This window comes from Vibrio rhizosphaerae (assembly GCF_024347095.1).
Taxonomy (GTDB): Bacteria; Pseudomonadota; Gammaproteobacteria; order Enterobacterales; family Vibrionaceae; genus Vibrio; species Vibrio rhizosphaerae.
This window is the reverse complement of record NZ_AP024903.1, coordinates 2,594,560-2,709,902: the sequence shown is the minus strand read 5'-3', so window position 1 is coordinate 2,709,902 and position 115,343 is coordinate 2,594,560. Positions and strand designations below refer to the sequence as shown.

Here is a 115,343-nt window from a genome sequence, read left to right as displayed (position 1 = left end):
CGGAGCCCGTATTGTGGTCAATCAAGGACAAAAATGGATTCGGCCGTTGGTTATTCTGATGTCTTTGTCTATGGCACTGAAGTTACTTTGGGAACAGCATCAACAATGGCTGCTATCAATGTTTTGATGCGCGGAGAACGGTAGGTCATCGCTCGCAAACAGAGATGAATCGGCCGAGACAACGGCTGAAGCTCAGCAAAGCTGAAACAGTAACGGGGAGCAATAGACAGCGTGTGCACGATGGAAAGGGGAATCAGCGCTGGTGCGACGCCTTGCAATGCAAGTTGTGCGGCAGCTGTATATGAATCCATCTCCATGATCGGGGTGATTGAGAGATGATCGAGTACCGATGCCTGATAAGTGTTGGCGCTGTTCGACAGATCATTGGTGATAATCTGCTGTGGCAGTTGCTGTAACGGTGTCTGGCTGACAATAAAAACCGGTTCATTGTAAAGATGAATGGTTTGCAGACCATGATGACCGGGCAGATAACCGGCACACAGTCCGAGAGTTGCTTTGCCGGAGCGAACATGTTCAACAATTCGGGGAGTATGATTGGTGGTGATGGTAATTCTGTCATCGTGCTTGAAATACGTGCCCATCACGTGACTGAGTAAGCCGGCGACGAGTGTTTCTGAACAGTCCAAGCGAATCAGGGTATGATCTTCCAGTGCTTGTTGTTCAAAGATTAAGCCACTCAATTCATGAAAACTCGGCCCTACACGTTCGATCAGTGCCTGAGCATCGGCGGTCAGTTTGATATGCCGCCCATCCGGCACAACCAGCTTTTTCCCCAGCCGGTGTTCTAAATTGGCGATACGCTTACTGACCGCAGACTGACTGATATAAAGTACGCTGCCTGTCCGGCTCATGGTTTTTTCTTTACTAAGAATCAGAAGTGTTTCAATACCTTCAAGCAACATCGTTTTCAGCATCAGTCAAAAAGAATATGCGTTTACTTTAGCGAAAGCTGTCTCTGATTGCGATAGCTGAATCAGAGACCGAAGACAATTATGGGTAAGCCGTCTGGCGATCACCGGTTAATGGCAAAAACAGGCAGGGATAAGTGCCAACGGATTGCACCAAGGCGAATGATTAGGGTAGAGATAAAGCCGGATAAGAATGCGGTCTTATGGTCGTAGCCCATTTGCAGAGCGGTGGTGTGAAAAATTCCCCCGATGATACAGGCCGTCGCATACACTTCACTTCTTAATACCATCGGAATTTCCCGGGCGAGAATGTCGCGAATAATACCACCGCCACAGCCGGTTAACACGCCCATAATAATGGCGACTAGCGACGAGTCCTGATAAAGCAGTGATTTATCGACGCCAATACCGACAAAGACAGACAGCCCGATCGCATCACAAACCGGGAGTACCCACCAGGCAAGACGTTTCGGCCGTCGGACAACCAGCATCGTTAAAAAGCTGGTGGCAAGAATCACCCACAGATAAGTGGTATCGGTAATCCAGAATACCGGTGTTGCGCCTAACGCAATATCACGCATGGTGCCACCGCCAATGGCTGTTACACTGGCGAGAACAACCACACCAAACGGGTCCATTTTTAAACGACCAGCTAACAGCACACCTGAAATGGCAAACACCATTGTTCCAAATAAATCAATGAGATAAAGAAACATACGCCGATGGATTCCACAGTATTATTTGAGGACCGCGCTATTCTTCTATTGGGCCGGAAGCCCATATTTTTAGCCATAGCGCAAAACAGGCGCATTGTACGGTAAAACAGAAAGAATCGATAGTTTTATAACCAGACTCTGGTGGCTAATGTGCCGTGTTTTTTCTGGCTTGATCAAGGTAACCACAGATCTCTTCAATGGCGCGAATGGTTCTTGGCGTAGGGCGATTCAGCCAGTCAGAATTGAGTGTCCAGACATGATGTAAGCGAACGGCTGGAATACGTGGCCAGCGTGCCCACATATCCATATGGTCAATCGCATGACGAGAATTAAAAATTACATCAGGCTGTGCCAGTAATACTTGTTCGCGGCTTACTTGCGGGTAGGGGGCCGGACTATTTTGAAATACATTTTCGCCGCCGCAGAACTCAAATACTTCACTGGGCCAGCGACCTTGAGCGACGGTGATGATCGGTTTCTCACTGAGTTGATAGAAGAAACGTACCTGATGTACATGCTGATAACGTTGCCGTAATGCGGCCAGTTTCTGACGAAACTGTTGTGCATTGGCCCGGCCAATTCGGGGATCATCCGCATATTGACTGAGTGCTTCGATATTATCGGCAATATCGGCTAAACGGTGAATCTGAGAGGGATAAGTCCGAACCCCCATCTGTTTCAATTTCTCTAATTCACGGGGGGGATTGCCGTCCGGCCAGATGATCACCAAATCAGGTTTGAGACTGAGGATTTTTTCAATCTTAATCCCTTTATAATTGGCAACTTTGGGTAAGTTTTTCGCTTCGGGTGGATAGTCGCTGTAATCACTCACCGCAACAATTTTGTTGCCGAGTCCTGCCGCGTAGGCCAGTTCTGTCGCATGGGGAGCCAGTGTAATGATTCGTTGAACTGATGAAGGTGCTGCTGTTGTGAGACCCGGGATAAACAGGAGCAGGATGAAAAAATGTAGTCGGTGAATCAACATGGGGCAACCTTGTCACAAAGAGGATTGGGCATTGAAATGTTTGACGAATGCGTTATTCATAAGCCGGGTCGCTGATGACTTATAACAGTGGCGCGGCGATAAACATCAACAGGCTCTCAACCACAATCCAGATATAAGTGCGTTGATTAAGCAGGCGCTGAATCTGAGACAAATGTAAGGCGGAGGGAACCACCCGGCCACCGAGTTTCGCCCGGACACTCTTTTTGCCTTCATAAATCGCCGGCCCGCCAAGCGAAAGGCTAAGTTTATGGCCGACCGAACAAAGGAGCCAGCCGACGTTTCGTGACGGCCAGGTTCTGCTTTGTTGACGAGTCTGAGTCCAGATCATTGACAGGCTTTGCCCGGCCATCAGTAACAAGGCAAAGAGGCGGGTCGGTATCCATTCACACCCTGCGTTGAGACGACTTGCTGCCAGACCAAACGGATAGTTGCTGGGAACGGACGGAGACCAGACTCGGCTCAGTTCAACAATCAGGCGATACATGAACGCGCCAATCCCCCCCAGTAAGCCATACCAGAACAGAACAGCAATGACCTGACGAGCCTGACCGACAATCAGTAGCTCGGCGCTTGCCTTACCTAATCCAACCACGGACAGAGTCTCCGTCTGACGATTCAGACGCTCTGCCAACAGATTGCGGGCCTGAGCTTTATCTTCAGTTGCGAGTGCCTGAAGCAGTGGCTTACTCAGGGTGGAAAATCCGCGCCAGTCAAGGGCCAGAATTAATAACAACAGGTGATACAGTTCTGGCTGCCAGACCAGTGGTTCCAGTGCGATCAAAACGAGCAATGCCGGTATGAGCATCAGTAAGGTGGCTAACGTACCGGACAAGGTCCGTTGGGCATAGCTCCCCTGAGTATTTACCTTTTCTGCCAGAATTTCTGCAAACTTGTGCCACAGCAGGGCGGGATGCGCTGCTCTTGGTAGTGGCAGAATGAGATGAATCACCAGTGCGCCCCACATGATGAAGAGCGCGCTGTGTGTTTGCAGTAATGTTTGAAGGTGGCTCATGAGCATGACATTCGTTCAGATTATGCCTGATGCCGGAGGCGTTCCAGCATTTTCAGAACCATTTCTGAAGAGCTCGCAGCGGCGAGTGGTAAAAACTCATCAAATGACATGGGGGATTCTTTATCCGCCACATCAGAGATTGCCCGGACGACGACAAACGGTGTGTTGAACTGATGACAAGTCTGAGCGATAGCCGAGGCTTCCATTTCAACAGCAACCACCTGCGGGAAATGCTGACGGATAAACGCTTGGCGTTCAGGCTGGCAGACAAAAGTATCACCGGTACAAATCAGGCCGTGAACAGCATGTTTGTTGCCCAGTTGTGCCAGGGCATCTTCTGCTAGTTGGATTAATTTTTGATCGGCTTTGAAAGCTGCCGGCTGGCTGGCCATCTGGCCCATTTCATAGCCAAAAGCGGTCACATCGGCATCATGGTGTCTGACTTCCGTGGAAATGACGACATCACCCATGGTCAGGGATGGCTCAAAACCACCGGCGGATCCGGTATTAATCACAACATCGGGTTTATAGAGCTCTAACAACAGGGCGGTGCCGACTGCCGCAGCCACTTTACCAATTCCCGATTGAAGCAGGACCACATCCAATCCATTGATTTGACCAGAGTAATAGATGCATCCGCCTTTCTTTTCCTCTTGCAAATTCTGAATTGACGATTTGAGAATCGCCACTTCTTGCTCCATCGCGCCAATGATGCCAATTTTCATATCAAGTCTCTTTTCTTTATTCAGATTAGCGCTGAGTTTAGCATGATTTTTTGGGATTCAACTAGTTATCCGCAGCGGAATTGAGTGCAAAAAAATCCCGGCACAGAACCCTGTACCGGGAGATGATGATTGGGGCAAACAGGCATTTTGGATACCTGCAATGCACTCAGTGATCAGATGTCTAAGTAATCGAGGATGCCTCCGGCTGCTTTACGGCCTTCATCAATGGCGGTGACCACCAGATCCGAACCGCGCACGGCATCGCCTCCGGCAAAGATTTTTGCATTGGTGGTCTGGTATGGATATTGGCCCGCTTCTGGTGCTTTAAGGCGGCCCCATTGATCCAGTTCGACACCAAATGGTTCCAGCCATGGCATGGCATGAGGCTGGAAGCCAAACGCCATAATCACCGCATCGGCCGCCAATACATGTTCACTACCTGAGACTGGCTCCGGGCGACGACGACCGGCTTCATCCGGTTCACCGAGCGCGGTTTTGACCACTTTGACTCCGGTGACCTGACCATGGTTATCGACTTCAATCCCCAATGGTTGCAGGTTAAACATGAACTCGACACCTTCTTCGCGGGCATTTTTGACTTCACGTCGTGAGCCCGGCATGTTTTCTTCATCGCGGCGATACGCACAGATCACATGTGAGGCCTGCTGACGAATGGAGGTACGGACGCAGTCCATCGCCGTATCCCCGCCGCCTAACACGACGACATTTTTTCCGGCCATATCAATGAAAGGTTGCGAATCTTCTAACTGCATCACCCGGTAGGTATTGGACACTAAAAATGGCAAAGCGTCATAGACCCCGTTGGCGTCTTCATTTTCCAGTCCGGCCCGCATGTTTTTATACGTGCCGACGCCAAGGAACACCGCATCGTATTCATCAATCAGTGATTGTAGTTCGACATCTTTACCCACTTCGGTATTCAACCGGAACTCAACACCCATTTCAGTAAAAATGCGCCGGCGGTTTTGCATTACTTCTTTTTCCAGCTTGAAGGATGGAATTCCGAACGTGAGCAATCCGCCGATTTCTGGGTAACGGTCAAAAACGACGGCTTTGACGCCATTTCTGACTAAGACATCCGCTGCCGCCAAACCTGCAGGGCCGGCACCGATAATCGCGACCTTTTTATCGGACCACTCGACTTGAGACAGGTCTGGTTTCCAGCCCATTTCAAAGGCTTTATCGGTAATATATTTTTCAATATTCCCGATGGTCACTGCGCCGAAATCATCGTTCAGTGTACAAGAGCCTTCACACAGGCGATCTTGCGGGCACACCCGACCACAGACTTCCGGCAGACTGTTGGTCTGATGTGAGAGTTCCGCGGCTTCGATAATTCGTCCCTCATTGGCCAGTTTTAGCCACTGTGGGATGTAGTTATGGACCGGACATTTCCATTCACAATAAGGATTACCGCAGTCCAGACAGCGATCCGCCTGCGCGGTCGCCTGCTGGCGAGTAAAAGGTTCATAGATTTCAACGAATTCTATCTTCCGTATATTGAGCGGCTTTTTGGCCGGATCGACACGATTGACATCAATGAACTGATAAACGTTCTGGCTCATTATAATCTGGCTCCTTCCAATTATTGTGCTTGAACGCGAAGCTCTGCGGCACTGCGGCTTTGATGCCCGAGCAGTGTTTGCAGATCAGCCGCTTGTGGTTTGATCAGGTAGAACTTCGGAATCCATGCATCGAAATTGGCTAAAATCGATTCAGCATGAACGGAGCCGGTTTGCTCAAGATGTTCTGCAATTAAACCACGTAAATGTTCTTGGTGAATGTAGAGATCTTGCAGCGAAATCGCCTCAACAGATTCATTATTCACCCGCCCTTGGAAGTCATCGTTCTCATCGAGTACATAGGCAAATCCACCGGTCATCCCGGCACCGAAGTTCACTCCGGTTGCTCCCAGCACTGCGACCACACCACCAGTCATATATTCACAGGCGTTATCCCCGGCACCTTCAATCACTGCAATGGTCCCGGAGTTACGGACTCCGAACCGCTCGCCGGCTTTACCGGCAGCGAATAATTTGCCGCCTGTGGCACCGTATAAGCAAGTATTGCCGATGATCGTCGCTTCGTTACATTTGAACGCAGTGCCTAAATGAGGCTTGATAACAATTTTACCGCCCGCCATGCCTTTACCGACATAGTCGTTTGCATCACCTGTCAGGTAAAGCTCCAGACCACCGGCGTTCCAGACACCAAAGGATTGTCCTGCCGTACCTTCGAAATGAAGACGGATCGGTGATGCCGCCAGCCCCTGATTCCCGTGGCGCTTGGCGATTTCTCCGGATAAACGTGCCCCGACAGAACGATCTGTATTGATAATGTCATAGTACAGATTGAGCGGCTGCTGACTTTCGACTGCGGCGAGCGCATCTTCGACAATCTTCTGGTTCAGATGTGCTTTATCAAATGGCTTATTGGGTTCGGTACAGAAGAGGGCGTGTCCCGCAGGGGAAACCGGTGCTTCCAGAATACCGGACAGATCCAGTTTGGTCTGTTTCGCCGTCATGCCTTCAACCACTTCCAGCAGGTCGGTACGTCCGATCAAATCAGTGAGTTTCTCAACGCCTAACTCAGCCAGATAGCCCCGAACTTCATTGGCTAATCCGGTAAAGTAGTTGATGACCATCTCCGGTAACCCTTTGAAGTAATCCCGGCGCAAGGTTTCATCTTGTGTTGCAACCCCAGTCGCACAGTTATTCAGGTGACAGATTCTCAGGAATTTACAACCCATTGCAATCATTGGTGCTGTACCGAATCCAAAGCTTTCTGCCCCCAGAATGGCACCTTTAATCACATCAAGTCCGGTTTTCAGCCCCCCATCGACCTGAAGTCGGATTTTATGCCGCAAGCCATTGGCAACAAGGGCTTGTTGTGTTTCTGCCAGACCCAGTTCCCACGGGCTGCCGGCATATTTCACAGAGGTCAGCGGGCTTGCTGCTGTGCCCCCATCATAACCAGAGATGGTAATTAGGTCGGCGTAAGCTTTGGCAACGCCCGTGGCGATGGTGCCAACACCGGGTTCGGAAACCAGTTTGACCGACACCAGTGCCTGAGGATTGACTTGTTTCAGATCGAAAATCAATTGCGCTAAATCTTCAATCGAATAGATGTCATGGTGCGGTGGCGGGGAAATCAGCGTTACCCCTTGCACGGAATGACGCAACCGGGCAATTTCAGCCGTCACCTTATGACCGGGTAACTGACCGCCTTCACCGGGCTTCGCCCCTTGGGCCACTTTGATCTGTAAGACATCAGCATTGGTCAGATAATGCGGTGTCACTCCGAAACGACCGGAGGCAACCTGCTTGATGCGAGAGTTCCGTTCGGTGCCGAAACGGCGTGGATCTTCGCCACCTTCACCCGAGTTGGAGTGGCCGCCTAAACGGTTCATCGCCGTTGCCAGCGCTTCATGAGCTTCAGGACTGAGCGCGCCGATAGACATAGCTGCTGAATCAAACCGTTTAAACAGTTCCGTCGCAGGTTCAATTTTCTCCAGAGTCAGCGGTGTGTCGGATTTTTTCAGTTTCATCAGGTCGCGTAATGTTGCGACAGGGCGTTGGTTGACCTGCGCGGCAAACTGTTGGTAATCCTGCGTGTCACCGGAGCGAACTGCCGCTTGCAGATGATTGACCACGCCCGGGTTATACGCATGATATTCACCGCCGTGGACAAATTTCAGCAACCCGCCATGATCAATTGACTTCCGTTTTGCCCAGGCTTTACGTGACAGATTAAATAAATCTTGCTGGAAGTCTTCAAAGTTAGCTCCCTGAATCCGGGTTGCAACACCGTGGAAGCAGAGATCTACTAATTCGCGGTGGAGACCGACCGCCTCGAACAACTGAGAACAACGGTAAGATGCAACGGTTGAGATGCCCATTTTCGACATGATTTTATACAGGCCTTTATCGATCCCGTAACGATAGTTCTGCATCACGTCGCGATAATTCTTATCGAGAACGCCGTCATCCAGCATTTTGCTGAGAGCTTCATAAGCGAGATAAGGGTAGACAGCGGTTGCACCAAAGCCCAGCAATACTGCAAAGTGGTGTGGATCGCGGGCGGTTGCAGTTTCGACAATAATGTTGGCGTCACAACGTAATTGTGTGTTGACCAGACGAGTCTGAACCGCACCGACCACCATAGCCGCCGGGATCGGGAGTTTTTGTTTGGTGATGGCGCGATCGGATAAGACGATCAGCACCGTGCCATCACGTACCGCTTGTTCGGCAGCATCACACAGATCAAGAATCGCTTGTTTGAGATCTTTTTCCTGTGGATCGTAGTTGATGTCTAAAATGGTGTTTTTATAGTGCTTGTCATCGAGATTTAACAGCTGTTGCATGTCTGAGTAGAGCAGCACCGGTGAATCAAAAGTCACCCGATGCGCATGGCCGTCGGTTTCGCAGAAGACATTCATCTCCTGACCGATACTGGTTGCCAGCGACATCACATGCTTTTCACGTAACGGATCAATCGGTGGGTTGGTGACCTGTGCAAATTTCTGACGGAAGTAGTCACTGATCAGACGCTCTTTGGAAGAAAGTACAGCCATTGGCGTATCATCGCCCATCGAACCGACGGCTTCCTGTCCCATGTCACCCAAGACCCGCAGGACCTGATCCATTTCTTCATTGGTCATCGCAAACTGTTTCTGATAAATCTTCAACTGTTCATTATCGAAGTCACGTTGACCGATTTGATCATCGCCCAGTTCGGCAAACGGCTTGAGACGATAGACGTTATTCTTCATCCATTCCTGATATGGATGGCGACTCTTCAGCTCGTTATCGATTTCGGAGGATTGCCACAGTTTGCCTGTTTTCGTGTCAATCACCAGTAATTCACCGGGACCGACGCGGCCTTTGGTCGCGACTTCATCCGGTGCGTAATCCCAGATGCCGACTTCAGAAGCCAGCGTGATGAGTTTATCTTTGGTGATGACATAACGGGCAGGTCGCAGTCCATTGCGATCGAGATTACAGGCGGCATGACGGCCGTCAGACAAAACAATCCCGGCCGGGCCGTCCCATGGTTCCATATGTTTGGAGTTAAAATCGTAGAATGCGCGCAGTTCCGGATCCATATCCGGGTGGTTTTGCCATGCGGGCGGTACCAGCATCCGCATCGCCCGGAACAGATCCATCCCGCCGGCGAGGAACAGATCCAGCATGTTGTCGAGACTGGATGAATCTGAACCCGTTTCATTGACAAATGGTGCTGCTGACTGGAGGTCTGGTAATAGAGGTGAAGCGAATTTATAGGCCCTTGCTCTCGCCCACTGACGGTTCCCTTCAATGGTGTTGATCTCACCATTGTGGGCCAGATAGCGGAAAGGCTGAGCCAGTGGCCAGCGTGGTTGGGTATTGGTCGAGAAGCGCTGGTGGAATAAACAGATAGCAGATTCCATGCGCAAATCGGCTAAATCCAGATAGAAGCGAGGCAGGTCTGCGGGCATACACAGCCCTTTATAGACGATGACCTGAGTTGATAGCGAGCAGATGTAGAAATCTGCATCCCCGGTGATTTTTTTCTCGATACGACGCCGGGCGATATACAACCGTCGTTCGATATCCTGCTGCCGCCATCCGGCCGGTGCAGAAATAAAAACTTGTTGAATATCGGGTAAGGACTGGGCTGCGATAGGGCCAAGTACATCCGGATTGGTTGGTACGTGACGCCATCCGCTGACCGAGAGGGTTTCCTGGCCCAGTTCTTGATTGATAATGTCACGGGCTGATTGAGCCTTGACCGGATCACGACTGAGGAAAATCATCCCGACGGCATACTGTTTACTCAGCTTCCAGTTTTTCTCCTGTGCAATCAGCCGGAGATAAGAATCTGGTTTTTGCAGAAGTAAACCACAGCCATCGCCGGTTTTTCCGTCGGCTGCAATTCCCCCCCGGTGTGTCATGCGGTCCAGTGCTGAAATTGCGGTACGAACCAGTTTGTGACTAGCCTGACCTTCCATGTGCGCGATCAGGCCAAACCCACAGTTGTCTCTCTCAAGACTTGGATCATATAGAGCCATTGCAAGTCTCCCTTTGCGTTCTGTCTTCGACAGTGAATGACTAACTATTCTATATTGTTGTTATTTTTTTGAATCTTTATGCATTAAATCGGGGTAAAAATACATTCAGTTAGGCGCCCGAAATAATGCGGACTTTAAACGCTATCCTTTATAGAACCAAAGATCAAGTGATTCATAGAAAATAGCGGCAATAAATAGTTCCGATGAATAAGTAACGATTATGAGGCAATTGGTATGTCTAAGATTTAAGAGAGAAATATGTCAATTGACTTGGTGGCGGAGAGGTGGGGAAGGCAACCTCTCTGTCAGATAGGAGGGGGAGACAGAGAGGTCGATCGATAATAATTTAGGCTGAACGCATCAGAGAATCGGCTCTGGCTTCGAGGTTACTGTCACCCATCAGATAGGCATCAATCGCACGGGCACATTCGCGTCCTTCATTGATGCAGCGTACGACCAGTGACTGCCCGGTGCGCATGTCGCCGGCGGCAAAAACCCCGGCCTGATTGGTTTGGTAATCAGTTGTCGCGACATTACCGCGTTCGTCGAGCTGAATATCCAGCTGCGCCAGCACGCCATGCGGTTCAGGATGGAGAAAGCCCATGGCCAGAAATGCCATATCGCACGGCATCACCCGTTCGCTGCCAGCGACTTCCTCATAAGTCGGACGCTCTCCGGCTTTAGCCGGTTGCCAGACAATGTCGGCAACCTTCAGACCCGTGACCTGACCTTGTTCATTGCCAATGAATGCCTTGGTCAGAATATTCCAGTGACGTTCACAGCCTTCTTCATGAGACGTTGAGGTGCGAAGAATCATCGGATATTGCGGCCACGGCATATTGGCGGGGCGTTTTTCCGGGGGCATTGGCATGATTTCGACTTGGGTAATACTGGCTGCCCCGTGACGGTTTGAGGTGCCTACACAGTCTGAACCGGTATCACCACCACCGATGACGACGACATGTTTCCCTTTGGCGTGGATTTCTTCACCTTTCAGATCCATGTCATTGGCACGACGGTTGTTCTGAGCAAGAAACTGCATGGCAAAGTAAACGCCATTCAGTTCGCGGCCCGGAATCGGCAGATCGCGAGGAACGGTTGAGCCGCCGGTCAGGAGCACGACATCGTATTCCTGACGCAATTGCTGCGCATTGATATTCACTCCGATATGAGCATCGACCACAAATTTGATTCCAGCCTGACGCATCAATTCAATTTTGCGGTCAATGATGTCCATTCCCAGTTTAAAGTCCGGGATACCAAAGCGCAGCAAGCCGCCGACTTTTTCGTCCCGTTCATAGACAGTAACCGTATGGCCAGCGCTATTGAGCTGTTCGGCAGCGGATAACCCTGACGGGCCCGAGCCGATAATGGCGATGGTTTTGCCGGTACGGCTACGCGGGGTTTTCGGTTGGGCATACCCTTCGCGATAAGCGGTTTCGACAATCGTCTTCTCAATATTACAGATGGTGATCGGATCCTGATTGATCCCCAATACACAGGCGCTTTCACAAGGTGCCGGGCAGACGCGACCGGTAAATTCCGGGAAATTATTGGTCGAGCTGAGGATCTGCCATGCTTCTTGCCAGCTGTTACGGTAAACCGCATCATTAAATTCAGGAATGATATTGCCGATTGGGCAGCCACTGTGACAGAAGGGCACCCCACAATCCATACAGCGGGAAGCCTGCGTATTAATTTTGGCGCCGAATTCTTCATTGAGCACAAACTCTTTGTTGTGCTGAATTCTGACTTCCGGTGCGACTTTGACGGGCAATTCCCGGCCATGTTCTAAAAATCCAGTTGGTTTTCCCATTACACGGCCTCCGCTTCCGTTGTCTGTACTTGCTCGGCTGCCTGTCGTTTTTGCAGGACAGCTTTGTAATCTCTTGGCATGACTTTCACCAGCGATTGCAGGTTTTGCTCGAAGTTATCCATAAACCGCTGTGCCACTTGACTTCCCGTGAAACGGATATGATTGTTGAGCATCGTTTCCAGCAGTTGGATGTCTTCGCTATCCAGCGGGTCAAGGTCAACCAGTTCTGGGTTGAGTTTGTTATGGAAATCACCGTCTGTATCCCAGACATAAGCGACACCGCCACTCATACCCGCGGCGAAATTGCGCCCGGTTGAACCTAAAACGATGGCAACGCCGCCGGTCATGTATTCACATCCGTGATCGCCAATGCCTTCGACCACCACGCGGGCGCCGGAGTTTCTGACACAGAAACGCTCACCGGCCTTGCCCCGGATGTAAGACTCACCGGAGGTCGCGCCGTAGAAGCAGACGTTGCCGACGACGATATTTTCTTCAGCCACCAGCGAGGCATTGTGATTCGGATAAAGAATCAATGTGCCGCCGGAGAGGCCTTTGCCCCAGTAGTCGTTTGCATCACCTTCGACTTCAAACTGAACCCCTTGATTCAGGAAGGCACCGAAAGACTGACCGGCTGAGCCGGTAAATTTGACATGCATCGGCTGAGGTAAGCCCTGATCGCGGTATACTTTCGAAATCTCATTCGAGAGCATGGTGCCGGTACTCCGGTCGGTATTGCAGATCGGGAACGCCGCCTGAACCGCTTTCCCGTCTTTTAATGCCGGTTGAGCCACCTCAATCAGCTGACGGTCAAGGATATTTTCCAGCGCATGATTCTGGGTCGTCTGACAGAAAATGCCATCACCGCTTCTGGGCGATTCCATATGCAGCAGCGGACTGAGATCCAGATTGCGATACTTCCAGTGCTCGATGTCACTTCTGACTTTCAGTTTATTGGCTTGGCCGACCATTTCATCAATGGTTCTGAATCCGAGTTCCGCCATGATTTCACGCAGTCCCTGCGCCATATAGCGGAAAAATGTCACCACATCTTCGACACGACCATCAAAGCGCTCACGCAGGGTTTTGTTCTGTGTGGCAATGCCGACCGGACACGTATTTTTGTGACACTTACGCATCATGATACAGCCTTCAACCACCAGTGCTGCAGTAGCAACGCCCCATTCTTCTGCACCGAGCAGGGTGGCGATTGCCAGATCCCGCGGGGTTTTCATCTGACCGTCTGCCTGAACGACAATCCGGTTACGTAGTCCGTTTTTGAGCAGCGTCTGGTGCGTTTCAGCCAGACCCAGTTCCCAAGGCAGACCGGTATGACGAATCGATGAAATCGGGGATGCCCCTGTACCACCGTCATAACCGGCAATCAGCACAACATCGGCTTTTGCTTTGGCAACCCCGGAAGCAATCGTGCCGACGCCCGCTTCAGAGACCAGTTTGACGTTAACGCGTCCGGCACGGTTGGCATTTTTCAGGTCGAAAATAAGCTGGGCTAAATCTTCGATTGAGTAAATGTCATGGTGCGGTGGTGGTGAAATCAGACCGACTCCCGGTGTGGAATGGCGGGTTGCGCCGATCCAATCATCGACTTTATCCCCGGGAAGTTGTCCGCCTTCGCCGGGCTTCGCCCCTTGGGCCATTTTGATCTGGAGTTCATCGGCATTGGTCAGATAATAAGCGGTCACCCCGAAGCGACCTGAAGCCACCTGCTTAATGGCAGAGCGCTCCCAGTCACCGTTAGCTTTCTTCTCAAAACGAATGGGATCTTCACCCCCTTCACCCGAGTTGGATTTCGCACCAAGACGGTTCATGGCAACGGCTAATGTCGCGTGTGCTTCATAAGAGATCGAACCAAACGACATGGCTCCGGTAGCAAAGCGTTTCACGATGCTTTCGACCGGTTCAACCTCATCCAGTGCAATCGCACCGGCCGGGTTTTTCACCATTTCGAGCTGGCTGCGAAGCGTGACGGCTTTATCTCCCTGACGATCAACCGCTTCGGCATACGCTTTAAACTGCGCATAGTCTTGATTACGGGTCGAGTGTTGTAACAGGTGAATCGTCTCGGGATTGAACAAGTGTTGTTCACCCCGTTGTTTCCACTGATAAACCCCGCCGACATCTAACACTTGTAGCGGAATCTCTCGTAACGGATAGCCGAGGCGATGACGGATCAGAACTTCTTTGGCGATATCATCCAGTGTCAGCCCCTGAATCCGGGTAACGGTACCGGTAAAGTATTTATCGACCACCGCTTTACTGATTCCCAGCGCTTCAAAGATTTGCGCACCGTGGTAAGACTGGAGGGTTGAAATCCCCATCTTCGAGAAAATTTTCAGCAGTCCGCCGTTGATCCCTTTACGGTAGTTGTCGAACAGCGTGTGGATATCCGCATCCGGATCCAGTTTGTTTTTCTGTTGCAGATCAACAATGGTTTCTGTTACCAGATAAGGGTTGACAGCATTGGCACCATAGCCGAGCAGTGTGGCGAAGTGGTGAGTTTCCCGCGCATCTCCCGTTTCGATGACGATACCGCATTTGGCCCGTAAACCTTTACGGATCAGATGGTGGTGAACTGCACCGACCGCCAGCATTCCCGGAATCGCTGCGTGGTTTGAATTCACCGCACGGTCGGTCAGTAAAATAATGGAATAGCCATCGATCACGGCATCTTCCGCATACTGACAGATTCGTTTCAGGGCGCGTTCCAGTTTGCCCGGTTCGCCACTGGCCTGAAACACAATATCCAGTGTTTTCGCTTGCAGGTGCTCGTTATCAATCGCTCTGAGTTTCTCCAGTTCAGCATTAGAAATCACCGGAGATTCGAGTTCAACTTTACGGCAATGTGCCGGTGACTCGCTCAACAAGTTTTGATCTTTACCCAGATAGGTATTCAGGGACATCACCATCCGTTCGCGAATCGGGTCGATCGGCGGGTTGGTCACCTGAGCAAATAACTGTTTGAAATAGTGAGATAAGTGCTGAGACTGGTGAGACAGCACAGCCAACGGCCAGTCTGCGCCCATTGAACCGAGCGGTTCATAGCCGGTTTGTGCCAGCGTCAGGATAATCTGATTGACTTCTTCATTCGTGATCCCAAATGCCTGCTGGCGGTGGAGCAGCCGTTCCGGTTTCGGTTGGCTGTGTCCGGTTTCTGCTTCAGGCAGTGCTTTCAGACTGAGCAGATTATCCTGAACCCACTGCTCGTATGGCTGGGCATTGGCAATACTCTCTTTGATCTCTTCGTCGGAAATGATTCGGCCTTCTTCGAGATCCGCGACAAAGATTTTGCCGGGCTGGAGACGTCCCCGGTATTGAATATTGTCTGGCGCGATATCGACCACGCCTGATTCTGAGGCCATGATCAGGAAATCATCTTTGGTGACGGTATAGCGGGAAGGACGCAAGCCATTGCGATCCAAGGTTGCACCGACCATGACGCCATCACTGAAACAGACCGATGCCGGGCCGTCCCATGGTTCCATCACATTGGCATGATACTGGTAGAATGCACGACGCTTGGCATCCATTTTTTTATTTTCCTGCCAGGCTTCAGGAATCATCATCATCAGTGCATGAGGCAAGCTACGGCCTGAGAGCACCAGCAGTTCCAGGACCATGTCGAAGTTAGATGAATCGGAACTGTCTTCCTGACAGATCGGTAACAGCATGTCGATTTCAGCTTGGGTAAACCGCTCGGATTCAAGAATGGCTTCGCGGGCTTTCATCCAGTTGAGGTTACCGCGGACGGTATTAATTTCACCGTTGTGGGCAATATAACGGAAAGGCTGAGCCAGACGCCATTTGGGGAATGTATTGGTTGAAAAGCGAGAATGAACCAATGCCAGTGCCGTCACCATGGTTGGATTCTGAAGATCAAGGAAATACTGCGGGACTTGCTCTGTCGTTAACTGTCCTTTGTAAATCAGCGTCTTGTATGACATTGAGTTGATGTAAAAGTCATCGCCGATGTTGGAGACACTTTCCAGACAGACGCGCACGGTATAGTTACGGAGTACGTAGAGTTTGCGTTCCAGCTCTTCAGGGGTGATTCCCGGGCCGCCACTGATGAAGACGTGTTCGAATTGTGGCTCGGTACTGAGTGGATCCGCACCCAACATATGGTTATCGGTGGGGAGTACCCGATAGCCGAGGATTTCTAAATCCAGACGTTTGGCATTGCGTTGCAGAATGTCACGACACTGTTCGCGTTTGTAGTCATCCTTCGGAAATAGCACCACACCGACGCCGTACTGGTCGAATGCGGGGAGCCGAATCCCGAGTTTAACGGTTTCTTCGAGCAGGAACTCATGGGGTTTCTGTAGGAGAATGCCGGCACCATCGCCGCTACATGGATCGCAGCCTTGACCGCCGCGGTGTTCCATTCGGGCCAGCATGTCCAGTGCCTGAGTGACAACCTGATGGGATTTACGGTTTTTCAAATGGGCAACAAAGCCGATACCGCAGGCGTCATGCTCCAGTTCGGGCGTGTATAGCCCTGATGAATTTAACATTGATACATCCTTCCAGTTCAATAAAGACGCACACTGACCGGAGAATGCTTTCTCTCCGGATGATGATGTGTCTGGTCCTTTTTTTATCTTTATTGTCTCAAAGCCGACGGATGACGCCGACCTGAATCCGTTCCGTCTCCCACCGGAAATCGGGTGGGGAAAACAATCCTTGGTGATATGCAGGTCATTCTTTATATGCAGCTAGTGCTTTATTTTGGTGGGTTAGCCTATCACCGAAGTTTTGTCTGTTACATCGTCTCCAAATATGACAAATACGAACAAAACTGAAACTATCCTACATTTTTGTGACATAAAATCCAATAGCAAAACAATGGAATTTTTATGCAGGTTAATCGATTGCGGTCAAGGTAAAAGTTAACTTTTATTTAACATTGAATGGCGGTTTATTTATTGATGTGGGTTAGGGCGTCTCTGGATTGATTATTCTAAAATGAGTGAAATTATCAGGATGTTGTAATTTTATTTCGTGACAGCTTGTTGTTTTTTCTGCGGAATTGCGTGGACGGAGATAACACAATCAATGCGTTTGGCAACGGCGGTCATGGATGCAATTGAATATTGATTTCGAGGCCGGGTTTGAAACAGTTACATGAGCTGGTGAATACATTAGGACAAGATCTGAAACGTCGTTATGGCGAACGGGTCCATAAGTTAACGTTACATGGCGGGTTCAGTTGTCCGAACCGGGATGGCACGATTGGCCGGGGAGGATGTACTTTTTGCAATGTGGCTTCCTTTGTTGATGAGCAGACCCGGCATCAAAGTATTGGTGAACAACTTGCTGCCAGAGCGGGAGAAGTTTCACGTGCCAGAAAGTATCTGGCTTATTTTCAGGCATATACCAGTACCTACGCAGAAGCGGAACGACTCAGACATATGTATGAAGAGGCATTGAGAGCGGCGGATGTGGTGGGATTATGTGTCGGGACTCGTCCGGACTGTGTTGCTCCGGGAGTGCTGACACTGCTCGCCGATTATCACCAGCAAGGCTATGAAATCTGGTTGGAACTGGGATTGCAAACCGCACATCAGCGCACCTTGAAACGGATTAATCGCGGCCATGATTTTGCTTGCTATGATCAGGTTACCAGACAAGCCCGGGCGTTGGGGCTGAAAGTGTGTACCCATTTGATTGTCGGGCTTCCCGGAGAATCGCAGCAGGACAATGTTGCAACGCTTGAGCAGGTTCTGCAGACCGGAACCGATGGGATTAAACTGCACGGGTTACATATTGTGGAAGGCAGTGTGATGGCCAAGTCTTGGCGGGCTGGCAGACTTCAGGCACCAGAGTTATCTGATTATGTGGAAACGGCCAGTGACATGATTCGTCGAACGCCGGCGGATGTGATTTATCACCGGGTTTCCGCATCCGCCCGAAGGCCGACCCTGCTCGCGCCGTTATGGTGTGAAAACCGTTGGCTGGCGATGACCGGGATTGAACGGGCGCTCAACCAAAAAGGGGGACAAGGTTCTTTGACCGACAAAGCGTTTGTTTTTCCTCATGATCAACTGGTTTGATAAAAAAGCACTGAACCGCGGTATCGACGGGCGGTTTTTGAGAAACTTTATATTTTTTCAGTGACACAGTTATATATCTTACTCAAACTTATAGAGTATTTATGAAATTACTTGTTATTCTTATAAGAAGAATTGTTAACAGAAGGTAATAGCGATGTCGCAGTTGACATGGGAGCATTATACTCAGCTGGAAATTGCGCTTGGGATGGGGAGTATGATTGTTGTACTTGCCGGAATTGCCTTATGGATGCTCTACCGCCGAAAAGTTCGCCATTTGCACGATATATTTGTCCATGTGCCATGTGCGTTGTTAATGGTATCGCGGAAAAATCATCAAATTTTGTTTGCCAATGAGCTGGCTCAACATGCGCTACAACTACAGACACATGGTCGTCTTGTGCAGTTCTCGCCTTGGGTCAGTGCATCTCAACGGCAACATTTCTCAGAACTCATCGATAAAAGTTATCAGGAGCACTCTCGCCAGTTCATCGATTGGCCGGTGGGTGAAGAACACTCAGTACAGATTGAGTTTCAGGTCAAAGATACGGTGTTTCAGGGGCAGACGGCCTGGATGGTGCAAATGCTGATTCATCACGAACGGGCTGACATGACTGATGAGCAGCCCATGCATCAAGGTGATGATTTAATGCAACAGCTCTGGGATGCTTCTCCGGATGCCATTGCGGTCATTCAGGAAGATGGTTGCTGTCGTTCTTGTAATTTGTCATTTGCCCACTTGTTGGGACAGCCGGATATGACGGCTGTCATCGGGCAAACACTCACTTGGAAGGTACAAGAGGCGCCTTTTTTTGAACCGATGTTTGCGTTGACCGAACAAGATATCGCTGCCAAACAACCGATTCGCTACATTGACCAGCTAGCCAGAGAGCCAAGACAGTGGTTTGATGTGGTTAAATCGGTTTATCGTTCGCCAGCGACCAATCAAGTGCTGGCACTCTTGATTATCCGCGATATTACCGCGTGGTATTCCGGTGAACCTTCGACACAGCTGATCAATGCTTATCATATTCACTCTTTTGATCAACTGACGGGGATTGTGAGCCGACAGCGTTTCGATGAAACTCTGGAAACGCTATGGCACATTCATATTCGGGAACAACAGCCATTGGCGGTTATCTTATGTGATGTGGATTGTTTTGACAGTTACAACCAGCACTATGGTGATGAGCAAGGAGACGAGACCTTGTGTAGCGTTGCACTGGCTCTGCAACGTGTGATGAGCCGTTCTTCCGATTGTATTGCCCGCTACGACGGTGATCAGTTTGCCTTGATTTTGCCGAATACGCATATGGACGGGGCTTGTTGGGTTGCTGAAAAAATTCATTCCGAATTTAAACAGATTCAGTTACCTCACCCGGTGTCTGATGTCTCGAATCATGTCACGGTGAGTATGGGCATTGTCTCTCTGGTTCCGAAAACCGATGAGTCGTCTGAGCAGTTTGTCGCCTACGCCGAACAGGCGCTGCATCAAGCCAAAATGCAGGGACGTAACCGCACATGTGTTTATTATGAATCTTTGGGCAGGCGATGATGAATGGCCTGCACGCCGTTTGGACTGCCTTGTTCCGAACTTGTTCTTCCTGCCGAATTTAGCGCGATATCGTTGTCTGGAGCGTTTTAATGAAACCGATGAAAAATCTGGCCCAGTATTATGTAGATCTATTGGTGAAGCTGGGGATTCTCCGTTTTTCAATTCTTTTAGCCTTGGCGCTGGTGGCGTTGGCGGTGGTTGTTCAGGTTGGAATTACCCTCGCATTGCATGGCTATGTGGATAATATCGATATTATCCGTTCGGTATTTTTTGGCTTAATTATTACCCCCTGGGCTGTTTATTTTCTTTCTGTCGTCGTTGATCAGCTGGAAGAGTCGAGACAACGGCTGTCGAAGCTGGTCGCAAAATTAAAAGATATGCGCTCGCGCGATCAAGAACTGAATTACCAGTTACAACAGAATATCGTCAAACTCAATCAGGAAATTGAAGAGCGGATTAAGGCCGAAGAAGCTCGGGAAGAAGCGATGGCTGATCTGGAAAATGAGGTCTATCAGCGGGAAAAGACCCAGTTAGAATTAGCTGAGCGAACTGCATTGTTGCGATCCTTTATCGATGCTTCACCGGATTTGATCTACTACCGTAATGCCGAAGGCGTTTTTTCTGGCTGTAACCGCGCTATGGAAGAATTGACTGGTAAGAAAGAAAGGGAACTGGTTGGTCTGACGCCGTGGGATGTTTACAGTGAAGAAATTGCCCAGCCGATTGTGGAAACGGATCAGCAATTATTTTCCCAAAACCGAGCCATTACTTATGAGCAGTGGTTAGAGTATCCCGATGGCCGTAAGAACTATTTTGAAATCAGGAAAGTCCCTTTTTATAGTAAAGAGGGGCGTCATTTGGGCTTGGTTGGATTTGGCCGGGATATCACCGAGCGTAAGCGTCATGAAGAGTCACTCGAAAAAGCCAGTCGCGACAAAACGACCTTTATTGCCACAATTAGTCATGAGCTGAGAACCCCGCTGAATGGCATTGTGGGCTTGAGTCGTATGTTATTGGATACGACCATGACTCAGGAGCAGCGCAAATATCTGCAGACCATTCACGTCAGTGCGGTCACATTAGGTAATATTTTCAACGATATTATCGATATGGATAAATTTGATCAGCGCAAGCTTGAGTTATTCCCCCAACCGCTGAATCTGGGCGAGTTTGTTACCGAAATTGAGAACCTAGCCGCGTTAATGGCTGAACAGAAAGGGTTGCGCTTTGATCTGGAGAGACTGACCGAACTGTCATATGTGGTGATGGTCGATGGCACCCGATTGCGGCAGGTGTTGTGGAATTTGATCAGTAATGCGATGAAATTTACCCGCGAAGGCGGCATTGTGATGACGGTCAGTGCCGAGATCGAGACCGATGGTGCGCACATTGTCATGGATATTGAAGATACGGGCATCGGGATTGCTGAAAGCGAGTTGGATAAAATTTTTGCGATGTATTATCAGGTCAAATCGGGCAAAGATAATCTTCATGCGGTCGGAACCGGGATTGGTCTGGCTGTATCACGACAACTGATGAATCTGATGGACGGGGACATAACCGTCAGTAGTGAAGAAGGGTTTGGCAGTACCTTTACGATTTCACTCCATGTACCGTTGGCTGATGAGACACTGTTGACACCGCTCTCTCCTGTGACTGAGAAAAAACTCAACATCTTTATGGTGGAAGATATTGAATTGAATGTAACGGTTGCTAAATCGCTGCTGGAAAGTCTGGGACATTCGATTACGGTGGCGATGAGTGGTGAAGAAGCGAAACAACGGTTTGTCCCGGATCGCTATGATTTGGTTTTGCTGGATATTCAGTTACCGGATATGACGGGGTTTGATGTCGCGCAGTTCTATCGGACTCGGTATGGGCAGGATTATCAGTTGCCGCCGTTAGTCGCTTTAACCGCCAATGTGCTGAAAGATAAGCGAGAATATCTGGACAAAGGAATGGATGATGCGATCAGTAAGCCGCTTTCAGTGGCTGCGGTCCAAAATGTTATTCAGCGTTATTGCGGTGCGGCATCTGATACTGATATGCAGATCGCACGCCTCGACAATGAAGGGGGGAGTGACTCGGCTCATCTTCATCCCGAAGCCGATAAGAAAAAGGATCCCTATAGCCGTATTTTGGATTTGGAGATGTTAAGCGCGTATGTCGATATAGTCGGCAAACAGCCGGTTCTGGACAGTATCACCATGTTCGAATCGATGATGCCGGATTATCTGGAAATTCTGGATTCGAATATGGTCGCCAAAGATCAAAATGGGATTGTTTCTGAAGCGCATAAAATCAAAGGTGCGGCCGGTTCTATCGGTCTGGCCCGGATTCAGGCCGTGGCACAAAAAGCTCAATCACCACAAGCACCGGCGTGGTGGGAAAATATTACCGATTGGGTTGAAGAAATAAAGACTGAATATATGCAGGATATTCAACTGTTGCGACAATGGCTCAGTGATAAATAACCAATCAAAAAAGCCTCCGTAAAGGAGGCTTTTTTATCTATATGAGATGAAATGATTATTCTTCAATTTCACCACAGAAGCGATAACCTTCACCATGGATAGTCGCAATGATCTCAGGTGTTCCCGGAATGGATTCAAAATGTTTCCGAATCCTGCGGATTGTGACATCAACCGTCCGATCATGGGGTTTGAGTTCGCGTCCGGTCATTTTTTTCAGCAGATCGGCACGTGTCTGAATTTTGCCCGGATTTTCACAGAAGTGAAGCAGAGCTCTAAACTCAGAACGAGGCAACTTATAGCTTTCACCATCCGGATTGATCAGCGAACGGCTATTGATATCTAATTCCCAACCATTGAAGACATAGCGCTCAACTGAGCGTTTTTCCTCATGGATGGTATTTGAACTCATGGAACGGCTCAGGAGGTTACGAGCTCGAATCGTGAGTTCTCTCGGGTTAAATGGCTTGGTAATGTAGTCGTCGGCACCGATTTCCAGGCCAAGAATTTTATCGACTTCATTATCACGACCGGTCAGGAACATCAGCGCAACGTCAGCTTGTTCTCTTAGCTCCCGTGCGAGGAGTAGTCCATTTTTGCCGGGTAAATTAATGTCCATAATCACCAGATTAACGGATTTATCTGAGAGGATATGGTTCATTTCTTCGCCATTACTAGCTTCGTATACAGCGTATCCCTCTGCTTCGAAAATACTCTTAAGAGTGTTACGAGTTACTTGCTCGTCTTCTACGATAAGAATCTGCGGGGTTTGCATCGGCGGTACCTAATTTTATGAAAAATTTGTACTAAATATAGAACTTATTATTGGTAATATATAACACACCAGTAATGATATGTTGATAAAAAATCAAAGTATTCACAGAGAATACAACATGCTCATGTCCCGCCATCCGTGGATGTGTTCTGCAAGGCGCTCCGTAACCTTGTCTGATTTTCTGTTTGTTGCGATGGATTTTATATTGTTAACAGCATGGTAACAACGATAGATTGTTAATACCCAACAGTTTGTTGATTTATGTCAATAGACATAAACGCCGCAAGCATAGGCATCTTTATAGGGTTGATATTATGGGAAAATATCAGATTGATAATCAATTGTGGCAAGCTTATGCATCAACGCATTTTCTGTTTTCTCAACCGTTACCGGGCCCTGAGTTTTCTATCATCACGGCATGGAACCCGCACAGTCGGCGATTGTCTTATCAGGAGAATTGTGTAAACAATGAACAGCTTTGTCTGCAATTCACTGATTACCCGTGGACCCCTGTCTTAGCGGGCGATGCCGCCTTTGAGTGGGTCGAAGAAAGTTTTGCAGTTGCAATTTGTCTTGAATTAGCTTTGAATTTAGGCCGAAAGTTTGAGCAGAATGCAATATTTTATGTCCAGAACGAGACGGTTTGCTTGCATTCCTGTGTCGATGCCAGATGGGATGAATTAGGCGTATTGTCCGAAAGAATTTATATGCCGGATGACTGAAAATCTGCCTCGTTATGATGGCTGAGATTGACCTGTGGCCCCAGTATGACGAGTCGGATAGTGATCCGTATCTAGCCAAATTTAGAATGAGATATCATGGAGGAATGATGAGAGATATAACACCAGATCTTTGCGACAAGTACGAGTCACAAGTGACTTTGCTTGACCTACCTTTGCAGAACTTTGGGCAGAGAGATTCTTTTTGGGGAGAAATTGTTACGGTTCGTTGTTATCACGATAACTCGAAAGTGCGAGATCTACTGCAGCAAGACGGTAAGGGAAAAGTGTTAGTTGTGGATGGACACGGCTCATGTCAAAAGGCACTCATGGGAGACATGATGGCATTTGAAGCGGTAAAAAATGGCTGGGAAGGGGTTATTATCTATGGTGCCGTCCGGGATGCCGTGGCCTTGTCAGAGTTGGACCTTGGTGTGAAAGCTTTAGGTGTCTGCCCATTTAAAACGGAGAGGAAAGGGGCGGGTCAGGTTAATGTAACACTCTCGATCATGAACCAGATGATTCAACCCGGTGACTATATTTACGCTGACTGGAATGGGATTTTGCTTTCTGAGCAATTATTAGAAGTAAACTAGTTCACTGATGGTTTCGTGTGGAAGTATTCAGAGAAAGTTATAAAGAATCTTATTTTGAACGTATTTTCTTTCGAACGGGCAAAAAAATATAATTTTTGATTGACTCTTCCCCTCATAATAAGGTACACGTAGGAAAACGTTATCTTATTGAGTCGAAGTTTAAATGACATTCAGCCAACTTGTAGTAATGATTAGCACCACCACCACCATTATTATTACCGACACCACCAATGTTGGGGCAGGCTGCTGAGCAAAAAAACTTCAAAAAAAGGCCTGTATCCCCACAAGATACAGGCCTTTTTTTATACTATTTAATCACACTGGAGGAAGGGATGCGTGTATTAAAGTTTGGTGGGTCATCTTTGGCTGATGCCGACCGTTTTCTTAGAGCTGCACAGATTATCGCCAACAATGCCCAACAAGAAGATATTTCTGTCGTGCTTTCAGCGCCGGGGAAAACAACCAACAAGTTAGTTGCAGTCATTGAATCTGCACAAACTATCGGAGAAGCCGGATTACAGATCAATGAGTTGGAATCCTCTTTTCACAATTTGTACCAAGACATTCAATCTGAATTACCCAATATCAAGGGAGAGGCATTTGACGAAGCGGTTGAACAGTCGATGTCTCAGCTGAGAAGTTATGTTCACGGGATCGGACTGTTAGGTGCCTGCCCGGACCATGTCAATGCACGGATTATCAGTAAAGGTGAACGCATCTCAATCCAATTGATGAAAGCGGTTCTCGAAGCAAAAGGTCACCATGTCAGTCTGATTGACCCGGTTAAATATTTACGCGCCAATGGTAGTTACTTGGAAGCGATGGTGGATGTCGATGCCTCTACTGAAAACTTTAAACAATCGCCACTGCCTCAAAATCATGTACATATCATGCCCGGTTTTACTGCGGGTAATCCGAAAGGTGAACTGGTCTGTTTAGGGCGAAATGGTTCGGATTATTCTGCCGCTGTGTTAGCCGCTTGTCTGCGGGCTGAATGTTGTGAGATCTGGACCGATGTGGACGGCGTTTATAACTGCGATCCGCGCTTAGTCAACGATGCCCGATTACTCAAATCTCTGAGTTATCAAGAAGCAATGGAACTCTCTTATTTCGGTGCCTCCGTATTACATCCCAAAACAATTGCTCCGATTGCCCGCTTCCAGATTCCCTGCCTGATAAAAAATAGTTTCAACCCTCAGGGTGCCGGTACGCTCATTGGTCAGGATACGGGCGAAGATAAACTGTCAATCAAAGGCATTACTACCCTCAACGACTTAACGATGGTCAACGTCTCTGGCCCGGGTATGAAGGGAATGGTCGGGATGGCCAGTCGTGTCTTTGGTTCCATGTCTGCCGCAGGTGTCTCTATTGTTTTGATTACCCAGTCTTCATCTGAATACTCGATCAGTTTTTGTATCGAATCTCAGGATAAAGATAAGGCCAAACGTGCTTTGTCTGAAGCGTTTGAGTTAGAACTCAAAGATGGTTTGTTAGAGCCTGTCGATTTCATGGATGATCTGGCGATTGTGACGCTGGTGGGTGATGGGATGAGAACCGCGCGTGGTATTGCATCGCAATTTTTCTCATCTCTGGCTGAAGTTCACGTCAATATTGTGGCCATTGCGCAGGGGTCTTCGGAACGAGCCATTTCAGCCGTGATTCCGGAAGATAAGATTTCTGAAGCGATCAAAGCGTGTCATGAGAATTTGTTCAACTCCAAACATTATTTGGATGTCTTTGTCGTCGGTGTCGGCGGTGTCGGCGGTGAATTGATTGATCAAATTAATCGCCAGCAAGAAAAGTTAGCATCGAAGGATATTGTGATCCGAGTCTGTGGTCTTGCCAATAGTAAAGGTTGTTTGCTGGATGCTGAAGGACTGCCTCTCGATAACTGGCGTCAGCGTTTACAAGAAGGTGCGACTGAGTCATTCAGCCTTGCCCGGTTAATCGCTTTAGTGCAGCGGAATCATATTATTAATCCGGTGTTGGTTGACTGTACTTCCAGTGAAACAATTGCGAATCAATACGTGGACTTCCTCAGTGCCGGTTTCCATGTTGTCACACCCAATAAGCGAGCGAACACCGCGAGCATGGCCTACTATCAGCAACTACGTCAAGTATCGAGAAACTCGCGTCGTAAACTGATGTATGAGACAACGGTTGGTGCCGGTCTGCCCGTGATTGAAAATCTTCAGAATCTGATTGCTGCCGGAGATGAACTGGAGCGCTTCAATGGGATTTTATCGGGCTCGCTTTCATTTATTTTCGGTAAACTGGACGAAGGGCTGACGCTCAGTCAGGCTACGCAAGTGGCGAAAGATAAAGGCTTTACCGAGCCGGATCCGAGAGATGATCTGTCAGGCATGGATGTCGCTCGTAAGTTGTTGATTTTAGCTCGTGAAGCTGGGATGAAGCTTGAATTGAGTGATATCGAAATTGAGCAGGCACTGCCGCCGGGGTTTGATGCTTCAGGGAGTGTTGATGAATTTATGGCACGTTTGCCTTCGGCAGATGATTATTTTGCATCACTTTATGCAAAAGCGGCCGATGAAGGTAAAGTATTACGCTATGTCGGCGAAATTGCGGATGGACGCTGCCGTGTGCGTATTGCACAGATCAGTGAAGACAATCCAATGTTTAAAATCAAAGATGGCGAGAATGCGTTGGCATTTTATAGCCGTTATTATCAACCGATTCCTCTGGTGCTGAGAGGATACGGCGCAGGTACAGAAGTGACGGCCGCAGGTGTCTTTGCTGATGTGATGCGGACACTCGGTTGGAAATTAGGGGTTTAATTTATGAGCACACAACAAGAAAGTGTGGTGATTTATGCACCGGCTTCGATTGGCAATGTCAGTGTCGGATTTGATGTCTTGGGAGCGGCGGTGTCTCCTGTTGACGGAACATTGCTTGGTGACCGGGTAGAAGTAAAAAGCAGTGAATCTCCTTTTTCTCTCAAAGCTGTCGGACGCTTCGTTGATAAACTGCCAAGCAACCCACAAGAAAACATCGTTTACGATTGCTGGCAGGTGTTTGGCCGGGAGCTGAAAAAGAAAGCGGTTGATTTAAAGCCGCTGGCAATGACGCTCGAGAAAAACATGCCGATCGGTTCAGGGTTAGGGTCGAGCGCTTGTTCAATTGTTGCAGCGTTGGACGCTTTGAATCAGTTTCATGGCAACCCATTAAATGAGATGGAACTTCTGGCTCTGATGGGCGAGATGGAAGGACAGATCTCCGGTGGTGTGCATTATGATAACGTGGCACCGTGCTATCTTGGCGGTGTACAGCTGATGGTAGAGGAGCTGGGGATTATCAGTCAGGAAGTCCCTTGTTTTGATGACTGGTTCTGGGTGATGGCCTACCCGGGGATAAAAGTCTCAACAGCAGAAGCGCGGGCAATCTTACCGGCTCAGTATCGGCGTCAGGATATCATTGCACATGGTCGGCATCTGGCCGGATTTATCCATGCCTGCCACTCCAATCAGCCGCTGTTGGCTGCAAAAATGATTAAAGATGTCATTGCCGAACCGTATCGGGAAAAACTCTTGCCCGGTTTTGCCGCAGCCCGCGAATACGCGACCGGAGCCGGCGCTTTAGCGACGGGGATTTCCGGGAGTGGCCCGACGTTGTTTAGCATTTGCCAGGCGCATGATGTCGCAGAGCGTGTTGCGCACTGGCTCGAACAGAATTATGTACAGAACGAAAATGGATTCGTCCACATTTGCCGCCTGAATAAGCAAGGCTCCAAACAGACAGGAAGTAAGCTATGAAGCTTTATAATATTAAAGAGAACGATGAACAGGTTTCTTTTGGTCAGGCCGTCCGTCAGGGGCTTGGTCGTAATCAAGGACTATTTTTTCCATCAGAACTCCCTCGTTTTGATGATATTGATGGATTACTGGCTGAAGACTTTATCTCCCGTAGCGCAAAAATTTTGTCTGCGTTGATCGGTGATGAACTGTCTCCTGAAGCGGTGAAAGCTTTGGTTGAGAATGCATTTCAGTTTCCGGCTCCGATTCAGAAGGTGAAAGATCAGGTCTATGCTCTGGAGTTGTTCCACGGCCCGACACTGGCGTTTAAAGATTTTGGTGGCCGTTTCATGGCTCAGTCTTTGGCGGCCGTATCTGATGGTGGAAAAATCACGATTCTGACGGCAACCTCCGGGGACACTGGTGCCGCTGTCGCCCATGCGTTCTATGGTATGGAGAATATTCAGGTTGTGATCTTATATCCGAAAGGCAAGATCAGTCCATTGCAAGAGAAGCTGTTCTGTACACTGGGTAAAAACATTCATACGGTTGCCATTGACAGTGATTTCGATGCATGTCAGGCGTTAGTGAAAAAAGCCTTTGATGATCAGGCGTTACGGGATGAGGTGGGGCTTAACTCCGCAAACTCAATTAATATTAGCCGTCTGATGGCACAGATCTGTTACTACTTTGAAGCGGTGGCCCAGATGACCAAAGCTGAACGCGAAAATCTGGTGGTTTCCGTGCCGAGTGGTAATTTTGGTAATCTAACTGCCGGGATGTTAGCTAAAGCCTTAGGTTTACCCATTAAGCGCTTTATTGCAGCCACCAATGTGAATGATACGGTGCCACGATATTTGGAAACAGGTAAATGGGAACCGAAAGCGACGATTGCGACGACATCGAATGCCATGGATGTTAGTCAGCCAAACAACTGGCCAAGAATCGAAGAGTTATGCCGTATTCAGGGATGGGGCCTAGAAACACTCGGTAAAGGTGCTGTGACCGATGAACAAAGTGCAGCGTCGGTTCGTGAGCTTTATGATTTGGGATATCTGTGTGAGCCACATGGTGCCATTGCTTACCGAACGTTAGACCAACAACTTCAACCGGGAGAGACCGGGCTATTCCTCTGTACCGCGCATCCAGCGAAATTTAAAGAAGTTGTCGATGACATTCTGGAGACAGATATTCCGCTGCCGGGACCATTGGCAAAACATGCTCAAATGACGTTACTTTCTGAAGAGATGGATGATAATTTTGAAGCACTGAAGTCAATTTTACACCGGGTTCAGTCATAAATATCATGACATGAAAAAACGGCACCGAAAGGTGCCGTTTTTGATCGTCTGCCGGAGAATCCAAGCGTATTACGATTTAATTTACGCTAGATTATAGAGATTCAGTAAAAGTACGGGCAATCACATCACGTTGCTGTTCTGGTGTGAGTGAATTGAATCGTACGGCATAACCAGAGACACGAATCGTTAACTGCGGATATTTTTCTGGATGTGCTACAGCATCTTCCAGAGTCTCACGACGGAGAACATTGACATTCAGGTGCTGACCACCTTCAATGCGTGGTGCTTTCTCAATCGCAAGTTCACGAGATTCATACTCACCCAGATCGCTGGCCGGAATCACTTGATCGAATTGATATCCTGCAGTCGCTGCCATGCAGCGTGCTTCATTTTTCTCTTGGTCAAGTAACCAGATAGAATTGACCAGATTGTCATTCACGGCTTTTGTAATTTGGATACCTTGAAGCATTGCTTTCTCCTCATCCACTGACGTGGCGTTGGTTGGTGTAACTTTCAAAAATAAGCGAGCTTAGTATTATATAGCAAATAACCATTTTTATTGTATTGATTTAGGTCAAAAAATAACAACTAAATTGGGTTTGAATTGGTTGTTTTTATTGATTTCTGTCAATAACATATTAAAAAATATGGATTTAAATTTTTTTTAATATTTAAAATATATTTTAAATTAATTAATGTTGTAAATTTACTACATTAGTTGATTCTCTGAAATGAATAGCGTTGTTCAACGATTGATGTGAGGCGATTCAATGCGAGATCAAAAATTTATCGGTGCTCATGTGTCTGCTGCGGGTGGCGTTGAAAATGCGCCGCTTCGGGCACATGAAATTGGTGCAAACAGTTTTGCACTTTTTACTAAAAATCAGCGGCAGTGGCAGGCGAAACCGTTGTTGCAAAGTTCCATTGATGCTTTTCAGTCGAACTGCAGGAGATATGGATTTGAGCCACAACATATTCTGCCGCATGATTCCTATTTGATTAATTTAGGCGCACCGGATCCGGAAAAGCTGGAGAAGTCACGTGCTGCTTTTATTGATGAAATGGAGCGGTGCCAATTGCTCGGACTGCGTTTACTCAATTTTCATCCTGGCAGTCATCTGAATCAGATTCGTGAAGACGCTTGTCTGGAAACGATTGCTGCCTCGATTAATTTCGCGCATCAACAGGTACCTGATGTGATTGCGGTTATTGAGAATACCGCAGGACAGGGGAGTAATCTTGGCTGGCGATTTGAACACTTGGCCCGAATTATCGAATTAGTTGAGGATCAGGAACGAGTCGGTGTGTGCCTGGATACTTGCCACTTATTTGCCGCAGGGTACGATCTGAGAACGAAAAGTGCTTGCCAGCAAACATTTGCTGAGTTTGATCAATGTGTTGGGATGCACTACCTCAGGGCAATGCATCTGAATGATTCAAAAATTGATCTGGGGGGACGGGTTGATCGGCATCATTCATTAGGGGAAGGGATGATTGGTTGGGCCTGCTTTGAATATATTGCCAGAGATTCGCGTTTTAATGATATTCCTTTGATTTTAGAGACAATTAAGCCAGAGTTGTGGCCGCAAGAAATTCAGACGTTACGCGATTATGCTGCAGCCGTTGATTCAGAAATGACTTCCGCATAACTTGGCATATTTTTTTCATGGGATATGAGGTGTTTTATTTTCAGACATTGTGTCTTTGGAGGCTGTTATGTCATACGCGACCCATTCTGTATCCCGTCCATCCTCTTCTTTACCGGCACCGAACCGTCATGTCTCGGGTCCTGGCGGACGTCATCGCGGTGCACCGCCGCGAGGACGATAAAACGAGTGGCATGAGAAGCAAAGTTCGTTACAGGTAAATGAGATTTTTGCTGGTGCAACTTGATTCTGTTTATGAGTAGAATAGAACCATTCCCGACACGACTTTAGGATGGTTCATGACAAACTCACTGACTTGGCACGATGTAATCGGTGCGGAAAAACAACAGCCGTATTTTCAAGAAACGCTTGCTTATGTAGAACAAGAGCGTCGACAGGGAAAAGTGGTATATCCGCCTGCGAAAGATGTGTTTAACGCGTTTCGCTATACAGAATTCAATGAAGTGAAAGTGGTCATCCTCGGACAAGATCCATATCACGGGCCGAATCAGGCTCACGGGCTCTGTTTTTCTGTGTTGCCGGGAGTAAAAACACCGCCTTCTTTAGTCAACATGTATAAAGAGCTCGCGCAAGATATCCCCGGTTTTTCGATCCCCGGGCATGGGTATCTGAAAAGTTGGGCGGAACAAGGTGTATTCCTGCTCAATACGGTTTTAACCGTAGAACAAGGCAAAGCCCATTCTCATGCCGGGACGGGCTGGGAAACATTTACAGACAAAGTCATTGCAGAAATTAACCAGCATCGGCAAAACGTTGTCTTTCTCCTGTGGGGATCCCATGCGCAGAAAAAGGGGCACTTTATTGATCGTCACAAGCATTATGTTTTGACTGCGCCTCATCCCTCGCCTTTATCGGCACACCGTGGCTTTTTTGGCTGTAAACATTTTTCTAAAGCAAATCAGTATCTTCAAGAGCATGGTGAGGCACCTGTCAACTGGCAGCCCGTTCTGGACTAAATCACTGCAACGAGAAATTGTATTTTTTACGACCAGAATCAAATCAGCTTCCCGATAAGTTATATACAATTTGTTTATCACATTATGAACCGGAGAGGCGACATGATGATAGAACGGATTCGTCGGGAACATGGCTACATGACCCGTTTATTAGCCATCCTTAAACGGAAGTTGCAAAGACTTCAGCATGAGCAGACGGTCAATTATTCGCTGATCAAAGAGATTGTTGATTATTTAAGTTCACATTCTGAAGTCGCGCACCATCCAAAAGAGGATTTAATCTACCAGTACTATATGGAGAAGTACGGGGAAAGGGAGTATATCGCTGATCTGGAAGCTGACCATCGCAATTTGTCGGAAAAAACGCATGAGTTTCTTGGTGTGATTGATATGATTTTGCAGGACGTTATTGTTCCTCAGGATGTGTTTATCAATCAGTTGTCTGATTTCATTGTCGAACAAAAACGCCATTTGGATTTGGAAGAAAAAGACATCTTGCCGCTAATCAAACAAACCTTTACGGTTGAAGATTGGCAGTATGTTGAAGGGCAATGGACGCAAAACGAAGATGACCCCGTTTTCGGTGAGACCATTGCGGACCGATATAAACAGCTTGCTCAGCTCGTAAGAGAAGAGACGCTGGAAGGACGGTAACGCATACGAAAAAAGGTTCCCGCCGGGGAACCTTTTCTGGTGTCAGATATCGATATCATCAAGTTCAAGACTGATATCCATTTCCATTAATTCTTTCTGTAACCGACGTTTATCGCGTATTGCTTCTATTTCTCTCCACATTCGCTTGGTTGGTTTAGAGCGGGTGACTCGGATTTTACTAATCTCTTTTTCAAGTAAATCTTCAAAGTGCAAATCATCCATAATTAGCCTCTTCTATTATGTATGCTCTATAACGAAATCTGCTCTGTACGAGTCTTAAATATCACAACTGGAGTCAGTATATCTATGATATGTTTCTCATTTGTTTCGGTTTGATGACTTATTTCTGAACAAAGATCCCTATTTTTATGCTGAAGAAAGAAAAATTGTACATTTTTTATGCTGTCAGGTGTCGTGAGTCGACGACAAATTTTGCTGCGATTGTTAATAAAACTAAGTGATGGGTCACTGAATGTGTCAATTTTGAGCCGATGTCCCAAGTAAACCAAGTGACTTGTCTGTCATTACGTCTTAGGTAACTGTCAACATTGGTGAAATGCTTGAATCATCCTATGCCACTGTCGCTCTAAAATTCGCTTTTTTCCGCAAGTTTGTAAAGCATTATTTTAAACAAATGTTTATTTTTTGTTTTTTATTTGTGTGTTGTTGTTATGAATATGATTGTAAAAATGGGTTTTTCGAATAGTGTTGTGTATTGATTTTTTGCTTGTTCGATAGCATTATCTTCCGCGCTGAGTGAATGTGTTTGCGATTTATTCGGATATATATGCTAGGGACAACAGGGATTGTTGCACATAAATTATTATAAGATAGGGACATATCAAGTGATGGTGTAGAGCAGATTTTTGCTCTGAACTCTTAAAGAGGTTCTTGTGACAAACTTAATCAATTTATTAAATGGCATGCTTTGGGGGTCAATCCTTGTTTACCTATTGGTGGGCGTCGGAATTTACTTTACCGTCCGACTTGGGTTTATTCAAATTCGTCATTTCCGCCATATGTTCAGTGTGTTGAAAAATAGCCGTAAATCAGATACTGCGGGTATTTCGTCTTTTCAGGCATTATGTACCAGTCTTGCCGCCAGAGTCGGAACCGGAAACATGGCTGGTGTTGCCGTGGCTATTACTACCGGTGGTCCGGGTGCCATTTTCTGGATGTGGGTGACTGCGATGGTCGGGATGGCAACGTCCTTTGCTGAAAGTACATTAGCACAATTGTATAAGACCAAAGATCGTGACGGTAATTATCGTGGTGGTCCCGCTTATTATATGGAAAAAGGCTTAGGGATGCGTTGGATGGGCGTTTTGTTCTCCATTTTCCTGATGATCGCATTTGGTCTGGTTTTTAATGCGGTGCAAGCCAACTCGATTACGAATGCCATGAATACGGCATTTGGCTATGAGCCTGAGTATATTGGCGTTGGGATTGTCATTTTATCTGCGTTTGTCATTTTTGGTGGTATCCGGAAAATCGCTCGCACGGCTGAATTAATTGTTCCGCTGATGGCTCTGGCCTATTTGGCCATCGCAATTTTTATTCTGCTGACCAATCTGGACAAGCTGCCGGTTGTATTTGGCCTAATTTTTAAAAGTGCTTTTAGCCTTCAGGAAGCCGCTGCTGGTGGGCTGGGTTATATGATTGCCCAAGCCATGATCGTTGGTGTTCAACGCGGACTGTTTTCTAATGAAGCCGGGATGGGTTCGGCGCCGAATGCTGCAGCATCCGCAACACCGTATCCCCCACATCCTGCGTCTCAGGGGTATGTCCAGATGCTGGGTGTATTTATCGACACGATTGTGATCTGTTCTTGTACTGTTGCGATTATTCTGATGTCCGGAGAGTATGTGCCGCATGGTGAAATTAGCGGGATTGAATTAACGCAGCGTGCGCTGGATTCTCAAGTCGGTAGCTGGGGTAGTATTTTTGTTGCTTTTGCTATTTTCTTTTTTGCTTTCACGTCAATTATTGCTAATTACTCCTATGCTGAGACAAATTTGGTATTCCTTGAACATAACAATAAAAAAGGTTTAGCGATTTTCCGGATTGTTTTTCTTGCGATGGTTATGTTTGGTTCTTTAGCATCATTGCCGACTGTTTGGTCGATGGCTGATGTGTCGATGGGACTGATGGCAATTGTCAATCTGATAGCAATTATCTTGCTATCTGGCATCGTGGTGAAATTGGCAAAAGACTATAACCGCCAGTTGAAAGCCGGGAAATTACCAACCTTTAATGTGAAGGATTATCCTGAATTGCAATCTCAGCTAGAAGAAGGGATTTGGGAAAAATCCAAAGATTAATTATTGGTAAAACCGATAATAGGGATTGAGGAAGCCATGCAGACAACGCATGGCTTTTTTTACAGCCAACATATCTAAATTTTTGCTACCGTCATGGCTATGTGGAGACACTTCCGTTTGAGGTACATGGCTATAATAAGTACGGTCAAATGCGAACAGACATCACCATCAAGAGTCCGAAGCAAGAAACCGAACTCACCTCAATGAATGACTTGGACATAAGGCACATTCGAGACAATTGGCATCGTGCGGGGATTTGTGAGTTGCGACTGTTGGTCTAAGAGCGATTGAGGACGCTGATATAAAGCCTCGCCTTAAAGTATCCAAAGGTTTTAAGGTAGAACCTACACCGATATCAAGATTGGCCCTTTTCAGATATCAAATATACCTGTAGATTCAATGCTACTGATGATAGATGAATAACATTTTAAAAGAAAAACACGTAAGTATAAAATGACAACTCTTATTGAAGGACATGGGCTGTATGGTATCCCAAAACGAGTCTAATCGACGCCCTCTTGCTGTGCGTAAAACCTCTGTTATCAAACACATTGCGATTTGGCTGAGCCAAAAAAACATTACCCCCAACCAAATCTCACTTATGAGTATCCTCTTTGCCGCTATCGGCTTTGCGTTTGCAGTTCGTTATTACTTCCAGCCTACGCCAATTTGGTTAGTGTTGTTCGCTCTGATGATTCAAATGCGCTTATTGTGCAATCTGTTTGACGGAATGGTCGCTGTAGAAGGTGGGAAGAAAACCCCTGCCGGTGAATTGTTTAACGATGTTCCAGACCGCATTGCCGATCCGCTGTTAATTGTCGCGGCCGGTTTCGTTGCTCATTCAGCGTTTTCTATGCCTCTGGCTTGGATTGCTGCACTATTGGCGGTACTTTCGGCTTATATTCGTGTGTTGGGCGTTAGCATGGACTGCTCGGCCGATTTTCGAGGACCAATGGCTAAGCAGCATCGAATGGCCCTACTCACAGTAACGCTTTTAGTCATGGCGATTAACCACTGGTTTACGTTATCACTTGGCATTTATATGATGGACATCTCGCTTACCATCATGGTGATTGGCTGTGCTATAACTTGCTGGCGTCGTTTGGTATATATTTTTAATGCTAAAGAAGAACTCGCTAACTTATTATCGAACCAAGAAAAAAATCAGCAGGCCAAGCAGTCTACGTCTCTAACAGCCAACGAGACAATCGATAAGGCGGTAGGTGATACTAGCCATGATTAATATCCCTATGCATTCGCTATACATGATGGCGGCCATCATGCTCGTACTTGTGGTTGGAACCTTGGTTTACCTGTATTTGTCACGCCATAATCTTAATAAGGATTATCAAGAGCTTAAACTTCGCATTCGCTCGTGGTGGTGGATGATCGGAATCGTTTTTTTAGTACTCTATCTGCCCACTCAATATACGCTGGTATTTGTTGCCTTTTTGAGTTTTATGGCGCTGAAAGAGTTTCTCTCTATTGTGCCAACGCGAATGACAGATCGACGCATGATCTTCTGGGCTTACCTTTCGATTCCGTTTCAATACTACTGGTTATCAATCGGCTGGTATGGCATGTACATTATCTTTATCCCTGTATTTATCTTCCTCTATCTTCCGATGGTCGCAGTGCTTATTGGTGATACCAAAGGTTTCATACGCTCAGTAGGCATCATTCACTGGGCGCTAATGCTGACGGTATTTTGTGTTAGTCATATGGCTTACTTATTGGTCTTGCCAAGCAAGAATCTGGATGCTGGATCAATGGGAATGCTACTGTTCTTATTGGTCTTCACTCAGTTTAATGATGTTTGCCAATACGTATGGGGTAAGAGCTTCGGTAAACACCAAATCGTACCGAAAGTCAGCCCAAACAAAACATGGGAAGGCTTTATTGGTGGTGCGGCAACTATTATCATCATGAGCTATTTTGTGGCGCCTTACCTGACACCATTAACGTCAGTTCAAGGTTTAGTCGCAGGGATGATTATCGCCTTGAGTGGCTTTATTGGCGATTTGGTCATTTCATCGGTTAAACGTGACTTAAACATTAAGGATACCAGCCAGTTTATCCCCGGTCATGGCGGTATTTTAGATCGTATTGATAGTCTGATGTTCACCGCGCCTTTGTTCTTCCACTATATTTATTACCTTTACTACTAAAGAGAAGACATGAAAATTTTAAAAGTTCTTTTCGTCTTGCTGTTTGTGAAGCCATTGGTATTTGTTGGCTTGGGGCTCAACATCATTAATCGGCAAAATCTACCGAGCAATGGCCCTATGGTGGTCGCTGCTAACCACAATAGTCATCTCGATACTTTGGTATTACTGGCTCTCTTTCCTATCAGTATGGTGCATAAGGTGCGTCCTGTGGCGGCGGCCGATTACTTTCTTAAAAACAAATTATCAGCATGGTTATCACTCAATATCTTGGGCATTATTCCCATCCATCGCTCACCGAGCAAAAGTGAGCGTCACACAGTATTTGATGAGTGCCATAAGGCGCTTAATCAAGGAGATATCTTGATTATCTTTCCTGAAGGCAGTCGCGGTGTACCTGAAACCATGAGTGGGTTAAAGAAAGGAATTTATCACTTGGTGAATGAACATGGAGCCTGCCCTGTCACTCCGGTGGTGATGCGTGGATTGGGCCGAGCGCTTCCCAAAGGTGCCGCGATGTTTGTTCCTTTTAACTGTGATGTAGTATTGGGAGAGCCAATCGTGAGATTTGAAAATGCGGATGATTTTCTAATGACTATGCAAGCAGAATATCAGCAGCTTGCACAAGCATGTATTGTGACTCACAACGAAGTAGATACGTTCTAGCTCGACAGTGCCCGATAATCGCTTAAAAGAAGACTTTGCGATCGCCAAGCGATTCTGTCGTACCTAACAACAGAGCTTGATACTCACTGAATGCCTTTCCAATTGAAAAAGTTAGATATTTTTTATATAGCACTGATGCGTAAAGGGATTCCTAACTTTTTTATCTAACTTTATGTTAAGGGTATTTTTTTGTACGCTATGTAATAGAAGATATCGGATTCACTGTGAATCTGGTTATCACACAGATAACATTCATATAATAACCAGCAGAGAAAGGAATAGAGTATGTTCATCGTCGTTTCCCCCGCAAAAACACTGGATTATGAGTCACCTTTAAAGACCGATAAACATACGCTGCCTGAATTGCTTGACCATTCAGAAGTTTTAATCGACGTCTGTCGCCAGCTTACCCCTGCCGATATTGCTTCACTGATGAAAGTGAGTGACAAGATTGCCGGGTTGAATGTCGCTCGGTTTGCCGAGTGGAGTAAACAATTTTCTTTTGAGAATGCCCGACAAGCGATTCTGGCATTTAAAGGCGATGTGTATACCGGGCTTGAAGCAGAGAGTCTTTCTGATGGTGATCTGGATTATGCGCAGCAACATTTGCGGATGTTATCCGGGCTTTATGGTTTATTGAAACCCCTTGATTTAATGCAGCCTTATCGGCTGGAAATGGGGACAAAACTGGCGAATCCCCGTGGTAACAATCTCTATCAGTTTTGGGGGAATGTGATTACAGAAAAGCTGAATGAAGCCATTCAAGCACAGGGCGATCACATATTAGTCAATCTGGCCTCAAACGAGTATTTTAAAGCAGTGAATGTCAAATCGTTGGATGCCGAAGTGATCACACCAGTGTTTAAAGATTGCAAAAATGGCCAATATAAAGTGATTAGCTTTTATGCGAAAAAAGCAAGAGGCATGATGGCGCGTTATATCATTGAAAATCGGATTACATCCGTGGAAAAATTGTCAGAGTTTGATGTTGCAGGATATGGTTATGATGCCGGAGAATCTACGGCAACAGAGCTGGTTTTCAAGCGGGAAGAACAGTAATTGTTCTGAGGAGACGCAGATGTGGCACTGGTTGAAAGCATATCTGGTTCGTTACGATCGCTGGTGTCAGCAAATGGGCTTAACCCCGGCGCAAAAACGCAGTTGTGTGCCTTATCGAAGTGAAGGGACCGATGCGACTCAAAGTAAGCGTCCGGTAGACCATGACAAACACCGCTAAGCCCAGACTGTTTGATACTCATTGCCACCTTGACTTTGAACCATTTCAGCCTGATGTCAGGTGGCATTGGCAGCAGGCTTGTGATGCCGGTGTTTCACGCCTTCTGATTCCTTCTGTAGGCATCAGTAACTGGGGGGCGGTGCAAGAACTGACCACCATCGCACCACAGCAATTATACTATGCCCTTGGTTTTCACCCCTATTTTTTAAATACCGATTGCCCAGAAATGAGTTGCTCTGAACGGATGGCGTTTTTAGAAGAACGTCTGGCCATTTCTGATGAAAATTGTGTCGCGATTGGCGAGTGTGGATTAGATGCCATTGTCGATGTTTCACCGGCGCTTCAGGAAGCGATCTTGATTGCTCAACTGAGTATTGCTCAGCATGCCGGCTTACCCATCATTCTCCATAGCCGCAAGACCCAGTCACGATTGTTGCAGTTAATCAAACGACATAAATTTACCCGGGGTGGGGTATTACATGCCTTTTCGGGCAGTGAGCAGCAAGCGCAGGCATTTATTCAGTTGGGGTTTAAAATTGGTATTGGTGGTGTGATCACTTATCCCCGGGCTGCAAAGACACGGCGAACCGTTGCCCGGCTGCCGCTAGAGAGTTTGGTACTCGAAACGGATGCCCCGGATATGCCATTGTGCGGATTACAGGGGCAGGCCAATCATCCCAAATATTTACCTTTAGTTTTACAAACTTTGGCACAACTGAAGACGTGTGATGTCACGGATATTGCCGCGCACTTATGGCTGAATAGCCACCAGGTCTTTGGTATTGATGCGGACTGACGTTTCGTCAATCTATGTCTGCGGGGATTGCGTGCCGATCATGTGTTATCACAGACATGATATAAAAATATCGCAGCAGTCATCTTCTATACCTCACTTTTCACATTTATATGCATATATCCGATCTTGAAATGCATTGTTCGTCTACTCTTCATGTCAATGCATTCACTAAATACATTTATAGATCTGTAGGTAATCATCGAGCTGATTACTTTTGTAAGTGAAAATTTACTTTTTGAGCATGGATCACATTTTTACTGATATTTAGTATGGTATTTAACTGCTTGTGTTCGTTTTTTGTTAAAAACAACCAGTTTTATGAGGAAACATGCGATTTTTTTGTGAATTGCATCGTTTATTTTTGTAATTTAATCAATTTTTGTTTCATTTTGGTGCAATCCCAAGAGCAAGGGAATTCAACATCAAATAGTTGATATTTCTATATAATGTAATGTTTGATATGCCACAAAATTATGATGTGGTTTATCTGATATAGTCATTTTTGCTAGCTGATTCTATTTTTTGGTGCAATCGTTTGATATCTGCAAATTGTCGTATTGTATGAATGTTGCATATAACTGTGTTTGCTTGATGTTGATTTTTTGTTAACTGATGATGTTGGATGGTTTTCGGTTTGGCAGTTTTTGTGATTAGTATCAATAATTGTGGTGAATGATTTTTCTTTTGTGGATAAATGTGTGACCCGTAATTGCTTTTGACTTGGGGCATCGTATAATCCGCCACCGAAATGTCTTCCTCCACTCAAACGAATAATTCACGTATAAGGATTCATAAACTATGGGCTTGTTTATGAGCGTAGTGGGAATGGTTGTTCTACTTGGAATAGCCTTTCTGCTGTCAGATAATCGTAAAGCGATCAATTTTAGAACGGTTGGCGGCGCTTTCGCCATCCAATTTTTACTCGGTGGGTTTATTCTTTATAGCCCCTGGGGTCGAGACCTTCTGGCCGGATTAACCTCTGGCGTACAGAACGTCATTAACTACGGCAAGGATGGTACCGGGTTCTTGTTTGGCAGCTTAGTGAACTTTTCGGTTGATGGGCTGGGTTTCATCTTCGCGTTTCAAGTTCTTCCTGCAGTGGTGTTTTTCTGTTCTCTGATTGCGGTCCTGTACTACATTGGGGTTATGCCGGTAGCCATTAAAATCATTGGTGGTGCCTTACAGAAAGCACTAGGAACATCTCGTGCAGAATCGATGTCTGCTGCTGCCAACATCTTTGTCGGTCAGACCGAAGCACCATTAGTCGTTCGTCCTTACGTACCGAAAATGACTCAGTCTGAGCTGTTTGCCATCATGTGTGGTGGTCTGGCTTCGATTGCCGGGAGTGTTCTTGCCGGATATGCCGCGATGGGGGTTCGTCTGGAGTTTTTGGTTGCTGCATCTTTTATGGCCGCTCCGGGTGGCTTACTGTTTGCCAAAATCATGAAACCAGAAACGGAAACGCCCCATAGTCATGAACTGACGGATTTTGATGATGGTAATGATAAGCCATCGAATCTGATTGATGCTGCTGCCAGCGGGGCGTCGACCGGGATGCAACTGGCGCTGAATATTGGCGCGATGCTACTGGCGTTTGTCGGCTTGATTGCTTTAGTCAATGGTATGCTGGGTGGTATCGGCGGCTGGTTTGGTATGCCAGAGCTTTCTCTGAACTTGATTCTTGGTTGGTTGTTCTCTCCATTAGCCTTCATCATCGGTGTTCCTTGGTCTGAAGCGACAACCGCCGGTTCATTTATCGGGCAGAAGATTGTACTGAATGAGTTTGTTGCTTATTCCAACTTTGTGCCTTACATCGGTGATCACGCTCAGGTTGTTGCTGCAACAGGGCAAGTGATGTCAGAAAAGACCACTGCGATTATCTCGTTCGCCTTGTGTGGTTTTGCTAATTTATCTTCGATTGCCATTCTGTTGGGTGGTCTGGGTGGGATTGCACCGAATCGCAGACATGATATTGCCCGGATGGGTATCAAAGCTGTGATTGCCGGTACATTATCCAATTTAATGGCTGCTACGATTGCGGGTCTTTTCCTCTCTTTCTAGTCAGCAGAAGAGCATCTATATTTAATGCGCCTCAGGGTTGATACCTTGAGGCCTTTTTTATTTGTGACGATTGTCCAGTCACAGAATGAGATACAAACCGATTGCGTGATTGGTGGAGACTTGATTCTCCTATATCCGTGACGTACCGGTAGGATAAAATGACCGAATGTCGATTTGAGATAGTTTATGAAAAACGGAGTGGTATATGAACGAATTACAGTCAGCAGCTCAACGGGCGTTAACCTTGATGGATTTAACCACGTTGAATGACGATGATACGGAAGAAAAAGTGGTTTCGTTGTGTCAGAGTGCGCAGACCCCTTTTGGAACAACAGCTGCAATTTGTATTTACCCTCGCTTCATTCCTATTGCTAAAAAAACGCTCCGTGAGCAAGGGACATCGAATGTTCGGATTGCGACGGTGACTAATTTTCCTCATGGGCGCGATGATATTGAAGCCGCTGTTGCTGAAACCCGGGCCGCAGTTGCCTATGGCGCGGATGAAGTCGATGTGGTTTTCCCTTATCGTGCTTTAATGAGCGGGAATGAGCAGGTTGGTTTTGATCTGGTCAAGCAGTGTAAAGCAGCTTGTGGTCGTGATGTGCTGCTCAAAGTGATTATTGAAACCGGTGAATTGAAAAGCGAAGGATTGATTAAGCAAGCTTCAGAAATTGCGATTCGTGCCGGTGCCGATTTTATTAAAACCTCGACCGGCAAAGTTGCAGAAAATGCAACACCGGCTTATGCCAGAATGATGTTAGAAGTGATCCGTGATCTGGGCGTTGCTGATACCGTCGGTTTTAAACCAGCTGGTGGTGTAAGGACGGCACAGGATGCTGCGCTGTACCTGTCGATGGCTGATGAGATCATGGGAGAGGCGTGGGCTGACAGCCGCCACTACCGTTTTGGTGCATCCAGTTTATTGAATGCTCTGTTGGCAACATTGGAAGGCACAGAAGCTTCTCAGAGTTCTGATTCATATTAATCCGTGTAATCGGATTGTTAGTTAAGGAGAAAAAGATGGCTACGCCACATATTAATGCTGAAATGGGAGATTTTGCCGATGTCGTTTTGATGCCGGGAGATCCGCTTAGAGCAAAATATATTGCTGAAACCTTTTTAGACGATGTCGTACAAGTTTGCGATGTGAGAAATATGTTCGGTTATACCGGAACGTATAAAGGGCGGAAAGTCTCTGTGATGGGGCATGGTATGGGAATTCCATCTTGTTCTATTTATGTCACTGAGCTGATTAAAGATTTTGGTGTCAAGAAAGTGATTCGGGTCGGCAGCTGTGGTGCGGTTCGTTCTGATGTACAGATTCGTGATGTGGTCATCGGGATGGGGGCTTGTACGGATTCTAAAGTCAATCGTATCCGCTTCAAAGATCATGACTTTTCAGCGATTGCTGATTATCAGATGGTCAAAGCGGCTGAAGAAGCGGCTAAAGCGCGCGGAATCGATGTGAAAGTCGGTAACCTGTTCTCAGCAGAACTATTTTATACACCGGATCCGGACATGTTTGATGTGATGGATAAATACGGCATTATCGGTGTTGAGATGGAAGCCGCCGGTATTTATGGCGTTGCTGCCGAGTATGGTGCCAAAGCATTAACGATTTGTACGGTATCAGATCATATCAAGACTGGCGAACAGACCTCGGCTCAGGAGCGTCAAACAACTTTTAACGACATGATTGAGATTGCGCTTGAATCTGTATTGATTGGTGATGCGCAGTAGTCTCAACGCTGTTGAACAATAGAAATTAGGCAATGAATCGGCAGGGTGAATCTTTCACCCTGCATTTTTTAACAGTAAATTTTCACCTTGACGAGCTCGTCTTTTTTGACGGCGGAGTAATAAGGTCAGCAGAATACCACTGGTAAAGCTTGCCAGAATCATTAAGTACATATAACGATCACTTTTTCGATAATGGTGATCGGAGATCGCCGTCACTTTACCGGTTTCAAAAGTAATGCGGATAAAACCGATCACGTTGTTATCGTGTAAAACCGGTTCAACCAACTGTTGCCTGCCAATACTGGCTGTTTTGAGTGGCGTATCCAGACCAAGCACATCCCGCACACTGAGTGCTGAGTCGCTGGCGGCAATTTGCACCCCTTCAGCATCGTAAATCGTTGCATCAAACACTAATCGATCATGTGCCAGCTGGTTGGTCAGTGACTTTAGTTTCTCTTCATCCTGATCAACCAAAAATCGACTGGCTGTCAGTGAAGCTTGTGAGATCAGCAGTTTTGTCAGCGTCTCCAGTTGGTTGGCCTGGATTTTTTCATTACCCTTACTAATCATAACGCTATTTTCTGCCGTAAAAACGAACATCATGACGACACTGAGGACTGCAATGATGCGTAGAACTACGCGTAGCGAGAACAGAGAACCACTCATCGTAACTTAACCACAAGAAATTTGACCAGAAGTCATATTGATACTTGCGTTTTTAAATTGCAATAGGTTAACGTCAGGTTACTTTCATTACAGGTAGATTTCATGAACTCGCAAAAGACATTGTTAATTACACAAAAGACGGCACTCGCTGAACTGTTACAGCAACGGATTCAAGATGTTCAGGCGAACTGGATTTTATACAGTGCCTCCCTGTCTCCTGATTTTTTTACTCAGTTGGATGAATTAACCGGCATGTTCAATCCGATCACACGGATCTGGCGAGTCGGTCATTATGACGTGGCTTTAATGGCAGGGGATTTAACCGTATCTCATGAAAAGAGCCTGCAACAGCTACAGGTGGATTATGCCAGTCTGGAAGCGCTTCCTGACCTGAGCCAACCGGGATTGTTGCTCATGGATATGGACTCAACCGCAATTCAGATTGAATGTATTGATGAAATCGCCAAGCTGGCCGGTGTGGGGGCTGAGGTATCAGCCGTCACGGAACGTGCCATGCAAGGAGAGCTTGATTTCGAACAGAGTCTTCGGCAGCGTGTCGCTCAGTTGGCGGGGGCGGATGCGGCTATTCTTACACAAGTTCGAGAGGTTCTGCCTTTGATGCCAGAATTACAGGCATTAATCTCGGCATTAAAAGATTTCGGCTGGCGAACCGCAATTGCGTCCGGTGGATTCACTTACTTCTCTGATTATTTGCAAGAGATGCTTGCGCTCGATTTTGCGCAGTCGAATGTACTGGAAATTGTGGATGGTCAATTGACGGGGAAGGTGTTAGGCGGTGTCGTTTCTGCACAGACTAAAGCGGATATTTTACGCAAGCTGACGACTGAGTACGATCTTAAACCCACCAATACGGTTGCTGTCGGTGATGGTGCAAATGATCTGGTGATGATGGCGGCTGCCGGTTTAGGGATTGCGTTTCATGCGAAACCGAAAGTCGAAGCGCAGGCCCAGTCCGCAATTCGCTATGCGCAACTGGGTGGGATTCTCTGTATTCTATCAGCAAGCTTGGTATTACAGTCCAAGATCTAATGTTTTCGCCAGTTGAGCACGGTTGTTATCAGCCGCAAAATACGACAGTTATCTGGTATCTTGCGGCCCTTCCCCGTACTCGTATTAGTTAATTTCCAGACGGAGCAACACTTCTTCGGTGATATCGAAAAATTCACCATAACCGACAATAGAAGCAATCGATTTTTCGATACTTTTGGCGTGATGGATGCTGATGAGTGACAGCTCATCCAGATCGGAACGTAGTAATGTCGCCACCGGATGGAATACAGCAATAGCACAATATCTGAGAATATAAATATCACCCATGACTAATGAGTCCTGAATGAAAGAAATCCGTTCTTGGGCCGTTGTGAAATCAGATAACAGTCGAGTTTCAATCGATTGGATTCGGTTTCCGAATTTTCTGACGGAAAAATAGATATCAAAATAGTAAGGTTTTGCGCCATCCACGTGTTTCATCGGTTGCGCGAGCAGGGTATTACTATGTCCTTTGAAAATAGGATCGAGCGACATATACCCTTCCGCGTGTCCGAGTTTTGCCAGCAACACCTGATAGGGTGACAGTGTCCGGCTGACGCCGATTGCTGTCGTTTTGAGATAAGCCCCCTGACGTTCGACAAAGATCGGTGAGCAGACGATTTTATCCAAGAGAATGTGATGTAATCCTTCGAGTAGTGTCAAGGAGGGGCGGACTTCGTTATTTTCGATTAGTTTATCCAGGTTACTTTCAATTAGCCGGTTAAAAAAACGAATGATTTTGATGGTTTGACTATCTTCCTGAATAGATAGCTGAATCCGTTGACCATTCGGCGTGATTCGGGCGACCTGATAGGGGACCTGACCCAGTGGTAATTTCTTGTTATAGAGTTTGAGTTCAATAAAATCGACATTGACCTGATCTCCGACTTTCAGGAGAACAGGGGTTTCAAGAGTGATATAGACCCCCCGTTTGGACAGATCAACCGTTTTGCCGCTAATAAAATCGCCTTGTTCGGTTTGGATAGTGACCGGAGAATTCAATCGGTAACGGGGTTCTTTGCGCTGAGACCGGGCATCAAAGAAGATAGAAATAGGATAGCCATTTACTTTTCTTGGATGACGAAAAATATTCAACTCACTGCTGGGGATTTTCGGTTTATCGACGAACAGGTAATCTGAGGCGGTTTCTGGGTTCCCAATTTCTTGTAAGATTCCACAATGAGTCAGTGATGAAAGAGACTTATTCATCTCGGGCGATTCCGTGGCAAGACTTTCCCGCTCCTCTGCACTGAGTTCAAACATTGAGATCCGAAAAGCGCGCCACGATTCTTTCTTGGCACCAATGTGCCAAAATAATTTGCGTAATTCAGGCGTTGCTTCTGATTTCATCATGGAAAAAAACAAGCATTTTCCCTGATAATCATGTTTAAAAGTATAGAGGGTGTTACTACTTTCTCTCACCCCTTGTTTGGCAAGCAGTGACATTCGCTGTGGGTTAAACAGATTGCCCAGTGACTGTTGATTTCTTTCATCATGCCAGTACTGCCAGATATCATGGTTGCTTTCGGTCAGCAGAACGACTTTGAGCTCATCCCCCTCAAAAAACATCGGAAGCTGACAAGCATGTTTCAGAAATGTGTGTTCGTAGGCTCGGGTTCTGGCCCGCATAATTTTGTCTTGATTGTCGTGACGGGCTTTCTGGGTGTCATTGAACAAGTGTTCCTGAATGACTTGCTCAATCACCGGTGTATCGGTGAGTTTGATGAGCCGAAGATACTTGACTGCGTCATTGTCAAGGGATTCATCAATACCGAGTATGCGGTACTCTATCGGAGATTGAAGGCCGGTAAGGTGCGGATGTTTTTGTTCGAGCTCCATGAAATGAAGTTGGATGCTTTCTCCCAACTTATAGTCAAAAGCTGCGGGAACTTTAATTTTTGCACCGGACGGGGAGAAATCGAGTGTGACAGCGGCAACCTGCTGTCTGTTCGAGAGGGTTATATCAACCTGAGAAGCAAGCTTCATCCGGTTTTCTCTGCGCTTTAAGTCGTAACCTAACTGAATGGTTTCAACTTCAAAAGGGCTGTCAGAATCGGTGAGGCTGGGTTGGCTGTCGGTATTTCTTTCTTTCATAACCCGAAAGTTATTGCGGGTATTATAGAGTGCTTCCCATACGCCTTCGGTGTAGCCGCTAAATTTTTTGACATATTTGTAGTAGTCGTTAAAGGCCACATCATCGAGCCAATGACGCAGGCCATCCAGCAGATACTCTCGACATTCACCCTGAACACGTCCACGGAGATCGACGATTTTGGTACAAGGCTCCATAACCCGATTCAATTCCATTTTTACAAGTAATTTGACAGAAGGCTGTTCACCTTCCGTCATCTGTGACAGAATTTTTTCAAAATCCTCTGACTTATAAGTTGGAATTAATTTTTCCGCGATAGATCTAATTTCTGTTTTTTGCATAATTATTTATGATGTCCACGCTCTCAGGTAATTATCGGCTTTTTTCACTAATTATTTAATGAGTTATTTGTTATTTTCGGGTTCAGCCGAATTAAAATGTATACTGAATCACATTCCATAATCGAGTTGAGGGGATATGGCGAAGACAAAAAGAGCATACGTTTGTAATGATTGTGGTGCGGATTTTCCTCGCTGGCAAGGGCAATGTAACGCATGCGGCGCATGGAATACCATTACGGAAGTCCGCTTGGCCGCCTCTCCTCAGGTGTCTCGAAATGAGCGATTGAGTGGTTATGCAGGCGGAGCGACTGAGGCCAAAGTTCAGACACTGGCTGATATTGATCTACAAGAAGTTCCTCGTTTTACCAGTGGTTTCAAAGAATTAGATCGTGTTTTGGGTGGCGGTGTCGTTCCCGGAGCCGCCATTTTGATCGGTGGTAACCCGGGGGCCGGGAAATCAACGTTACTGTTACAGGTCATGTGCTATCTCGCCAACGGGATTCCGACGCTATATGTCACCGGAGAAGAATCACTTCAGCAGGTTGCGATGCGAGCTTCCCGGTTAGGCTTGCCGAAAGATCGGTTGCGTATGTTATCTGAGACTAGTGTCGATCGAATCTGCCAGATTGCCGAACAAGAGCAGCCGAAGATCATGGTCATTGACTCAATTCAGGTCATGCATGTGGCTGATGTTCAGTCATCGCCGGGCAGTGTCGCTCAAGTTCGGGAGGCCGCCACAGCATTGACTCGCTATGCCAAGCAAAATCATGTTGCACTGTTTATTGTTGGTCACGTGACAAAAGATGGTACGCTAGCCGGGCCAAAAGTGCTTGAGCATATTATTGATTGCTCCGTATTACTGGATGGCGGAACAGACAGTCGTTTTCGGACGCTCAGAAGTCACAAAAACCGTTTTGGGGCAGTGAATGAGCTGGGCGTTTTTGCTATGACCGGGCAGGGGATGAGAGAAGTTAACAATCCCTCTGCTATATTTTTATCCAGAGGTGAAGAAGAAACATCCGGTAGTTCTGTCATGGTTGTCTGGGAAGGCACACGACCCCTATTGGTTGAGATTCAGGCGTTGGTGGACTATTCACAGCTTGCGAATCCGCGCCGAGTGGCGGTCGGTCTGGAACAAAACCGCCTGTCTTTGCTTCTGGCTGTCTTACATAAGCACGGTGGCCTGATGATGGCTGATCAAGATGTGTTTGTGAATGTTGTCGGTGGTGTGAAAGTCACCGAAACCAGCGCCGATCTGGCGCTGGTGATGGCTTTATTATCAAGCTTTCGGGATCGGCCTTTGCCCAAAGATGTGGTCATCTTTGGTGAAGTCGGCCTCGCGGGTGAGATTCGCCCTGTACCGAGTGGGCAAGAGCGCTTAAATGAAGCGTTCAAACATGGGTTTAAAAAAGCCATTATTCCGCATGCCAATATGCCGAAAGGGGGTATTGAAGGAATGCAAATCCATGCGGTAAAAAAATTGGCCGATGCGATTCAGGCATTTGATGAACTTTAATCGTTCGGCTTGAGAAAATTAGCTTGTTTCTCAAATGAATAACCAGAAAAAATGTTGAAAATCCCTTTGAATGAGGCGATGGAAAATATTTTTCACCAAACCGCGAGCGGGGCTATCAGTCTTGACGGATTATGATATACTCTGCGCGCACTTTATACCTTATTAACAGAGTAAGACAATGGCAGATTTATCGAAATACAGAAACATTGGTATTTTCGCGCACGTTGACGCGGGTAAAACCACTACCACTGAGCGTATTCTTAAGCTTACTGGTAAGATCCATAAAACTGGTGAGGTTCACGATGGTGAATCAACGACAGACTTCATGGAGCAGGAAGCAGAGCGCGGTATTACTATCCAATCAGCTGCGGTAACTTGTGAGTGGAAAAACCACCGTCTAAACGTTATCGATACTCCTGGACACGTTGACTTTACAGTAGAAGTATACCGTTCTCTGAAAGTTCTAGATGGCGGTATCGGTGTATTCTGTGGTTCTGGTGGTGTTGAACCACAATCAGAAACCAACTGGCGTTACGCGAACGAATCAGAAGTTGCACGTATCATCTTCGTTAACAAACTGGACCGTATGGGTGCAGATTTCTTCAACGTTGTTGAGCAAGTGAAGAACGTACTGGCAGCAAACCCACTGGTGATGACGCTACCTATTGGCCGCGAAGATGATTTCGTCGGTGTTGTAGACGTACTGAACCGTCAAGCCTACGTATGGGATGACTCAGGTCTGCCAGAAAACTACGAAATCAAAGACGTTCCAGCAGATATGGTTGATCAGGTAGAAGAATACCGTGAACTTCTGATCGAATCGGCTGTAGAACAAGATGACGAGCTGATGATGGCTTATATGGAAGGTGAAGAGCCAACTGTTGAGCAAATCAAAGCGTGTATCCGTAAAGGAACTCGTGAGCTGGCGTTCTTCCCAACTTTCTGTGGTTCTGCATTTAAGAACAAAGGTGTTCAGCTAGTTCTGGACGCAGTTGTTGATTACCTGCCAGATCCAACTGAAGTTGATCCACAAGACCTGACTGATCCACAAACGGGTGAACCGACTGGTGAGAAAGCGATCGTTGATGCAGCTGAACCTTTGAAAGCACTGGCATTCAAGATCATGGATGACCGCTTCGGGGCGCTGACCTTCATCCGTATCTACTCCGGTGTAATGAAGAAAGGTGATACCGTTCTTAACGCTGCAACCGGTAAAACTGAGCGGATCGGCCGTATGGTTGAGATGCAAGCAGATGACCGGACTGAAATCACTTCAGCACAAGCAGGTGACATCATTGCAGTTGTTGGTATGAAGAACGTTCAAACTGGTCACACACTGTGTGATCCAAAACATGAATGTACGCTTGAACCAATGATCTTCCCAGAACCAGTAATCTCTATCGCGGTTTCTCCGAAAGATAAAGGTTCAACTGAGAAAATGGGTATCGCGATCGGTAAGATGGTTGCAGAAGATCCTTCATTCCAGGTTGAAACTGACGAAGATTCAGGTGAAACCATCCTGAAAGGTATGGGCGAACTTCACCTTGACATCAAAGTGGACATCCTGAAACGGACTTACGGCGTTGAGCTGGAAGTTGGTGCACCTCAGGTGGCTTATCGTGAAACTATCACGAAAGAAATCGAAGACAGCTATACGCATAAGAAACAGTCTGGTGGTTCTGGTCAGTTCGGTAAGATCGACTACCGTATCAAACCAGGCGAGCCAAACTCTGGCTTCACTTTCAAATCAACTGTTGTTGGTGGTAACGTTCCTAAGGAATTCTGGCCTGCAGTTGAGAAAGGTTTTGAAGGCATGATGCAGCACGGTGTGCTGGCTGGCTTCCCAACGCTGGACGTTGAAGTTGAACTGTTCGACGGTGGCTTCCACGCAGTGGATTCATCTGCAATCGCATTTGAGATCGCAGCGAAAGGCGCATTCCGTCAATCTATGCCTAAAGCAGGCGCACAGCTTCTTGAACCAATCATGAAAGTTGACGTGTTCACTCCAGAAGACAACGTCGGTGACGTTATCGGTGACCTGAACCGTCGTCGTGGTATGATCAAAGATCAACAAGCTGGTGCAACTGGCGTACGTATCAAAGCTGACGTTCCTCTTTCTGAAATGTTCGGCTATATCGGTACACTACGTACAATGACTTCAGGTCGTGGTCAGTTCTCGATGGAGTTCGAAAAATACGCAGCATGTCCGGCAAACGTTGCTGAGAAAGTGATTGCTGAAGTTAAAGAGCGTAACGCTAAGAAGTAATTCTTTGGGTTAACCCTTTAACGTCAAAGCCCCGTAGCGAAAGCTGACGGGGCTTTTTGTTACCATTCTGAAATCCCATTTCTCTGGCCTCGCGGTTTATCTTACAATCCGTGACAACCTTTATCAGGTGTATTCGATGATGGTTCGTTCGATAATTTTAAGCTCGTTTAAACCGGACAGCGTAAATGTCGCAATTTGTTCTTGTATCCAGGCGATAAAGACTTTGACCTTTTTTCGTTGCAGGTAGCTTTCCGGGGCACAGATATAGTAGCTATAACGAGAGCGAATTGCCTGATCACCAATGCGAATCAGTTTGCCTTCCTGAATATAGCGGTGTGCCAGCGTATGTTTCATGAGCGCAACACCTTGCACCGCTAATGCGCCTTCTAATACAAATAAAGACCCCTCATATTTAAGGGTCGGCCGCCCGGTCGGAGCACCGATCGAGTTAAGCCACAGCTCCCAGCTCATGTCTGGAATCATATCTTCAATCAAATCGACACGATATAAGTCTTTGACCGACTTGATTTGGTGCTGTTGCTGATAGAGCGGGTGACAAACGGGGTAGAGCACTTCATCCATCAGCTTGATACTGGCCAGATTTTCATAGCTTCCTTGCCCATAACGAATACAGAGATCCACCGAGTCATCCTGAAAGGTAACGAGTGCATCTTTCGGGTCAATCAGCAACATAATGTCTGGATGTTGTTGTCTGAATTCTTGTAGCTTGGGTACCAGCCAGTGCTGAGCGAAAGCCGGATGGGTTGAGATAGACAACTGATTGGGGGATGGATCCTGAGTTAAATATTGGATACCTGCATGGAGTTCGGAAAAGCCTTTTTGCGCATATTTATACAGAATCTGTCCTTCCGTTGTGAGATGAACGCTTCTGTGTTGTCGTTGAAACAATTCACATTTTAACCATTCTTCTAGCTGACGAATCTGCTGGCTGATTGCTGCCGGACTGACAAAGAGTTGTTCGGCGGCAGTTTTGAAACTGCCGGATTTTGCAGCCATGTAAAAATAATAGACAGATTGTAAAGGCGGTAGACGACTTTTCACTTAAGTTTTCCTTAATTGAGTGTCAGATTTTATCGTTTGTGCCATGAACTATTTTCGACAATTATTTAACCACGAAAACACCATATATCAAGGATAAACTATGAACGAGATTGTCAATAAAATTCAACCGCCTTTGATTGATACTTATCGTTTTTGGATTAAGAATATCTACTCTTTGATAAAGCGTTGGCGACAAAATCATCAGACACGCCGACAATTATCTGAATTGCCGGAGCATCTGTTAGATGATATTGGTTTGAGTCGGGAAGATGCCCAGAAAGAGTGCCAAAAATATTTCTGGGATTAATCCCACTCATTACTATGTTTGTCCTTTTGTTCCAAGTATCCGAAAATCATGCATGAGATTAACCGTATGGATGATTTTCGGAAATCGCATTTTCCCATACGACAAGTTTATCTTTTGGCCAGTGTAATCCGAGCTGGTGGTATTGTTTCTCCAGCAAGTGTCTTTTAATTTTTAGTGTTGGCGTCAGAATACCATTCTCAATACTCCAGGCATCCTTGACCATTAATACCCCTTTGATTTGTTCATGAGATTGCAATTCTTGATTGATCGTTTCGACGATACGTTTGGCTGAACGTTCATATCGGGCTTTATCGAAATTGGGGATATCATGTGGGACCACCAACAGGATCGGGCCGGGCAGACCTAAACCGATCAGGCATAACATTTCTACGCGGCTGGCTTGATAGAGTTTTTTCTCAATCGGAACCGGAGAGACAAATTTACCTTTCGCTGTTTTAAAGGTATCGTTTTTTCGTCCCACCAGCGACAGATAACCTTCCGAATCAAGCTTGCCAATATCACCGGTTTTCAGCCAGCCATCATCGGTTAAGACTTCACGGGTTGCCTGTTCATTTTTGTAATAGCCGCTGAAGAGCCCCTGACTCTGAACTAACACTTCACCTTCTTCCGCGATTTTGATCGTCACGCCCGGACCGGCAGGGCCGACGGTACCAACTTTAGATTTTTGATAAGGATAATTGAGTGTTGAGTAGGCGAAAGACTCCGTCATTCCCCAAGCTTCCGTAATCGGCAGACCCAGTTTATCGTACCAAAGTAATAAATCAGGGGAGACCGGTGCCGAGCCACAGCCGAGAACTCTCGCTTTATTCAGACCTAATGCATGGGCAACCTTATTGCGGATGATGGTCCGAATCAATGGAATTTTAAGGAGTAGATCAAGCCGTTTCTGTGAGATGGTATCCAGAATGCGTTGTTGAAAAAGCGTCCACAATCGGGGGACAGAAAGGAAGAGTGTCGGGCGATGCATTTTCACATCTTCAATAAATGTGTCGAGAGACTCCGGAAATGCAGTTTGTAATCCGCAGAAGATGGAAGAGCCAAAAATGTACACGCGCTCCGTGATATGAGCCAGCGGCAGATATGAGAAAACCCGATCATGATGCTTGATGCCGATACACTGGCTTAACTGACTGACTGACCAAGCAAAGCCTCCATAACTTAACATTGCACCTTTGGGGGTACCGGATGTACCGGATGTATAAACAATTGACATCAGTGATTGAGCATCATGTTTCGGTTGGTACGCCGAGGGCGGATGATCATGAATCAGTTGGTTGTACTGGTGCTGACAATGGGGAGCACTATCGTACGGCAGGGAAATACTGATTAAGTCAGATTTGTGGTTCAGCACTTCCATCACTGCGCTTACGTCATCAAGTTTGCCGATGAATGCCGCTTTACATTCGCTGTGAGTGAGACAGTAATCAATCGTGTCTTCGTTGGCGGTCGGAAAGATCGGGACGCTGACAAAACCGCCCAGCATAATCGCCAGATCGCAAATAAACCATTCCGCACAATTTTTCGAAATGATTGCAACCCGATCTTCCGGTTTCAGGTTGAGTGCCTGTAAGGCACTGACCAGCCGTTGAGCATGATCGGCCACCTGAGCAAATGTATATGTCTCAAAACGGCGGTGTTTGATCTGTTTGAGATAGATATCATCAGGTCGCGATTGAGCCCAGTGGTGTAAACATTCGTAGGGTGTTTTCAATGTACTGCAATCGGTACGGGTTTGATGTCCTTTGAGCATAGGGTATATCCATTATTAGGCTGTTATTATTTTATGGCGCTTATGTCCGGGTGAACTCACGATATATGACTCGGAGGGCGTCATCAGACACAGGCCTTATCTTGACTCATATTGTATGTATCGCTAGCCATTCACTGGCTGTTGCATTGATTTTCAAAGTTTTGATTGGATTAGCTTTACTTTAAGATTATTTCTATGACTTTGTTCTTTATACGATTCGTTTTTGTGATGTATTTCGTGATTCGTTGCGTCAGAAAGTGATGCGCTCGGTTTCTCAAGGCCTGCCGATGACCGACATAAAAGAATCGCGATTTAGTCGGAAAAATGACTGGGATCCGGCTCCGGATACTCCCGGGTGATCTCTTTCAGAAATGCCTGATGGTTTCTCAGCGCATTGACACAATGTTTATCGAGTTTACCTTCGGCAACCATCTTCTCTAATTCAAGCAGAGCAAACGGCACTGAACGCGCTTGTTTATATGGCCGGTGAGTGGTCAGTGCATCAAAAATATTCGCGACAGTGATGATCCTCGCGGAGATGGGAATCTCATCGGCCTTAAGCCCAAACGGATAGCCACTACCGTCCATCAACTCATGGTGGTAGGAAACAATTTCTTTTAAAGTCTGGATACAGGCATGATGCAGGCAGTCGGCACGTGACAAGACGGATTCCATGATCTCAATTCCTCTGTCAATATGCCCGATGACCTGTTGTCTTTCCATCACCCCGAGACCGCCGGGTTTTAACAGCAAATGATGTGGTATCGAGAGCTTACCGATATCATGTAACCGGGAAAAGAGCGTGATATGGTCGATTTGTTCATCATCCAAATGATATTGCTGTGAGACGCCCCGGGCGATGATTTTGGTAAAATGATACATCCGCTCTTGATGATCGCGACTTTGCGCCAGATGTTTCGGATTTTGTTTTAGAATGAAACTGGTCATATCCAGAATTTTATGAATGGTTTCATATTCACGCCCGATAGCCTGACGAATCATGTCTATATGCGCTGACAGTTGCTCACAGAGGCGGGCGTCGAAACGATATCCTTCGGCGGTATTGATAAAAATGAAACCAATAAATTCATGATGATAATACATCGGGGAGGCGAGTGACCCGCCAAAACGTTGTTGTTTCAGCCATTGAGTATGAACCGTATCGGTTTCCAGCGCCTGAGTGGGCTCGTTGATACAGCGATCACACTGCTCAACCGCACAGCGCTTCAGGTCGGGGAGCTGGTTCAGCGGATATTCATAGTGGCGTAAAATCTCATTATCCGGAGTGCTGTCGGCATAAGTCTTTAGATGGTCTGAAAATGATTCGTACAGGGCAAATGAGATTCGGGCGATTTGAGGCAGTTGCTCACGAATATGTTCATGAATTTCAACAAGTTGTTCATTCAGACTGCGCTGATGGGATGTCTGTTGAACATCGTTGTGCTCAAGATGGCTCATATCGATACCCTTGCTACGATTTTCTCACCGATTCCTTCTGTTTAGTTTAGAAGAATTGTGCATAAAAATAGCAGTCAGCTGTCGAAAAAATGCATTCTTTTCGTGCTCGGTTATCGCTGTTGCAGACTCGAATCAGCTTATTCAGCCTGAGTTTTGGGACGAAAGTCAGGTTCGTCTTTTCACGGAATCCCGTCTGACTAACGTAGGAGAAAAACGCAACGGTTGTAACTCTGATGGCGTGCCCTTGGCCAGATTGAGCGCCAGTTGTGCCGCTTGTTCTCCCATCAGTTGAATGGGATAGAGAACCGTCGTTAATTTGGGGCTGACATAACGAGCAATCAACGCGTCGTCAAAACCGATAATGGAGATTTGATCCGGTAACATCAGGCCGTTTTCTTCCAGCACAAAAATTGCCCCGGCGGCCATATTATCGTTGTAGGCAACAATCGCTGTGATATCCAGCGATTTAAGCAATAAATTGGTGGCGGCGATTTCCCCCCCTTTGGTATTCGGTTCTGCTTTCTCGATATAACAGGGGGGTAATGAAATACCGTAATCGTGAAGTGCAGTCTGATAGCCGTCGATTCGCTGAATCGTATCCTCAATCGGGTGCGAAGAACTGATGCAAGCAATGTTTTTATGACCATTTTTAATCAGATATTCTGTCGCCAGATACGCCCCTTTAAAGTTATCCAGCGAGATACAGCGATCGGCGATTTCGGCAATATAACGATTGATCAACACCAGTGATTTCACTTCGTGAGCGTAGCTGATCAACTCATCATCCGACAGCGCTTTGGCGTGAATCACCAGCGCGTCGCAACGGCTGTTGATCAGCAACTCCATCGCTTTACGTTCTTGTTCTGCATGGTGGTAGCCATTGCCGATCAGCACTTGTTTGCCATGCTCGTGAGCGACTTTATCAACGGCTTTTACCAGTGCGCCAAAAAATGGATCAGAGACATCATTGACCAGAACGCCAATGATGTTAGTGCTTTGACTGACCAGAGCCCGGGCCGCAGCATTAGGTCGATAGCCTAATTTTTGCATCGCGGCTTGTACCGCCTTAATCGATGACTGACTGGCTTTCGGTGACTGGTTTACAACACGCGAAACGGTTGCGACGGACACACCGGCTTCACGTGCAACGTCTTTGATCGTTGCCATTGTATTCCTCTATACATCTTTAGATAAAACATGGCGCAGCGAAGGGATTTGATTACAGCCCGTTGAGATGGGGGTAGATCTTCGGATGGTGCCATCTTGGTCATATTTTCTGTAACCGTGCGGATTCTATCATGAACGTGCAGGCATAAACATGTCGCGACCGCAAAAGTCTGTGCTTTCGTCACCGGCAATAAAAAGGCCTCAATTCAATAAAGAGGCCGCACCTTATCAGGCGAATACTTGCGTCAGAATTTGGTCAATCTTAGGCCAGTGTTCCGGATGAATCCCGGCATAATTGACATACTTGGGGGCGTGACGATCATTTTCCAGCGGATGTTCCCAACCATTCGTGTGTTGAACGAAAAGATCTGCAAAGGCCTCTGAAACTTCAAGGCATCCGGTGAGAACTGTGTCGATATATGTTTGCAGGATCGGGCTCTCATGGCTTGGCAGCATGGGTTCATTCTTGACATAAACCCATACCGCATCTTGAGCTGTGAGTGGCAATTCAGTTTCGATGTTAGTGAGTGTCAGCTGGATACGATGATATCCCCGCTCACGTTGGCCGAACTGGGCTAGCTCTTTGGGGGAGACATGAAGCAAGACCCCATTCACAATACCGTCGCCGGGCTGGGCAACCAATGGGGAAGCCTGATAGCTGTCATCCACTTTGCCCCAAGTCCGGGTTAAGCCTTCGACGACTGCCGGACAGGCCGTGCCGGTCTGCCCGGTTAATTGACGTGAAGATGAATTCATCAGGCTGCCATAACCAAAAATATAAATTGCCACAAAACCTCCACTGTGATTCGGTGATTTATTGAGTCTCGGCGTGATTGAGATAGGCATTAACTTCTGATGTCATGCGTTGTTTTTCTGCATCAGAGATAAAGCTGGCTTCAATCGCATTGAGGGTAAACTGTGCAAGTTCAGCATGCGTCATCTCATGGGCATTGGCAACTGCCATAAAATTATCCGTCATATAACCACCGAAATAGGCCGGGTCATCGGAGTTGATGGTCACGCACAGGCCTTGGCGCAGTAACTCAACAATGTTGTGCTGCGCCATGTTGTCAAACACACACAATTTGATATTAGAAAGCGGACAAACCGTCAGTGGCATCCGGGTGTTCACCAATTGTTGTACCAGTTGCGGATCTTCGACACAGCGGACCCCGTGATCAACCCGTTGGACACCCAATATATTCAAAGCATCGTCAATGTTGCTGGCGGGACCTTCTTCACCGGCGTGAGCTACGGGAATAAAGCCAGCCTCTCGTGCCATTTGAAACACCCGGGCAAATTTTTCCGGTGGGTGCCCCAGCTCTGAGGAATCCAGACCGACGCCGACAATCTTATCCCGATAAGGCAGCGCTTGTTTGAAGGTTTCAATCGCGTCAGTTTCGCTGAGATGGCGCAGAAAACACATGATTAATTGGCTGGAGATGCCTAACTCTTGTTTGGCTTTGTCTAACGCAGCGGAGATACCATTGATGACGGTTTCAAACGCAATACCCCGGGCAGTATGTGTTTGTGGATCAAAAAAGATTTCAGTATGCATGACATGATCTGCCTGACAGCGCAGGAGGTAAGCCCATGTCAGGTCAAAGAAATCCTGCTCATGAATCAGCACATTTGCGCCTTGATAATAGATATCAAGGAAAGATTGCAGATTGGTAAACTGGTAAGCGGCCTGAACTTCTTCGGGAGTATTAAATGGAATATTGACCTGATTACGTTTTGCCAGTTGAAACATCAATTCTGGTTCGAGTGTGCCTTCAATATGAAGATGTAACTCTACTTTGGGTAGATTCTGGATAAAATTTTGCATATCTGCCTCTGTGACAATCAGGTAATTCAATCGTAAATCAATCGATTCAAAAATATTAGAGCCTGACGGTATATTGATTGGTCAGTTGACTTGTCGTCATCGTCAGTGGCACGGATTCTACTGAAAAAGTATCGCTTGTTCATCATCAGACTGATAAAGAATCTACTTTTTCTCGTGTGTATCGTTCTAAAAATCGGCCAATGGTTGCTCTCTGGCGGTACTGAGTGCGAATCTGTGTCAGCGGTGCAGCGCCGGGAGCTGTTACACAAAGACCGACACTGTGGTGTCGGTCTTGGGCAATGTACAGAAGCGGCATATTTCACATCCACGGGATCCGGATGGTTTTAACCTGCTTAGTTATTGCTGTGGAGTGCATCGTTGAGTTCGACTGCTGACTTGTTGGCAAGACACTCGACCTGTCCGGTTTGAGAGTTGCGTCTGAACAACAAATCGGAGACACCTGCTAAATCGCGCGCTTTGACAACTTCAACTTGATTGCCATCTTTATCGAGCATTTGAACTTTGGTGCCAGCAGTGACATACAAACCGGATTCAAGTGTACAGCGGTCACCCAGTGGGAAGCCTAATCCGGCATTGGCACCGAGCAGGGAGTTTTCACCAATAGACACAACCACTTTGCCACCCCCTGAAAGCGTGCCCATGATCGATGCGCCACCGCCGATATCTGAGCCATTGCCGACGACAACACCTGCCGAAATCCGGCCTTCGACCATGCTGACTCCGGTTGTACCGGCGTTAAAGTTGATGAATCCTTCATGCATAACGGTAGTGCCTTCGCCGACATGAGCGCCCAGACGAACGCGTGAGGTATCGGCAATCCGGACACCGGTCGGTACAACGTAATCCACCATCTTCGGAAACTTATCAACACAGTCAACACTCAGAACGCGACCCGCGAGACGAGCAGCCATTTGACGCTCTGGTAATTCAGGTAAGTCAATCGGCCCTTCGTTGGTCCAGGCAATATTATGTAGCAGACCAAAGATGCCATCGAGCACCGTACCGTGCGGTTGAACGAGGCGGTGTGAGATCAATTGAAGTTTGAGGAAGCCTTCAGCGACCGTCTGTGGTTTATCATCGCTTGCCAGAATAACACCAACAAGAGGCTGCTCTGATGACGCAGCTTGTGTAGCAAACGCTGCACTGGCGGTTTCATCCTCAGACTGAAATGCTTGCGCCATGTCTGCGGCTTGAGCCGGGGTCACTTCAAATGTTTCGTTGCCACCCTGATAGTTGAGTATTGCGGTCAGTTGGGAAACCAAAGCATCACTCGGGTTGAGAATCGGGGTTGGAAAATATGCTTCGATAATTTTTCCGTCACGGTTTTTTGTTGCGGTTCCAAGTGCTAGTGCAAAATAAGCCATTGTTTTCTCCGTTGATGAATCGCGTTGTCTTGGCGGGGTGTCATGTTGAACCGTTCGCCTGAAGCAACGCGGGCATTGAAATCAGATGTGACCATCATAAAGAGCCACTAAACAGGATGAAAGTCTTCAAACGCAGAACGTCTGTCAATTGATATGATTTGTCGTTTTAGCGATATATCATCCTATAAAGAAAGCTTGAATCAGGCTGCCTGATCATCGGAGTCAGTGGCCGCTTCTTTGGGGGCTGATTTCTTCTCTGATTTAGGTTTGGCGGGGGCCGGTCTGCGTTTGGCTCCTAAGGCGTACAGCACTTCTTCTTTATTTTGTGCTAAATACATTGCGAGCTCTTCTTGCTTTTCTTCATTATTCAGTAATTCACTCTTGCCGAGTAAAGTGAATAATTCATCTGCCATATCGAGCATTTTGTCATAAGCATCTGCCTCGGCTTTAGAGGTAAAAGTCATTTTTTCTTCTCCATTCCGCTCGACCACGTACTTGACGATTACAGCCATGGTAATTCCTCTGTTTTGGTTGAATGATAAAATACTGTTATTTTATACAGTAAAAATGGTCATAAGTCTATTCATTGCGACGCCACTCAAAGCAAAACTGGATAAAGCATTTTAACAGTGGGTTCTGATATTTTTCTTTATGGACCAGTAGCCAGAAACGTCGGCGCATATCCAGAGGAACCGATAACGAGACCACCCGACCATCTTGTAAAGGCGCTTTAGCCGCCAGTCGGGACAGACAGCCGAATCCTAACCCGGCGGAGACGCTGTTGATCAGGGCTTCGGTGGTATTCAGTTCAAATGCTTCGTACCATCTTTCCAGACGTGGTGCGATGGTACGCAAAAAGAATTCTCTGGAACCGGAACCGGCTTCGCGGAGCAGCCACTGGCTATGTTCAAAATCCGATAACTGAATATCGGTTTTTTGGGTCAGCGGATGATCCGGTGCGCAGATGATGCACATTTCATCTTGGCTGAATTGCTTGGACAATAAAGCCGGATGTAATGTCTTCCCTTCAATCAGGGCTATATCGAGCTCATAATCCACCAGTTTTTGGCAAATTTGTGCCGAGTTAGAAATAAATAATGTCTGGCTGCTATGTTGATACTGCTGCCGGAAGTCACTTAGCAGATATGGTGCGACTTGATTGCCGATGGTATCACTGGCACCGATTCGCAACTGCCCGTGCAGCCGGTTTTCATGGTCAAACAGGCGGGGAATGTGATTGGCCCGGTTCAACAGTTCATCGGCTAAGGGGAGGAGTTTGCGGCCTTCTTGATTGAGAATCAGACGATGATTCACCCGATCAAATAATGCATGTCCGAGCTGTTTCTCTAGCTCTGAGAGCGCCATACTCACGGCTGCTTTTGACAGAAATAGCTCTTCTGAGGCTTCTGTCAGAGTACTGTTACGGGTGACGACCGTAAAAATGTGGAGTTGCCGGAGTGTAATATGAGTGAGCATATCGGATTCAGTTCTCAACGAATAAGAATTTACATCTTTCGGCATTTTATCTTTTTATTCAAGTCGGTGACAGGGGAAAGCTGACAGGCAATATGCTAATCTAACCAACAATCATGGTTTCTCAGTCTGGATAGCGCTTGTTTACTGTTTATCATTCAAATCAACTTGATACGCTCAAGATACTGCTGATTCACTTCATCAAAAGTGAACCATTGACTCACCCGTTTGAAGCCGAGCAAATTCTAGTGCAGAGTCCGGGGATGTCCCAGTGGTTGAAAATGGCGCTGGCGCAAGAGCTAGGGATCACCGCGAATATTGATTTTCCGTTGCCAGCGACATTTATCTGGGAGATGTTTGCCAGTGTGTTGCCGGGGGTGCCGAAACGGAGTGCCTTTAACAAAGAAGCGATGACTTGGAAGTTGATGCGACTGCTACCGGAGATGCTCGATCAAGCGGAATTTATGCCGTTACGTCAGTATCTTACGGATGATGATTCTGCGTTGAAGCGTTTTCAGCTGGCTGAAAAAATTGCCGATATTTTCGATGGTTATTTGGTGTATCGCCCAGACTGGATTGAATGCTGGGAAGCTGATAAACCCATCGGTTCACTGACTGAACGTCATCCGTGGCAACCGATATTATGGCAACGTTTGTTTGAGGATACCAAGCAGCTGGGCCAGTCCCATTATCACCGGGGCAACTTGTATCAACAATTTATCGAACAGCTACAACAGACTCAGATTCCGGATGGCATTTTACCCAAACGATTGTTCATCTTTGGTATCACGGCGCTGCCACCTCGTTATCTGGATGCGCTGCAAGCGATGGGCGAGCAGACCGATGTCCACCTGATGCTGACCAATCCGTGTCAGCACTACTGGGGGGAAATCCGGGATCGAAAATATCTGGCCCGCATTGCGAGTCAGAAGCGTAAACAGGTTGTATTACAGGCCGGCCAATGGGTGAGCGGTGGCGAGCGTTCACCATTAAAGGGCGGAATCGACGCTAATCTTGCCGATGAACTGCATTTGCAGCAAGCGGTTGGGAATAGTCTGCTGGCGTCAATGGGGAAACTCGGCCGGGATAATCTCTACCTGTTGTCGCAGATTGAGAGTGAAGAGCATGAATTTTTTATTGAAACACCGCGGGATACGCTGTTACACCAGATTCAGGCCGATATTCTCCACCTCGAAGAACACCAGAATGATCAAATTCTGACTTCCAGTGCGCATAAGCAGAAGGTCAGCAACAGGGATGAGTCTTTGTCCATTCATCAGTGCCACAGCCCGCTGCGAGAAGTGGAAGTCCTGCATGATGAACTGTTGTCTCTGTTTGACCGTCACCCTGAACTTAACCCTCGCGATGTGATCGTGATGGTTGCCGATATCAATACTTACAGTCCGGTGATTGAAGCCGTATTCGGCAATGCATCTGCCGAGCGTTATATTCCTTTTTCTATCTCTGATCGCACTGCGGATCAAGAGTCTCCGGTTTTACAGGCATTCATGCGCTTGCTCCAGCTGCCGCGTTCCCGTTGTCTGGCTTCTGAGTTACTCGAATTGTTAGAAACACCAACGATGATGGCGCGTTTTGATATCAGTGAAGCCGAATTTTTACAGGCCAAAGGCTGGGTCGAAGCTTCCGGCGTTCGTTGGGGGCTGAATGAGCAGACCGCGAGTGAATTCGATTTACCACCGACACGGCAGAACACGTGGGAGTTCGGGATTGACCGAATGCTGGCGGGTTATGCGATGTCCGATGCTGCGGATCTGCTGGAACTGGGAGACCACCATGTTGCCCCGTATAATGAAATTCAGGGACTCGACGCTGAGTTAGCCGGAAAACTGGCGGCATTTATCGCTCGGATTCGGGATTACCGCCAGCAATTACGACAGACATTGCCGATAACTGAATGGCGTGAGCGACTGAATACCTTGCTTGATGATTTTTTTGTGGCCTCGGTGGAAGAGGAAGTCAGCTTTCAGCATATTCGCGACACGCTCAACCATCTGCAGGAGCAATTGCACGATGCTCACTATGAGGACGCGATTGCACCGGACATTCTATATCACTATCTGGCCGGGCAGTTATCCAATGCCCGGGTCAGTCAGCGTTTTTTAGCCGGACAGGTGAATTTTTGTACTTTGATGCCGATGCGCTCGATTCCTTTTCAGGTTGTTTGCTTACTGGGGATGAATGATGGTGTTTATCCTCGGGCTGTGCCAGCCGAAGGATTTGATTTAATGACCGAGCAATCCCGGCCCGGTGACCGTTCGCGACGCGACGATGACCGTTACCTGTTTCTTGAAGCTTTGCTCTCTGCCCGGCAACGGCTTTATATCAGTTATGTCGGACGTTCTGTTCAGGATAACAGTGTCAGTTTGCCATCGGTACTGGTGAGTGAACTGGTGGCGTATTGCCATCAAAATTACTGTCTGGACGGGGATCAGATGCTCGCCAGTGATCTCTCCGGTGAGCGGCTGGTTCAACACCTGACCTGTTCTCATCCGATGGTCCCTTACAGTCCCGATGCCTTTGCCAGTTCACACGGTAGTTATGCCAGAGAGTGGCTCCCCGCCGCTACGGGGACCATATTACCGGCACCGACGAGCGAAGCATCACCATTACCTGACTTTTTTGCGGATGTGACATTTCCTCTGGAACTGGACTTTGTTGAACTACAGCGTTTCTGGCGTTTACCGGTTCAATATTTTTTCAATCGTCGGTTACGTGTCTGGTTCGAAAATGAGTTGGTGGCATTACAGGATGAAGAGCCATTTTCACTCAATGGTCTGGCACGTTATCAACTGCTGGATGAATTAGTCGCAGTCCTGCTGGAAGCGCGTCGTCGCCCAGAGCAGACGCGAGGTTCAGATTTGGCGGCATCCCGGTCTGAAATACAACCGGTTGAGCATTTTATTCAAGCAAAACGGGCACAAGGACAACTGCCTGTCGGCGCTTTCGGGGAACTTGAATTCCGGGAGCACTATGAGCAGGCGCTGGCGCTGACCGACGTTATTGATTATCTGTGTCAGCAGCCAAAACCCGACTGTGAGTTGAATCTCACGACCACGGTTTTAGGCGCTGAACGCCCCATCCAATTGCTTGGCTGGGTAACCCGTTATTTTCAATCCGGTCTGGTTCGTTACCGGGTAGGGCGCATCCGGGCGCAGGATTATTTATCGGCGTGGCTGGATCATCTCGCGGTAGCGGCTATGGGAGAAACCTGTCCGACCCATCTGATCGGTTATGAGCGCAAGAATGGCGTTCAGCATCTTTATTATCCGGCAATAGACCGCCAACAAGCCCAAACCTATCTGGATGCGTTCGTGCGTTTTTACGTTGAGGGCATGAATCATCCGTTACCTTATTTTCCGCAAGTGGCGTTAGCCGGGATTGAAGCCAATTTCAATCGCCAGCGTGAGTGGCATGAAGATAAAGAAAAAACCGCGAAAAAAATGCAAGAAGCTTTCATCGGGAATGATTTTAGTGCGGTTGGTGGTGAAGGCCAAAATGCGTATATTGCCCGTATCTGGCCGCAGTGGTCTGAAGCGTTAAGTCAGACGGCGTATGCTTACGCCGAACAGGTTTTACTGCCCCCGATGCTTTGGGTCAAAGAATATACGGATGAATCGTAACATTCAGACGACCAGCTAAAATGCGAAACCGGAAATGGATGTACTGAGGGAAAGAGATAAAAGGCAAACAGAGGAAAGTGGTGGCCGCCAGAAAATCGTTATTTTGTGTAGGGTGTTTGCTGTACGGCCACGGGTCAGAGGGACCACAATTCGGTGAGTCGGACATTTCATTCAACTGAGAATGTTGTTCAACTTGGAGCGAGATGTTAATGATGAAAGGGTTAGTTATCCGTGAGTCAGATCTCACTCCTTGTCAGGCAGAACAGGCGTGAATCGATTTATGTCAATTCTATTGCTTAGATCACACTCCACCATGTTGAATCAATCGTTAACCTGGAGAAAAAGACCGGTATGAGTCACACAACATCTGATGTCATGATCCCGCTGGAACCGATGCGATTTCCGTTGCATGGGATGCGTTTGATTGAAGCATCAGCGGGCACCGGAAAAACATTTACGATTGCCGGGCTTTACTTGCGTCTGCTGTTGGGACATGGCGATACACAAAATCGCCATGCAACCCCCTTGCGGGTCGATCAGATTTTAGTCGTGACTTTTACCGAGGCGGCCACTGCGGAGTTGAAAGGACGGATTCGGGCCCGGATTCATGAAGCCCGGCTGGCATTTGCCCGCCATCATAGTGATGACCCGCTGTTGCAATCATTTCTCGATGAAACGCCGGATCATGCGGAGGCCGCCGATATTTTGCTTCAGGCTGAGCGAGAGATGGATACGATGGCGGTTTATACCATTCACGGATTCTGTCAGCGGATGTTAGTCCAGAATGCGTTTGAATCGGGCAGCCGTTTTCACCATGAGTTTATTACCGATGAAAGCCGTCTCAAAGCACAAGTGGTGGCCGATTACTGGCGACGCCAGTTTTATCCGCTGTCGGTTGAGCTGGCTGCTGAAGTCCGTCAGTTATGGCCGACACCCAATGCTTTGCTCGCACAAATTGGCCCTTATCTGAGCGGTCAGGCACCATCACTTTCTGTCAGTGCGATGGATGCCAGCCTTGAGCAACTGCACCAAGGTAACTTGCAACGTATCGTTGAGATGAAGGCACAGTGGCGACAGCATCAGTCTGATGTTGACGCGTGTATTGCCCAATCCGATGTCAATAAGCGTGTGTATACCAAAAAATCTCGGCCACAGTGGATTGAGCAAGTATCCCAATGGGCTGAAACGGAGACGCATAGTTACTGGGTTCCCGAACAATTGGTGCGTTTTTCACAACAAGTGTTGAATGAGAAAACCCCAACCGGGACCCCGCCGACACATCCTTTATTTCAGCTCATCGATGATTTTCTTGCGACCCCCGTTTCGATTGAAGCACCGTTGAAAGCCCATGCGATTGAAACCTGTCGGCATTTATTGGCGAAAGCAAAGTCTGAACAGCAGTGGTTATCGTTTGATGATTTATTGTCTCAGCTTTCATCCGCTTTGGATCTGGATAGTACCGGTCAGTTAGCGCAGCGGATTCGCACATTATACCCCGTCGCGATGATTGATGAGTTTCAGGATACCGATCCGCTGCAATACCATATTTTCAGCCACATTTACGCCTCGCATCCTGCGTGTGGTTTGTTGATGATCGGTGACCCGAAACAGGCGATTTATGCATTCCGCGGGGCAGATATTTTCACCTACATCAAAGCGCGTCGTCAGGTCAGTTCCCATTTTACTTTGGCGACTAACTGGCGGTCCGGGCAGGCGATGATCGATGCGGTCAATCGGTTGTTTGCTTCATCCGAGAGTCCTTTTCTCCATGATGCGGATATTCCGTTTATTCAGGTCACAGCCCCTCCCGAGGCACAACAACGTCAGTGGCAACTGTATCAGCAAGTACAACCCGCCATGACTTATTGGTGGCCGGAGGATATTGCACCCGATGCGGTCATAACCAAAGGTGAATACGAGCAAGTTATGGCAAATGCGACCGCAGCTCAAATCCAGACGATTCTACAGGCTGCGCAGGATGGCGAAGGGGTTCTCTGTTCCGGTAAAGGACAGAAAAGCATTCAGGCCGGACACATTGCCGTACTGGTTCGGACCGGACGTGAAGGTCAGCTCATCAAAGAAGCGCTGGCACGTCAGGACATTGCCAGTGTCTACTTGTCTAACCGGGAGAGTGTGTTCGCCAGTGAGATAGCGATAGATATCCAACGGTTGTTACAGGCCGTGTTGACGCCGGAGCAGGAGCGTCCATTGCGGGCAGCGTTAGCCTCTCCCTTGTTCGGACTGACTGTGCAGGATTTGGATGCATTAAATCGTAATGAATCTCTATGGGAGCTGATGGTTCAGGAGTTTCGCCAGTATCGTACGATCTGGTCAGAGCGGGGCATTCTGCCGATGTTGCGGGCCGTTCTCTATCAGCGCCATCTTGCCGAGCGTTGGCTGGCGCAGAAAGGGGGAGAGCGACTGTTGACGGATTATTTGCACATCGGTGAGTTATTGCAGCAAGCAGGGACTGAAATCGAAAGCGATCATGGTTTGTTGCGCTGGCTGACGCAATCGATGATCGACGTGGCGCAGGGGAGCCACCCGGAAACGTCAGTCCAGCGCTTGGAGTCAGAGAAAAATCTGGTGCAAATTGTGACCATCCATAAGTCTAAAGGTCTCGAATATGATCTGGTTTTCCTGCCGTTTGTGATGAGCTTTCGTGAGGCTAAAGAAGCGCGTTACTACGACGAGAAACAGGACCGGATTATTTTGGATATTACCCGGACAGAAGCCGCAGTGGCGAAGGCGGAAAGAGAGCGACTGGCTGAAGACCTGCGCTTGTTGTATGTCGCTTTAACACGCTCGGTGTACGGTTGTTATGTGGGGATCGCCCCATTGAAAGGGCGTTCGGGGAAGGGAGCAAGCAGCGCACATTTATCGGCAATCGGTTATTTGTTACAGCAGGGCGAACCCGGTGATGCCGGATTACTGAGGCTGGGCATTACATCGCAATGTGATCCGGACGGACACACGGTGATTGATGTGCCTCCGCAACGGCCAGAGTCACCTTTACCCCGGGTTGATGCAGCGCAACAAACGTTGACGGCACAACAGAAACAGCACCCGATTGAGCGAGCCTGGCGCATGACCAGTTATTCCAATCTGGTCAAGCAGTCCGGGCATCATGCATTTCTTGATGCCACTCAGGAAGTTCCGGGATTCGATCTCGATTCAGCCGGAGAAGTGGACGAACATCGGTTCGACCCGCAAGAACAGACCATTTTCACTTTTCCGAAAGGCGCAACCGCAGGAACATTTTTGCACAGTGTGCTTGAGCAAATTGAATTTACCGACGCGCCGGACAGTGCTGCAAATACGGCAGTGCTTCAGACGTTGATGGATTCGGCGGCGATTGATGAATCTTGGCTACCGGTCTTACAGCAGATGCTTATCCATGTATTAGAGACGCCATTAGATGGTAAAAAATTGCGCTTAGATCAGATTCCGCAACAGCAGCGGTTGGTTGAAATGGAGTTTCTGTTGCCTGTCGACCAATTACGTTCACCGCGGTTAAACCGGATTCTGAAACGATATGATGCTTTGTCTGCTCAAGCCGGTGAGTTGAATTTTGCGCAGGTCGAAGGGATGCTGAAAGGGTTTATCGATCTGGTATTCGAATATCAGGGACGATATTACGTGCTGGACTGGAAATCAAACCATCTTGGCAATCAGGTTGAAGATTACCATTCATCTCGTCTCAACGCTGCGATGGTTGAACATCGCTATGATTTTCAGTATCAAATATACACATTGGCTTTGCACCGTTTTTTAGCGAGTCGTCTGACAGACTATCACTATGAGCAGCATTTTGGTGGGGTGTATTATCTGTTTTTGCGCGGTATCGACGGACAGACTTCGTCGGGAGTATTTGCTCATCGTCCGACGTTTGAACTGATTACTGCATTAGACCATTTTTTTGCCGGAGAAGATGACAATATGCGTGTAACGCAGACAGGACAGATGGAGCTCGACCTATGACACAACTGGCTCAGTCTCTGGCATCGTTTACTGAGAAACGCGTGATTCGTCCGCTGGATCAACAATTTGCCCGTTTTATTGCTCACCAGTGTTCGCAAGATCAGGATGCGGTGGCTTGGTTAGCGGCACTGGTCAGTTATGAACTGGGTCGGGGACACATCTGTGTCCCGCTGGTGGATGATGATGGGCAAGTGGCACTTTCGCAATTATTATTCGGCCATACGGTCGCTGAGTTGCATGCAGTCAGAGAATGTGTTGAATCCCTCGATTGGCTGGCTGTGATTGCGCGTTGTCCGCTGATCGGGACGCCGGGCAGTTATCTGCCACTGATTTTTGATGGTAAACGGCTTTATCTCCAGCGTTATTGGTTTTATGAACATCAGCTGGCGTTGCGCTTGCAGACACTGTCATCTCCCGTGTCGATCGATACGACGCAAACTGAATATTTAGCCCGAACGTTAAATCAATTATTTCCCCGGCCCTATGACGCATTATTTCAGGCTTTACAGTCGGCGTCGTCAGTGGGAGCGCGGCAGCGTCTGGTCTGTGAATTTCTGGATGTGGTACAGGAATCCGCATTGGACTGGTCGTCGATTGATCAATTGTTACAGCAGGCATCAGACGATTCAGCACTCGAGAAGCTGGATGTGCTGGTACCGGAATCGGTATGTCTGAATTGGCAGAAAGTTGCGGCTGCGATTGCATTGAGTCGTCGTTTCGCGGTGATTTCCGGTGGGCCGGGCACCGGAAAGACAACCACGGTTGCCCGGTTGCTGGCGGCACTGGTGAGTCAGAATCATTCGTTGCAGCAAAAACTGGAAATCAAGCTGGTCGCGCCGACCGGAAAGGCGGCAGCCCGATTGACCGAATCTATCGGACAGGCGGTAGAACGCCTGTCCATTCCTGCTGAAGTGAAAGACCAAATCCCGACTCAGGCAAGTACATTGCACCGATTATTAGGGGCGATTCCGAATAGTGCGGAATTTCGTCATCATCAGCATAATCCGCTGCACGTCGATCTGTTGGTGGTGGATGAGGCATCCATGATTGATTTACCGATGATGTATAAATTGCTGACAGCTTTACCGGATCATGCCCGGTTGGTGCTGTTGGGAGATAAGGATCAGTTAGCCTCTGTTGAGGCGGGTGCTGTATTAGGCGATATTTGTGCATTTCAGACTCAGGGATATAGCCGGAGTCAAATGATGCAGCTGTCTCGACTGACGGGATACCAGTTTGAGCCTCAGAACCCGCATCAAGAGGTTCCTGCGCTGGCGGATAGTTTGTGTCTGCTGCAAAAAAGTTACCGTTTCCATGCGCGCTCCGGAATTGGACAACTGGCCAAGGCTGTGAATTCAGGAGATGTATCCCAGCTCATGCAGGTGACTCAACACAATTACACCGATGTACAAATTCATGCATTGGACAGTGACAGTTACCAGCAAATGTTGCAGATACTGGTGGCAGAGTACGCTCACTATTTGCGTGCGATTGCTGATCAATCGGCAGTCACTGAAGGGATTTCTCCCGAGAAAAAAGCGGCTTACGTGCTGCGGTTATTTCATCGTTGTCGATTACTGTGTGCAATTCGGGAGGGGGATTTTGGTGTCACCGGCGTCAATCAGAGAGTTGAGCGAGCTTTAAGTCGTCATCAACTGATTCGTAACCGTGATGAGGCTTGGTATGAAGGGCGGCCGGTAATGATCACCCGTAACGATCACCATCTTGAGCTATATAATGGTGATATTGGTATCTGTATGCGTGATCCTCAGGATGATCGGCTGAAGGTCTATTTTGAGCAATTTGACGGCCACGTCCGCGGATTTTTACCGAGTCGGATTCCTCAGCATGAAACCGCTTATGCCATGACGATCCATAAGTCACAAGGCAGTGAATTTGATTTTACCTTGCTGCTGTTACCACCGGATCACACTCCGCTGTTAACCCGTGAATTGGTTTACACCGGAATTACCCGGGCGAGAAAGCAGTTGGCGTTGTTTACTTCCCCTAAAATCTTGCAGGCTGCGGTCAGGATAAAAACACAGCGTGTCAGTGGATTGAGAGAAAAAATGGCAGATTGATATGCTTAGGCTAATTCTGGAAAAGCCGGAATTAGCCTGCAAATCTGTGAGATCACTTATCGGCTTAACGAGATCGATGTAAATGTGATGGTGCGAATTTTATAGCGAGACTGACATTCCAGAATAAAGCGCTTCACTTGCTCACTCATCGGGAAAACACAATGGACGTTATGACCTTCTAAAAACTGATGGTCTCCCATGTCCCAGAAGCTCTGGAGTGAATTACAAATAACCGTTTTCATATTTTTGTGCTCTTAATGACTAATTTAGTGACTAAAAGCATCCTTGCACTATTTTTTATTTTGAGTAAATACTGTGACCTGTGTTGCAAAAAATCACATTCCTCAATTGATCGGGGGAATTTTACACAATTTGAAAATAGAGTAAAGCTGTTTGTTATTTGTTCAGTTTCATTGCAATTAAAATCTTTGCGACGACTGGTAGCTTGAGTTAAACGGCGTCTGGTCATCAGTCAGTGATATCAAGTGGTTATCCAAATGCTGACCGGTTGACCTTCGTTATAGCTCGAGACTCAACACTTTAGAGCGGCGCTGGTAGTTATAAAGGTTTTGTTTGATCGCCGGCAGTGAACTCACATCCATTTCGACAAATCCCTGTTCTCTGAACCAGTGTAGACTATGTGTTGTCAGCACGAACATCGATTTGATGCCCATGTTTTTCGCCTGACCTTTCATATGGTTCAGCAGCATCAGCCCACGGTTACTATCCCGGTATTCATTATGAATCGCGACACATGCCATTTCGGCCATACTTTCTTCGACATAGGGATAGAGCGCGGCACAGCCAATGATCAGGCCATCGCGGTCGATGATTGTGAAGCGATGAATTTCTTGCTCCAGTTGTTCTCTCGAACGACGGACCAAAATCCCTTTTTCTTCCAGCGGCTGGATTAAATCGAAAATACCGCCAATATCGTCGATGGTCGCCTGACGAATCTGTTCTGAACTGGCCATGACGACCTGAGTCCCGATCCCATCAAAAGAGAACAATTCCTGAATTAACGCCCCATCTTCTTTGTAGCTGACCAAGTGGCTGCGTGGCACCCCTGCACGACAGGCTGAAATCGCCGCTCTGAGGAAACGCACTCTGCCGGTATGATTATCCTGCTGCTCTTCGTCTTCGGGATCGGGTTCCATCCGGTTTAACAGTACCTCGACATCGGCCGGGAACAGCTCGGCAATCGCATTGCCGTGTTCATCAATAATGCCTTGTTCGGAACAAAATCCGATCAGTTTGTCGGCTTTGAGACGAATGGCCACTTGTGTCGCGACTTCTTCCGACAGCAGGTTGAAGCACTCTCCGGTCACCGAACTGGCGATTGGACCGAGCAGGACAATAGAACCCTGTTCCAATGCCCGGTTGATGCCATCGATATTAATCCGGCGCACCCGGCCGCTATGACAGTAATCAATCCCATCATCAATTCCTAAAGGTTGGGCAATGACAAAGTTACCACTGACAATATTGAGCTGGTTTCCCGCCATCGGGGTATTATTCAGGCTTAAAGAGAGTTTGCCGGTAATGGAAAGCTGGAGCTGACCTGCGGCCTGCATGACCAGAGGTAAAGCCTTTTCATTGGTGATCCGGATGCCCTTGTAGTAAGGGGTTGCACAGGCTTGTTCCTGCAAAATCTGATTGATTTGCGGACGAGCGCCATGCACCACGACCAGTTTTACCCCCAGACTGTGAAGCAGGGCAATATCACTGATGATATTGGTGAAATTTTTGTCCGCGACCGCTTCACCGCCGAGCATGATGACCATTGTCTTCCCACGGTGCGCATTCACGTATGGTGTTGATTGGCGAAAGCCTTTAACCAGTGCAGTACTTCTGTTTTTCACAGTAAAATATCCATGTTTATTTATGTTGAAATAATGACTTTTTATTCAGTCTTGAGCAAGTGTTTTTTATTGCTTTTTCATCCATGATGCTCTGCACGTCAGAAGTTGATAAATTTCGTTTAAATATCCGTCCTGCAGATTGCAGATGATGAATCAATTTGTCATGCTTTGCCAACCGTAAATGATGGAAAACGAACTGTGAAAAAAATATTGGGCTTGATGCTGGCGTCTGTAATACTCAATGGGTGTGTGCACCCGACCGATCGTGCTCAGCAGTATCTTGACGGAACATTGCCGGATGATCTCAATCGCACGGCGAACATTGTATCGAATGCACCGCGGGACTTTACCGAATTTCCGCTCCAGAGTGATTTGGTTGTGCAAAACTCTCCGTCACTAGCGATGCTTTATCAGCCGCTTTATCAACATCTCAAAGAGTGGATCCAACAAAGCGGTGACCCGGCAGAACTGCAACAGTACGGCATTCAGGCGGCTCAGCTTCAAGGTGGCGATCAACAGGGGAATGTATTATTTACCGGTTATTTTTCACCTGTGATTGAACTGCGTCATACACCGGATGAGGTATTTCGTTATCCGCTGTATGCCATGCCGAACTGTGAGGCCGACTGCCCGACCCGGGCGCAGATTTATGCAGGTGCGCTCACCGGACAAGGTTTGGAACTGGGCTATTCAGCAAACCAGATTGATCCGTTCATTATGGAAGTTCAGGGCAGTGGATTTGTCCATTTTGGGGATGACGATTCTCTGGAGTATTTTGCCTACGCGGGCAAAAACAACAAAGCTTATATCAGTATCGGCAAAGTGCTGATCGATCAGGGAGAGATTCCCCGGGAAAAAATGTCGTTAAAAGCGATTAAGCACTGGGTGATGACACATCCTGAAGATCAGGTAAAAACGTTACTGGAACAGAATCCGTCCTATGTGTTTTTTGAGCCAAGATCTGCGGCCCCGGTGACCGGTTCTGCTGGTATTCAATTGCTCCCCATGGCGTCGGTTGCCGGTGATCGGCGGATTTTTCCGATGGGCACCCCAATTTTGGCGGAAGTGCCGTTACTCAATGCGGATGGTAGCTGGAGCGGGACACACGAGTTGAGATTGTTAATCGTGCTCGATACGGGCGGTGCGGTAAAAGATAATCATCTCGATCTCTATCATGGTATGGGCGAACGAGCCGGGATCGCCGCCGGGCATTATCGTCATTTTGGTCGGGTCTGGAAATTGGGGTTAGAAAATTCCCCGACACAGGCACCATGGGCTTTACCGCCGGAAAAGTTAGAATAGTTTATCGATGGTGTTCTAGACTTTTGCAGCAAGAGTGCGTATAAATCGCACTCTTTCTTTTTCAAGATACTCTTGCAATCAGTTTTGACTTTGGGGAATGTGATGCGTGAATTAGAGACGCCGGCTTCAGATGATTACAACCAGCGTTTTGGCGGAACCCGCCGTCTTTATGGTCATGATGCGGTTGAGATTCTCCGGGCGGCACATGTGTGTGTCATTGGTCTGGGTGGTGTGGGATCATGGGGGGCTGAAGCCTTGGCAAGAACCGGCATCGGTGAACTGACCTTAATCGATATGGATGATGTGTGCGTGACCAATGTCAATCGTCAGATCCATGCGATGCAGGGGACAGTCGGTCAAAGCAAAATAGAAGTGATGGCCGAGCGCATCCGATTGATCAATCCCGAGTGTCGCGTCAATTTGATTGATGATTTCATCTCGCCTGAGAATCAGCATGAATATCTGAAAGCAGAATTTGATTACGTGCTGGACGCTATCGATAGTCTGAAAGCGAAAGCGGCGTTATTAGCCTATTGCCGGCGCAATAAAATCAAAGTCATTACCGTTGGCGGAGCTGGCGGGCAAGTCGATCCGACCCAGATTCAGGTGGCGGATTTGACCCGTACCATTCAGGATCCGCTGGCAAAGAAACTCAAGGATCGTCTCCGGCGGGATTATCATTTCCCGAAAAATCCGGCCCGCAAGTTTGGCATTGAGTGTGTCTTTTCGACAGAACAACTCAAATATCCGCAGGCTGACGGCTCGGTTTGTGCGATGAAATCGACGGCCGAAGGACCCAAACGGATGGATTGTGCTACCGGATTTGGTGCCGCCACGATGGTCACGGCAAGCTTCGGATTTGTCGCTGCCGCAAAGATTGTCGAAAAATTAATCCGCAAATATCAATCGTAATACCAAGGGGAATGATGATGTCTCATTTACCGCTGTCGCCATTTGGCTGCGAAATCACCGCTGACGATGTTCTGCAGGTGATGGAAAATCTGCATGGCTGGGAAGATAAGTATCGTCAGGTGATTCAGTGGGGAAAACAGTTACCGGTGATGCCGGAGGATTTGAAATCCGAGCGGGTTCAGGTTTCTGGCTGCGAGAGTCAGGTCTGGCTGGTGGCTGAATCGGAGCAGGATCAGTGGTTCTTTTGTGCAGACTCCGATGCCAGAATTGTCCGCGGATTGATTGCGATTGTGATGGCAGCCTATCAAGGGAAAACACGCGATGAGATCACGGCTTTCCCTATTGAAGACTATTTTTCCCGGTTAGGATTGTTGAGTCATCTCAGTCCGTCGCGGGGGAACGGACTGCGTGCGATTGTGCAACAAATTCAGACCCTGAGCCAACACGATTAAAAATATAACGCCAATCCCCCGCTGACATGTGCCTGTCTTGTTAGAAAAAGCTCAGGCTCTTGTCCAGCGCGGCTATAAATTTTTTGACATCCTCTGCCGTATTATAGAGCCCGAAAGACAGGCGGATGGTACCCTGAATACCAAACGCATCCATACATGGATGGGCGCAGTGATGACCCGCTCTGACAACGATGCCTTGTTGATCTAAAAGCGTTGCCACATCCTGATGGTGGACGCCGTCAACGACAAAACTAATAATACTGCTGTTTGGCTGGTATCCAATCACCCGGACATCTTGATATTGACTTAACCCCTGATAGGCCAACTGTTGTAATCGGTGCAGGTGCTGTTCTCTGTCTTCGGGGAGAAAAGACTGATACCAACGCATTGCTTCAGCCAATGTAATTGCACCGGCGATATTGGGGGTGCCTGCTTCAAACTTTCCGGGTAATCCGGTAAACGTGGTCTGCTCAAATGATACCTTCTCGACCATTTTACCGCCGCCTTGCCAAGGGGGCATCGCATTCAACAGGTGCTTCTTGCCATAGAGCACACCGATACCGGTCGGCGCATACAGTTTATGCCCGGAGAACACATAAAAATCGGCATCCATTTCCACCAGATTCACGGTGTCATGAACGATACCTTGTGCGCCGTCCACCACAACCAAAGCACCGGCCTGATGCGCCAGCGGAATAATGTCTGCCAGTGGTAACCGGGTTCCGGTGACATTCGTCATCTGAGCGACAGCGACCAGTTTGGTTTTAGCATTGAGCAATTGTGTATAAGCGTCCCAGCCAAATTCACCTTGTGTCGTCATCGGGATTTTGACAACCTTTGCACCGGTTTGCGCCGCTACTAATTGCCACGGCACAATATTGGCGTGATGTTCGGTTTCACTTACCAGTATCTCATCACCGGTGGTCAGGTTGGCGCGCCCCCAACTTTGTGCGATCAGATTCAGAGATTCTGTTGCGCCCCTCGTCCAAATCACTTCTTGCTCAGAGGCTGCGCCGATAAAACAAGACACTTCGGCACGCGCCTGCTCGAATACTTGTGTCGCTTCGGCGGTGAGATGGTGGCTGCCACGGTGAACATTCGCATTCTGATACTGGTAGTAGTGCGCTAGTCGATCAATCACGCATTGCGGTTTTTGTGTGGTTGCGGCACTGTCCAGATAGACATAAGAACCATCGTGTAACGACGGAAACTGTTGGCGGACAGATAAAATATCAGGTGTCATTGTGGTTACAACTCATTCTACGGTGATCAGGAAATCCCGGCAGGTGGGATCATCGGTCCGGCAACCTGCCACATATGTTGCTCTCCGGAGAGCAGACGAACCACTTCCAGAGAAAATTCCAGAGCGGTTCCCGGCCCCTGACTGGTTAATAAATTAGCTGAATGATCATAGACTACCCGCTGTGTGCAGCGCTGAGTTTCTGGAATTTGCTGCTGAAAATTAGGATGACAGGTGAGCTGAGCCTCCGGAAACAGGTGATGATGCTGTAATACGATCGCCGGCGCGGCACAAATTGCAGCAACGAGTCGCCCGGATTGCTTTTGCTGTTTGAGTCGTTCAATGAGCAGGGGATTGTCTCGGAAATTTTCTGCGCCAGTCAGTCCGCCGGGCAGGATAATCGCATCAAACGGTTGATCGACGACCTGATGAAGCAGGGTTTCGGCTGTCAACATCACCCCCCGGGAAGCTTTGACAATATATTGCTCTGTCGGATCGGCACTGGCGGTAACAACGTGATAACCCGCCCGGACCATCACATCAATAATGGTGACGGCTTCGATTTCTTCGCTGCCGGTCGCAATCGGTACTAAGATGTTATAACTCATATGAGTGACTCCCATGATTGTTCCAATGTTTTGATGTGTTGATATAAGGCTTCATTTTCCGGGACCGCAATATCATGTTTTTTAGCTCTTCTGATCAGGTATCCGGTAATAAAGTCTATTTCAGTTTTTCTCCGGTGGGAAACATCCTGATGCATCGACGACAGGTTTTCGGATGTTGCGGCGATCACTTGATAAATATGAGCGGTTAACTGTGCAAGCTGAAACGGAATCTTCTCCGCCGTCATGACGGCGCTTACTTCGGCAATTAAACGGGTGATGCGAGCCTGATATTCGGGGTGTGCGAGTGTGCCGTTTGGGCATTGACGGATAGCCGTCAAAGGGTTGATCACACAATTGACGGCCAGTTTATGCCATAGCGCGTGTTCAATCTGTGGATGCCAGTGAACTGTCGGCAAGGCGTGGTCAAAGACATCTCTCAGAAACTGACATCGGCCACCTTGGGCATTCGCAGCACCGATTAAGGTTTCACCTTGTCCGGTATGAATGAGCTGTGATGGCGCTGGTTTGAAAGCGCCGTGGGTTGTGGTTGCCAGCAGAACAGGGTTGGTTTGCAATAACGCGCCGATGGTATCGAGGCTGCCCATGCCGTTGTGCATTAGCATGATGATTGTATCCGGATTGATTTGGGGCGTTAGTCTCTCTAACGCGGAGGCAACTTGCCAGGCTTTAACCGTCACCAGAATGAGGTCAGCGTGTCGGATGTCGTCAACCTGATGATTGGCAAAGGTGTAGATTGACTCGCCGAGCTGGCATTGATAGTGAGGCGCCGTATGCCTGCCAAACACGGCGACCTGATGCCCGCTTTGCTGTAATTTGATAGCCCAGAGCGAACCAATCGCTCCCGGGCCAATCACCAGAATATTCATGCTTTACTGTGGCTCATGCGTTTACTCCAAACGATTAGCGAGTCTAATCAAGCCTGATTTAAATGCAATCCTGTTTTCTGGATGCTTTCGCTTTTTCCAGCAGGTCCATAAAGTAATGTCGGAGTGAGTAAAGCATCAGCAAGCTTGGAACGACCATCACCGCGGTGAGGACAAAAAATAATGGCCAGTTATCCAGATAATCAACCATTGCGCCGCTAAATGATGAGAGAACCGTGCGTCCGGCATTGCCCAAAGACGCTAATAAGGCATACTGCGTTGCAGAGAAGGCTTGTCCGGTCATTAAGGTCAGGAATGACACGAATGCGACTGTCGAGAACGCGGTAGTAAAATTATCAACGAGTACAGTGGCAAGAAACAGATGCTCATTGGGTCCTGTTTGGGCAATCCATGCAAACATCAGGTTACTGGCTGACATGGCGATACCGCCGATCAGCAGCCCTTTGACAATACCAAATCGTACGGTGACCATACTGCCGAGCAAGGTAAAGAGCATCGTTGCCCACCAGCCGATCAATTTCGAATAGTATCCAATCTGTTCATTACTGAAGCCAATCTCACGGTAAAATGAGATCGACATTTTTCCCAGAAAGGCTTCACCAATTTTGAATAAAAACACGAATAACAAAATTGTGATTGCAACCCGGGTACCATTTCTTCTGAAGAAGTCGATAAATGGTTCGACTACGGTGACGGACACCCACAAGAGGGCCGGCGATTCAATATATTGATGATGACGCGCTTCAGCTTTTTGTTGTAAGCGATCCCGGTGGGTCACCGGTTCTTTGGTCATCAGAGTGAATATGAGCAGTACAGCCATGACCGCGGCCATGCCAAAGTAAACGGTATTCCAGCCATATTGATCCGCATTGGTAAATGCCAGATAACCGGGCAGAGAGTAACCGGTCCACCAGCCGATGACAGCCATTGCAGAAGCTTGAGGCAGCTTTGATTCCTCGGCTTTATTGAAGCTATCGATCCGAAACGCATCGATTGCAATATCCTGTGTCGCTGAGACAAATGCGATCACCAGTGCAATGCCGTAGGTCATCATAAAATCAGTGGTGGGATTCGAATAGGAAGCAATCGCCAGAGTGCACAACAAAATGATGCACTGGCAGACAAAAATCCAGCTGCGCCGTTGTCCGAGCCACCGACCTACCAGTGGGATATGGAGTCGGTCAACCAGCGGGGACCATAAAAAGTTTACGGAATAGGCGACAAAAATACTGCTGAAATAACCAATATCCGTATTGGTAAATCCAGCATCTTTTAGCCAGCCGGACATATTGGAACCGATCAATACCCAAGGAAATCCACTGGAACATCCGAGCATGAGAACCCATGCTAAACGTCTATCGAGATAACTCTGAACAGTGGATTTCCACGTGTAAGATGATTTTTGCAACGAATAAACCTCTATTGTGCCGGTGACGTCGTTGCTGCAGTGCCTTTTTCAGGAACAACAAAAACACGCGTGATAATAATCGGCTCTACGGGAACATCTTTCATGTAGTTCCGGACACCTGTTTTTTGCTGACCAATCTTTTGAATCACGTCAAACCCTGTTGTGACCCGACCAAACACCGCGTAACCCGGTGGTCTTTCTCCGGCGTTAAGAAAGTCATTGTCAACCAGATTGATAAAAAACTGTCGGGTTGCTGAGTTCGGATCCTGCGTTCTGGCCATCGCAATGGTCCCGGTTTGATTGAGTAAACCGTTATTGGCTTCGTTAGCGATTGGCGGGTAAGTTTTCAGCCGTTCCATTTGGGTGCTGAATCCACCCCCCTGAACCATAAAACCGGGGATGACACGGTGAAAAATACTGCCGACATAACTGCCGTCTTCAACATAACGCAGAAAGTTTTTGACCGTCACTGGCGCTTGTTTAGCGTTCAATTCAACTGTAAAAGAACCCAATGTGGTTTCAAAGGTCACGCTGGGGGATGCGAAAGCCCCCAGACTAAACAGTGAGAAAAAACAACAGGCCAGTATGGCTGAGAAGCGATACCGACGCATTAAAAGTGCTCCCGCATGTAGTTTTTCAGTTCTTCATCTTGGGCGATCTTTTTCAGAACATTGTTGACGACATCGTTAAAAACCATCTCGATATCATCGTTGGATGCACTAAATGTTGACGTCTTCTTCGCGGTACCATGATAAGTTTTTACCAATTTTCCGGTCGGCGTTTCGGCCGTGATTTCAAGAACAACGCTTGCATTCATTTCGCTTTCCATAATCGAATGCTTCACTGAAACGAGTGCTTCCTGAATTTCTACCGTCACGGAATTTTCGCTATTGACGCTGGTTGTAAAACCTTGGGAAGAAAATTGCTGTGACAACGCGTTTTCAATCGCGATACGAACATTCTGACGCGCATGAACCGGTTCGATATGTGCACGCCCGCTATCAACTAACGCAACATATTGAGAGGTTCTGACATCTTTACTCATCAGGGTAAAAGACTTTCCTTTCACAATATCACTCTGGCTGAGGGCCGGCTGTGGGGCAAAGTTGATTTGTTGCTGCTGTGGGCCTGAACAGGCGGCAAGCAGTGCGACAGTCGCTGCAATAACCAGTTTTTTCATGAGTGGTTCCTTGTTCAAAATCGAGTAATCACATTAACAGATATGTATGGAAAGCCAAGTCTGTATGGAACTCTAGGTTTGTGTAAAAACATCATACGCTTCGTGAGCGAGCCGATATTGAGACGTGAAGTGAAAGATTCTCAATTTACACCGTTTATCCATCGTACTTCCGTTCTCCGACCTACATGGTTTGAAGTTTAGCGGCTCACCGTTTAGTTGCCTGTAAGATAACAAATTTTTTGTTCATCGCGACAGTTTTTACGTTAGATTTCCCAAATATTCTTGTGAGTTTTCCATCGTAGCCGAGGTGACGGTTACCGATCACTAATAATTCACCTCTCTTTTCCAGAACATGCTTTGCATCACAGAACATCTGCCAGGCAATATGATCAGTAATCGCGTTCTGCTGGTGAAAAGGCGGATTACATAAAATCAAATCCGCTGACTCAGCCGCTAAACCATCCAGACAATTATTCGCGATACACTGGATATTTGCTCGGTTACCGAAGTGATCATGTAAATTTCTGCGGGCTGATTCGACCGCCATAAAACTTTCATCAATACAAGTTAAAGCCGCTTGTGGGTTTTGTTGTCCGGCTTTAATTGACAGAATGCCATTACCGCATCCTAAATCGATAATATGTTTGCAGTTCGGCTTTTCCGGAATATGAGAAAGAAAAAACCGAGCGCCCAGATCAAGACTTTCTCCGGAGAAAACATTCGGCAGATTGATTAACCGGATCGATTGATCATCAACTTCTGCGTCCCAAATCAGCTCTGCGGAGACTGACTGATGGGGCGCATCGGCATTGGCAAATACCAGCCGATGTTTTTTCCAAGCCAGTGACGTCTGAGTCGTGCCAAGGTATTTCTCAAACAGTTGCAGTGTCGAAGTATGGATTTCTTTTGCTTTGTTAACCGCAATGACCGGGCAGGTTACCGATAAGGCGGAACGAAGCTGACTCAGTTGCCAGATCAGGTGACGATTATTTTTGGGGAGCTGGAATAAAACCAAATCAATACCGGTCGGTAAATCTGCCAGTGTTGTCAGGCAGGAGATTGTACCGTTGCCGTTTCGGGCTAAATTTTGTTGCACGCCTTGATGTGACAGATATGAATCACTCATCAGAGTCACTTGATGATCCCGGGCAAACCAACATGACAATGCGCCAAAATGATCATTGAGAATCAAGATATGCTTGCCCGGGGACAAGGCCATGGCTTCAACATGACGAATCAGATATTCGTCTCCGGCATCCCACGCCTGTAGATTTTCATAATGCTGCTCAGGGTAGCGATGTAATGTCAGTGTACGTTCGTTGAATGATAATTCTGTCTTCATTATTTTTAATCAGGAGAGTCGGGCAATTAAATTATCGATTATTGTCGCAAATGCAGCACAAACAAGAAACTGAAACCTTTTTCTAAACCTCAGAGAGTAGTAATATATGTCGCCACAGGTTCACCGGAATGTTTTTTATCTGTGCTCAACACGTTTTTCCGGTGATCTCGGAGAGAGAAAGTACATGATACAAGAAACGATTGAAGCTAAGTTAAATCAGGCATTTCAGCCAGAATACCTGCAAGTGCTTAATGAAAGTTATATGCATAATGTGCCAGCAGGCTCTGAAAGCCATTTCAAGGTCGTCATTGTCAGCCCTTCGTTTGATGGACAACGTTTAATTGAACAGCACCGAGCAGTCAATCAGGTTTTAGCTGATGAATTAGCAGGTCAGGTTCATGCATTGTCGATACATACCTATACCCCGGAACAGTGGCGACAAAATACTCAGGTGCCCGATAGCCCCATGTGTCATGGTGGCGGCCATAAAGAGAATTGAATGGTGCTAAGTTAATGATATTCACAATCATGACGTATGATTGTCTTCACGGTGGCTGTTTGTGCTTTGAGTCCATTTATCTATTTGATTAAACGATATATTTACTGAAAACAGATATTTTCAAAGTTGCTTGTGATAAGCGTGCTATTCATCAAATTTATGATAATTTCTTGCATTATATTGCACCGCAATGAAGAAAGAAAAGCAGCTTAGATCATGGCATCAATTGCCTAAAAGATGATACACTCCCGTGTCTGGTAAATATGCCTCACACGAGTGAGAGACGTGTTTTCAATAGGGTGTGCTCACCTTATGGCAAATAAGAATCAAAGCTGGATACCAGTGTCGTGTCTAGGGCTCATTTAGTTTTCCCGGCGTTTATGCTCGATAGAATAACTAAACAAAGCCAATTATTTACAGAATTTTAAAGAATCTTTTTCCCGATAAAAGTGCAAGTGCGTATGATTACAATAAAGAAGGGATTGGATCTTCCTATTGCTGGAACTCCTTCCCAGGTGATAAGTGATGGCAAAGCCATCAGCAAAGTCGCCTTGCTTGGCGAAGAGTACGTTGGTATGCGTCCTACGATGCATGTCCGCGTAGGTGATGAAGTAAAGAAAGCTCAAATTCTTTTTGAAGATAAGAAGAATCCGGGTGTTAAGTTTACTTCACCGGTCTGCGGTAAAGTTATCGAAGTAAACCGTGGTGCAAAACGGGTACTTCAATCTGTGGTGATTGAAGTTGCCGGTGATGCGCAGGAGACGTTCGATAAGTTTGACGCCAGTCAACTTGCAAGCTTGGATCGCGAGCAAGTGAAAACACAGTTGGTTGATTCCGGCATGTGGACTGCGTTCCGTACTCGTCCCTTTAGCAAGGTTCCTGCTGTCGATTCTGCAACTAAGGCTATCTTTGTAACAGCAATAGATACCAATCCTTTGGCTGCTGATCCACAACTGATTATTAATGAACAATCAGATGCTTTCGTTGCAGGTTTAGACATTTTATCTGTTTTGACAGAAGGTAAAGTCTACGTTTGTAAGCAAGGAAAGAGCTTACCTCACTCCGCTCAATCGAATGTGGAAGAGCATGTTTTCGAAGGGCCACATCCAGCTGGATTGCCCGGAACACACATGCATTTCCTCTATCCTGTGGATCTCGACCATGTCGCTTGGAGTATCAACTATCAGGACGTGATTGCTATCGGTCATTTATTCTTGACCGGAGAGTTATACGTTGAACGCGTTGTTTCTCTGGCAGGACCGGTGGTAAATAAACCTCGTCTGATTCGCACGAAGATTGGCGCTAGCTTAGACGAATTGGTTGATAACGAAATTATGCCCGGAGAAGTGCGCGTGATTTCTGGTTCAGTCCTTTCCGGAGTGAAAGCCAGTGGTCCTCATGCTTATCTTGGTCGTTACCATCTTCAAGTCTCAGTACTGCGAGAAGGTCGTGAGAAAGAATTGTTTGGCTGGTTAGTGCCGGGTAAACATAAATTCTCAGTCACACGCTCGTACCTTGGGCACCTTTTCCAAGGCCAGCTTTTCAATATGACAACTTCCACAAATGGTAGTGAACGTGCGATGGTTCCGATTGGCAATTATGAAAAAATAATGCCGCTTGATATGGAACCAACATTGCTGCTTCGCGATCTCTGTGCCGGCGACACTGAAAGTGCTCAGCGTTTAGGGGTTCTAGAGCTCGATGAAGAAGATCTCTCACTGTGTACCTTTGTGTGTCCAGGCAAATACGAGTACGGCATGCTACTCCGTGAATGTCTCGACAAGATTGAGAAGGAAGGGTAATTTCCATGGGTCTTAAAAAGTTTCTTGAAGACATCGAGCATCATTTTGAGCCGGGTGCCAAGTATGAAAAATTGTATGCGCTGTATGAAGCGGCGGCGACAATTTTCTATACGCCGGGCACGGTGACGAGAAAAAGCTCGCATGTTCGTGACAGCGTTGATCTAAAGCGCATTATGATCATGGTTTGGTTAGCGGTTTTCCCTGCCATGTTCTGGGGGATGTATAACGCGGGTGGTCAAGCCATTGCTGCATTAAATCATCTCTATCAAGGCCAACAACTGGCCAATATCATTGATGGCAACTGGCACTACTGGTTTACCGAGTTATTGGGGGGCTCCCTGATGGCCGACTCGGCTGGCTGGGGTAGTAAAATGTTGCTTGGTGCGACATATTTTCTTCCCATTTATCTGACAGTCTTTATTGTCGGTGGTTTTTGGGAAGTCCTGTTCTGTATCGTCCGGAAACACGAAGTTAACGAAGGTTTCTTTGTGACGTCAATTCTCTTTGCACTGATTGTTCCACCGACATTGCCGTTATGGCAGGCCGCTTTAGGTATCACTTTTGGTGTCGTTGTGGGGAAAGAAGTGTTTGGTGGTACAGGACGTAACTTCCTCAACCCGGCTTTGGCGGGTCGTGCATTCCTGTTCTTTGCTTATCCGGCTCAGATTTCGGGCGATGTTGTTTGGACGGCTGCCGACGGTTTCTCTGGTGCAACGGCGCTGAGTCAGTGGTCACAAGGCGGTCATAGTGCATTGGTGAACAATGTCACAGGTGCAACGATCTCTTGGATGGATGCATTCCTTGGCAACATTCCCGGTTCGATCGGTGAAGTGTCAACGTTAGCGCTTGCCATTGGTGCTGCTTTTATTGTGTACATGGGGATTGCTTCATGGCGGATCATTGGCGGTGTCATGATCGGTATGATTGCACTTTCAACCCTGTTCAATGTAATTGGTTCTGATACCAACGCAATGTTTAATATGCCGTGGCATTGGCACTTAGTTCTGGGTGGATTTGCTTTTGGTATGTTCTTTATGGCGACTGATCCCGTTTCAGCATCGTTTACCGATAAAGGTAAATGGGCCTATGGAATGTTGATTGGAGCAATGTGTGTGTTGATTCGTGTGGTTAATCCAGCCTACCCGGAAGGGATGATGCTGGCGATTCTATTCTCGAATCTTTTTGCACCATTATTCGACCATATTGTTGTTGAAAAGAATGTCAAACGGAGATTAGCGCGCTATGGCAAACAATAACGATAGCATTAAAAAAACATTGTTTGTTGTTATCGTATTGAGCTTAGTGTGCTCAATCATCGTTTCAACGGCAGCTGTTGGGCTGCGTAGTAAGCAACAAACAAACGCACTTTTGGATAAACAGTCAAAGATTCTGGAAGTTTCCGGGGTTGATATGTCGTCCGGTAGTGTTAAAGAACTGTACTCACAATATATCGAACCGAAGCTGGTCGATTTTAAAACCGGTGAGTTTGTTGAAAAAACACCAGAAGGTCAGACGGCTGCTCATTACGATCAGCGCGCTGCTTCAAAGATTGATTCACAGTCTCTGAAACTGTCTGAATCTGAAGACCCGGCGAAAATTCGTGCACGAGCGGATTATGGTTTGGTCTATCTTGTGAAGAAAGATGGCAAAATTCAGCGCTTGATTCTGCCCATTCATGGGAAAGGGTTATGGTCAATGATGTATGCCTTTGTCTCAGTTGAGACTGATGGTAATACTGTTGACGGCATCATTTACTATGAGCAAGGGGAAACTCCTGGGCTTGGTGGTGAAGTGGAAAACCCGGGCTGGCGTGAACAGTTTGTCGGTAAGAAGCTTTATGATGACAATCACAAACCAGCAATCAAGATCGTCAAAGGTGGTGCACCTTCAGGATCAATACATGGCGTTGATGCACTTTCCGGTGCGACTTTGACCAGTATGGGTGTTCAGCATCAATTTGACTTCTGGTTGGGAGATAAGGGCTTTGGACCATTCTTGGCAAAAGTCCGTGACGGAGGTCTGAACTAATGTCTACTGTGAAAGATCTGAAGAAGAGTCTGTTAGCGCCGGTGTTGGATAACAACCCGATTGCGTTACAGGTCCTTGGTGTATGTTCTGCGTTAGCGGTGACCACCAAGCTCGAAACAGCATTTGTTATGACATTGGCGGTAACATTTGTAACCGCTCTTTCTAACTTTTTCGTTTCATTGATTCGTAACCATATTCCTAATAGTGTGCGGATTATTGTCCAGATGGCAATTATTGCTTCACTCGTGATTGTGGTTGACCAAATATTGAAAGCTTATCTTTATGATATTTCAAAACAACTTTCAGTTTTCGTTGGTCTGATTATCACGAACTGTATTGTTATGGGACGTGCTGAAGCATTTGCGATGAAAGAAGCACCAATTCCTTCGTTTATCGATGGAATTGCCAATGGTCTGGGCTATGGTTTTGTTCTGATCAGTGTCGGTTTTGTACGTGAACTCTTTGGTTCAGGTAAGATTTTTGGGATGGAAGTTCTGAAATTAGTGAACAATGGCGGGTGGTATCAACCAAACGGTTTGATGCTACTTGCACCATCTGCATTCTTCTTGATCGGCTTCTTAATTTGGATCATCCGTGTGTTCAAACCAGAACAAGTGGAAGCGAAGGAGTAAGGAACAATGGAACATTATATTAGTTTGCTCGTACGATCCATTTTCCTGGAAAACATGGCTCTGGCTTTCTTTCTGGGGATGTGTACATTTCTGGCTGTTTCAAAGCAAGTCAAAACAGCGTTTGGCTTGGGGATTGCCGTTACCGTCGTATTGACCATTTCTGTGCCCGTCAATAACTTGGTTTATAACCTCGTGTTGAAAGAAAATGCACTGGTCGATGGTATTGATCTGACTTTCCTGAACTTTATCACTTTCATCGGGGTGATCGCTGCGTTAGTACAGATTCTGGAAATGGTGCTTGACCGTTTCTTCCCACCTTTATACAACGCACTGGGTATTTTCTTACCGCTCATTACAGTGAACTGTGCGATCTTTGGTGGTGTATCGTTTATGGTACAGCGCGAGTATGATTTTGCTGAGTCAATTGTTTATGGCTTTGGCTCCGGTGCTGGTTGGATGCTTGCAATCGTTGCGCTTGCAGGTATCCGTGAGAAAATGAAATATTCTGACGTCCCTCCTGGATTACGTGGTCTTGGTATTACCTTTATCACCGTTGGTCTGATGGCGTTAGGTTTTATGTCATTTTCTGGTGTTCAACTGTAAGTCGGGTAAACCGCAGCAATAAGGAATAGTCAATGGACATTATTCTTGGTGTAGTGATGTTTACTCTGATTGTACTGGTTTTAGTTTTGGTGATTTTATTTGCCAAATCTAAGCTGGTTCCAACAGGTGACATTACGATTCTAATTAATAACGATCCTGATAAAGCGATCGTGACAAGCCCGGGTGGTAAACTGCTCGGTGCACTGGCGGGATCTGGTATTTTCGTATCATCCGCCTGTGGTGGTGGTGGCTCTTGTGGCCAGTGTAAAGTAAGAATTAAATCCGGTGGTGGTGACATTCTTCCTACAGAATTGAGCCATATTTCTAAAGGTGAAGCTCGTGAAGGTGAGCGTCTGGCATGTCAGGTTGCAGTCAAATCTGATATGGAGATTGAATTGCCAGAAGAAATCTTCGGGGTGAAAAAGTGGGAATGTACAGTTATCTCGAATGATAACAAAGCGACTTTCATTAAAGAGCTGAAGTTACAAATCCCTGATGGAGAATCTGTACCGTTCCGTGCGGGTGGATATATCCAGATTGAAGCGCCAGCGCACCACATTAAATATTCTGATTTTGATGTGCCTGAAGAGTATCGCTCGGATTGGGAAAAATTTAACTTGTTCCGCTATGAGTCGAAAGTTGACGAAGACATCATTCGTGCTTATTCAATGGCAAACTATCCTGAAGAATTTGGCATTATCATGCTGAATGTTCGGGTTGCTACGCCGCCGCCAAATAACCCGAATGTACCGCCAGGTCAAATGTCATCTTATATCTGGTCTCTGAAAGAGGGTGATAAAGTGACAATTTCTGGTCCGTTTGGTGAGTTCTTTGCCAAAGACACTGATGCAGAAATGGTCTTTATCGGTGGTGGTGCAGGTATGGCACCAATGCGTTCACATATCTTTGATCAGCTGAAACGTCTCAAGTCTAAGCGTAAGATCAGTTTCTGGTATGGGGCTCGTTCGAAGCGTGAAATGTTCTACGTAGAAGATTTTGATGAACTGCAAGAAGAAAACGACAACTTCAAATGGTTCTGTGCGCTGTCCGATCCATTACCCGAAGATAACTGGGATGGTTATACCGGTTTTATTCACAACGTTCTGTATGAGAACTATCTGAAGGATCATGATGCTCCTGAAGATTGTGAATACTACATGTGTGGGCCACCGGTGATGAATGCTGCTGTGATTAACATGCTAAAAGAGCTGGGTGTCGAAGAAGAAAATATTCTTCTGGATGATTTCGGCGGTTAAGCTGTTATTTCATTCCCGGTATGATATGGCTGACTGTAAAGTCAGCCATTGTTTTATCCAAACACTGCATGTTGTCATCGTCAAATGGCCGTACTCACAGAATGATTCAAAAGTCTGTGGGTGAGATTCAGGCTGGTGAGCTCAGGGGGAAGTGTAGTGATTCGCTTATCTGTGAATCACTACAATCGTGTTGATTGTGAAACAAAATTTTGTTTAAAGCAGCGCGAGCCCCGAATTGTTTTCCGCCTGTCTCAACCGTGAATGAGGTATATATGAGTACTTTTTTAATCACTTTTGCCATATTTGTTATTGTGATTGCAGCAATGGCAGTTGGCTACATCTTCCAAAAGAAAATGGTTAGCGGTAGCTGTGGTGGTTTAGGGGCTGTAGGCATTGAAAAGGTCTGCAACTGTCCTGAACCTTGTGATGCCCGCAAGAAACGCGAAGCCAAAGCCGCTGCCAGAGCTGAACGTATAGCTGAGTGGAACAAAGACCGCATCGCTTAATTACCCCTCGATTCAACTGCTCTCTACGAATATGATTCTTCGCTGAGAGCGGTCTTCCTTCTTGAATTCTCCTCTCCTCTACTTGATTCTCTCTGTCTGATCATTCTGACATTCGCCAAAAATAAATGATGAGTGGAGATAATATGAATGATGGCAAAAAATTAGATCGCGCTTCAGATAAATATTGCTTATGATAATACTGTATATATAAACAGTATTGAGAGTTAATTATGTCACGCGATGTATCTGGGAAACGATTTCAAGGCCGTGGGACGATGTCAGCGATCCCCGGGCGCTTTGAAGTCCACACCATAGAAGCAGAGAATAACTTTTATTCAGTTTCTTCACCGGACACAGAGGTGCGCTACGAACATGCCAAGACCCTAATCACATCAAATCAATCCCCCGATATTCCGTTTCGCCTTTCGGTGAATCCGTATCGAGGCTGTGAGCATGGTTGTATCTATTGTTTTGCCCGGCCGACACACGCGTATCTGAATCTTTCTCCCGGCATTGATTTTGAAACACGTCTGACGGCCAAGATCAATGCCCCCGAGATCTTTGAAGCAGAACTCCGCCATCCGAACTATCAGTGTCAACCAATTGCGCTTGGTATCAATACGGATGCTTATCAACCCATAGAGAAAGAGCTCAAGATTACCCAGAAACTCCTGAATATTGCCTGTGAATATAAACAACCTGTTTCTATTATCACAAAAAGTTCTCTGATTTTGAGAGATATCGATTTGCTGCAATCGATGGCATCAGAACATCTCGTTCATGTCGGTGTCAGCCTAACAACGCTCGATCATGACCTGTCGCGTCGACTGGAGCCCAGAGCTGTTCCGGGAGCTGTTCGTCTGAAAATGATTCGTGCCTTGAGAGAGAGAAATATACCGGTAACCGTGATGATTGCACCCGTGATCCCTTTTATTAATGATCATGAACTGGAAACATTAGTGCAGGCTATTATTGATGCGGGAGCAGATCGGGTTGGTTATGTGATGTTACGTTTACCTCATGAGGTTGCTCCTCTATTTGAAGATTGGTTACAACAGCATTTTCCACTGCGTGCTGAGCGAGTTCTTAGCCATATCCGTAGTATGCATGGCGGACAACTTTATCAAGGTGAATTTGGTAAGCGCATGACCGGTAGTGGTGTCTACGCTGATTTCATTCGGCAACGTTTTCATCTGGCAAGGCGTAAAATGGGTGCTGAGGAACGAAAATCAGAACAATTGGACTGTCGTCGCTTTCAAGTCCCGCCCCGGCGTGGCGATCAAATCGCGCTGTTTTGAGGCGAGTCAAAATATTAATATCTCTGTATGTCGGTTGATCGCAATGGCGTTACCTCTCGTTAAAGTGTTTGATAATAAACTCGACGAACAGGCGTACCCGCATTGGTAAGTTGTCACGATCGCGATAGAGCATAAATAATGTACGAGCTTTACTGTGCCATTCCGATAGCACATGGTTGATTTCTCCTTGTGCGATCATCGGTAGTGCAAAGTAATCCGGCACGTAGCCGATCCCGAGCCCTGCTTTAATGGCATGAACCAATGTCAAAATTTCGTCCACTTCCAACCTGATTCTTCTATTTGGCTGATAATCGAACGTTTCACGGTTTTTTTTGTGCACTAATTGCCACGGTATCATGGGGCGGCAGATGATTGTTGGGTGACCACATAATTTTTCTGGTGTTGTGATGCCGGAAATATCGTAATCAGAATGAGAGCACAAAATAAAATGGATATGCTTTAGTGGTCTCGCAATCCAGTTATCGGTGACTAGGTTTCCGACTCGAAATACGACGTCCATTCCTTCCCCTTCAATATCAATCAGAGAGTTGGAAAAATTCAGATCGAGCTGAATATCCGGATATTGTAGTAAAAAATCATAAAAGATGTCTCGCAGGAAGTATGAGCCAGCATTGATTGGCGCGGAAATACGGATTTTTCCCTGTGGTTGATATTTATCCCGATGTAGCTCTTCGTCGATATGATTGAGTTCATCGAACAGCATAGCGGAGCGCTGAAAATACTGCTCACCGATGCTGGTTAGTACAACTCGGTGAGCATCTCGATTAAGTAAACGAAGCTGCAGATCGGCTTCTAACTGACGGATACGACGGCTCAATGTAGAAAGTGGCATCCCCAAAAATTGAGCAGCGTCTTTGAAGCTTCCTGCTCGTGCGACAGCACAGAAGCAACGCAGGTCATCTAACGAATAGCTAAGTTTCATTATTGGTATTTACTGTCTTAAAATTGCTTGTTTATCTAATTATTGAAATCAATACACTAATCAATAAGTTTTGACAAGTGATTCGGAGTGACGATGAAATCTAATTCAACCATGAAAGCGGTTGTCCTGCTCATTATTTGTACCTTCTTTTGGGGCAGCAGCTTTCCAATTGGTAAACATGCATTAGAAGAAGTGCATGCTCTCACCTTAGTGTTCTGGCGTTTCATCATTGCAGCCACATGTCTGGCGGGGTATCTCAAGGTCAAACGTATGCCCGAAATGCATTTGAGTGTGTATCAATGGTGTTGGGTTGTTTCAGTCAGTATTGTCGGGGTTGGCGGTCTTAATCTCGGTCTGTTTACGGGACTGGCGACGACCAATGCGACCAATGGTTCATTAATTATGGCGCTTAGTCCGCTCATGACCTCTCTGATTGCGTGTATTGCCCTGCGCACTTTTCCGTCCTTTGTACAATGTATTAGTCTGTTGGTGAGTCTTGCCGGTGTATTGATGGTGATCACTAACGGTCATCTTGAAACGTTATTCTCGATGCAGATCAACCATGGTGATCAATTAATCTTTGGTGGGATGCTTGCTTGGAGTTTTTATACCTATTTTAGTCAGGGAATCAGTCGCTGGATGCCAGTGATTCCTTATACTTTTATCGGTATGTTGAGCGGTGCTTCAGTCATTGGCATTATGTGTCTGGTTTCTCCGGAAGTCTATCCGTTTGCTGAATTGTGGCATAGCACAGCATTAGGTATATCGGAAGTCGTTTATATTGGCGTGTTTGGCACCGTTGCTGGGTATTTGCTGTGGCTCAATGGGGTGCGTCATCTCGGATCAGCCAATGCCGCGTTGTTTTTTAACTTTGTACCGATTTTTTCCGTACTCACCTCATTTATGCTTGGTCAGGCAGTGACTCAGCTACAACTACTTGGTATTGCAGTTGTGATTATAGGTCTGTTATTACCACGAATTCGTCTGCTGAAACGAGCCCCTAAACCTTGCTCTGAATTTTAGTTGAGTCCGCTTTGAGCAGTCGATGAGAAACGTGTAGGGCGGGGAAAACCTTCAAGTTAGGCGTCATCTCAGGAATAAAATCCTGAATCTGAAAGTCACTTGATTTGTTGAATGTTCAATCTCCCCAATGTGGGGAGATTGAACATTATGATTCATCTTCTGATGAAATGAGTCAGACCGACCCTTTAAAGAGGCGGGTTATCAACACTTTGGTACAGGCATACTTTACGCCGGTTTCGCGTATCGTATAACCAGCTATATTTACAATCACTATCATAGTTGTAACGGCCAACTTGAATTTTGTATGGACCTAGCTGAACGCCCTGTAAAGATTGGAAGCGACCTTCATAAAGCAAAGAGAAATGTAAATGTGGACCTGTCGATGAACCACCTTCACAAAGTGCAATTGAACGTTGGTTTGCATAAATACCTAATTCAGTATCTCTAGTTACCCACTGACCATCCTCGACCTGAATCCAGTCCATATGATAGTAGTTTGTTGCCCATCCATTGGGGTTAGTCACCCGAACCTGACAACGAGACATGACAGTCACATAACCATCGTGGGCGGCTGTCACACTATAAGTGGGCTCTCCCCAGGCAGGCCAATTGTAGGAAACATCTATCGATGATAAAGGATAGCCATCACCCGTGTGTGAATGTGGGCCGTTCGGTATCCATGAATAGCCTTGCATCCATGGCCACTGGATGGTGCCGAGGTCATGATTCGCATCAGAAATAGACGGTGCTAATGCAAGCGCAGGTGCTGCCGGTTTGACTTTTTGCTGTACTTCTTGAGTTGTGATAATTGGACCAAACCACTGCTCATATTGACGTTGCCAGTTGATCCAATCAGATAGTGTCGGCAGTTGCTGTGCCACCGCCAAAGTGGCAGCGTTATAATTTTTCCGGGTCAGCGACTTGTGTGAATCATAGTAGTAGAAGTGTTGTGACAGTTGATTTGCTACGGCTTTAATCTCATTAGCCGTTGGCCTTTGTTGTGGATGAATCACCATCAGAGTCGTTAACAGTACTCTGGGATCAACACCCGTTGCTCCTGCCCAATGCTTAACCAATTCCTTGCTTGACTGCCATGAAGGCTGGGTCTCTGCTAAAAAACTATCGATATCAAATGGTCGAAAATGAGGCTGGTAGACAAACTCATTATCACCGATCAAAATATTTGGCAGTTCACTACTTGTTAGCTTTGCCTGTGGGATCTCATGGGGAGTTATGTTGGGATATAAAGAATGAGCCATAGCACCACTGCTTATACCTAGCAACACTAATCCGAAATACATATATTTTTTGTTAAACATAAATGGCACTCCGTATGCACTTAGTGTTTGCTCATCCTATAGCATAATATGCGTCATATGGAGTGTTAAATGTGTAATTCTGGCAGCATCCCACAAGTCAGTGCACGTTTATGTAAATATGAAATGATTCAATAAGTTTGGAGTGGTTTGATCATTTCACGCAGAACGCGTCATTGAAGGTATATTTTTTATTTTTAGCAAATTAGATCGATATCGATAACCCGATGGGGTTGTATTCCAAATGAGCGACGTGTCGCGCATTATTTAGTCATATCTCCCTTCTTTTATTTCTAGAACAATATTGTATTATACTGTGTATATAAACAGTATTTTGACGTGTTATTGAAATGCTTTTAGTCACGGAATTTATCCTAATGGCTGCACAAAGTTGTCTTCATCATCTGGATATGGCACTGGATACTTATGACCAATAAAATCATTCACATCGATCTGGATTGTTATTATGCCGCGGTTGAAGCAAGAGATAACCCTGATTTGAGAGGTATTCCATTGGCCATCGGAGGCTCTCAGTTTGGACGGGGTGTACTCTCGACTTGTAGTTATGAAGCGCGCCAGTACGGGGTTCGCTCTGCTATGCCAACAGCTCATGCGCTCAGGTTATGCCCGCATCTGACGGTGATTTCCGGAAATATGGAGAAGTACAAGGCTGTTTCTCAGCAAATCCGTGAAATTTTTACCAGATACACGGATTTGATTGAACCACTGTCTTTAGATGAAGCTTATCTGGATGTCACGCATAGCCTGCTTTTTAAAGGCTCGGCAACACTGATTGCTCAAGATATCAGAAAGACCATTGAATCTGAGCTGAGTCTAACGGCAAGTGCCGGCGTTGCCCCTCTTAAATTTGTTGCCAAAGTCGCTTCGGATATGAATAAACCGAATGGTATTTGTGTGATTCCTCCGAGCGAATTGGATGCTTTCATTGAGGAATTGCCACTGGGTAAAATCCCCGGCGTGGGGAAAGTTACATTAGAGAAACTACACAAGTTCGGCCTGTTTTATGGCAAAGACGTGAAAGCATATGAGCACCATCTGTTAGTCAAACACTTTGGTCGTTTAGGGCAAACTTTGTGGGATAGGTGCCACGGCATCGATAAAAGAGCGGTTGAAGTATCGAGAGTCAGAAAGTCGGTTGGCGTTGAAAGAACATTCAGTGCAGATATTTATACTGAAGCTGAATGTTTAGATGTGATTGACCGGTTATATCCATCTTTAGTGACTCGACTTGAAAAAATATCTCCCGAAAAGAAAATCATCCGACAGGGGGTCAAGCTGAAATTTGATGATTTCAAGCAAACGACCGTTGAACATAAACAATCGAAATTAGATAAGGACTTTTTTACTGCGTTATTGCGAGATGCGTTGTTGAGACAACAAGGGCGGGGCATCCGTCTTATCGGTCTGTCTGTCGGACTGAACATCGAACACCGCGAAAAAGAGCAGATGAGTTTTGACTGGTGACTTGACATGTTCTGCTCTGTCAAGACGCGTGTTTCATCGAGATAGAATAGAGACTTATCGTTTATTTATGTTGATTAGGCGTTGAATATAAAAACATTTGCGCGTTAAGCATCAAATACTCTCTTTTTTGATTGTGAAAAGCCAATTTTTTGATTATTGTACTCATCAACTAGTTTATTGATATGTTGTATGAGTAGTATGCCACAATCTTCCTCACGTGATTTTTTCGCGTCTCGACTTGGTTTTATTCTTTCGGCTTCCGGTGCTGCAGTGGGGTTAGGCAATATCTGGGGATTTCCAACTCAGGTTGCCAGTAATGGTGGCGGTGCTTTCCTGTTGGTTTATCTGATTCTGATTGCTTTTGTTGCTTTTCCGATGTTGGTGGTTGAAATGGCAATTGGTCGTCACGGTCAAGCCAATCCAGTCGATAGCATGCGTGCGCTTTCATCTCAACCGAGAACTCAGAAATTTGCTGCCGGTGTGGGATGGTTGGGGTTAAGTGTTCCCTGTGCGGTACTCGCGTTTTACAGTATTGTCGGGGGATGGATCATCTGCTTTTTTCTTGCCGCATTCTGCCAGCTATTCGGGTGGGGAGAACTGTCTCAGTGGTTAGAAGGTTTCTCTGTTGAACGTAATTTATTCGGCACCGTGATTTTCTATGTTTTAACGATTCTGATTGTTCAGGGGGGTGTCAAACAGGGGATCGAAAAATGGTCTACACGTTTGATGCCTGCCTTGTTTATTCTCTTTGCCGTATTGTTCGTTTATATCTTGATGCAAGACGGTGCCATTGAAGGACTGAAACAGTATCTGATTCCTGACTTCAGCAAAATATGGAATAAAGACTTGATTCTTGCTGCGATGGGACAGGGATTCTTTTCGCTGACCATCGGTGGTTGCTCGATGTTGGTGTATGGTTCGTATTTGAGTAAAAAAGAGAACCTCCCCAAAATGGCGTTGAGTGTCACACTGGTTGATACCGGCGTTGCTTTTATTGCAGGGCTGGTGGTTATGCCGGCGATGTTTGTGGCCATGAAACAAGGCGTTGAAATTTATGCTGCCGATGGGAGTTTACTCAATTCCGATACACTGGTTTTTCGTGTATTACCGATGATGTTCGAGAGTTTAGGAATTTTCGGGCAGTTTTTTGCAATTATCTTCTTTCTGTTGTTGACGATTGCCGCGCTGACTTCATCGATATCCATGCTTGAATGCCCGGTTACGCTCGTCAGTGAACGCTGGAGCACCAGCCGGAATGGCACGACATGGGCACTGGGTACTGTCATTGCACTCTTCAGTGCTGTGGTGCTCTATCATTTCCATGAACTGTTTGGCTTAGTGGTGATGCTCGCTACACATTACCTACAACCGCTTGCTGCTTTGATGTTCTGTCTGTTTGGCGGATGGGTCTGGCGTCATCGCGCGAAAATAACCGAACTTCAGCATGGATTCCCGGGTGTTTCTCAACATTGGTTCGGGCGTTTATGGCCGGCATATATTAAATATGTTTGCCCGCTCTTTGTTGTCGCTGTGATGTGGTTTTCTCTATTTTCTTGATATTTAGATTGTCATAACTCGATCTTCGTGCAGGTATCTCCTCAAGAGCCGGTTTGAATGGCTCTTGAGGGCATCGGTTATCCTCGTCCCCGAGTTCTCGTTTTTCTCGCTTGGGCATTCTTCTCGACAAAATCAATGATCATCCCTGCGATATCTTTGCCTGTCGCTTTTTCAATCCCTTCTAAACCCGGAGAGGAATTGACTTCCATCACCAATGGGCCGCGAGATGAGCGGAGTAGGTCAACTCCGGCAACATTGAGTCCCATAATCTTGGCGGCATCAATGGCGGTTTTACGTTCCAGAGGAGAGATTTTGACCAGTGTTGCTGTTCCGCCCCGGTGTAGGTTTGAACGGAATTCGCCTTCTGCGCCTTGACGCTTCATCGAGGCAATCACTTTATCACCAATCACAAAACAACGGATATCAGCCCCACCGGCTTCCTTGACGTACTCTTGCACCATGATGTTTGCCTTGAGTCCCATAAAGGCCTCAATCACACTTTCCGCAGCTTTACGGTTTTCAGCTAAAACGACGCCAATCCCTTGTGTGCCTTCAAGGAGTTTGATCACAACCGGTGCACCGCCGACCATATTCAATAAATCCTTGATATCATCGGGTTTGCTGGCAAATCCGGTAATCGGCATACCAATGCCTTTTCTGGACAGTAATTGCATAGAGCGAAGTTTATCTCTGGAACGACTGATGGCGACGGATTCATTGACCGGATAAACGCCCATCATTTCAAACTGCCGTAAAACGGCTGTGCCATAAAACGTTACCGATGCCCCGATGCGTGGAATAATGGCATCAAACCCGGATAACTGCTCTCCCTTAAAATGAATTTCCGGTTTTTCTGAGTTGATATTCATGTAACAACGTAAAGCGTCGATCACTTTATATTCATGTCCCCGCTCTTTACATGCTTCAATCAGTCGCTGAGTTGAATAGAGCGAGCTGTTTCTCGAAAGAATGCCAATTTTCATGCGTGATCACCAGAGTTCAGTAGAAATGATGCATCCGGGTCAACGATGAGTCTTGGGCGCATCGCTGTCCTGCCGAGTAACATTCGGAATGCCATATTTTCACGATTTGTCAGCGTAATATCGATCGGCCACTGTTCGGTACCTAGCTTGAGATCTGTTCGGATAACATAACGTTTTTCCTCATAGCCGCCGGAGTTTCTGACGATCCGCCGATCAATCACAGGCGCTTCGCAAATGACAACTTCTGAATCGTCCTTCTGACGGGGATGCAGCCAGAATCGTACCCATTGTACGCCTTCTTTTTTAAAGGCTTTCACTTTAAATGCGTGGAGACAAGATGTCTTTGCGCCAGTATCGATCTTTGCATTGATCGCGGGAATTCCCAAAGCTGGGAGACTCAGAGTCTCTCTCCAGCCAATCATAATTTTTTCATTCATCTTTGTGTTCTTCGATTAATAGACGTTGAATCGATAGGAAAGGCGCTGGGCAATTTTATTCCTGCAAGGCTGTTCCCCCCATTGGTAATCATAACCTCTGGGGAGTCTCTTATACAGAAATGCGCTTAATTTTTAAACAGGTGTGACTTTGCCTGTGGGAACACTACCAGCAGTTTCAGGATTGAGCGAATAAAAAAATTATCCGTCACGATAAATAATCATAATAGAGAGTGTGTGCTGAAAATTTTGGCTAAATTATTTTTATTTTCAATGAGATAAGTTGCCTAAATTTGCATCATGTTCGTATGGTATTCACCGTAGCGGCGTTGTCATTTTCCGCTACGGCATACCGTGACTTAGTCTTTCTCTGGAATGCTTTTCAGCATAACGATCATCTGTTCCCAGAATTGCTGAACGGTGCTGATTTGCACTTTTTCATCCGGGGAGTGTGGGAACTTAATCGTCGGGCCGAACGATACCATATCCATCTCCGGATACGGACGTTTGAATAATCCACATTCGAGACCGGCATGAATGACCATAATATTTGGTTTATGACCATAAATATTTTCATACTGTTCCCTGAAGATGGCCATAATGGCTGAATTCGTATCAGGCTTCCACCCGGGATAGGCATCGTAAAAATCAACATGCGCATGGGCGAGTTCGGCTATCGATCTCAGACGGCTTTCTACCTGTTGACGGCCGGAGTCGATTAAAGAACGGACTAAGCTGAGGATAGAAACTGTCGATTCATCTGTTTTGACCACTCCCAGATTCAGTGAGGTTTCGACCACGCCGGGAAAATCGTCACTCATCCGAATCACGCCATTGGGGCTGGCATTGAGTGTGGCAATGAAACGTTGCTGAGTCGATAAATCAAATACCTGATGCCGTTGCGGATCCAGCTCAATATCATGACATTCGGTGATGATATTGCCTTCTGTCTGTTCCAGTTCCTGACGAATGGTTGCGGAGAAACGTTGGAATGCTTCAGCGAGTTCGGATGCATTTTCTTCAGGGAGGCATAAAGTCACAAAACCTTCACGCGGAATCGCATTTCTCAATGAGCCACCCTGAAAATCAATCAGTCGGAATGCAAGTGGTTTGGCATGTTGTGCCAAAAATCGAGCTAATAATTGATTGGCATTGCCGCGGCCAAGATGGATATCACAGCCTGAATGGCCACCTTTGAGACCTTTGAGCTGGAGTTTGCGGATGACATGGTTTGCCGGTACCGGACTCCGTTCAATATCAAACGCGAGTAGTCCGTTAATACCTCCGGCACATCCGACGTAAACTTCGCCTTCCTGTTCTGAGTCCGTATTCAGCAGGATCTCGCCTTCAAGGTAACCCGGCTCCAGACCAAACGCACCCGTCATGCCTGCCTCTTCATTGATGGTCAACAGCACTTCTAAAGGACCATGTTGGATATTATCGGCGGCTAAAACAGCAAGACAGGTTGCCATTCCAATCCCATTGTCTGCACCGAGAGTCGTGCCTTGAGCGGTGACCCAGTCTCCGTCAATGTAAGGGCGAATCGGATCTTGTTCGAAGTTGTGAACCGTCTCTTCATTTTTTTGGGGCACCATATCCAGATGCGCCTGTAAAACAACCCCTTTTCGGTTTTCCATGCCTGATGTGGCCGGTTTTTTAATAAAAATGTTACCTGTAGGATCTCGTCTGACATCAAGCGATTGCTCTTGAGCCCATTCGATAATGTATTGTGCGAGATTTTCTTCATGATATGAAGGATGCGGGATAGAACATATCTTATCGAAAAATTTCCAGACAAGAGATGGTGAAAGATGACTGATTTCGGATTGGAATTCTGACACTGAAGACTCCTGTTCCACAACGTGGTTGATGAAAAGTGGATCAAATCAAACTGAGTTGGTGCGTAAAGTTTAGTCTGTACTTGAGCGTTCGTTTGTACTGAAGACCCTGTGCACCAGTCGATAGCAAGAGAATATCACCCTCATCATGCAGGGGATAGTTCGACAAATGTTTTTTTTAAAATCAATATGAGCTGCATTGATTATTGTTGTTGAGGTTAGGGAATAAAATTTCATCAAAAAGTTTTATTTTGGTAATTAAATTACATAAATCTCAATAAAATTTAACTAAATCTGGCTTTATTTGATTTTTATCACGGTTTTGTTGTAATAAATTTTCTTTATGGTATATTTGAATCTGCCTGCAACGCTTCTATTGAACCCGTTTATTGGGACGCCTGAATGAAGTATTTTCCAACGAGAACGATGGGGAATATTCGAGGCTCTGATTAGACCGATTTGCTCTGATGGTCTGTTGTTCAGTTGGCACCGATAGAAACTTGTGGCTCGGACATTTTTGTTCACCCCTAAATTTATTGGAAGATTTTGACCCCTTTCCATCGCCACTTCATATGAAGTGGCGTTTTTTTATCCTACCGTGCGGTTGAGCCTGCTTGTCTGATGCAATCACAGATGGGGATGACTCCGATATTTTGATAATCGATACCGTGTAAATCGAGATATTTACAAGGTTTCATAAACTTGACTATTAGGTCAGTTTTTATATCAATTGCGCTAGAATTTGCCGTCTTTACTCTCTATAATCGCCTCCCAATCGTTTACGCAACCGTTTACTTGAATCTATATAGGAACCATCATGCTCGAGAAGCTATTTAAACTGAGTGAACATGGGACAACCATGCGAACAGAAGTCATTGCGGGAATTACGACTTTTCTGACCATGGCTTATATCATTTTTGTGAATCCAGCAATTCTAGCGGATACAGGCATGGATCATGGCGCCGTTTTTGTGGCAACGTGTCTGGCAGCTGCTGTTGGCTGTTTCATCATGGGGTTTGTCGCGAATTATCCGATAGCGCTGGCGCCGGGGATGGGACTGAATGCATTTTTCACCTATACTGTCGTGCTCGGCATGGGGTATACGTGGCAGGTTGCTTTGGCAGCAGTCTTTGCTTCAGGCGTGTTGTTCATCCTACTGAGTTTATTTAAGATTCGGGAATGGATTATCAATTCAATTCCAATGTCTTTAAGGACCGGTATTTCGTCAGGGATCGGTCTGTTTCTTGCTTTTATCGCGTTAAAAAATGCAGGGATTATCGTTGATAATCCAGCGACACTGGTTTCTCTTGGCCATATTACTTCGCTGCATTGTGTTTTAGGCGCCCTCGGTTTCTTTCTCACGATCGCACTGGTTTATCGTAATGTGAAAGGTGGGGTGATGATTGCTATTTTGGCGATCAGTGCGATTGGTTTGATGATCGGTGATGTCCATTGGACCGGGTTGGTTTCAATGCCGCCAAGTATAGCCCCGACATTTTTACAGCTGGATTTTTCTGCACTATTAGATGTTGGCATGATCTCGGTTGTGTTTGCATTCTTGTTCGTCGACCTGTTTGATACCGCCGGAACACTTGTCGGTGTTGCTCAGAAAGCAGAACTTATTGGCGAAGACGGAAAAATTCCGCGTCTGAATCGGGCATTGTTGGCCGACTCTTCTGCAACGGTTGCCGGTGCGTTACTCGGAACATCGAATACCACGTCTTACATTGAGAGTGCGGCTGGTGTTGCAACTGGCGGACGAACCGGATTGACAGCGGTTGTTGTTGGAATTCTCTTCCTGTTTGCTTTATTCTTTGCGCCGCTTGCTGGAATGATTCCCGCATACGCAACCGCAGGTGCACTCCTTTATGTGTCTATTCTGATGCTATCCGGTTTGGTTGGTATTGACTGGCGGGATCTCACGGAGGCTGCGCCTGTTGTCGTGACCTGTTTAATGATGCCTCTTACCTCTTCAATTGCTGAAGGTATCTCTTTAGGTTTTATCTCGTATGCGGTGATTAAACTCTTGAGCGGTAAAGCCCGTCATGTTTCACTCAGTGTGTGGGTCATGGCTGCGATTTTTGTTGTAAAATATATCGCAGGTTAACGAATTAGATTTTAGATAAAAAATTGGATAGAGAACAATGAGCAAAAGATTCCTGATTACATGGGATAATATGCAGATGTATTGCCGTCAGCTCGCTGAGCGCCAAATGCCTGCAGAACAGTGGAAAGGTCTGATTGGGGTGAGTCGTGGTGGACTTGTGCCAGCGGCAATTCTTGCTCGGGAGCTGGGGATTCGTTACGTCGATACTATCTGTATTTCTAGTTATGACCATGATCATCAGCGCGATATGAGCGTGCTCAAAGCACCTGAACATGATGGTGAAGGGTATTTGATTGTCGATGATTTAGTTGATAGCGGTGATACAGCACGTAAAATTCGCGAGTTGTACCCAAAAGCTAAACTTATCACAGTGTGTGCCAAACCGGCCGGTAAAGATTTAGTTGACGAATATATCGTTGATGTGGCTCAGGATACATGGATTGAACAACCTTGGGATACTGTACTATCCTATGTTGAGCCAGTGAATCGTAAGCTGAAATAGATCTTTTCATATGAATTGATGCTAATTTGAGAAAATGGTCCTGTTATGGGCCATTTTTTTTTGATGAATTTAAACATTGCCGACGTGGTCCCCATTTATGCCTAAGAGTAATAAGAACAGTGAAAACCTTTCTGAACGATTGTTTGACAATCATAAACAGGCTAAAGAAACCTCAGCATTGACCCAATACATGTCAAGTAGTCAAGGATTTGTCACTCAAAAAATTGAGGGTGCCTGGTATCGAACACTCAGACGGATGCAATGGGCATGGCAGGGTATCGATTCCATTGATCAGGAAGAAGTTTTAGCGCGAATCGCCTCTTCACCACATTCCAGAACTGTTGATGGCTGGCTGGATACGGTGATGGGATATCGACAAGGAAACTGGACTTACGAATGGAATAAATTAGGTGTTCGTTATCAGCATGAGTCAGCTCAGCTTGAAGGGGAGGCTGCCGCTGAGCGGATGTTTGCGGCTTCCTTATGTTTCAGTATTGCCGGATATCCACATCTTAAAAATGACACACTTGCCATTCAGGCTCAGGCATTGGCAAACACCGCTTATACCGAAGCTGCAAAACGTTCTGGATATGTTGTGAAACAGCTCGAATTTCCGTATCAGAACAAGAAAATTATAGCTCATCTGCATTTATCACATACGGAGCGCCCCCAGCCTGTGGTGATTGTCACGGCCGGGCTGGATAGTCTGCAAACCGATATGTGGCGTTTATTCCGGGAGTATCTGGCGCAGAGAGATATTGCAATGTTGACGGTGGACATGCCGTCGATTGGGTATAACTCGCAATGGCCGCTAAGCGAAGATACCTCTGTTCTCCATCAAACGGTTCTGAATCAGCTTGCCCGTTTGCCCTGGGTCGACCACCACCGGGTCGGACTCATTGGGTTTCGTTTTGGCGGCAATGCGATGATCCGGTTATCATTTGTTGAATCCAGTAAAATCAGAGCTTGTATCTCTCTGGGGGCTCCGGTGCATGCGATTCTGTCTTCTCCAGAAAAACTCAAACAGATGCCGAAGATGTATCTGGATGTACTGGCATCTCGCTTAGGAAAAAATGTAGTCGATATTGACAGTTTATCGATGCAGTTGCGAGCGTGGTCGCTCAAAACCCAAGGCTTTCTGACCGGGAGAAAGACAAAAACCCCTATTCTGGCTTTGGGATTGGAAGGTGATCCGGTATCACCTTATTCAGATAATCAACTGGTTGCCTCTTATAGTGTTGGCGGGCGGTCAAAAGAGATTAAGTCAAAAACATTATTTCACGGATATGAGCAAGCCCTCGATTTGGCGATAAACTGGCTCGAAGATGAACTGATGGAGTGATTTTTTGTGCTATTTTATTTACAAGATATGCGCTTTGTTGAGTTTTAGAGTGACATGCAATTCTGTAAAAAAGGAGTGCCGAAATGCCAGAATTGAGTAAGGAACCAACCCATCACCGACTAAATGCAGCTTTTAAATTGTTAGGTCCATATTTGAGAGAGGAACAGTATCAAAGTGGAACTTATCTGTTTGATTGTCTCGCAGTTTGTGTCAATGATAAGAAATCACCGGAAGTCAGAGAGTTTTGGGGGTGGTGGATGTCATTATCACACTCGGATGCTCAGTTGTTTGAAGCAAAATATGCGATTGGTCGATATGACCACGCTGGAAATTGGGTCCTTGAAGAGCCTCGGCCTCAGGCATTAGAAGAAGTACATCGAACTCAAAAAGCATTCCATGAGAAGTTGGAAACGTTACTCAAAGAGCGATTTGGTTGTGAATTAACCACCTGCGATCCACTTTTGGTTGATAAATAGTTCCCCTCTTATTTTTCTTATTCTGTTAAAAAAGGTGCAGTCGCACCTTTTTCTACTTGTGAATTGTCCTTTTGATTGCTAAAAAGAATCTCTCCTTTTCTACTTAGATCGTATGATTGATGATGGCCATAGAACAACCTGAAAAAGAACGACAATCAAAAACAATTATTATCAAGTTGGGAACCAGTGTTCTGACCGGCGGGACATTAGCACTTGATCGGGCACAAATGGTAGAACTTGTCCGACAGTGTGCTGAGCTAAAGCGTCAGGGACATGCCGTTGTTTTAGTCTCTTCGGGGGCCATTGCTGCCGGAAGAGAACATCTGGGCTATCCGGCATTACCGAATACGATCGCGAGTAAGCAGCTATTGGCAGCGGTTGGCCAAAGCCAACTGATTCAGACATGGGAGTCTCTCTTTTCGATTTACGGTCTTAAAATCGGCCAGATATTGCTGACTCGTGCGGATTTAGAAGATCGTGAACGTTTTTTAAATGCACGAGATACCGTCAATTCCTTGTTGGCACATGACATTATCCCGATCGTCAATGAAAACGATGCGGTGGCAACTCTGGAAATTAAAGTGGGTGATAATGACAACTTATCTGCGTTGGTCGGTATATTGTGTGGTGCAGATAAGCTGTTGCTTTTGACTGATCAAAAAGGATTGTTTACGGCTGATCCCCGTAAGGATCCGAACGCTGAGTTAATTCGAGAAGTCAAAAAGATTGATGACACTTTGCGGAAAATTGCAGGCGGAAGTGGCACTACACTCGGAACGGGTGGCATGGCCACTAAACTGCAAGCTGCAGATATAGCTCGTCGAGCCGGTATTGAAGTAATCGTTGCTTCTGGTCGAGCCCCGAATGTGATTGCGGATTCATTGAGTGAACACCCTCAAGGCACGCGTTTCTTACCGCTGGACGAAGCCTTGGAGAATCGCAAACGTTGGATTCTGGCAGGGCCTGCTGCATCCGGTGAAATTATGATTGATGACGGTGCCGTGAACGCGGTTGTCTCTCAGGGAAGCAGCCTGCTGGCGAAAGGGATCATCGGCATTTACGGTGTGTTTTCCCGAGGGGATGTGGCAGTCATTCTCGATCGTTCAAGACAGGTCATCGCCCGGGGGATCTCTGCGTATTCCAGTCAGGATCTGGAGATTATTCAGGGAAAACATAGTAAAGAAATTCATGAACTGCTGGGGCATGATTATGGTTCCGAGGTGGTACACCGGGATGATATGGTCGTGATTCAGGAATAAGAAGGAAGTATAGCGTGGACCTAATATGGATGGGAAAGGCCGCTAAAGAAGCCGCTTTTCAATTATCGACCGCAACAACGGCACAGAAAAACCGAGCTTTAACCATCATTGCCGATGAGCTGGAAGCCAACCAAGATGCAATTTTGGCAGCGAATGCACAGGATATTGAGCTGGGACGTCAGGCGGGGTTAAGCGATGCTTTATTGGATCGGTTGCTGCTCAATACGGAACGTTTAGCCGGTATTGCCAGTGATGTACGTCATGTGGTTGGTTTACAAGATCCGGTTGGGCGGGAAATAGACAGTCGTATTCTGGAAAATGGTCTGTCTCTTTCTCGTCGTCGTGTGCCGTTGGGGGTTGTCGGTGTGATTTATGAAGCGCGGCCCAATGTCACAATTGATATTGCCGCGCTATGTTTGAAAACCGGTAACGCCAGTATATTGCGGGGTGGCAAAGAAACGTTTAACTCCAATATGGCGCTGGTTAAAGTCATTCAATCATCGTTAGAAAAATCCGGATTACCGGCGGCATCCGTTCAATATATTGAGAATCCGGAACGAGCTCTGGTCAGCGAGCTACTGAAACTGGATCAGTACGTCGATATGATTATTCCACGCGGTGGTGCCGGACTACATAAAATGTGTCAGGAAAATAGCACTATTCCAGTGATTATCGGTGGCTTTGGCATCAGCCATATGTTTATCGATGACAGTGCTGATCTGAAGCGTTCTCTGGATGTGATTGAAAATGCAAAAGTGCAACGGCCATCGGCTTGCAATGCTTTAGATACGCTCTTGGTTCATGAGCAGATTGCCGCTGAGTTCTTACCACTGTTGGTTCAGCGTTTGAATGATAAAGTAACTTTCGTTGCTGATGAATCGGCACTGGCTGGCTTGACGGGGGCGGTATCGCTGAGACCGGCTCAGGATGGTGATTTTGATACGGAGTGGCTGAGTTATACACTTGGTGTGAAAGTGGTTAAGCATATCGATCAGGCCATTCAACATATGCGAGAGCATCATGCAAGTCACTCGGATGCGATTATGACCAACCGGCTTGACCATGCGGAACAATTTATTAATGCTGTCGATTCTGCTGCTGTGTATGTCAATGCCTCAACACGTTTTACTGACGGAGCACAGTTTGGTTTAGGTGCTGAAGTTGCTGTTTCAACGCAAAAATTACATGCACGGGGGCCGATGGGGCTAGAAGAACTCACCAGTTATAAGTGGGTTGGCCGAGCGGATTATTTGTCCAGAAGTTGATATTTTCCGATGAATCAAATGGATTGTGTGATAAGCGGGCATTTCTGCCCCTTTTTCTTTCCCTCCTGTTAGCAATTCCGTTAAAATCACTCTCATTGGAGTGGAGGTGTTATGCATTGTCCTTTTTGTTCGGAAAATGATACGAAAGTGATCGATTCGCGTTTGGTTGCCGATGGACACCAAGTGCGTCGTCGCCGACAGTGTCTGGCTTGTCATGAACGGTTTACAACCTTTGAAACCGCAGAACTGGTGATGCCCAGAGTGATTAAGTCAAATGGCAATCGTGAACCATTTGATGAGGATAAAATGGTCAATGGTATGCTGCGGGCGTTGGAAAAACGCCCCGTTAGTGCGGATGCCATTGACCTATCAATCAGTACGATTAAATCACGGTTACGGGCGACTGGTGAGCGAGAAGTACCTAGTGATTTGATTGGTAACTTAGTGATGGAACAGTTGAAAGAGCTGGATAAAGTCGCTTACATTCGTTTCGCCTCGGTTTATCGGAGCTTCGAAGATATTCGGGAATTTGGCGAAGAAATTGCCAGACTGGAAGACTAGAAGGCTGTATTCATGAGTGTTTTTAGCGCCTTTGATTATCAAATGATGTCAAAAGCCATCGCGTTAGCAAAACGTGGCATCTACACCACCACCCCGAACCCTAATGTTGGCTGCGTTTTAGTCAAAGCGGGCCAAATCGTAGGGGAGGGTTATCATATGCAGGCTGGTGGACCGCATGCTGAAGTACATGCATTGCGGCAGGCGGGTTCGCAGGCTCAAGGGGCCACCGCTTATGTGACGCTGGAACCTTGTTCTCATTATGGCCGTACACCACCTTGTGCCGAAGGTTTGATTCAGGCAGGGGTGGCCAAAGTCATTTGTGCAATGCAAGATCCCAATCCGCAGGTGGCCGGTCGGGGGATTGCGATGCTGCAAGCCGCAGGCATTGAAGTTCTGACCGGATTACTGGAAGCTGATGCAATTGCACTTAACCCCGCTTTCCTCAAACGAATGAAAACCGGGATGCCATGGGTTCAGTTGAAAATGGCAGCCAGCCTTGACGGACAGACAGCCTTAGCCAATGGTGTCAGTCAATGGATCACCTCGCCGGAAGCCCGGAGCGATGTGCAGAAATATCGGGCCAGAGCCAGTGCGATTCTGTCAACTAGTCAAACGGTTATTGCAGATGATGCAGCACTGACGGTTCGGCGTCATGCGCTTCCTGAAGCGGTTGGTCTGGCCTACCCACTGGCAGATATTCGTCAACCGGTACGCGTTATTTTGGATCAACATCATCGTCTACATGCCGGTCTGAAGCTGTATGACACCGCTGGTACTGTGTTAACGGTGGGGCAAGAAGAGGCCGATATTTGTGTTCCTGCTGATGCGATGGGCCGACTTGAGCTGCATACTCTTTTGCGCCAATTAGCGGTCGATCATCAGATCAATCATCTCTGGGTTGAAGCCGGAGCGACACTCTCTCAGGCACTGTTATCACAACAGCTGGTTGATGAAATTATTCTCTATCTGGCGCCTAAATTAATGGGTAGTGACGGGCGAGGATTATTTGGTCAGTTTGGTTTCGAATCGATGCAAGATGTATTTCAGCTCGATATCTCTGAGATGGTTCGTGTGGGCCCGGATATCCGTATGACGGTGATACCGCAGTATCATTCCCCCAATTAAAAAGTAAGAGTAACTTCATGTTTACTGGTATTGTTGAATCGATCGGGACGCTGACAGCGATTACCCCGAAAGGTGAGGATGTTTCTATTCAGGTTGATGTCGGTTCTCTGGATATGTCCGATGTAAAACTCGGTGACAGCATTGCGACGAACGGTGTTTGCCTGACGGTTGTGGCCCGGACTGCGAGAAGTTATACCGCAGATTTGTCTCTGGAAACGCTCAATAAGTCGAATTTTGCCCGGGCTCAGGTTGGCGACCCGGTCAATCTGGAAAAGGCTATGTTACCAACCACGCGATTTGGCGGGCACATTGTCTCCGGACATGTCGATGGCGTTGGCGAGATCATTGAGCGTGCTCAGGTCGGGCGAGCCATTGAATTTTGGGTGGCTTTACCGGAAGATATTTGTCGTTATGTTGCGGAAAAAGGGTCGATCACTGTGGATGGGATCAGCCTGACTGTGAATGCGTTACGCCACAAGGCTTTTAAACTGACAATTATTCCCCATACCTCGTCAGAAACCACGATTCACTCATTTCAAGTGGGACGGCAGGTCAATCTGGAAGTCGATGTGATGGCGCGCTATCTGGAACGATTACTGAGTGCCGGAACGACAGAAAAGCACCCGCAGGATTCGTCCATCACATTCGAATTTTTACAGCAAAATGGTTTTGCTTAAATGATCACGATTTGTTGCTTGAAATTGCATTGAGACATTATACAAATCAATAGACTAAATTCAGTATCGAGGATAGAAACGATGGCAATTAGCACCCCCCAAGAAATTATCGAAGATATCCGTCAGGGTAAAATAGTAATCCTGATGGATGATGAAGATCGTGAAAATGAAGGTGATATGATTATTGCTGCTGAGCACGTCACCCCTGAAGCGATTAACTTTATGGCGACACACGGGCGGGGGCTGATTTGTCTGACGATGACTAAAGAACGTTGTCAGCGTTTGGGATTAGCGCCGATGGTTCAGGACAATAATGCGCAGTTTACCACCAATTTCACCGTGTCGATTGAAGCGGCTGAAGGAGTGACCACGGGGATCTCTGCCGGTGATCGGGCTCGGACCGTCCAAGCTGCGGTTGCGCCAGATGCAAAGGCTGCGGATCTTGTTCAGCCGGGGCATATTTTTCCTCTTGCCGCTCAAGATGGTGGTGTATTAATTCGCGCGGGACATACTGAAGCCGGGTGTGATTTGGCAAGATTGGCCGGTTTAGAGCCTGCTTCTGTGATTGTCGAGATTCTCAAAGAAGACGGGAGTATGGCAAGACGTCCTGACTTGGAGGTTTTTGCAGAGAAACACCAGATTAAACTTGGAACCATTGCTGATCTGATTGAATATCGCAACAACACAGAAACAACCATTGAGCGTGTTGCGACCTGCCAGTTGCCAACCGCGTATGGAGAGTTTGATTTAATCACTTATCGTGATGTGATCGATAACCAAATTCACTATGCACTGGTCAAAGAGAAAGAGAGTCAGAATGTTCCTTTGGTCCGTGTTCATTTGATTAACACATTTACGGATGTCCTTCATAGCGATCGAAATGCGGATCGGAGCTGGAGTATTGAAGATGCGATGAAACGCATTAGTGCTGAAGGTGGTGTACTTGTGTTGCTCGGTAATGAAGAGTCACCGGAACTGATTGTTCATCGGGTTAAAATGTATGAGTTGCAGGATAAAGGTGAAGCGCCAGCGATGGCGAAAAAGCAAGGGACATCGCGTCGTGTCGGCGTCGGTTCACAGATCCTTGCAGACTTGGGTGTCACAGATATGAAGTTACTCTCATCGGCAAATAAAAAATATCATGCATTGGGGGGATTTGGACTGAATGTTGTGGAGTATATCAGTCAGTAAGTCGTCCGAAAGAGAGGATTGAGTGCGACCGGGGGCTATGTTTCCCCGGAGTCGCCAGAAATACCATTAGAAATGAATCATGAAATTATGCTAGAATCCGCCGATTCTCGCTGATGAACAGAGTTTTAAGGAAAGTTTATGAAAGTGATTGAGGGAGGTTTCCCGGCACCTCACGCGAAAATTGCGATTGTCATTTCACGGTTTAATAGTTTTATTAATGAAAGTTTACTTTCCGGTGCAATTGACACGTTGAAACGTCATGGTCAGGTAAGTGATGAGAATATCACGGTTGTTCGCTGTCCAGGTGCGGTCGAATTACCACTCGTTGCACAGCGAGTCGCAAAAACGGGTAAGTTTGATGCAATTGTCTCTCTCGGAACAGTGATCCGGGGGGGGACACCACACTTTGAATATGTTTGTAGTGAGTGTAACAAAGGCTTAGCTCAGGTTTCTCTTGAGTATAGTTTGCCCGTCGCTTTTGGTGTATTGACTGTCGATACTATCGAACAAGCGATTGAACGCGCAGGAACCAAGGCTGGTAATAAAGGTGCAGAGGCTGCACTGAGCGCACTTGAAATGATTAATGTTCTTTCTGCAATTGATTCCTAATGGGGGCTCATGTGAAACCAGCCGCACGCCGTAATGCACGCCAGTTTGCTTTACAGGCTATTTATTCTTGGCAAATTACCCGTGAGAATGTCTCAACCATTGAGGCCCAGTTTCTCTCTAGTGATAAATATGATGATGAAGAGCACCGCTCCACTGAGCCGGCACTTCGTGCACCTGAAACTGATGTTGAGTATTTTCGTGATTTGCTCGCCGGTGTTGTGCTGAACCACACTGAGTTGGATAGCAAAATTCGTCCTTATGCTTCGCGTCCGATGCAAGATTTGGACATGATGGAACTGGCTTTGCTCCGTTTGGCCATGTATGAAATGACGCGTCGCGAAGATGTGCCTTACAAAGTCGTGATCAATGAAGCGATTGAATTAGCAAAATCTTTTGCCGCAGAAGACAGCCATAAATTTGTCAATGGTGTGTTGGATAAAGCTGCGCCTCATGTTCGTAAGAAATAAGTGTTCACAATAAGTCTGTGTACCCCGTGAGTCGAAAGCGATTAAAATAAGAAGGTCAGCGAGAGCTGGCCTTTTTTATGTGCATGATATGCATATCTCCATATTCAGGAAAAATTTATGACTGGTGAATTTCGTTTAATTGATCGTTTCTTTAAGCAACGACAAACACAGCGTAAAGATGTTCAGCTTGGTATTGGCGATGACTGCGCGATTGTAAAAGTACCCGAGCAAGTCCGGCTCGCGATTAGTACAGATACCATGGTATCTGGCACCCATTTTCTTCCCGAGGCTGATCCGGCCTGGGTCGCACATAAAGCCCTTGTCTCTAATTTAAGTGATCTGGCTGCGATGGGAGCAACACCCGCATGGTGTACGCTGGCTTTGACATTGCCGGAAACGGATACCGTGTGGCTGGATCGGTTTTGCGACGCCTTTTTTGAGTTAGCCAGTTATTACAATATTCAATTGATCGGTGGTGATACGACTCGGGGGCCGTTGAGCATTACGCTGACAGTGCATGGTTTTGTACCGGAAGCACATGCGTTGACCCGCCGAGGCGCTAAGGTCGGAGACTGGATTTATGTCACCGGAACGTTGGGAGATAGTAAAGCTGGATTAGAACTGATTTTATCTGCGGCGCAAGACCGTGATGAGGTGAGTCAAACGCTAGAAAAGCGCCACTATTTTGCGACTCCGAGAATTCTAGCCGGACAATCATTATTAAAGCAGGCATCTGCTGCGATCGATATCTCTGATGGCTTGATTGCTGACATACAACATATTCTGACTGAATCAGGGGTCGGGGCGAGTATTGACGTGAGTCGTCTGCCGATTTCTGAAGCACTGTTACAGTATGTCGATGGTGATCTGGTCAAAGCACAACAGTACGCATTAACCAGTGGTGAAGAGTATGAACTCTGTTTTACCGTCTCAGAGGATAATAAAGGTTCATTAGCCAGTGCACTTTCTCATTGTGATACCCCGCTGACTTGCATTGGACAAATTCGACCTCAGGGACAATGGGAATTACATCATGAAGGCAATCCCTTATCGTGGGTATTAGCCGGTTATGATCATTTTCAGCAGGAGAAGTAATTCATGAAACCCACAGAACGGCTGCATCTTGGTAATCACTGGCACTTACTGGCAACAGGCTTCGGCAGTGGTTTATCTCCGATTATTCCCGGCACAATGGGAACGCTGGCCGCAATTCCATTCTATCTATTGTTAGCTCAATTGCCATTCGTGGTATATCTGGCGGTAACGCTTTTCGCTGCGTTGGCCGGCATAAAAATTTGTCAGCAAACATCAGATGATATGCAGGTACATGATCATGGTTCAATTGTCTGGGATGAATTTGTCGGTTTTTGGATCACTATGTTGATTGTTCCCTATATGGTTCAGGGAAGTGGCGAGTGGTTATGGATTGCCCTCGGTTTTATACTTTTTCGCTTCTTTGACATGGTGAAACCGTGGCCGATTCGCTGGCTGGATCAGCATGTTGCCGGAGGTTTTGGCATCATGATTGATGATGTGCTTGCCGGTGTGATGGCCGGTGTTGTGTTTGCGGGGATCGGTTTTGGTCTCGGATGGTTCGGTTGAATTCGCTGGTGAGAATAAAGTGAGGTTCCCTGACTGGGAACCCCCATCCATCATTTTAATTTCATTAAATCATTTTCAATTTCTTGAATTTTACTGGTGACGACTTTTTCCAGATGACGTAGATCACTGAGTATTTTTTCTTTCAGATCTTGTTCGGAGAGCTCTGCTGGTGTTGTGATATGGTTGAGTTCATCGATAACTAATGTGAGATTACGACTGATTTCGGTGATTTCTTTGTATTGGTGACTCCCACTATCGATCAGCACATTTTTCACTTGTCTCGGGAATTTAAACTTCACACTTTTCGCAAACAACTCTCCTTTTTGTTTCCGAAAATAAATCTTCAGCACATCCTTCATCGCTTCCTGACGGACAGTATAGCGTTCTATCTGAGTGGGATCATGAATTCCTAGGTTACTGAGGTGTGGGAACATAGGCTATCTCTCTGATGACTAGTGATGATATCAATGTATCAGTCTCTTATGGGATGAGGTAGCGCATGTTCCGGTTTTGCATTCAAAGTTGTGGTGTAGATCGCTCTATTTGATCCCCCCGTTTGAGGAGAGACAGACGCCTGTCAATGGGGCATGAGCGCATCCACGTTCTCGGTTAAAACTTGTCTTAGATTTTCCTGCTCTTCAATGCTCAGTTTGCCATGTGTGGTACTGGTAATAATAAATAAGTCTTCCGCTCTCTCACCGATAGTTGTGATTTTGGCACCGTGAATATCTAATCCCAGCTCAGAAAATGTTGCTCCGACCGTCGCGAGTAATCCCGGCATATCCAGTGCTACAAATTCAACGAGTGTGCGTTTTTTACTTTTAGTCGGTAAGAAATCGACTTGGGTTTTCACGGTGAAATGTTTCAGATTACTCGGTGTTCTGCGCGTT

Annotated in this window: 97 protein-coding genes and 1 other annotated feature (2 of these 98 only partly in view); of the genes, 58 read left to right on the top strand and 39 right to left on the bottom strand. The window is 46.7% G+C overall.

The annotated features are described in order from the left end of the window. Positions 1-127 carry the end of a TSUP family transporter gene (locus OCV37_RS11770; RefSeq protein ID WP_038183276.1) on the top strand. It extends 656 nt beyond the left edge of the window, so the window shows 127 of its 783 coding nt (coding positions 657-783); its start codon lies off the left edge, out of view; the stop codon is at positions 125-127. Here the strand turns inward: OCV37_RS11770 and OCV37_RS11765 are convergent. The 9 genes from OCV37_RS11765 to gltB (OCV37_RS11725) all read right to left on the bottom strand — a co-directional run bounded on the left by OCV37_RS11765 (position 69) and on the right by gltB (OCV37_RS11725) (position 16,806). Continuing rightward, complete coding sequence (locus tag OCV37_RS11765; protein ID WP_038183880.1) at positions 69-923, bottom strand: LysR family transcriptional regulator; 855 nt, start codon at positions 921-923, stop codon at positions 69-71. The genes OCV37_RS11770 and OCV37_RS11765 overlap by 59 nt on opposite strands. A 110-nt stretch (positions 924-1,033) precedes the next feature. Beyond that, on the bottom strand, positions 1,034-1,645 hold the full coding sequence (locus OCV37_RS11760; RefSeq protein ID WP_038183278.1) for a TRIC cation channel family protein: 612 nt from the start codon (positions 1,643-1,645) through the stop codon (positions 1,034-1,036). Between the two features lie 145 nt (positions 1,646-1,790). Then, positions 1,791-2,630, bottom strand: coding sequence for a vitamin B12 ABC transporter substrate-binding protein BtuF (gene btuF / locus OCV37_RS11755; RefSeq protein ID WP_051680689.1), 840 nt, complete (start codon positions 2,628-2,630; stop codon positions 1,791-1,793). A gap of 79 nt (positions 2,631-2,709) precedes the next feature. Next, a complete protein-coding gene (locus tag OCV37_RS11750; protein WP_038183887.1) occupies positions 2,710-3,663 on the bottom strand; it encodes a cobalamin biosynthesis family protein in 954 nt (317 codons plus the stop codon). Positions 3,664-3,683: 20 nt separating this feature from the next. Beyond that, positions 3,684-4,388 (bottom strand): 5'-methylthioadenosine/S-adenosylhomocysteine nucleosidase, encoded by a 705-nt coding sequence (mtnN, locus tag OCV37_RS11745; RefSeq protein ID WP_038183280.1) that lies wholly within the window; start codon positions 4,386-4,388, stop codon positions 3,684-3,686. A 173-nt stretch (positions 4,389-4,561) separates the two neighbouring features. Then, positions 4,562-5,974 (bottom strand): FAD-dependent oxidoreductase, encoded by a 1,413-nt coding sequence (locus tag OCV37_RS11740; RefSeq protein WP_038183283.1) that lies wholly within the window; start codon positions 5,972-5,974, stop codon positions 4,562-4,564. A 20-nt stretch (positions 5,975-5,994) separates the two neighbouring features. Further along, a complete protein-coding gene (gene gltB / locus OCV37_RS11735) occupies positions 5,995-10,458 on the bottom strand; it encodes a glutamate synthase large subunit (RefSeq protein WP_038183287.1) in 4,464 nt (1,487 codons plus the stop codon). 346 nt (positions 10,459-10,804) lie between these two features. Beyond that, entirely contained in the window at positions 10,805-12,274 is a 1,470-nt protein-coding gene (locus OCV37_RS11730; protein ID WP_038183289.1) for a glutamate synthase subunit beta, read from the bottom strand. Next, complete coding sequence (gene gltB, locus OCV37_RS11725) at positions 12,274-16,806, bottom strand: glutamate synthase large subunit (protein WP_038183291.1); 4,533 nt, start codon at positions 16,804-16,806, stop codon at positions 12,274-12,276. The genes OCV37_RS11730 and gltB (OCV37_RS11725) overlap by 1 nt, the downstream gene beginning before the upstream one ends. Before the next feature lie 597 nt (positions 16,807-17,403). Between gltB (OCV37_RS11725) and OCV37_RS11720 the strand changes: the two genes are divergently transcribed. The 3 genes from OCV37_RS11720 (at position 17,404) to arcB (ending at position 22,371) form a co-directional block, all read left to right on the top strand. Next, entirely contained in the window at positions 17,404-18,345 is a 942-nt protein-coding gene (locus OCV37_RS11720) for a TIGR01212 family radical SAM protein (RefSeq protein ID WP_038183293.1), read from the top strand. Positions 18,346-18,499: 154 nt separating this feature from the next. Beyond that, positions 18,500-19,897 (top strand): GGDEF domain-containing protein, encoded by a 1,398-nt coding sequence (locus OCV37_RS11715; protein ID WP_051680690.1) that lies wholly within the window; start codon positions 18,500-18,502, stop codon positions 19,895-19,897. A gap of 89 nt (positions 19,898-19,986) precedes the next feature. Beyond that, positions 19,987-22,371 carry an aerobic respiration two-component sensor histidine kinase ArcB gene (arcB, locus tag OCV37_RS11710; protein WP_038183295.1) on the top strand — a complete coding sequence of 795 codons (2,385 nt, stop codon included), beginning with the start codon at positions 19,987-19,989 and terminating at the stop codon, positions 22,369-22,371. 55 nt (positions 22,372-22,426) lie between these two features. Here arcB and arcA read toward each other — a convergent pair whose 3' ends face one another. Then, a complete protein-coding gene (gene arcA, locus OCV37_RS11705; protein ID WP_038183297.1) occupies positions 22,427-23,143 on the bottom strand; it encodes a two-component system response regulator ArcA in 717 nt (238 codons plus the stop codon). Positions 23,144-23,457: 314 nt separating this feature from the next. Between arcA and OCV37_RS11700 the strand changes: the two genes are divergently transcribed. The 5 genes from OCV37_RS11700 to thrC all read left to right on the top strand — a co-directional run bounded on the left by OCV37_RS11700 (position 23,458) and on the right by thrC (position 29,508). Beyond that, positions 23,458-23,865: a DUF3293 domain-containing protein gene (locus OCV37_RS11700; RefSeq protein ID WP_038183299.1), complete on the top strand. Its 408-nt coding sequence runs from the start codon at positions 23,458-23,460 to the stop codon at positions 23,863-23,865. A 107-nt stretch (positions 23,866-23,972) separates the two neighbouring features. Further along, positions 23,973-24,458, top strand: a complete 486-nt coding sequence (locus tag OCV37_RS11695) for a putative 4-hydroxy-4-methyl-2-oxoglutarate aldolase (RefSeq protein ID WP_038183893.1) — start codon at positions 23,973-23,975, stop codon at positions 24,456-24,458. A gap of 185 nt (positions 24,459-24,643) precedes the next feature. Beyond that, positions 24,644-24,763, top strand: a sequence feature (Thr leader region). A 27-nt stretch (positions 24,764-24,790) separates the two neighbouring features. Further along, positions 24,791-27,253, top strand: a complete 2,463-nt coding sequence (thrA, locus tag OCV37_RS11690) for a bifunctional aspartate kinase/homoserine dehydrogenase I (protein WP_038183301.1) — start codon at positions 24,791-24,793, stop codon at positions 27,251-27,253. 3 nt (positions 27,254-27,256) lie between these two features. Further along, a complete protein-coding gene (thrB, locus tag OCV37_RS11685; protein WP_038183303.1) occupies positions 27,257-28,228 on the top strand; it encodes a homoserine kinase in 972 nt (323 codons plus the stop codon). Beyond that, positions 28,225-29,508: a threonine synthase gene (thrC, locus tag OCV37_RS11680; protein ID WP_038183304.1), complete on the top strand. Its 1,284-nt coding sequence runs from the start codon at positions 28,225-28,227 to the stop codon at positions 29,506-29,508. Before thrB ends, thrC begins: the two co-directional genes overlap by 4 nt. A 91-nt stretch (positions 29,509-29,599) precedes the next feature. Here the strand turns inward: thrC and grcA are convergent, their stop codons facing one another. Continuing rightward, positions 29,600-29,977 (bottom strand): autonomous glycyl radical cofactor GrcA, encoded by a 378-nt coding sequence (gene grcA / locus OCV37_RS11675; protein ID WP_038183306.1) that lies wholly within the window; start codon positions 29,975-29,977, stop codon positions 29,600-29,602. Positions 29,978-30,278: 301 nt separating this feature from the next. Here grcA and nfo point away from each other — a divergent pair, with 301 nt between their 5' ends. From nfo to OCV37_RS11660, 3 genes are all read left to right on the top strand, one after another. Continuing rightward, positions 30,279-31,157: a deoxyribonuclease IV gene (nfo, locus tag OCV37_RS11670; RefSeq protein WP_038183308.1), complete on the top strand. Its 879-nt coding sequence runs from the start codon at positions 30,279-30,281 to the stop codon at positions 31,155-31,157. Positions 31,158-31,453: 296 nt separating this feature from the next. Then, on the top strand, positions 31,454-32,131 hold the full coding sequence (ung, locus tag OCV37_RS11665) for a uracil-DNA glycosylase (RefSeq protein WP_038183311.1): 678 nt from the start codon (positions 31,454-31,456) through the stop codon (positions 32,129-32,131). Between the two features lie 102 nt (positions 32,132-32,233). Beyond that, positions 32,234-32,785: a hemerythrin domain-containing protein gene (locus OCV37_RS11660; protein ID WP_038183313.1), complete on the top strand. Its 552-nt coding sequence runs from the start codon at positions 32,234-32,236 to the stop codon at positions 32,783-32,785. A 42-nt stretch (positions 32,786-32,827) separates the two neighbouring features. Here OCV37_RS11660 and OCV37_RS11655 read toward each other — a convergent pair whose 3' ends face one another. Then, positions 32,828-33,007, bottom strand: a complete 180-nt coding sequence (locus OCV37_RS11655) for a DUF3545 family protein (RefSeq protein ID WP_038183314.1) — start codon at positions 33,005-33,007, stop codon at positions 32,828-32,830. A gap of 671 nt (positions 33,008-33,678) precedes the next feature. Here OCV37_RS11655 and OCV37_RS11650 point away from each other — a divergent pair. From OCV37_RS11650 to deoD, 10 genes are all read left to right on the top strand, one after another. Continuing rightward, complete coding sequence (locus OCV37_RS11650; protein ID WP_038183316.1) at positions 33,679-35,106, top strand: alanine/glycine:cation symporter family protein; 1,428 nt, start codon at positions 33,679-33,681, stop codon at positions 35,104-35,106. A gap of 484 nt (positions 35,107-35,590) precedes the next feature. Beyond that, positions 35,591-36,349, top strand: coding sequence for a CDP-alcohol phosphatidyltransferase family protein (locus OCV37_RS11645; protein ID WP_038183318.1), 759 nt, complete (start codon positions 35,591-35,593; stop codon positions 36,347-36,349). After that, positions 36,342-37,274, top strand: a complete 933-nt coding sequence (locus OCV37_RS11640) for a phosphatidate cytidylyltransferase (protein WP_038183320.1) — start codon at positions 36,342-36,344, stop codon at positions 37,272-37,274. The genes OCV37_RS11645 and OCV37_RS11640 overlap by 8 nt, the downstream gene beginning before the upstream one ends. Positions 37,275-37,283: 9 nt before the next feature. After that, a complete protein-coding gene (locus OCV37_RS11635; RefSeq protein WP_038183322.1) occupies positions 37,284-37,937 on the top strand; it encodes a lysophospholipid acyltransferase family protein in 654 nt (217 codons plus the stop codon). A gap of 285 nt (positions 37,938-38,222) precedes the next feature. Next, positions 38,223-38,996, top strand: coding sequence for a peroxide stress protein YaaA (yaaA, locus tag OCV37_RS11630; RefSeq protein ID WP_038183324.1), 774 nt, complete (start codon positions 38,223-38,225; stop codon positions 38,994-38,996). Between the two features lie 19 nt (positions 38,997-39,015). Then, positions 39,016-39,174, top strand: coding sequence for a DUF5363 family protein (locus OCV37_RS11625; protein ID WP_169739375.1), 159 nt, complete (start codon positions 39,016-39,018; stop codon positions 39,172-39,174). Then, positions 39,158-39,970, top strand: a complete 813-nt coding sequence (locus OCV37_RS11620; protein WP_038183326.1) for a TatD family hydrolase — start codon at positions 39,158-39,160, stop codon at positions 39,968-39,970. Before OCV37_RS11625 ends, OCV37_RS11620 begins: the two co-directional genes overlap by 17 nt. A gap of 798 nt (positions 39,971-40,768) precedes the next feature. Continuing rightward, positions 40,769-42,031 (top strand): NupC/NupG family nucleoside CNT transporter, encoded by a 1,263-nt coding sequence (locus tag OCV37_RS11615; protein ID WP_038183328.1) that lies wholly within the window; start codon positions 40,769-40,771, stop codon positions 42,029-42,031. 205 nt (positions 42,032-42,236) lie between these two features. Beyond that, positions 42,237-43,016 carry a deoxyribose-phosphate aldolase gene (deoC, locus tag OCV37_RS11610; RefSeq protein WP_038183329.1) on the top strand — a complete coding sequence of 260 codons (780 nt, stop codon included), beginning with the start codon at positions 42,237-42,239 and terminating at the stop codon, positions 43,014-43,016. A gap of 35 nt (positions 43,017-43,051) precedes the next feature. Continuing rightward, positions 43,052-43,771, top strand: coding sequence for a purine-nucleoside phosphorylase (gene deoD / locus OCV37_RS11605; protein ID WP_038183331.1), 720 nt, complete (start codon positions 43,052-43,054; stop codon positions 43,769-43,771). 54 nt (positions 43,772-43,825) lie between these two features. On the opposite strand, the gene OCV37_RS11600 is transcribed toward deoD, so the two are convergent. Beyond that, positions 43,826-44,437, bottom strand: a complete 612-nt coding sequence (locus OCV37_RS11600) for a YtjB family periplasmic protein (RefSeq protein ID WP_084717494.1) — start codon at positions 44,435-44,437, stop codon at positions 43,826-43,828. Positions 44,438-44,539: 102 nt separating this feature from the next. Between OCV37_RS11600 and serB the strand changes: the two genes are divergently transcribed. Next, the gene (gene serB / locus OCV37_RS11595; RefSeq protein ID WP_038183333.1) at positions 44,540-45,487 is read left to right on the top strand and encodes a phosphoserine phosphatase; all 948 of its coding nucleotides are present in this window, start codon (positions 44,540-44,542) and stop codon (positions 45,485-45,487) included. A gap of 84 nt (positions 45,488-45,571) precedes the next feature. Here the strand turns inward: serB and OCV37_RS11590 are convergent, their stop codons facing one another. Continuing rightward, positions 45,572-47,920 (bottom strand): PilZ domain-containing protein, encoded by a 2,349-nt coding sequence (locus OCV37_RS11590; RefSeq protein ID WP_038183335.1) that lies wholly within the window; start codon positions 47,918-47,920, stop codon positions 45,572-45,574. Positions 47,921-48,056: 136 nt separating this feature from the next. On the opposite strand from OCV37_RS11590, the gene radA reads away from it, so the two are divergent. Together radA and fusA are read left to right on the top strand one after the other, a co-directional pair. Continuing rightward, a complete protein-coding gene (radA, locus tag OCV37_RS11585) occupies positions 48,057-49,436 on the top strand; it encodes a DNA repair protein RadA (RefSeq protein ID WP_038183337.1) in 1,380 nt (459 codons plus the stop codon). A gap of 178 nt (positions 49,437-49,614) precedes the next feature. After that, on the top strand, positions 49,615-51,702 hold the full coding sequence (fusA, locus tag OCV37_RS11580; RefSeq protein ID WP_038183339.1) for an elongation factor G: 2,088 nt from the start codon (positions 49,615-49,617) through the stop codon (positions 51,700-51,702). Between the two features lie 123 nt (positions 51,703-51,825). On the opposite strand, the gene OCV37_RS11575 is transcribed toward fusA, so the two are convergent. Next, on the bottom strand, positions 51,826-52,764 hold the full coding sequence (locus OCV37_RS11575; RefSeq protein ID WP_038183342.1) for a LysR substrate-binding domain-containing protein: 939 nt from the start codon (positions 52,762-52,764) through the stop codon (positions 51,826-51,828). Positions 52,765-52,864: 100 nt separating this feature from the next. Here OCV37_RS11575 and OCV37_RS11570 point away from each other — a divergent pair, with 100 nt between their 5' ends. After that, a complete protein-coding gene (locus OCV37_RS11570) occupies positions 52,865-53,071 on the top strand; it encodes a DUF1127 domain-containing protein (protein ID WP_038183345.1) in 207 nt (68 codons plus the stop codon). A 58-nt stretch (positions 53,072-53,129) separates the two neighbouring features. Here the strand turns inward: OCV37_RS11570 and OCV37_RS11565 are convergent, their stop codons facing one another. From OCV37_RS11565 to OCV37_RS11530, 8 genes are all read right to left on the bottom strand, one after another. Further along, positions 53,130-54,842 (bottom strand): AMP-binding protein, encoded by a 1,713-nt coding sequence (locus tag OCV37_RS11565; RefSeq protein ID WP_038183348.1) that lies wholly within the window; start codon positions 54,840-54,842, stop codon positions 53,130-53,132. Positions 54,843-55,154: 312 nt separating this feature from the next. Then, positions 55,155-56,300, bottom strand: a complete 1,146-nt coding sequence (locus tag OCV37_RS11560) for an HD-GYP domain-containing protein (RefSeq protein ID WP_051680691.1) — start codon at positions 56,298-56,300, stop codon at positions 55,155-55,157. A 165-nt stretch (positions 56,301-56,465) separates the two neighbouring features. Beyond that, positions 56,466-57,467 carry a substrate-binding domain-containing protein gene (locus OCV37_RS11555; protein ID WP_038183350.1) on the bottom strand — a complete coding sequence of 334 codons (1,002 nt, stop codon included), beginning with the start codon at positions 57,465-57,467 and terminating at the stop codon, positions 56,466-56,468. Between the two features lie 228 nt (positions 57,468-57,695). Further along, complete coding sequence (locus OCV37_RS11550) at positions 57,696-58,250, bottom strand: gamma-glutamylcyclotransferase family protein (protein ID WP_038183900.1); 555 nt, start codon at positions 58,248-58,250, stop codon at positions 57,696-57,698. Positions 58,251-58,281: 31 nt separating this feature from the next. Then, entirely contained in the window at positions 58,282-59,295 is a 1,014-nt protein-coding gene (locus OCV37_RS11545) for an adenosine deaminase (protein WP_038183902.1), read from the bottom strand. Positions 59,296-59,648: 353 nt separating this feature from the next. After that, positions 59,649-60,680: a 2,3,4,5-tetrahydropyridine-2,6-dicarboxylate N-succinyltransferase gene (gene dapD / locus OCV37_RS11540; protein ID WP_038183351.1), complete on the bottom strand. Its 1,032-nt coding sequence runs from the start codon at positions 60,678-60,680 to the stop codon at positions 59,649-59,651. A gap of 200 nt (positions 60,681-60,880) precedes the next feature. Continuing rightward, on the bottom strand, positions 60,881-61,192 hold the full coding sequence (locus tag OCV37_RS11535) for a YebG family protein (protein ID WP_038183353.1): 312 nt from the start codon (positions 61,190-61,192) through the stop codon (positions 60,881-60,883). Between the two features lie 67 nt (positions 61,193-61,259). After that, on the bottom strand, positions 61,260-62,156 hold the full coding sequence (locus OCV37_RS11530; RefSeq protein ID WP_038183356.1) for a LysR substrate-binding domain-containing protein: 897 nt from the start codon (positions 62,154-62,156) through the stop codon (positions 61,260-61,262). Between the two features lie 137 nt (positions 62,157-62,293). Here OCV37_RS11530 and recC point away from each other — a divergent pair, with 137 nt between their 5' ends. From recC to recD, 3 genes are all read left to right on the top strand, one after another. Then, the gene (gene recC / locus OCV37_RS11525) at positions 62,294-65,794 is read left to right on the top strand and encodes an exodeoxyribonuclease V subunit gamma (RefSeq protein WP_038183357.1); all 3,501 of its coding nucleotides are present in this window, start codon (positions 62,294-62,296) and stop codon (positions 65,792-65,794) included. Positions 65,795-66,145: 351 nt separating this feature from the next. Continuing rightward, positions 66,146-69,775 carry an exodeoxyribonuclease V subunit beta gene (recB, locus tag OCV37_RS11520; RefSeq protein ID WP_038183360.1) on the top strand — a complete coding sequence of 1,210 codons (3,630 nt, stop codon included), beginning with the start codon at positions 66,146-66,148 and terminating at the stop codon, positions 69,773-69,775. Then, positions 69,772-71,856: an exodeoxyribonuclease V subunit alpha gene (gene recD, locus OCV37_RS11515; RefSeq protein WP_038183361.1), complete on the top strand. Its 2,085-nt coding sequence runs from the start codon at positions 69,772-69,774 to the stop codon at positions 71,854-71,856. The genes recB and recD overlap by 4 nt, the downstream gene beginning before the upstream one ends. 56 nt (positions 71,857-71,912) lie before the next feature. Here the strand turns inward: recD and OCV37_RS11510 are convergent, their stop codons facing one another. Next, positions 71,913-72,098: a hypothetical protein gene (locus OCV37_RS11510; protein WP_084717495.1), complete on the bottom strand. Its 186-nt coding sequence runs from the start codon at positions 72,096-72,098 to the stop codon at positions 71,913-71,915. 276 nt (positions 72,099-72,374) lie between these two features. Beyond that, positions 72,375-73,718, bottom strand: coding sequence for an amino-acid N-acetyltransferase (gene argA / locus OCV37_RS11505; protein ID WP_038183362.1), 1,344 nt, complete (start codon positions 73,716-73,718; stop codon positions 72,375-72,377). Between the two features lie 219 nt (positions 73,719-73,937). Between argA and mltA the strand changes: the two genes are divergently transcribed. From mltA to csdE, 3 genes are all read left to right on the top strand, one after another. Next, a complete protein-coding gene (mltA, locus tag OCV37_RS11500; RefSeq protein WP_038183905.1) occupies positions 73,938-75,020 on the top strand; it encodes a murein transglycosylase A in 1,083 nt (360 codons plus the stop codon). A 102-nt stretch (positions 75,021-75,122) separates the two neighbouring features. Beyond that, positions 75,123-75,932: a tRNA cyclic N6-threonylcarbamoyladenosine(37) synthase TcdA gene (gene tcdA / locus OCV37_RS11495; protein ID WP_038183363.1), complete on the top strand. Its 810-nt coding sequence runs from the start codon at positions 75,123-75,125 to the stop codon at positions 75,930-75,932. Between the two features lie 17 nt (positions 75,933-75,949). Continuing rightward, complete coding sequence (csdE, locus tag OCV37_RS11490) at positions 75,950-76,384, top strand: cysteine desulfurase sulfur acceptor subunit CsdE (protein ID WP_038183365.1); 435 nt, start codon at positions 75,950-75,952, stop codon at positions 76,382-76,384. A 40-nt stretch (positions 76,385-76,424) separates the two neighbouring features. Here the strand turns inward: csdE and OCV37_RS11485 are convergent, their stop codons facing one another. From OCV37_RS11485 to OCV37_RS11455, 7 genes are all read right to left on the bottom strand, one after another. Beyond that, complete coding sequence (locus tag OCV37_RS11485) at positions 76,425-77,627, bottom strand: aminotransferase class V-fold PLP-dependent enzyme (RefSeq protein WP_038183367.1); 1,203 nt, start codon at positions 77,625-77,627, stop codon at positions 76,425-76,427. Between the two features lie 26 nt (positions 77,628-77,653). After that, complete coding sequence (locus OCV37_RS11480) at positions 77,654-78,232, bottom strand: DJ-1 family glyoxalase III (protein WP_038183370.1); 579 nt, start codon at positions 78,230-78,232, stop codon at positions 77,654-77,656. Next, entirely contained in the window at positions 78,229-79,119 is an 891-nt protein-coding gene (gene panE, locus OCV37_RS11475; RefSeq protein ID WP_038183371.1) for a 2-dehydropantoate 2-reductase, read from the bottom strand. The genes OCV37_RS11480 and panE overlap by 4 nt, the downstream gene beginning before the upstream one ends. Positions 79,120-79,177: 58 nt before the next feature. Continuing rightward, positions 79,178-80,473: an AmpG family muropeptide MFS transporter gene (locus OCV37_RS11470; protein WP_084717497.1), complete on the bottom strand. Its 1,296-nt coding sequence runs from the start codon at positions 80,471-80,473 to the stop codon at positions 79,178-79,180. Between the two features lie 83 nt (positions 80,474-80,556). Beyond that, positions 80,557-81,156 (bottom strand): peptidylprolyl isomerase, encoded by a 600-nt coding sequence (locus tag OCV37_RS11465; RefSeq protein WP_051680694.1) that lies wholly within the window; start codon positions 81,154-81,156, stop codon positions 80,557-80,559. Further along, positions 81,156-81,725, bottom strand: a complete 570-nt coding sequence (locus OCV37_RS11460; RefSeq protein WP_038183373.1) for a YajG family lipoprotein — start codon at positions 81,723-81,725, stop codon at positions 81,156-81,158. Before OCV37_RS11460 ends, OCV37_RS11465 begins: the two co-directional genes overlap by 1 nt. A gap of 205 nt (positions 81,726-81,930) precedes the next feature. Then, entirely contained in the window at positions 81,931-83,067 is a 1,137-nt protein-coding gene (locus tag OCV37_RS11455) for a methyltransferase (protein ID WP_038183374.1), read from the bottom strand. Between the two features lie 184 nt (positions 83,068-83,251). On the opposite strand from OCV37_RS11455, the gene bolA reads away from it, so the two are divergent. The 9 genes from bolA (at position 83,252) to OCV37_RS11410 (ending at position 91,691) form a co-directional block, all read left to right on the top strand. Beyond that, a complete protein-coding gene (gene bolA, locus OCV37_RS11450; protein WP_038183912.1) occupies positions 83,252-83,566 on the top strand; it encodes a transcriptional regulator BolA in 315 nt (104 codons plus the stop codon). 461 nt (positions 83,567-84,027) lie between these two features. Next, positions 84,028-85,368, top strand: coding sequence for a Na(+)-translocating NADH-quinone reductase subunit A (locus OCV37_RS11445; RefSeq protein WP_038183375.1), 1,341 nt, complete (start codon positions 84,028-84,030; stop codon positions 85,366-85,368). 5 nt (positions 85,369-85,373) lie between these two features. After that, entirely contained in the window at positions 85,374-86,624 is a 1,251-nt protein-coding gene (locus OCV37_RS11440; RefSeq protein ID WP_038183376.1) for an NADH:ubiquinone reductase (Na(+)-transporting) subunit B, read from the top strand. Continuing rightward, on the top strand, positions 86,611-87,396 hold the full coding sequence (locus OCV37_RS11435) for a Na(+)-translocating NADH-quinone reductase subunit C (protein ID WP_038183378.1): 786 nt from the start codon (positions 86,611-86,613) through the stop codon (positions 87,394-87,396). The genes OCV37_RS11440 and OCV37_RS11435 overlap by 14 nt, the downstream gene beginning before the upstream one ends. Further along, positions 87,396-88,028, top strand: coding sequence for an NADH:ubiquinone reductase (Na(+)-transporting) subunit D (locus tag OCV37_RS11430; RefSeq protein ID WP_038183380.1), 633 nt, complete (start codon positions 87,396-87,398; stop codon positions 88,026-88,028). The genes OCV37_RS11435 and OCV37_RS11430 overlap by 1 nt, the downstream gene beginning before the upstream one ends. 6 nt (positions 88,029-88,034) lie before the next feature. After that, a complete protein-coding gene (gene nqrE, locus OCV37_RS11425; RefSeq protein ID WP_038183383.1) occupies positions 88,035-88,631 on the top strand; it encodes an NADH:ubiquinone reductase (Na(+)-transporting) subunit E in 597 nt (198 codons plus the stop codon). Positions 88,632-88,663: 32 nt separating this feature from the next. Beyond that, a complete protein-coding gene (gene nqrF / locus OCV37_RS11420; protein ID WP_038183386.1) occupies positions 88,664-89,887 on the top strand; it encodes an NADH:ubiquinone reductase (Na(+)-transporting) subunit F in 1,224 nt (407 codons plus the stop codon). A gap of 272 nt (positions 89,888-90,159) precedes the next feature. Then, positions 90,160-90,393 carry a (Na+)-NQR maturation NqrM gene (nqrM, locus tag OCV37_RS11415; RefSeq protein WP_038183388.1) on the top strand — a complete coding sequence of 78 codons (234 nt, stop codon included), beginning with the start codon at positions 90,160-90,162 and terminating at the stop codon, positions 90,391-90,393. Positions 90,394-90,623: 230 nt separating this feature from the next. After that, positions 90,624-91,691 carry a PA0069 family radical SAM protein gene (locus tag OCV37_RS11410; RefSeq protein WP_038183390.1) on the top strand — a complete coding sequence of 356 codons (1,068 nt, stop codon included), beginning with the start codon at positions 90,624-90,626 and terminating at the stop codon, positions 91,689-91,691. Between the two features lie 49 nt (positions 91,692-91,740). On the opposite strand, the gene OCV37_RS11405 is transcribed toward OCV37_RS11410, so the two are convergent. Continuing rightward, the gene (locus tag OCV37_RS11405) at positions 91,741-92,634 is read right to left on the bottom strand and encodes a LysR family transcriptional regulator (RefSeq protein WP_038183393.1); all 894 of its coding nucleotides are present in this window, start codon (positions 92,632-92,634) and stop codon (positions 91,741-91,743) included. Positions 92,635-92,727: 93 nt separating this feature from the next. Between OCV37_RS11405 and OCV37_RS11400 the strand changes: the two genes are divergently transcribed. After that, positions 92,728-93,657 (top strand): DMT family transporter, encoded by a 930-nt coding sequence (locus tag OCV37_RS11400; RefSeq protein WP_038183395.1) that lies wholly within the window; start codon positions 92,728-92,730, stop codon positions 93,655-93,657. A 185-nt stretch (positions 93,658-93,842) separates the two neighbouring features. On the opposite strand, the gene OCV37_RS11395 is transcribed toward OCV37_RS11400, so the two are convergent. Next, positions 93,843-94,916 (bottom strand): M23 family metallopeptidase, encoded by a 1,074-nt coding sequence (locus tag OCV37_RS11395; protein WP_245609140.1) that lies wholly within the window; start codon positions 94,914-94,916, stop codon positions 93,843-93,845. A gap of 483 nt (positions 94,917-95,399) precedes the next feature. Between OCV37_RS11395 and dinB the strand changes: the two genes are divergently transcribed. Together dinB and OCV37_RS11385 are read left to right on the top strand one after the other, a co-directional pair. After that, the gene (dinB, locus tag OCV37_RS11390; protein ID WP_051680698.1) at positions 95,400-96,458 is read left to right on the top strand and encodes a DNA polymerase IV; all 1,059 of its coding nucleotides are present in this window, start codon (positions 95,400-95,402) and stop codon (positions 96,456-96,458) included. Between the two features lie 189 nt (positions 96,459-96,647). Further along, the gene (locus OCV37_RS11385; protein WP_038183397.1) at positions 96,648-98,015 is read left to right on the top strand and encodes a sodium-dependent transporter; all 1,368 of its coding nucleotides are present in this window, start codon (positions 96,648-96,650) and stop codon (positions 98,013-98,015) included. Between the two features lie 77 nt (positions 98,016-98,092). Here OCV37_RS11385 and rimK read toward each other — a convergent pair whose 3' ends face one another. From rimK to OCV37_RS11370, 3 genes are all read right to left on the bottom strand, one after another. Next, the gene (rimK, locus tag OCV37_RS11380) at positions 98,093-98,998 is read right to left on the bottom strand and encodes a 30S ribosomal protein S6--L-glutamate ligase (RefSeq protein ID WP_038183399.1); all 906 of its coding nucleotides are present in this window, start codon (positions 98,996-98,998) and stop codon (positions 98,093-98,095) included. Continuing rightward, positions 98,995-99,435: an ATP-dependent zinc protease family protein gene (locus OCV37_RS11375; RefSeq protein ID WP_038183401.1), complete on the bottom strand. Its 441-nt coding sequence runs from the start codon at positions 99,433-99,435 to the stop codon at positions 98,995-98,997. Before OCV37_RS11375 ends, rimK begins: the two co-directional genes overlap by 4 nt. Before the next feature lie 356 nt (positions 99,436-99,791). After that, positions 99,792-101,273, bottom strand: coding sequence for an aminoacyl-histidine dipeptidase (locus OCV37_RS11370; RefSeq protein ID WP_038183403.1), 1,482 nt, complete (start codon positions 101,271-101,273; stop codon positions 99,792-99,794). An 814-nt stretch (positions 101,274-102,087) separates the two neighbouring features. On the opposite strand from OCV37_RS11370, the gene OCV37_RS11365 reads away from it, so the two are divergent. The 14 genes from OCV37_RS11365 to pgpA all read left to right on the top strand — a co-directional run bounded on the left by OCV37_RS11365 (position 102,088) and on the right by pgpA (position 114,453). Further along, a complete protein-coding gene (locus OCV37_RS11365) occupies positions 102,088-103,377 on the top strand; it encodes an NCS2 family permease (protein ID WP_038183408.1) in 1,290 nt (429 codons plus the stop codon). A gap of 37 nt (positions 103,378-103,414) precedes the next feature. Continuing rightward, positions 103,415-103,879 (top strand): xanthine phosphoribosyltransferase, encoded by a 465-nt coding sequence (gpt, locus tag OCV37_RS11360; protein ID WP_038183412.1) that lies wholly within the window; start codon positions 103,415-103,417, stop codon positions 103,877-103,879. 97 nt (positions 103,880-103,976) lie between these two features. After that, entirely contained in the window at positions 103,977-105,221 is a 1,245-nt protein-coding gene (gene frsA / locus OCV37_RS11355; RefSeq protein ID WP_038183416.1) for an esterase FrsA, read from the top strand. A gap of 83 nt (positions 105,222-105,304) precedes the next feature. Then, positions 105,305-105,697 carry a sigma factor-binding protein Crl gene (gene crl / locus OCV37_RS11350; RefSeq protein ID WP_038183418.1) on the top strand — a complete coding sequence of 131 codons (393 nt, stop codon included), beginning with the start codon at positions 105,305-105,307 and terminating at the stop codon, positions 105,695-105,697. Positions 105,698-105,819: 122 nt separating this feature from the next. Continuing rightward, on the top strand, positions 105,820-106,956 hold the full coding sequence (proB, locus tag OCV37_RS11345) for a glutamate 5-kinase (RefSeq protein WP_084717498.1): 1,137 nt from the start codon (positions 105,820-105,822) through the stop codon (positions 106,954-106,956). Positions 106,957-106,970: 14 nt separating this feature from the next. Continuing rightward, positions 106,971-108,221, top strand: a complete 1,251-nt coding sequence (locus OCV37_RS11340) for a glutamate-5-semialdehyde dehydrogenase (RefSeq protein WP_038183422.1) — start codon at positions 106,971-106,973, stop codon at positions 108,219-108,221. Positions 108,222-108,332: 111 nt separating this feature from the next. Continuing rightward, complete coding sequence (gene nrdR, locus OCV37_RS11335; protein ID WP_038183424.1) at positions 108,333-108,782, top strand: transcriptional regulator NrdR; 450 nt, start codon at positions 108,333-108,335, stop codon at positions 108,780-108,782. A 12-nt stretch (positions 108,783-108,794) separates the two neighbouring features. Continuing rightward, positions 108,795-109,907, top strand: a complete 1,113-nt coding sequence (gene ribD, locus OCV37_RS11330) for a bifunctional diaminohydroxyphosphoribosylaminopyrimidine deaminase/5-amino-6-(5-phosphoribosylamino)uracil reductase RibD (protein ID WP_038183426.1) — start codon at positions 108,795-108,797, stop codon at positions 109,905-109,907. A gap of 17 nt (positions 109,908-109,924) precedes the next feature. Further along, entirely contained in the window at positions 109,925-110,584 is a 660-nt protein-coding gene (locus OCV37_RS11325; protein ID WP_038183428.1) for a riboflavin synthase, read from the top strand. Positions 110,585-110,665: 81 nt separating this feature from the next. Then, positions 110,666-111,775 carry a bifunctional 3,4-dihydroxy-2-butanone-4-phosphate synthase/GTP cyclohydrolase II gene (gene ribBA / locus OCV37_RS11320; protein WP_038183431.1) on the top strand — a complete coding sequence of 370 codons (1,110 nt, stop codon included), beginning with the start codon at positions 110,666-110,668 and terminating at the stop codon, positions 111,773-111,775. 138 nt (positions 111,776-111,913) lie between these two features. Then, positions 111,914-112,384, top strand: coding sequence for a 6,7-dimethyl-8-ribityllumazine synthase (gene ribH, locus OCV37_RS11315; RefSeq protein ID WP_038183434.1), 471 nt, complete (start codon positions 111,914-111,916; stop codon positions 112,382-112,384). Next, positions 112,384-112,851, top strand: coding sequence for a transcription antitermination factor NusB (gene nusB / locus OCV37_RS11310; RefSeq protein WP_038183436.1), 468 nt, complete (start codon positions 112,384-112,386; stop codon positions 112,849-112,851). Before ribH ends, nusB begins: the two co-directional genes overlap by 1 nt. Before the next feature lie 117 nt (positions 112,852-112,968). Next, on the top strand, positions 112,969-113,946 hold the full coding sequence (gene thiL, locus OCV37_RS11305) for a thiamine-phosphate kinase (protein WP_038183438.1): 978 nt from the start codon (positions 112,969-112,971) through the stop codon (positions 113,944-113,946). Between the two features lie 3 nt (positions 113,947-113,949). Continuing rightward, complete coding sequence (gene pgpA, locus OCV37_RS11300; protein ID WP_038183441.1) at positions 113,950-114,453, top strand: phosphatidylglycerophosphatase A; 504 nt, start codon at positions 113,950-113,952, stop codon at positions 114,451-114,453. 50 nt (positions 114,454-114,503) lie between these two features. Here the strand turns inward: pgpA and OCV37_RS11295 are convergent, their stop codons facing one another. Together OCV37_RS11295 and glnD are read right to left on the bottom strand one after the other, a co-directional pair. Next, positions 114,504-114,887, bottom strand: coding sequence for a DUF3461 family protein (locus OCV37_RS11295; RefSeq protein WP_038183444.1), 384 nt, complete (start codon positions 114,885-114,887; stop codon positions 114,504-114,506). A 143-nt stretch (positions 114,888-115,030) separates the two neighbouring features. Continuing rightward, positions 115,031-115,343 carry the 3' end of a bifunctional uridylyltransferase/uridylyl-removing protein GlnD gene (glnD, locus tag OCV37_RS11290; protein WP_038183446.1) on the bottom strand. The gene runs 2,312 nt beyond the window's last position, so only the last 313 of its 2,625 coding nucleotides appear in the window; its start codon lies beyond the right edge, outside the window; the stop codon is at positions 115,031-115,033.

Excerpts from the sequence above, each read along its gene's own strand:
- OCV37_RS11765 (WP_038183880.1), bottom strand. The coding sequence starts at position 923 with ATGTTGCTTGAAGGTATTGAAACACTTCTGATTCTTAGTAAAGAAAAA.
- OCV37_RS11760 (WP_038183278.1), bottom strand. The coding sequence starts at position 1,645 with ATGTTTCTTTATCTCATTGATTTATTTGGAACAATGGTGTTTGCCATT.
- btuF (WP_051680689.1), bottom strand. The coding sequence starts at position 2,630 with ATGTTGATTCACCGACTACATTTTTTCATCCTGCTCCTGTTTATCCCG.
- OCV37_RS11750 (WP_038183887.1), bottom strand. The coding sequence starts at position 3,663 with ATGAGCCACCTTCAAACATTACTGCAAACACACAGCGCGCTCTTCATC.
- mtnN (WP_038183280.1), bottom strand. The coding sequence starts at position 4,388 with ATGAAAATTGGCATCATTGGCGCGATGGAGCAAGAAGTGGCGATTCTC.
- OCV37_RS11740 (WP_038183283.1), bottom strand. The coding sequence starts at position 5,974 with ATGAGCCAGAACGTTTATCAGTTCATTGATGTCAATCGTGTCGATCCG.
- gltB (WP_038183287.1), bottom strand. The coding sequence starts at position 10,458 with ATGGCTCTATATGATCCAAGTCTTGAGAGAGACAACTGTGGGTTTGGC.
- OCV37_RS11730 (WP_038183289.1), bottom strand. The coding sequence starts at position 12,274 with ATGGGAAAACCAACTGGATTTTTAGAACATGGCCGGGAATTGCCCGTC.
- gltB (WP_038183291.1), bottom strand. The coding sequence starts at position 16,806 with ATGTTAAATTCATCAGGGCTATACACGCCCGAACTGGAGCATGACGCC.
- OCV37_RS11715 (WP_051680690.1), top strand. The coding sequence starts at position 18,500 with ATGTCGCAGTTGACATGGGAGCATTATACTCAGCTGGAAATTGCGCTT.
- arcB (WP_038183295.1), top strand. The coding sequence starts at position 19,987 with ATGAAACCGATGAAAAATCTGGCCCAGTATTATGTAGATCTATTGGTG.
- arcA (WP_038183297.1), bottom strand. The coding sequence starts at position 23,143 with ATGCAAACCCCGCAGATTCTTATCGTAGAAGACGAGCAAGTAACTCGT.
- OCV37_RS11700 (WP_038183299.1), top strand. The coding sequence starts at position 23,458 with ATGGGAAAATATCAGATTGATAATCAATTGTGGCAAGCTTATGCATCA.
- OCV37_RS11695 (WP_038183893.1), top strand. The coding sequence starts at position 23,973 with ATGAGAGATATAACACCAGATCTTTGCGACAAGTACGAGTCACAAGTG.
- thrA (WP_038183301.1), top strand. The coding sequence starts at position 24,791 with ATGCGTGTATTAAAGTTTGGTGGGTCATCTTTGGCTGATGCCGACCGT.
- thrB (WP_038183303.1), top strand. The coding sequence starts at position 27,257 with ATGAGCACACAACAAGAAAGTGTGGTGATTTATGCACCGGCTTCGATT.
- thrC (WP_038183304.1), top strand. The coding sequence starts at position 28,225 with ATGAAGCTTTATAATATTAAAGAGAACGATGAACAGGTTTCTTTTGGT.
- grcA (WP_038183306.1), bottom strand. The coding sequence starts at position 29,977 with ATGCTTCAAGGTATCCAAATTACAAAAGCCGTGAATGACAATCTGGTC.
- nfo (WP_038183308.1), top strand. The coding sequence starts at position 30,279 with ATGCGAGATCAAAAATTTATCGGTGCTCATGTGTCTGCTGCGGGTGGC.
- ung (WP_038183311.1), top strand. The coding sequence starts at position 31,454 with ATGACAAACTCACTGACTTGGCACGATGTAATCGGTGCGGAAAAACAA.
- OCV37_RS11660 (WP_038183313.1), top strand. The coding sequence starts at position 32,234 with ATGATGATAGAACGGATTCGTCGGGAACATGGCTACATGACCCGTTTA.
- OCV37_RS11655 (WP_038183314.1), bottom strand. The coding sequence starts at position 33,007 with ATGGATGATTTGCACTTTGAAGATTTACTTGAAAAAGAGATTAGTAAA.
- OCV37_RS11645 (WP_038183318.1), top strand. The coding sequence starts at position 35,591 with ATGGTATCCCAAAACGAGTCTAATCGACGCCCTCTTGCTGTGCGTAAA.
- OCV37_RS11640 (WP_038183320.1), top strand. The coding sequence starts at position 36,342 with ATGATTAATATCCCTATGCATTCGCTATACATGATGGCGGCCATCATG.
- OCV37_RS11635 (WP_038183322.1), top strand. The coding sequence starts at position 37,284 with ATGAAAATTTTAAAAGTTCTTTTCGTCTTGCTGTTTGTGAAGCCATTG.
- yaaA (WP_038183324.1), top strand. The coding sequence starts at position 38,223 with ATGTTCATCGTCGTTTCCCCCGCAAAAACACTGGATTATGAGTCACCT.
- OCV37_RS11625 (WP_169739375.1), top strand. The coding sequence starts at position 39,016 with ATGTGGCACTGGTTGAAAGCATATCTGGTTCGTTACGATCGCTGGTGT.
- OCV37_RS11620 (WP_038183326.1), top strand. The coding sequence starts at position 39,158 with ATGACAAACACCGCTAAGCCCAGACTGTTTGATACTCATTGCCACCTT.
- OCV37_RS11615 (WP_038183328.1), top strand. The coding sequence starts at position 40,769 with ATGGGCTTGTTTATGAGCGTAGTGGGAATGGTTGTTCTACTTGGAATA.
- deoC (WP_038183329.1), top strand. The coding sequence starts at position 42,237 with ATGAACGAATTACAGTCAGCAGCTCAACGGGCGTTAACCTTGATGGAT.
- deoD (WP_038183331.1), top strand. The coding sequence starts at position 43,052 with ATGGCTACGCCACATATTAATGCTGAAATGGGAGATTTTGCCGATGTC.
- OCV37_RS11600 (WP_084717494.1), bottom strand. The coding sequence starts at position 44,437 with ATGAGTGGTTCTCTGTTCTCGCTACGCGTAGTTCTACGCATCATTGCA.
- serB (WP_038183333.1), top strand. The coding sequence starts at position 44,540 with ATGAACTCGCAAAAGACATTGTTAATTACACAAAAGACGGCACTCGCT.
- OCV37_RS11590 (WP_038183335.1), bottom strand. The coding sequence starts at position 47,920 with ATGCAAAAAACAGAAATTAGATCTATCGCGGAAAAATTAATTCCAACT.
- radA (WP_038183337.1), top strand. The coding sequence starts at position 48,057 with ATGGCGAAGACAAAAAGAGCATACGTTTGTAATGATTGTGGTGCGGAT.
- fusA (WP_038183339.1), top strand. The coding sequence starts at position 49,615 with ATGGCAGATTTATCGAAATACAGAAACATTGGTATTTTCGCGCACGTT.
- OCV37_RS11570 (WP_038183345.1), top strand. The coding sequence starts at position 52,865 with ATGAACGAGATTGTCAATAAAATTCAACCGCCTTTGATTGATACTTAT.
- OCV37_RS11565 (WP_038183348.1), bottom strand. The coding sequence starts at position 54,842 with ATGCTCAAAGGACATCAAACCCGTACCGATTGCAGTACATTGAAAACA.
- OCV37_RS11560 (WP_051680691.1), bottom strand. The coding sequence starts at position 56,300 with ATGAGCCATCTTGAGCACAACGATGTTCAACAGACATCCCATCAGCGC.
- OCV37_RS11555 (WP_038183350.1), bottom strand. The coding sequence starts at position 57,467 with ATGGCAACGATCAAAGACGTTGCACGTGAAGCCGGTGTGTCCGTCGCA.
- OCV37_RS11545 (WP_038183902.1), bottom strand. The coding sequence starts at position 59,295 with ATGCAAAATTTTATCCAGAATCTACCCAAAGTAGAGTTACATCTTCAT.
- dapD (WP_038183351.1), bottom strand. The coding sequence starts at position 60,680 with ATGGCTTATTTTGCACTAGCACTTGGAACCGCAACAAAAAACCGTGAC.
- OCV37_RS11535 (WP_038183353.1), bottom strand. The coding sequence starts at position 61,192 with ATGGCTGTAATCGTCAAGTACGTGGTCGAGCGGAATGGAGAAGAAAAA.
- OCV37_RS11530 (WP_038183356.1), bottom strand. The coding sequence starts at position 62,156 with ATGCTCACTCATATTACACTCCGGCAACTCCACATTTTTACGGTCGTC.
- recB (WP_038183360.1), top strand. The coding sequence starts at position 66,146 with ATGAGTCACACAACATCTGATGTCATGATCCCGCTGGAACCGATGCGA.
- recD (WP_038183361.1), top strand. The coding sequence starts at position 69,772 with ATGACACAACTGGCTCAGTCTCTGGCATCGTTTACTGAGAAACGCGTG.
- OCV37_RS11510 (WP_084717495.1), bottom strand. The coding sequence starts at position 72,098 with ATGAAAACGGTTATTTGTAATTCACTCCAGAGCTTCTGGGACATGGGA.
- mltA (WP_038183905.1), top strand. The coding sequence starts at position 73,938 with ATGCTGGCGTCTGTAATACTCAATGGGTGTGTGCACCCGACCGATCGT.
- tcdA (WP_038183363.1), top strand. The coding sequence starts at position 75,123 with ATGCGTGAATTAGAGACGCCGGCTTCAGATGATTACAACCAGCGTTTT.
- csdE (WP_038183365.1), top strand. The coding sequence starts at position 75,950 with ATGTCTCATTTACCGCTGTCGCCATTTGGCTGCGAAATCACCGCTGAC.
- OCV37_RS11485 (WP_038183367.1), bottom strand. The coding sequence starts at position 77,627 with ATGACACCTGATATTTTATCTGTCCGCCAACAGTTTCCGTCGTTACAC.
- OCV37_RS11480 (WP_038183370.1), bottom strand. The coding sequence starts at position 78,232 with ATGAGTTATAACATCTTAGTACCGATTGCGACCGGCAGCGAAGAAATC.
- panE (WP_038183371.1), bottom strand. The coding sequence starts at position 79,119 with ATGAATATTCTGGTGATTGGCCCGGGAGCGATTGGTTCGCTCTGGGCT.
- OCV37_RS11470 (WP_084717497.1), bottom strand. The coding sequence starts at position 80,473 with ATGCTCGGATGTTCCAGTGGATTTCCTTGGGTATTGATCGGTTCCAAT.
- OCV37_RS11465 (WP_051680694.1), bottom strand. The coding sequence starts at position 81,156 with ATGCGTCGGTATCGCTTCTCAGCCATACTGGCCTGTTGTTTTTTCTCA.
- OCV37_RS11460 (WP_038183373.1), bottom strand. The coding sequence starts at position 81,725 with ATGAAAAAACTGGTTATTGCAGCGACTGTCGCACTGCTTGCCGCCTGT.
- OCV37_RS11455 (WP_038183374.1), bottom strand. The coding sequence starts at position 83,067 with ATGAAGACAGAATTATCATTCAACGAACGTACACTGACATTACATCGC.
- bolA (WP_038183912.1), top strand. The coding sequence starts at position 83,252 with ATGATACAAGAAACGATTGAAGCTAAGTTAAATCAGGCATTTCAGCCA.
- OCV37_RS11445 (WP_038183375.1), top strand. The coding sequence starts at position 84,028 with ATGATTACAATAAAGAAGGGATTGGATCTTCCTATTGCTGGAACTCCT.
- OCV37_RS11440 (WP_038183376.1), top strand. The coding sequence starts at position 85,374 with ATGGGTCTTAAAAAGTTTCTTGAAGACATCGAGCATCATTTTGAGCCG.
- OCV37_RS11435 (WP_038183378.1), top strand. The coding sequence starts at position 86,611 with ATGGCAAACAATAACGATAGCATTAAAAAAACATTGTTTGTTGTTATC.
- OCV37_RS11430 (WP_038183380.1), top strand. The coding sequence starts at position 87,396 with ATGTCTACTGTGAAAGATCTGAAGAAGAGTCTGTTAGCGCCGGTGTTG.
- nqrE (WP_038183383.1), top strand. The coding sequence starts at position 88,035 with ATGGAACATTATATTAGTTTGCTCGTACGATCCATTTTCCTGGAAAAC.
- nqrF (WP_038183386.1), top strand. The coding sequence starts at position 88,664 with ATGGACATTATTCTTGGTGTAGTGATGTTTACTCTGATTGTACTGGTT.
- nqrM (WP_038183388.1), top strand. The coding sequence starts at position 90,160 with ATGAGTACTTTTTTAATCACTTTTGCCATATTTGTTATTGTGATTGCA.
- OCV37_RS11410 (WP_038183390.1), top strand. The coding sequence starts at position 90,624 with ATGTCACGCGATGTATCTGGGAAACGATTTCAAGGCCGTGGGACGATG.
- OCV37_RS11405 (WP_038183393.1), bottom strand. The coding sequence starts at position 92,634 with ATGAAACTTAGCTATTCGTTAGATGACCTGCGTTGCTTCTGTGCTGTC.
- OCV37_RS11400 (WP_038183395.1), top strand. The coding sequence starts at position 92,728 with ATGAAATCTAATTCAACCATGAAAGCGGTTGTCCTGCTCATTATTTGT.
- OCV37_RS11395 (WP_245609140.1), bottom strand. The coding sequence starts at position 94,916 with ATGGCTCATTCTTTATATCCCAACATAACTCCCCATGAGATCCCACAG.
- dinB (WP_051680698.1), top strand. The coding sequence starts at position 95,400 with ATGACCAATAAAATCATTCACATCGATCTGGATTGTTATTATGCCGCG.
- OCV37_RS11385 (WP_038183397.1), top strand. The coding sequence starts at position 96,648 with ATGAGTAGTATGCCACAATCTTCCTCACGTGATTTTTTCGCGTCTCGA.
- rimK (WP_038183399.1), bottom strand. The coding sequence starts at position 98,998 with ATGAAAATTGGCATTCTTTCGAGAAACAGCTCGCTCTATTCAACTCAG.
- OCV37_RS11375 (WP_038183401.1), bottom strand. The coding sequence starts at position 99,435 with ATGAATGAAAAAATTATGATTGGCTGGAGAGAGACTCTGAGTCTCCCA.
- OCV37_RS11365 (WP_038183408.1), top strand. The coding sequence starts at position 102,088 with ATGCTCGAGAAGCTATTTAAACTGAGTGAACATGGGACAACCATGCGA.
- gpt (WP_038183412.1), top strand. The coding sequence starts at position 103,415 with ATGAGCAAAAGATTCCTGATTACATGGGATAATATGCAGATGTATTGC.
- frsA (WP_038183416.1), top strand. The coding sequence starts at position 103,977 with ATGCCTAAGAGTAATAAGAACAGTGAAAACCTTTCTGAACGATTGTTT.
- crl (WP_038183418.1), top strand. The coding sequence starts at position 105,305 with ATGCCAGAATTGAGTAAGGAACCAACCCATCACCGACTAAATGCAGCT.
- proB (WP_084717498.1), top strand. The coding sequence starts at position 105,820 with ATGGCCATAGAACAACCTGAAAAAGAACGACAATCAAAAACAATTATT.
- nrdR (WP_038183424.1), top strand. The coding sequence starts at position 108,333 with ATGCATTGTCCTTTTTGTTCGGAAAATGATACGAAAGTGATCGATTCG.
- ribD (WP_038183426.1), top strand. The coding sequence starts at position 108,795 with ATGAGTGTTTTTAGCGCCTTTGATTATCAAATGATGTCAAAAGCCATC.
- OCV37_RS11325 (WP_038183428.1), top strand. The coding sequence starts at position 109,925 with ATGTTTACTGGTATTGTTGAATCGATCGGGACGCTGACAGCGATTACC.
- ribBA (WP_038183431.1), top strand. The coding sequence starts at position 110,666 with ATGGCAATTAGCACCCCCCAAGAAATTATCGAAGATATCCGTCAGGGT.
- ribH (WP_038183434.1), top strand. The coding sequence starts at position 111,914 with ATGAAAGTGATTGAGGGAGGTTTCCCGGCACCTCACGCGAAAATTGCG.
- nusB (WP_038183436.1), top strand. The coding sequence starts at position 112,384 with ATGGGGGCTCATGTGAAACCAGCCGCACGCCGTAATGCACGCCAGTTT.
- thiL (WP_038183438.1), top strand. The coding sequence starts at position 112,969 with ATGACTGGTGAATTTCGTTTAATTGATCGTTTCTTTAAGCAACGACAA.
- pgpA (WP_038183441.1), top strand. The coding sequence starts at position 113,950 with ATGAAACCCACAGAACGGCTGCATCTTGGTAATCACTGGCACTTACTG.
- OCV37_RS11295 (WP_038183444.1), bottom strand. The coding sequence starts at position 114,887 with ATGTTCCCACACCTCAGTAACCTAGGAATTCATGATCCCACTCAGATA.